General features: G+C 69.3%; 103 protein-coding genes, 1 tRNA gene and 4 pseudogenes (2 of these 108 running past the window's edge). 62 read left to right on the forward strand and 46 right to left on the reverse strand.

Going from position 1 to position 115343, the window contains the following annotated elements:
* The 4 genes from O7610_RS26710 to O7610_RS26725 all read right to left on the reverse strand — a co-directional run.
* Nucleotides 1-204, reverse strand: the 5' end (the start) of a protein-coding gene (locus tag O7610_RS26710; RefSeq protein WP_281553122.1) for a tartrate dehydrogenase. The gene continues 879 nt to the left of window position 1, outside the view; 204 of the gene's 1083 nt are visible here — the first part of the coding sequence; its start codon is at nt 202-204; its stop codon lies beyond the left edge, outside the window.
* Nucleotides 205-321: 117 nt separating this feature from the next.
* Nucleotides 322-1722, reverse strand: a complete 1401-nt coding sequence (locus tag O7610_RS26715) for an MBL fold metallo-hydrolase (protein ID WP_281553123.1) — start codon at nt 1720-1722, stop codon at nt 322-324.
* Between the two features lie 191 nt (nt 1723-1913).
* Complete coding sequence (locus tag O7610_RS26720; protein ID WP_289212116.1) at nt 1914-3047, reverse strand: glycerate kinase; 1134 nt, start codon at nt 3045-3047, stop codon at nt 1914-1916.
* 236 nt (nt 3048-3283) lie between these two features.
* Nucleotides 3284-4189, reverse strand: coding sequence for a LysR family transcriptional regulator (locus O7610_RS26725; RefSeq protein ID WP_281553125.1), 906 nt, complete (start codon nt 4187-4189; stop codon nt 3284-3286).
* A 721-nt stretch (nt 4190-4910) separates the two neighbouring features.
* On the opposite strand from O7610_RS26725, the gene O7610_RS26730 reads away from it, so the two are divergent.
* The 3 genes from O7610_RS26730 to O7610_RS26740 all read left to right on the forward strand — a co-directional run bounded on the left by O7610_RS26730 (nt 4911) and on the right by O7610_RS26740 (nt 7748).
* Nucleotides 4911-5762 (forward strand): ABC transporter ATP-binding protein, encoded by an 852-nt coding sequence (locus O7610_RS26730; protein ID WP_281553126.1) that lies wholly within the window; start codon nt 4911-4913, stop codon nt 5760-5762.
* Nucleotides 5740-6624 carry an ABC transporter permease gene (locus tag O7610_RS26735; RefSeq protein WP_281553127.1) on the forward strand — a complete coding sequence of 295 codons (885 nt, stop codon included), beginning with the start codon at nt 5740-5742 and terminating at the stop codon, nt 6622-6624. The genes O7610_RS26730 and O7610_RS26735 overlap by 23 nt, the downstream gene beginning before the upstream one ends.
* A gap of 215 nt (nt 6625-6839) precedes the next feature.
* Entirely contained in the window at nt 6840-7748 is a 909-nt protein-coding gene (locus O7610_RS26740; protein WP_281567126.1) for an ABC transporter substrate-binding protein, read from the forward strand.
* Nucleotides 7749-7926: 178 nt separating this feature from the next.
* On the opposite strand, the gene O7610_RS26745 is transcribed toward O7610_RS26740, so the two are convergent.
* The 10 genes from O7610_RS26745 to O7610_RS26790 all read right to left on the reverse strand — a co-directional run bounded on the left by O7610_RS26745 (nt 7927) and on the right by O7610_RS26790 (nt 23999).
* Nucleotides 7927-8805, reverse strand: coding sequence for a sulfotransferase domain-containing protein (locus O7610_RS26745; RefSeq protein ID WP_281567125.1), 879 nt, complete (start codon nt 8803-8805; stop codon nt 7927-7929).
* Nucleotides 8806-9005: 200 nt separating this feature from the next.
* Complete coding sequence (locus O7610_RS26750) at nt 9006-9539, reverse strand: hypothetical protein (RefSeq protein WP_281553131.1); 534 nt, start codon at nt 9537-9539, stop codon at nt 9006-9008.
* A 94-nt stretch (nt 9540-9633) separates the two neighbouring features.
* Nucleotides 9634-15435 (reverse strand): ThuA domain-containing protein, encoded by a 5802-nt coding sequence (locus tag O7610_RS26755; protein WP_353850301.1) that lies wholly within the window; start codon nt 15433-15435, stop codon nt 9634-9636.
* A gap of 250 nt (nt 15436-15685) precedes the next feature.
* Nucleotides 15686-16348, reverse strand: coding sequence for a hypothetical protein (locus tag O7610_RS26760; RefSeq protein ID WP_281553133.1), 663 nt, complete (start codon nt 16346-16348; stop codon nt 15686-15688).
* Nucleotides 16345-16941, reverse strand: coding sequence for a CDP-alcohol phosphatidyltransferase family protein (locus O7610_RS26765; protein WP_281553134.1), 597 nt, complete (start codon nt 16939-16941; stop codon nt 16345-16347). Before O7610_RS26765 ends, O7610_RS26760 begins: the two co-directional genes overlap by 4 nt.
* A gap of 192 nt (nt 16942-17133) precedes the next feature.
* Nucleotides 17134-20112, reverse strand: a complete 2979-nt coding sequence (locus O7610_RS26770; protein ID WP_281555413.1) for a glycine--tRNA ligase — start codon at nt 20110-20112, stop codon at nt 17134-17136.
* A 154-nt stretch (nt 20113-20266) separates the two neighbouring features.
* A complete protein-coding gene (locus O7610_RS26775; RefSeq protein ID WP_282232281.1) occupies nt 20267-20665 on the reverse strand; it encodes a PPOX class F420-dependent oxidoreductase in 399 nt (132 codons plus the stop codon).
* 76 nt (nt 20666-20741) lie between these two features.
* Nucleotides 20742-22403, reverse strand: coding sequence for a CotH kinase family protein (locus tag O7610_RS26780; protein WP_289212118.1), 1662 nt, complete (start codon nt 22401-22403; stop codon nt 20742-20744).
* Entirely contained in the window at nt 22403-23080 is a 678-nt protein-coding gene (locus O7610_RS26785) for a DUF4956 domain-containing protein (protein WP_281553137.1), read from the reverse strand. Before O7610_RS26785 ends, O7610_RS26780 begins: the two co-directional genes overlap by 1 nt.
* A 1-nt stretch (nt 23081) precedes the next feature.
* Nucleotides 23082-23999, reverse strand: a complete 918-nt coding sequence (locus O7610_RS26790; protein ID WP_281553138.1) for a polyphosphate polymerase domain-containing protein — start codon at nt 23997-23999, stop codon at nt 23082-23084.
* Between the two features lie 201 nt (nt 24000-24200).
* Here O7610_RS26790 and O7610_RS26795 point away from each other — a divergent pair, with 201 nt between their 5' ends.
* Genes O7610_RS26795 through O7610_RS26805 form a run of 3 tightly spaced genes read left to right on the forward strand, consistent with a single transcriptional unit; the run spans nt 24201 to nt 28494 of the window.
* Nucleotides 24201-24956 (forward strand): response regulator transcription factor, encoded by a 756-nt coding sequence (locus O7610_RS26795; protein WP_281553139.1) that lies wholly within the window; start codon nt 24201-24203, stop codon nt 24954-24956.
* Entirely contained in the window at nt 24953-26557 is a 1605-nt protein-coding gene (locus tag O7610_RS26800) for a sensor histidine kinase (RefSeq protein ID WP_475053032.1), read from the forward strand. The genes O7610_RS26795 and O7610_RS26800 overlap by 4 nt, the downstream gene beginning before the upstream one ends.
* Before the next feature lie 59 nt (nt 26558-26616).
* Complete coding sequence (locus tag O7610_RS26805; RefSeq protein ID WP_289212119.1) at nt 26617-28494, forward strand: PAS domain-containing protein; 1878 nt, start codon at nt 26617-26619, stop codon at nt 28492-28494.
* Nucleotides 28495-28823: 329 nt separating this feature from the next.
* Here O7610_RS26805 and O7610_RS26810 read toward each other — a convergent pair whose 3' ends face one another.
* Both O7610_RS26810 and O7610_RS26815 read right to left on the reverse strand, forming a co-directional pair.
* A complete protein-coding gene (locus O7610_RS26810; protein ID WP_475053018.1) occupies nt 28824-30491 on the reverse strand; it encodes a dolichyl-phosphate-mannose--protein mannosyltransferase in 1668 nt (555 codons plus the stop codon).
* A 114-nt stretch (nt 30492-30605) separates the two neighbouring features.
* A complete protein-coding gene (locus O7610_RS26815) occupies nt 30606-31511 on the reverse strand; it encodes a hypothetical protein (protein WP_289212120.1) in 906 nt (301 codons plus the stop codon).
* Between the two features lie 120 nt (nt 31512-31631).
* On the opposite strand from O7610_RS26815, the gene metG reads away from it, so the two are divergent.
* Together metG and O7610_RS26825 are read left to right on the forward strand one after the other, a co-directional pair.
* Nucleotides 31632-33434, forward strand: a complete 1803-nt coding sequence (gene metG, locus O7610_RS26820; RefSeq protein ID WP_281553143.1) for a methionine--tRNA ligase — start codon at nt 31632-31634, stop codon at nt 33432-33434.
* A 4-nt stretch (nt 33435-33438) separates the two neighbouring features.
* Nucleotides 33439-34077 (forward strand): LysE/ArgO family amino acid transporter, encoded by a 639-nt coding sequence (locus O7610_RS26825; RefSeq protein ID WP_289212121.1) that lies wholly within the window; start codon nt 33439-33441, stop codon nt 34075-34077.
* 19 nt (nt 34078-34096) lie between these two features.
* Here the strand turns inward: O7610_RS26825 and O7610_RS26830 are convergent, their stop codons facing one another.
* Nucleotides 34097-35383 carry a hypothetical protein gene (locus O7610_RS26830; protein ID WP_281553145.1) on the reverse strand — a complete coding sequence of 429 codons (1287 nt, stop codon included), beginning with the start codon at nt 35381-35383 and terminating at the stop codon, nt 34097-34099.
* Nucleotides 35384-35510: 127 nt separating this feature from the next.
* Between O7610_RS26830 and O7610_RS26835 the strand changes: the two genes are divergently transcribed.
* The 6 genes from O7610_RS26835 (at nt 35511) to O7610_RS26860 (ending at nt 41396) form a co-directional block, all read left to right on the forward strand.
* Complete coding sequence (locus tag O7610_RS26835) at nt 35511-36395, forward strand: TatD family hydrolase (RefSeq protein WP_289213699.1); 885 nt, start codon at nt 35511-35513, stop codon at nt 36393-36395.
* Between the two features lie 4 nt (nt 36396-36399).
* A complete protein-coding gene (gene rsmA / locus O7610_RS26840; RefSeq protein ID WP_281553146.1) occupies nt 36400-37284 on the forward strand; it encodes a 16S rRNA (adenine(1518)-N(6)/adenine(1519)-N(6))-dimethyltransferase RsmA in 885 nt (294 codons plus the stop codon).
* A 63-nt stretch (nt 37285-37347) separates the two neighbouring features.
* On the forward strand, nt 37348-38304 hold the full coding sequence (locus tag O7610_RS26845; protein WP_281553147.1) for a 4-(cytidine 5'-diphospho)-2-C-methyl-D-erythritol kinase: 957 nt from the start codon (nt 37348-37350) through the stop codon (nt 38302-38304).
* On the forward strand, nt 38304-40166 hold the full coding sequence (locus O7610_RS26850) for an ABC-F family ATP-binding cassette domain-containing protein (RefSeq protein ID WP_281567123.1): 1863 nt from the start codon (nt 38304-38306) through the stop codon (nt 40164-40166). Before O7610_RS26845 ends, O7610_RS26850 begins: the two co-directional genes overlap by 1 nt.
* A 122-nt stretch (nt 40167-40288) precedes the next feature.
* The gene (locus O7610_RS26855; RefSeq protein ID WP_281553149.1) at nt 40289-40741 is read left to right on the forward strand and encodes a DUF4383 domain-containing protein; all 453 of its coding nucleotides are present in this window, start codon (nt 40289-40291) and stop codon (nt 40739-40741) included.
* A gap of 172 nt (nt 40742-40913) precedes the next feature.
* Nucleotides 40914-41396 carry a DUF4383 domain-containing protein gene (locus O7610_RS26860; RefSeq protein WP_281553150.1) on the forward strand — a complete coding sequence of 161 codons (483 nt, stop codon included), beginning with the start codon at nt 40914-40916 and terminating at the stop codon, nt 41394-41396.
* A 35-nt stretch (nt 41397-41431) separates the two neighbouring features.
* Here the strand turns inward: O7610_RS26860 and O7610_RS26865 are convergent, their stop codons facing one another.
* Both O7610_RS26865 and O7610_RS26870 read right to left on the reverse strand, forming a co-directional pair.
* Nucleotides 41432-42037 carry a TetR/AcrR family transcriptional regulator gene (locus tag O7610_RS26865; protein WP_281555416.1) on the reverse strand — a complete coding sequence of 202 codons (606 nt, stop codon included), beginning with the start codon at nt 42035-42037 and terminating at the stop codon, nt 41432-41434.
* A 183-nt stretch (nt 42038-42220) separates the two neighbouring features.
* Complete coding sequence (locus tag O7610_RS26870; RefSeq protein ID WP_281553151.1) at nt 42221-43186, reverse strand: acyl-CoA desaturase; 966 nt, start codon at nt 43184-43186, stop codon at nt 42221-42223.
* Nucleotides 43187-43423: 237 nt separating this feature from the next.
* Here O7610_RS26870 and O7610_RS26875 point away from each other — a divergent pair.
* The 8 genes from O7610_RS26875 (at nt 43424) to O7610_RS26910 (ending at nt 50981) form a co-directional block, all read left to right on the forward strand.
* Nucleotides 43424-43495 (forward strand) — tRNA-Gln (locus O7610_RS26875).
* Nucleotides 43496-43584: 89 nt separating this feature from the next.
* Nucleotides 43585-45111, forward strand: a complete 1527-nt coding sequence (gene glmU, locus O7610_RS26880; protein ID WP_348650012.1) for a bifunctional UDP-N-acetylglucosamine diphosphorylase/glucosamine-1-phosphate N-acetyltransferase GlmU — start codon at nt 43585-43587, stop codon at nt 45109-45111.
* Nucleotides 45112-45175: 64 nt separating this feature from the next.
* Entirely contained in the window at nt 45176-46156 is a 981-nt protein-coding gene (locus O7610_RS26885) for a ribose-phosphate diphosphokinase (protein ID WP_281553152.1), read from the forward strand.
* Nucleotides 46157-46449: 293 nt separating this feature from the next.
* A complete protein-coding gene (locus O7610_RS26890) occupies nt 46450-47076 on the forward strand; it encodes a 50S ribosomal protein L25/general stress protein Ctc (RefSeq protein WP_289212122.1) in 627 nt (208 codons plus the stop codon).
* Between the two features lie 75 nt (nt 47077-47151).
* On the forward strand, nt 47152-47739 hold the full coding sequence (gene pth / locus O7610_RS26895) for an aminoacyl-tRNA hydrolase (RefSeq protein WP_281553154.1): 588 nt from the start codon (nt 47152-47154) through the stop codon (nt 47737-47739).
* A 114-nt stretch (nt 47740-47853) separates the two neighbouring features.
* Nucleotides 47854-48696: a 3'(2'),5'-bisphosphate nucleotidase CysQ gene (locus tag O7610_RS26900; RefSeq protein ID WP_289212123.1), complete on the forward strand. Its 843-nt coding sequence runs from the start codon at nt 47854-47856 to the stop codon at nt 48694-48696.
* 84 nt (nt 48697-48780) lie between these two features.
* Nucleotides 48781-49692, forward strand: coding sequence for a sulfate adenylyltransferase subunit CysD (cysD, locus tag O7610_RS26905; RefSeq protein WP_281553156.1), 912 nt, complete (start codon nt 48781-48783; stop codon nt 49690-49692).
* Nucleotides 49692-50981, forward strand: a complete 1290-nt coding sequence (locus tag O7610_RS26910) for a sulfate adenylyltransferase subunit 1 (protein ID WP_289212124.1) — start codon at nt 49692-49694, stop codon at nt 50979-50981. The genes cysD and O7610_RS26910 overlap by 1 nt, the downstream gene beginning before the upstream one ends.
* A gap of 75 nt (nt 50982-51056) precedes the next feature.
* Here the strand turns inward: O7610_RS26910 and O7610_RS26915 are convergent, their stop codons facing one another.
* Nucleotides 51057-51605 carry a hypothetical protein gene (locus O7610_RS26915; RefSeq protein ID WP_289212125.1) on the reverse strand — a complete coding sequence of 183 codons (549 nt, stop codon included), beginning with the start codon at nt 51603-51605 and terminating at the stop codon, nt 51057-51059.
* A 44-nt stretch (nt 51606-51649) separates the two neighbouring features.
* Nucleotides 51650-52900 carry a galactokinase gene (gene galK, locus O7610_RS26920; RefSeq protein ID WP_281553159.1) on the reverse strand — a complete coding sequence of 417 codons (1251 nt, stop codon included), beginning with the start codon at nt 52898-52900 and terminating at the stop codon, nt 51650-51652.
* A gap of 170 nt (nt 52901-53070) precedes the next feature.
* Between galK and trpS the strand changes: the two genes are divergently transcribed.
* The 4 genes and pseudogenes from trpS (at nt 53071) to O7610_RS26940 (ending at nt 56112) form a co-directional block, all read left to right on the forward strand.
* Nucleotides 53071-54096: a tryptophan--tRNA ligase gene (trpS, locus tag O7610_RS26925; protein WP_281567121.1), complete on the forward strand. Its 1026-nt coding sequence runs from the start codon at nt 53071-53073 to the stop codon at nt 54094-54096.
* 2 nt (nt 54097-54098) lie between these two features.
* Nucleotides 54099-54647, forward strand: coding sequence for a 2'-5' RNA ligase family protein (locus O7610_RS26930; protein WP_281553161.1), 549 nt, complete (start codon nt 54099-54101; stop codon nt 54645-54647).
* A gap of 76 nt (nt 54648-54723) precedes the next feature.
* Nucleotides 54724-55638 (forward strand): annotated as a pseudogene (locus tag O7610_RS26935) (YhjD/YihY/BrkB family envelope integrity protein); the annotation flags it as partial.
* Between the two features lie 54 nt (nt 55639-55692).
* Nucleotides 55693-56112, forward strand: coding sequence for a hypothetical protein (locus tag O7610_RS26940; RefSeq protein ID WP_282234800.1), 420 nt, complete (start codon nt 55693-55695; stop codon nt 56110-56112).
* Nucleotides 56113-56317: 205 nt separating this feature from the next.
* Here the strand turns inward: O7610_RS26940 and O7610_RS26945 are convergent, their stop codons facing one another.
* Nucleotides 56318-57988 (reverse strand): glycoside hydrolase family 13 protein, encoded by a 1671-nt coding sequence (locus O7610_RS26945; RefSeq protein ID WP_289213700.1) that lies wholly within the window; start codon nt 57986-57988, stop codon nt 56318-56320.
* 95 nt (nt 57989-58083) lie between these two features.
* A complete protein-coding gene (locus O7610_RS26950; protein WP_289212126.1) occupies nt 58084-59139 on the reverse strand; it encodes a LacI family DNA-binding transcriptional regulator in 1056 nt (351 codons plus the stop codon).
* Nucleotides 59140-59293: 154 nt separating this feature from the next.
* Between O7610_RS26950 and O7610_RS26955 the strand changes: the two genes are divergently transcribed.
* The 6 genes from O7610_RS26955 to O7610_RS26980 all read left to right on the forward strand — a co-directional run bounded on the left by O7610_RS26955 (nt 59294) and on the right by O7610_RS26980 (nt 67559).
* On the forward strand, nt 59294-60550 hold the full coding sequence (locus O7610_RS26955; RefSeq protein ID WP_289212127.1) for a sugar ABC transporter substrate-binding protein: 1257 nt from the start codon (nt 59294-59296) through the stop codon (nt 60548-60550).
* Nucleotides 60550-62091: an ABC transporter permease subunit gene (locus tag O7610_RS26960; protein ID WP_289212128.1), complete on the forward strand. Its 1542-nt coding sequence runs from the start codon at nt 60550-60552 to the stop codon at nt 62089-62091. Before O7610_RS26955 ends, O7610_RS26960 begins: the two co-directional genes overlap by 1 nt.
* A complete protein-coding gene (locus O7610_RS26965) occupies nt 62088-62948 on the forward strand; it encodes a sugar ABC transporter permease (protein WP_289212129.1) in 861 nt (286 codons plus the stop codon). The genes O7610_RS26960 and O7610_RS26965 overlap by 4 nt, the downstream gene beginning before the upstream one ends.
* Nucleotides 62949-62951: 3 nt before the next feature.
* Entirely contained in the window at nt 62952-64856 is a 1905-nt protein-coding gene (locus O7610_RS26970; RefSeq protein WP_502959060.1) for a glycoside hydrolase family 13 protein, read from the forward strand.
* Between the two features lie 242 nt (nt 64857-65098).
* Nucleotides 65099-65488: a hypothetical protein gene (locus O7610_RS26975; protein WP_289212130.1), complete on the forward strand. Its 390-nt coding sequence runs from the start codon at nt 65099-65101 to the stop codon at nt 65486-65488.
* A gap of 34 nt (nt 65489-65522) precedes the next feature.
* Nucleotides 65523-67559 carry a tetratricopeptide repeat protein gene (locus O7610_RS26980; protein ID WP_289212131.1) on the forward strand — a complete coding sequence of 679 codons (2037 nt, stop codon included), beginning with the start codon at nt 65523-65525 and terminating at the stop codon, nt 67557-67559.
* A 151-nt stretch (nt 67560-67710) separates the two neighbouring features.
* Here the strand turns inward: O7610_RS26980 and O7610_RS26985 are convergent, their stop codons facing one another.
* Together O7610_RS26985 and O7610_RS26990 are read right to left on the reverse strand one after the other, a co-directional pair.
* Nucleotides 67711-68805, reverse strand: coding sequence for a three-Cys-motif partner protein TcmP (locus O7610_RS26985; protein WP_289212132.1), 1095 nt, complete (start codon nt 68803-68805; stop codon nt 67711-67713).
* A gap of 100 nt (nt 68806-68905) precedes the next feature.
* Nucleotides 68906-69703: a DUF5131 family protein gene (locus tag O7610_RS26990; RefSeq protein ID WP_289212133.1), complete on the reverse strand. Its 798-nt coding sequence runs from the start codon at nt 69701-69703 to the stop codon at nt 68906-68908.
* On the opposite strand from O7610_RS26990, the gene O7610_RS26995 reads away from it, so the two are divergent.
* From O7610_RS26995 to O7610_RS27010, 4 genes are all read left to right on the forward strand, one after another.
* Nucleotides 69631-70323 (forward strand): alpha-amylase family glycosyl hydrolase, encoded by a 693-nt coding sequence (locus tag O7610_RS26995; RefSeq protein WP_289212134.1) that lies wholly within the window; start codon nt 69631-69633, stop codon nt 70321-70323. The genes O7610_RS26990 and O7610_RS26995 overlap by 73 nt on opposite strands.
* A gap of 253 nt (nt 70324-70576) precedes the next feature.
* Entirely contained in the window at nt 70577-71686 is a 1110-nt protein-coding gene (locus O7610_RS27000; protein ID WP_289212135.1) for an ATP-binding protein, read from the forward strand.
* A complete protein-coding gene (locus O7610_RS27005) occupies nt 71611-72525 on the forward strand; it encodes an ATP-dependent nuclease (protein WP_353850302.1) in 915 nt (304 codons plus the stop codon). Before O7610_RS27000 ends, O7610_RS27005 begins: the two co-directional genes overlap by 76 nt.
* Nucleotides 72522-74081 carry a UvrD-helicase domain-containing protein gene (locus O7610_RS27010; RefSeq protein WP_289212137.1) on the forward strand — a complete coding sequence of 520 codons (1560 nt, stop codon included), beginning with the start codon at nt 72522-72524 and terminating at the stop codon, nt 74079-74081. Before O7610_RS27005 ends, O7610_RS27010 begins: the two co-directional genes overlap by 4 nt.
* A 220-nt stretch (nt 74082-74301) precedes the next feature.
* Here the strand turns inward: O7610_RS27010 and O7610_RS27015 are convergent, their stop codons facing one another.
* The 4 genes from O7610_RS27015 to O7610_RS27030 all read right to left on the reverse strand — a co-directional run bounded on the left by O7610_RS27015 (nt 74302) and on the right by O7610_RS27030 (nt 81908).
* A complete protein-coding gene (locus O7610_RS27015; protein WP_289212138.1) occupies nt 74302-77745 on the reverse strand; it encodes an NACHT domain-containing protein in 3444 nt (1147 codons plus the stop codon).
* Nucleotides 77746-78056: 311 nt separating this feature from the next.
* On the reverse strand, nt 78057-79712 hold the full coding sequence (gene tnpC / locus O7610_RS27020) for an IS66 family transposase (protein WP_289212139.1): 1656 nt from the start codon (nt 79710-79712) through the stop codon (nt 78057-78059).
* A 429-nt stretch (nt 79713-80141) separates the two neighbouring features.
* Entirely contained in the window at nt 80142-81071 is a 930-nt protein-coding gene (locus O7610_RS27025; RefSeq protein WP_289212140.1) for an SUMF1/EgtB/PvdO family nonheme iron enzyme, read from the reverse strand.
* Between the two features lie 63 nt (nt 81072-81134).
* Nucleotides 81135-81908, reverse strand: coding sequence for an aminotransferase class IV family protein (locus tag O7610_RS27030; protein ID WP_289212141.1), 774 nt, complete (start codon nt 81906-81908; stop codon nt 81135-81137).
* A gap of 488 nt (nt 81909-82396) precedes the next feature.
* Here O7610_RS27030 and O7610_RS27035 point away from each other — a divergent pair, with 488 nt between their 5' ends.
* The 4 genes from O7610_RS27035 (at nt 82397) to O7610_RS27050 (ending at nt 84108) form a co-directional block, all read left to right on the forward strand.
* Complete coding sequence (locus tag O7610_RS27035; RefSeq protein WP_289212142.1) at nt 82397-82810, forward strand: DivIVA domain-containing protein; 414 nt, start codon at nt 82397-82399, stop codon at nt 82808-82810.
* A 61-nt stretch (nt 82811-82871) separates the two neighbouring features.
* Nucleotides 82872-83132, forward strand: a complete 261-nt coding sequence (locus O7610_RS27040) for a hypothetical protein (RefSeq protein ID WP_289212143.1) — start codon at nt 82872-82874, stop codon at nt 83130-83132.
* Nucleotides 83096-83386 (forward strand): hypothetical protein, encoded by a 291-nt coding sequence (locus tag O7610_RS27045; RefSeq protein ID WP_289212144.1) that lies wholly within the window; start codon nt 83096-83098, stop codon nt 83384-83386. The genes O7610_RS27040 and O7610_RS27045 overlap by 37 nt, the downstream gene beginning before the upstream one ends.
* Entirely contained in the window at nt 83383-84108 is a 726-nt protein-coding gene (locus O7610_RS27050; protein ID WP_289212145.1) for a GOLPH3/VPS74 family protein, read from the forward strand. Before O7610_RS27045 ends, O7610_RS27050 begins: the two co-directional genes overlap by 4 nt.
* A 41-nt stretch (nt 84109-84149) precedes the next feature.
* Here the strand turns inward: O7610_RS27050 and O7610_RS27055 are convergent, their stop codons facing one another.
* Nucleotides 84150-85553, reverse strand: a complete 1404-nt coding sequence (locus tag O7610_RS27055; protein WP_289212146.1) for a P-loop NTPase family protein — start codon at nt 85551-85553, stop codon at nt 84150-84152.
* 210 nt (nt 85554-85763) lie between these two features.
* Between O7610_RS27055 and O7610_RS27060 the strand changes: the two genes are divergently transcribed.
* The 4 genes from O7610_RS27060 (at nt 85764) to O7610_RS27075 (ending at nt 87833) form a co-directional block, all read left to right on the forward strand.
* Complete coding sequence (locus O7610_RS27060) at nt 85764-85910, forward strand: hypothetical protein (protein WP_281553193.1); 147 nt, start codon at nt 85764-85766, stop codon at nt 85908-85910.
* Between the two features lie 198 nt (nt 85911-86108).
* Nucleotides 86109-86963, forward strand: coding sequence for a helix-turn-helix domain-containing protein (locus O7610_RS27065; protein WP_289212147.1), 855 nt, complete (start codon nt 86109-86111; stop codon nt 86961-86963).
* Nucleotides 86954-87229, forward strand: coding sequence for a hypothetical protein (locus O7610_RS27070; RefSeq protein WP_289212148.1), 276 nt, complete (start codon nt 86954-86956; stop codon nt 87227-87229). Before O7610_RS27065 ends, O7610_RS27070 begins: the two co-directional genes overlap by 10 nt.
* A gap of 52 nt (nt 87230-87281) precedes the next feature.
* A complete protein-coding gene (locus tag O7610_RS27075) occupies nt 87282-87833 on the forward strand; it encodes an SMI1/KNR4 family protein (RefSeq protein WP_289212149.1) in 552 nt (183 codons plus the stop codon).
* A gap of 240 nt (nt 87834-88073) precedes the next feature.
* Here the strand turns inward: O7610_RS27075 and O7610_RS27080 are convergent, their stop codons facing one another.
* The 4 genes from O7610_RS27080 to O7610_RS27095 all read right to left on the reverse strand — a co-directional run bounded on the left by O7610_RS27080 (nt 88074) and on the right by O7610_RS27095 (nt 89777).
* On the reverse strand, nt 88074-88574 hold the full coding sequence (locus tag O7610_RS27080) for a hypothetical protein (RefSeq protein WP_281553196.1): 501 nt from the start codon (nt 88572-88574) through the stop codon (nt 88074-88076).
* A complete protein-coding gene (locus tag O7610_RS27085) occupies nt 88561-89097 on the reverse strand; it encodes a hypothetical protein (RefSeq protein WP_281553197.1) in 537 nt (178 codons plus the stop codon). Before O7610_RS27085 ends, O7610_RS27080 begins: the two co-directional genes overlap by 14 nt.
* A gap of 90 nt (nt 89098-89187) precedes the next feature.
* Nucleotides 89188-89532 (reverse strand): type II toxin-antitoxin system HicB family antitoxin, encoded by a 345-nt coding sequence (locus O7610_RS27090; protein ID WP_281553198.1) that lies wholly within the window; start codon nt 89530-89532, stop codon nt 89188-89190.
* Nucleotides 89532-89777 carry a toxin HicA gene (locus O7610_RS27095; protein WP_281553199.1) on the reverse strand — a complete coding sequence of 82 codons (246 nt, stop codon included), beginning with the start codon at nt 89775-89777 and terminating at the stop codon, nt 89532-89534. Before O7610_RS27095 ends, O7610_RS27090 begins: the two co-directional genes overlap by 1 nt.
* Nucleotides 89778-89903: 126 nt before the next feature.
* Between O7610_RS27095 and O7610_RS27100 the strand changes: the two genes are divergently transcribed.
* Nucleotides 89904-90539 carry a helix-turn-helix domain-containing protein gene (locus tag O7610_RS27100; protein WP_289212150.1) on the forward strand — a complete coding sequence of 212 codons (636 nt, stop codon included), beginning with the start codon at nt 89904-89906 and terminating at the stop codon, nt 90537-90539.
* Nucleotides 90540-90560: 21 nt separating this feature from the next.
* Here O7610_RS27100 and O7610_RS27105 read toward each other — a convergent pair whose 3' ends face one another.
* Nucleotides 90561-91454, reverse strand: coding sequence for an IS982 family transposase (locus O7610_RS27105; RefSeq protein WP_281553035.1), 894 nt, complete (start codon nt 91452-91454; stop codon nt 90561-90563).
* Nucleotides 91455-91570: 116 nt separating this feature from the next.
* On the opposite strand from O7610_RS27105, the gene O7610_RS27110 reads away from it, so the two are divergent.
* From O7610_RS27110 to coaD, 3 genes are all read left to right on the forward strand, one after another.
* A complete protein-coding gene (locus O7610_RS27110; RefSeq protein WP_281553201.1) occupies nt 91571-92014 on the forward strand; it encodes an ImmA/IrrE family metallo-endopeptidase in 444 nt (147 codons plus the stop codon).
* 469 nt (nt 92015-92483) lie between these two features.
* Complete coding sequence (locus tag O7610_RS27115; protein WP_289212151.1) at nt 92484-93077, forward strand: HD domain-containing protein; 594 nt, start codon at nt 92484-92486, stop codon at nt 93075-93077.
* Between the two features lie 5 nt (nt 93078-93082).
* Nucleotides 93083-93592: a pantetheine-phosphate adenylyltransferase gene (gene coaD, locus O7610_RS27120; protein WP_281553202.1), complete on the forward strand. Its 510-nt coding sequence runs from the start codon at nt 93083-93085 to the stop codon at nt 93590-93592.
* Here the strand turns inward: coaD and O7610_RS27125 are convergent.
* Nucleotides 93534-93971 carry a MarR family winged helix-turn-helix transcriptional regulator gene (locus tag O7610_RS27125; RefSeq protein WP_281553203.1) on the reverse strand — a complete coding sequence of 146 codons (438 nt, stop codon included), beginning with the start codon at nt 93969-93971 and terminating at the stop codon, nt 93534-93536. The two genes, coaD and O7610_RS27125, sit on opposite strands and share 59 nt — an antisense overlap.
* Nucleotides 93972-94041: 70 nt before the next feature.
* Here O7610_RS27125 and O7610_RS27130 point away from each other — a divergent pair, with 70 nt between their 5' ends.
* A complete protein-coding gene (locus O7610_RS27130) occupies nt 94042-94986 on the forward strand; it encodes an NAD-dependent epimerase/dehydratase family protein (protein ID WP_281553204.1) in 945 nt (314 codons plus the stop codon).
* A gap of 67 nt (nt 94987-95053) precedes the next feature.
* Here the strand turns inward: O7610_RS27130 and O7610_RS27135 are convergent, their stop codons facing one another.
* Together O7610_RS27135 and O7610_RS27140 are read right to left on the reverse strand one after the other, a co-directional pair.
* Complete coding sequence (locus O7610_RS27135) at nt 95054-96505, reverse strand: DM9 repeat-containing protein (protein ID WP_353850398.1); 1452 nt, start codon at nt 96503-96505, stop codon at nt 95054-95056.
* 14 nt (nt 96506-96519) lie between these two features.
* Nucleotides 96520-97323 (reverse strand): alpha/beta fold hydrolase, encoded by an 804-nt coding sequence (locus tag O7610_RS27140; RefSeq protein WP_289212153.1) that lies wholly within the window; start codon nt 97321-97323, stop codon nt 96520-96522.
* Nucleotides 97324-97359: 36 nt separating this feature from the next.
* Between O7610_RS27140 and O7610_RS27145 the strand changes: the two genes are divergently transcribed.
* A complete protein-coding gene (locus tag O7610_RS27145) occupies nt 97360-98472 on the forward strand; it encodes a helix-turn-helix transcriptional regulator (RefSeq protein ID WP_289212154.1) in 1113 nt (370 codons plus the stop codon).
* Nucleotides 98473-98524: 52 nt separating this feature from the next.
* On the opposite strand, the gene O7610_RS27150 is transcribed toward O7610_RS27145, so the two are convergent.
* Nucleotides 98525-99022, reverse strand: coding sequence for a YcxB family protein (locus tag O7610_RS27150; RefSeq protein ID WP_289212155.1), 498 nt, complete (start codon nt 99020-99022; stop codon nt 98525-98527).
* A gap of 23 nt (nt 99023-99045) precedes the next feature.
* Nucleotides 99046-99485 (reverse strand): annotated as a pseudogene (locus O7610_RS27155) (alpha/beta fold hydrolase); the annotation flags it as partial.
* A 155-nt stretch (nt 99486-99640) separates the two neighbouring features.
* Here O7610_RS27155 and O7610_RS27160 point away from each other — a divergent pair.
* The 3 genes and pseudogenes from O7610_RS27160 (at nt 99641) to O7610_RS27170 (ending at nt 101901) form a co-directional block, all read left to right on the forward strand.
* Nucleotides 99641-100547 (forward strand): annotated as a pseudogene (locus O7610_RS27160) (helix-turn-helix transcriptional regulator).
* Nucleotides 100548-100814: 267 nt separating this feature from the next.
* Nucleotides 100815-101234, forward strand: coding sequence for a hypothetical protein (locus tag O7610_RS27165; protein ID WP_289212156.1), 420 nt, complete (start codon nt 100815-100817; stop codon nt 101232-101234).
* A gap of 142 nt (nt 101235-101376) precedes the next feature.
* Nucleotides 101377-101901 carry a helix-turn-helix transcriptional regulator gene (locus tag O7610_RS27170; RefSeq protein ID WP_289212157.1) on the forward strand — a complete coding sequence of 175 codons (525 nt, stop codon included), beginning with the start codon at nt 101377-101379 and terminating at the stop codon, nt 101899-101901.
* On the opposite strand, the gene O7610_RS27175 is transcribed toward O7610_RS27170, so the two are convergent.
* The 3 genes from O7610_RS27175 to O7610_RS27185 form a co-directional block, all read right to left on the reverse strand.
* A complete protein-coding gene (locus O7610_RS27175; protein ID WP_289212158.1) occupies nt 101857-102417 on the reverse strand; it encodes a hypothetical protein in 561 nt (186 codons plus the stop codon). The genes O7610_RS27170 and O7610_RS27175 overlap by 45 nt on opposite strands.
* A 277-nt stretch (nt 102418-102694) precedes the next feature.
* Nucleotides 102695-103315, reverse strand: coding sequence for an NmrA family NAD(P)-binding protein (locus tag O7610_RS27180; protein ID WP_289212159.1), 621 nt, complete (start codon nt 103313-103315; stop codon nt 102695-102697).
* 64 nt (nt 103316-103379) lie between these two features.
* Nucleotides 103380-103547 (reverse strand): NmrA family NAD(P)-binding protein, encoded by a 168-nt coding sequence (locus tag O7610_RS27185; protein ID WP_281553210.1) that lies wholly within the window; start codon nt 103545-103547, stop codon nt 103380-103382.
* 50 nt (nt 103548-103597) lie between these two features.
* On the opposite strand from O7610_RS27185, the gene O7610_RS27190 reads away from it, so the two are divergent.
* Genes O7610_RS27190 through O7610_RS27200 form a run of 3 tightly spaced genes read left to right on the forward strand, consistent with a single transcriptional unit; the run spans nt 103598 to nt 104687 of the window.
* Nucleotides 103598-103975 carry an SbtR family transcriptional regulator gene (locus O7610_RS27190; protein ID WP_348651195.1) on the forward strand — a complete coding sequence of 126 codons (378 nt, stop codon included), beginning with the start codon at nt 103598-103600 and terminating at the stop codon, nt 103973-103975.
* Between the two features lie 21 nt (nt 103976-103996).
* Nucleotides 103997-104266 (forward strand): type II toxin-antitoxin system Phd/YefM family antitoxin, encoded by a 270-nt coding sequence (locus O7610_RS27195; RefSeq protein WP_281553212.1) that lies wholly within the window; start codon nt 103997-103999, stop codon nt 104264-104266.
* A gap of 4 nt (nt 104267-104270) precedes the next feature.
* The gene (locus O7610_RS27200; RefSeq protein WP_281553213.1) at nt 104271-104687 is read left to right on the forward strand and encodes a type II toxin-antitoxin system VapC family toxin; all 417 of its coding nucleotides are present in this window, start codon (nt 104271-104273) and stop codon (nt 104685-104687) included.
* 69 nt (nt 104688-104756) lie between these two features.
* Here the strand turns inward: O7610_RS27200 and O7610_RS27205 are convergent, their stop codons facing one another.
* Both O7610_RS27205 and O7610_RS27210 read right to left on the reverse strand, forming a co-directional pair.
* Entirely contained in the window at nt 104757-105191 is a 435-nt protein-coding gene (locus O7610_RS27205; protein WP_281553214.1) for a VOC family protein, read from the reverse strand.
* 81 nt (nt 105192-105272) lie between these two features.
* Nucleotides 105273-105782, reverse strand: a complete 510-nt coding sequence (locus O7610_RS27210; protein ID WP_289212160.1) for a macro domain-containing protein — start codon at nt 105780-105782, stop codon at nt 105273-105275.
* Nucleotides 105783-106083: 301 nt separating this feature from the next.
* On the opposite strand from O7610_RS27210, the gene O7610_RS27215 reads away from it, so the two are divergent.
* The gene (locus O7610_RS27215; RefSeq protein WP_281553216.1) at nt 106084-106695 is read left to right on the forward strand and encodes a hypothetical protein; all 612 of its coding nucleotides are present in this window, start codon (nt 106084-106086) and stop codon (nt 106693-106695) included.
* On the opposite strand, the pseudogene O7610_RS27220 reads toward O7610_RS27215, so the two are convergent.
* Nucleotides 106640-107396 (reverse strand): annotated as a pseudogene (locus tag O7610_RS27220) (helix-turn-helix transcriptional regulator). The gene O7610_RS27215 and the pseudogene O7610_RS27220 sit on opposite strands and share 56 nt — an antisense overlap.
* A gap of 78 nt (nt 107397-107474) precedes the next feature.
* Between O7610_RS27220 and O7610_RS27225 the strand changes: the two are divergent.
* The 5 genes from O7610_RS27225 to O7610_RS27245 form a co-directional block, all read left to right on the forward strand.
* Entirely contained in the window at nt 107475-108152 is a 678-nt protein-coding gene (locus tag O7610_RS27225; RefSeq protein WP_289212161.1) for a class I SAM-dependent methyltransferase, read from the forward strand.
* 228 nt (nt 108153-108380) lie between these two features.
* Nucleotides 108381-109688 (forward strand): CehA/McbA family metallohydrolase, encoded by a 1308-nt coding sequence (locus O7610_RS27230; RefSeq protein ID WP_289212162.1) that lies wholly within the window; start codon nt 108381-108383, stop codon nt 109686-109688.
* A gap of 85 nt (nt 109689-109773) precedes the next feature.
* Nucleotides 109774-110130 carry a PadR family transcriptional regulator gene (locus O7610_RS27235; RefSeq protein WP_281553219.1) on the forward strand — a complete coding sequence of 119 codons (357 nt, stop codon included), beginning with the start codon at nt 109774-109776 and terminating at the stop codon, nt 110128-110130.
* Nucleotides 110127-112301, forward strand: coding sequence for a hypothetical protein (locus O7610_RS27240; RefSeq protein WP_289212163.1), 2175 nt, complete (start codon nt 110127-110129; stop codon nt 112299-112301). Before O7610_RS27235 ends, O7610_RS27240 begins: the two co-directional genes overlap by 4 nt.
* A 179-nt stretch (nt 112302-112480) precedes the next feature.
* Nucleotides 112481-115343, forward strand: partial view of a LamG-like jellyroll fold domain-containing protein gene (locus O7610_RS27245; protein ID WP_289212164.1) — the 5' end (the start) only. Its footprint extends 8174 nt past the window's final position; only the first 2863 of its 11037 coding nucleotides appear in the window; the start codon lies at nt 112481-112483; its stop codon lies off the right edge, out of view.

Genomic DNA, 115343 nt, shown 5'->3' on the forward strand with positions numbered 1-115343 from the left:
CGTGTCCAGACCGTCCTCAGGCATCATGATCCCGTGCTCGGCATAGTAGTCCGAACCCCACGGGAACTCCGCCCACTGGAATCCGAAACGACCACCGGAGCGCCCTTCCAGTGCGTCAAGTACGTCCCGTCCAGCGGCGACTACCTCCCGACCGACGCCGTCGGCGGGAATGACGGCGATACGGAAGTGGTGCTGATTGCTCATGGCAACTCCGGCCTCGTGGTAGATGGTAGGCACAAATCAGTGAACCCGGATGCTCGATAGGCGTCCAACACCGCTATCCGATCGGATGCATTGGTCCAGCCTATGATTCCTGCTGCACTACGCCTCGCAGCTGTGGGTGTGCTCGGCCGTCATGCGCTGCGTACCGGCGAAGGCCTTGACGGTGCGGGGCCGCCCCAACTTGATCCGGTCGAGGGCCTTGATCCTGTCCTTCTTGCTCCGATCGCGCCACGTGTCGTCGTCGGTGTCGAAGGAGAGCGGCTGCAGGTAGTCCACAGGGTCGATGACCCACCGCACGTGCGGCCGGTCGGCATCCGGCACACCCATGAGGTTCATCTGCTCGAGGTAGCCGGCGTACACCGCCAGGGAGCAGCCCTCCCGAGTCCGGGTGCCCGACGTCAGGTGGTTCGGCACGTAGATGCGGGGACGGACGATCGACTGGTAGTGGATGAGGTCGCGCAGACCGTTGTTGGTGTAGTTGGCGGTCGATGCCGTTGCCAGATGCAGGTCGGTCTGGGGCAGCAACGCGAGGCGGCCCCGGATGCGCTCGCCATCCTCGGGGGTGCCGGGCCAGCCGTTGCCGATGCCCTCCTTCAGCGCGCCTGCGGTGTTCTGCCACCCGAAGCTGAAGTTGCTGCCGTGCCGCAAGGTGATGTGGAAGTAGATACTCACGGTGCCGCCGGAGCCGCCGCCGGTGCGCAGGTTCATCTGCCCGGGCTGCGGGTTGGACCCCGGGGTCAGCGAAGTCCCCGACGGAAAGAGGGCCGAGTCGCGCGGGTCGACGAGAATCTCGGTACGCGGCGGCGGGTACTCCGGGTCCTGCGGCACCGCGACCGAGTGCAGGTGCCGGAAGGCCACCACCTGAGCGAAGGGTTCGAGTACGTCGAGCCGGACCATCTCGGTACCGGGAACGGAGTCGGCGCTGGTGACCGGCACGGTCCGCAGGACGGCGTCAGAGGGGATCCGGGTCTGCGGATCGGTGTTGACCAGCGGGTCAGCCTTCAGCCGAGCGAAGTCGGCGGCCAGCACGGCGCAGGTCTCCTCCGAGGCGTAGATGGTTGCACCGGTCATGGCCGCGATGTAGGCCGCGTTGTCGGCATGGTCGCCGTGCCCGTGGCCGAGCAGAACAGCGTCAGGCCGGGCATCGACGAGGTCGGCGATCACCAGCGGAGTACGGCCACGCTCCACCTCCAGCCGGCTGATGAACGTGTCGAGGTACAGCAGGCGGCCGCCGACCGCGACGGCGAACGACGAGTTGGACAGCCACGATGCGACCACGCGTTCCTCGGGCAGGGCGCCGGTCTGAGGGTTGACGTTCTCTGGGCCGAAGAGCCGCAGCCGGGCAGCGATGCCGGCGTCCGAGAGGCGCCTACCGCCGCCCTTGGACGGGCTCCAGCCGGTGCCGAGCTTGGTCGCCAGTGCCGGTTCAGTGACGATTGCCGAGCCGACGGCGGCGCCCGACAGCGCGGTGGCCGAGGCGAGGAACAACCTTCGTTTCATCGGATTCCTCTCATTGCCTGGTGCAGGCATGGAGTAGGGACGGGGTGCGGGGACGGGGTGCGGGTCGGAGCTGAGATCGACTCACTCAACCAATGTGATCGTCGCCACGTCCAAGACCGGTGTCCTCTCGACGCGATAGCGCGGCCCTATGGGTCGTCGCGACGTGCGTCGAGCCGGCACCGGCTTCAACGTCAACCGGTGAGATGGTCCAGGGCTATCCGTCGTCCGATATCGGTGAGCAGCTCAGCGGCATTCGACTGGCATCGGTCGAGGTCGGGGTCGATACTGGTGAGCGGGTAGGCACCGGCAAAGCCGGCGGCAGCGAGGTCGGCCGCATCGAGCGTCGACTGGCCGGCCACCGCGACGACCGGCACACCTGCGGCGTGCGCCGCTGCCGCAACCCCCACCGGAGTCTTTCCGGCCAGGCTCTGCTGATCGAGGCGCCCCTCTCCGGTGACCACCAGACGGGCGCTGGTCAGGGCCGTGGCGAAGTCGGTCAGGTCCAGGAAGACCTCGATACCCCGGCGAATGGTCGCACCGAGTGCCAGGGCGGCGAATCCGACGCCGCCGGCGGCCCCAGCCCCGGGCGCTGCGGCCAGCCCCGCACCGGCTGCCTGTCCGACTGCTGTGGCGAACCGGCTCAGAGCCTGCTCAAGCAGGTTGACCTGCGCGGGGTCGGCACCCTTCTGCGGTCCGTACGTGGCGGCCGCGCCTCGGCTACCAAGCAGGGGATTGTCAACGTCGGCGGCCACCGTCACCGAGACGCCACGCAACAGGTCGTGCACGGGATTCAGGTCGACGGAGGCTACCTCGGCGAGCCGGCGACCGCCGCGCGGAATGTTCTGCTGATCGCGGTCGAGCACCCGGGCGCCCAGCGCCTGCAGCAGGCCGGCTCCACCATCGGTGCTGGCGCTGCCACCCAGGCCGATGACGAGGTGACGGCAGCCGCTGCGGACCGCTGCGACGATGACCTGCCCGAGTCCGTACGACGAGGCGTCCAAGGGGGCGGGAACGCCGTCGGGTAGCTGGCTGAGCCCGCACGCGTCGGCGAGCTCGACGACCGCCACCTCGCCGCGGACCGCGTAACTCGTTCGTACGGTCTGGCCGGTCGGTCCGTCGACCTCCACCGGAACCAGGTCGAAGCCGACATCTGACAGGAGCGCGACGGTGCCGTCGCCGCCATCGGCCATCGGGCGGCAGTCGACCTGGACGCCGGGTCGGACGGCCCGTAGCCCGGCACGCAGCGCCAGAGCGACGTTCGTCGCGTCGAGTGACCCCTTGAACTTGTCCGGTGCCACGAGACACGTCGTCCTGGTGGTGGGCATGTCGGCCTCCCGCTGCTGGTGGACAGGGCTGCCGGGTGGACCGGAAGCCTCACCAACCTTGGGCGGGCCCGGGTGCGGCGTCCAACACGCACGATCTACCCCTCTCATAGGTGCGGCCTATGAGATCGGCTGGATGATCCGGCACCTGGCGTGCGGGCATGGCGGCCGGGTCGGGCACCGCGCTGTTCAGCGCGTCGGTGCGGGCGTCGACGGGCCGCACACGGCGGCCTGGTCGGTCAGGCCGCCGGCTGGTCGAGCCGCTCGTCGCGGTACCTCCGGGCGATGTCGATGAATGCCCGTGCGGCGGGCGTCAGCTGGGTGCGGCGACTGACCAGGACGATCCGCAGGTACGCCGTGGGGCGGATCGGCAGCACGTCCGCCCCGGCCCTGATCGCGAGATCCTTCCACGCGGCGGGCAGGATCGCATCGGCCACCCCGGCGAGGACGAGGGGAAGGATGGACGTCCGGTGGGCGACCTCGGCGACGAGCCGGGCCTGACTTCCCTGCGCCAGGATGTGATCGACGAGCTGTCGCATGAGGGAACCGGGCTGGGAGGCGATGAGCCGGTGTCCGTCGAAATCGTCGGCGGTGACGTGGTCGCGGCCATGGAAAGGGCCACCGGGAGCGGTGAACAGCATCAGTGGCTGGTTCTCCAGGGGCACGACGTCGAGCTCGGCGACCCGGACGATGTCGGGCGCGCCGAGCAGGCCGATCTCGACGGCACCGGTACGCACCGCGTCGATCACCTCGTCCGGTACGAAGGCGGCGTTGACGCTGACAGTGACGTCGGGATGAGCGGCGGCGAACCGCTGCATGATCGGTGCCAGGGGCTCGATGCCGGCGGACGGCATCGAGGTGACCTCAACCCGGCCTCGGGCCACCCCCTTGATGGCGTCGATGGTGGCCTGTGCGGTCGCCAGGTCGCGGATGACCTGCCGGGCCGGACCGATCAGCTGCTTGCCGGCGTCACTGAGCACCACGCCGCGTCCGACCCGGTGGAACAGCGCGACGCCCAGCTCGCGCTCCAGTCCGGCGATGGCCTGTGACAGTGACGGTTGCGCGATGTAGAGCTTCTCGGCTGCCTTGCCGAAGCCTTCAGCGTCGACGACTGCGAGGAAGTATCGGAGCTGGCGGGCGTCCATCGCGCGTCAGCACCGGCTGCCGGTACGGGTCTGGGGCAGCTGAGGGTGCCTCCCGGTCGGTGCCGCCCTTCTCCGGCTGCGATCTGTCATGCGCGCGCACCCTTCGCTGATTCTCATGATCAGATCGGCCTGACCTGGCGATATGCAACCAGGTGGCGGCCGATAGGTCCAGACCCCGTTCGGGATTCGTTAGATAGGCGCTGGCTACGAGTGGGAAGTGTCGACCGAGGGTAGCGGGCGACGGCCGATCGAACGCCGCAGCCACGTCCGCGCCGCCACGAGCCGTACGGTTTCGGCGGGAACCGGCAGGTGGCCGCGCCGAAACTGCCGTTCCGTCAATGGCTGCGGCCCACCTGCGCTTCTGTCTGCTATAGACGCTTTGGGCGTTTGATCCGCAGTTTCGCGCGCGCGATCGCTGAGGGCTCCTCGATAGGTCGTGCCTATGAATGAGATCGATGCAGCGTCTTGGACGTCACTATGTCGGCCGAGTTAACTGTTGTGCTGCAGGACACAGTCAGCTCTGGAGGAATCACGTGCCTAGATCCCCACCACCGGCCGACCAGGAGAAACAGGGCGGTGCGTCCGCGCCCGTCCGAGAACTGGATCGCCGCCGACCCCCGACTGGCGTGTCAGCGCGCCGACGAACGGTCCCGACCGTTCCCACCACCACGGCCACCAACCAGAGCCAGTCGCCTAGCCGACGAGTCCAAGGGAGTCCTGTATGGTCCATCCGTCCCCGCTGCGCGCCGACCCGGAACGAGCCGTCCCGCAGCCCGACGAACGGCCCGACACGCTGCTCAGCGTGTCCCACGCCTCGATCGGCTACTGGGTCAACGGCACGTTCGCCCGAGCTGTGGCAGACGTGAGCTTCGACGTCACCGCTGGCGAGACGATCATGTTGATCGGCCCGTCCGGATGCGGAAAGTCGACCCTTCTCAAGACCATCGCGGGGTTCCTCGAACTCGCTGACGGCACGATCACCGTGGCCGGTCGACGCACACTCGCCCCCGGGCCGGACCGGGCGGTCGTCTTCCAGGAGTTCGACCAGCTGTTCCCCTGGCGTGACGTACTCGACAACGTCGCATACCCGTTGCGTCGCAACGGTCGTAAGAGGTCCGACGCGGACCAGCAGGCGCGCCGCTACCTCGAGATGATGGGGCTGAGTCGAGCCCTCGACCGCCACCCCCACCAGCTCTCGGGCGGGATGAAGCAGCGGGTGGCGATCGCGCGCGCCTTCGCGCTGGAGCCGGTCATGCTGCTGATGGACGAGCCGTTCGGGGCTCTGGACGCGCTCACCCGGGCCCGCCTGCAGGCCGAGCTCAACGCCATCGCGAAACGAACCGGGGTCACCATCCTGTTCGTCACCCACAGCATCGAGGAGGCAATTGTCCTCGGTGACCGGGTCGTCGTTCTGACCGACCCGCCTTCGGTGGTCCGTGAGACCGTCCAGATCACCGACGAAGCCAAGGTGGTGGGTTCAGAGGAGTACCGCAGCGTACGGACACATCTGGGCAGCCTGCTGCACCGGGACGGGAAGGGGGCTGACGAGGATGTCGCTGAGTTCACCGACTGAACAATCGACCATCACCCGTACCGAGGGGGACGTCCCGGCCCCGCCGTCGGCCGACGCCGCCCCGCCGCGCAGTGTCAGGGACTGGCGGTGGGGGGCGATGCCGGTGTGGCTGCGCCGGGTTCTCGTCGTCGTCCTGCTGCTGACCGGGTGGCAGCTCTACGTCACGATATCGGGCGTCAACCCCCTGCTGTTCTCCTCACCCGCAGACGTGGGTCGGGCCCTGGTCGCGGGTTTCCAGAACGGTGAACTGCTGCGATCGACCGGCACCACCATGCGGGTCCTGTTGCTCGGCATGCTGTTCGGCAGCCTCATCGCCGTCGTGCTGACCACACTCGCGGTGTGGACGCGCTTCGGTGAGGACGTACTCGTCGTCTTCTCCTCGATGCTGAACCCACTGCCGTCGATCGCCGTGCTGCCGCTGGCGATCCTGTGGTTCGGGCTCAGTGAGACGGCTCTGGTGTTCGTGGTCGCCAACGCGGTGATCTGGCCGATTGCAATCAATGTCAACACCGGCTTCCGGACGGCGAACCGGACGATTATAGCGGTCGGCCGCAACATCGGGCTCAAGCGCTGGCGCATGATCTCCGAGGTGCTCTTCCCGGCCGCCCTGCCACACACGATCTCGGGAGTCAAGACTGCCTGGGCCTTCGGCTGGCGCACCATCGTCGCCTCCGAACTCGTGTTCGGCGTCGCAGGAGGTGGGGGTGGCCTCGGCTACTTCATCAACAACAGCCGCTACTACCTTGACATCCCCGACGTCTTCGCCGGCCTGGTGACGATCGCGGTCATCGGTCTACTGATCGACATGGTCTTCATCCTGATCGAGCGGCGCACTGTCGTTCGATGGGGAATGAAGACATAGCCGGACCGCCGACCTGTCGGAATCCGGTTCCCGCCACCACCGTAGGTGGAACGCACCGTCCGCCCGACCCTCCGTCCGATATCAGCAGACAAGGTGGGGATCACCCTATGATTTCAGCTAGTTCTCGAGCCGCTCGGCGATCCCGATATGTTGCCGCGACCGCTCTGGCCGCACTTTTGTCGACCTCGGCCGCATGCGGCTCCAACGAGGCCGACGTGCAGGCCAGCGACGGTATGCCGGCCAAGGTGACGATTGCGTACCAGCCGGGCCTGTCATACGCTCCGCTCATTCTACTCAAGCAGAACGGCACCCTGGAGAAGGAGTTTCCCAACACGACCTTCGAGTGGACGGAGCTATCGTCGAGCGCGGCAGTGCAGGACGGCATGATTTCAGGCGACATCCAGGTCGGCGCCGGAAGCGCGGCACAGATGATTCTGGCCCGGGACAAGGGGGTCGACTGGCGGTACCTGGCCTCGCTCAACGACGCGGAACTTTGGCTGATGGCCAAGGACGAACGGCTCACGTCGCTCAGTGATTTCACGTCCTCCGACAAGATCGCGATGCCCTCGCTGACGTCGATTCAGGCGTTGGTCCTTCGAAAGGGAGCCCAGGACCAGCTCGGCGACGCCGAAGCGCTCGACACGAACATCGTGCCCATGTCCCATCCGGATGGCTTGCAGAACCTGGTGAGCGGACAGATCGCCGCGCACCTGACCTCACCGCCGTTCCAGTTCGACGAGCAGGATCAGGGCATGCGTGTCGTGCTGAAGAGCAGCGACCTCTTCGGGCCGATCATGTTCAACGGTGTATTCATGATGAACGAGTACTACGAGCAGAACACCGAGTTCTCGACCCGGCTCTACTCGATCCTGGAAGAGCAGATCGCCGCGCTCGCGGACGACCCGGCGGCGGCGGCGGCTGAGCTCTCGGCGAACTCCGGTGGCAAGACCACACCTGAGAGCTTCGAGAAGTACCTCACCAACCCGGCGATCACCTACACCACCGAGCCGCACGGTCTTCAGGACATCGCCGGTTTCATGGAAGAGATCGGAATGATCTCGGAGACACCGGACAGCTGGAAGGACCTCACCTTCCCCACCGTCCACGAGAGCGCCGGCAGCTGACGCCACAACCCACCCGCCATACGGGTCAGACGAGCCGTCGGCGACCGCCGACGGCTCGTCTGACGCACTGGCCACCCAGAGGACCGATACGACTGACCCGGCCTGATCCGGCTGCGGAATCAGCTCGGCCTGTCCGGTGATCGGGCCGCGCGCCCGACCAACTCGACCGCGCACCCGATCAGACGGTGATCGGGCCGCGGTGCAGCCAGTCGACCAGCTCGGGTACGGCGAGTTTGGCGACCTGCTCCTCGTAGCGCCGCAGGTCGCCGTCGTCGAGCAGGTCACGCCACTGGCCGGTGGCGCCCCGGTTGAAGAACTGCTTCGGGTCCCGCCACATCGCCAGGACGGGGGCGAATTCCTTGGCGCGGTTGCGCATGGAATCGAAGGTGGCCGCCTGCACCAGCTCCGGCCAGCGCTGTTCGGGCACCTCGATGTCGAGCTGTTCGGCGATCGCCCGCATCTGGCCCTCAAGGTCGGACTTCAGCTCGTCGTAGTGCAGGAGCAGGACGTTTGACCGGTCACGCTCCGCCCAGAAACCTGACATGTGGTGCAGCATCGACGGCAGGCCGATCTGCACGTCGGGGTGTTCCATCCAGGCCCAGAACCGGTCGTACTCGGATTCCAGCTGCGGTGGCGCGTCGTCGGTGAGCTCGCCGGTCAGATCGTCGTTGCCGACCGCCGCGTCGCGTAGCTTCAGGACCACGTCGTAGTCGGTGTTCTGGAAGTGTGCGTCCCAGGACAAAGCGACGTCGCGCGGGTCTCGGCCGACCGCGATGTAGGTGACCCCGTCGTGGATCGGCAGGCCGTCGAACGGGGTGTGGGTCTTGATGATGCGTCGGTGCTGCTGCGCCTCGTAGAACGCGAACACGTCGGCCTGGCTGCGCGTCTTCATGTCGGGCCAGAGGGTGATGTCGTCCAGCGGGCGGGGTAGCTCCGGCGTCTGGAAGATCAGCAGAGCGCAGATCGTCTGGGTCCATGTCGTGCCGCATTTAGCGGGTGTCGAGATCACGATGTCGCCGTCGCGGAAGGGAAATCCCCCCCAACGGGCGCTGTCCATGATCGCATTGTGGTACCGAACCGTGGGTTGGCGCACCGGCCCTCCAGTCTGAATTGGTCGAGTCGTCCAAATCAGACCGTAGACTCCACAGTGTAGCTTTGTCCAGAGTTGATCTAAGAACCCGGCACCTGACCAGACAGCGACGGGGCCAGCCGACCTCGGCTGGCCCCGTCGCTGTCCGTGCCCTGGCCCCGTCGTGATCAGGGCTGTCTGGACCGTGGCCGGCGCGCGGCCACCGCCAAGGCGGCCAACGCCAGCGCGGCGAGGCCGATCGGCCATGCCCAACGCCACCAACCGGCTCCGGCCGTACCGCCAGATTCGTCCTCGGCCGCTGCGGCGGCCAGATCGGCGACCGGCGGCGCCTGACCCTCCACCGCCTGTACATCGACCGTCGCCGTGCTGTCGTACGGCGCCGGAGCGCTCACCGTCACCTGCCAGTCACCCGGGCTGAGCACCGGGCCACTGGCATAGAATCCCTGCCCTTCACCGGCCGGTTCGAGCTGCAACGGGCCGACCGACCGCCCCCCGTCAGCGGTGGCGGTCAGCACCAGCCGGACCGGAAGGTCGAGCCGGTGCCCATCGTCATGGAAGGCCTGCACGGTCACCCCGGTGGCACCGTCGCCGGCCACCTCCAGATCGAGTTTGCCGTTGTGCGCCTGCGCGGGACCGGCCGCCGGCAGCACCGCCAGCAACAGGCCGAACAGAACGGCGGCCGATCCACGCGTACGACGCATGGTGTCTTCCTTCCTGTCTCGTCGACGGGTCGGTGACCTGTCGATAGGACGGTGGCCCCGCCCGGCACCGAGGACCGGGCGGGGCCACCGCGGATCAGAGTTGCTGGTCGGGGTCGATCCGGGTGGGGTCCTCCGCCAGCCGACCGGCACCGGTGACCGGCTTTCCGCCGTTCGCCTTCACCCCGGCCGCGCTCGCCGTGCCACCGAGCCGTTCGATCATGGCGTCGGCGTCACGGATCAGGGTGTCCCGCACGTCGGCGTCGGTGACCAGATCCGGGTCGGCGGCGAGGGCCTTGAACGCGGTCAGCTGCTGGATCGCCCGCTTGTCCTTGCCGGCCGCCTCCGACAGCCGGACCGCGTCCAGCTTGTTGGACAGCTTGCGGTCCGCCTTCTTGGACAACCGTCCGGTCGACTTGAACCTGTCGATCAGGTTCTGCATGTCCCGGAACGAGGTGGTGACGAAGAACCGAACCGTCGAGGTGGTGTCGTTGCCCGCCTTGTCGGTCGCGGTCACGGTTAGCTCGTGCAGGCCGAGCGGCAGGTCGTACATCACCTGGAGGGTGTCGTTCGCGTACGGCTGCCCGTCCAGCGTGCCGACGACGGTGTCGATGCCGGAGGTCGGGTCGACCGCCTGCCACGACACCCGTACGTCCTGGCTGTCGCCGTACAGCTGGCCGTCGGCCAGCCCGGAGATCAGCAGGGTCGGCTTGCTGCCGTCGATCTTCACCACGGCCGACTTCAGCGCCTCGACGTTGCCGGCGAGGTCGGTGGCCCGGTAGAGCAGCTCGTGGTCACCGTCGCCGGTCACCTCGACCGGCTCGTCGTACGGCGTCCAGTCACCGCCGTCGAGCGACCACTCCAGCAGCTCGACCCCGGAACCGTCGTCGGTCGAGGAGAGCACCACCGGGATGGTGCCGTCGTGCCAGCCGTTGTCGTTCGCCGGGGCGAACTCCGCCGAGCTGACCGGCGCCGTGGCGTCGATCTGGAAGGTGACGGACCGGGTCTGCTCCACGTTGCCGGCGGCGTCGGTGGACCGGAACCGCAGCTCGTGGCTGCCGTCCCCACTCACCGCTACCGGCTCGGTGTACGCCGTCCACCCGGTCTCGTCGTCGAGCGAGTACTCGGTACCCGCCACCCCGCTGCCACCGTCTTCGTCGGTGGCGGTCAGGGTGACCGCGACCGGTCCGGGGTACCAGCCCTCGACCGGTCCAGCCGGCTCGCCGGTCCCGCTGACCTCGGCCTCGGTCACCGGCGCCGTGGTGTCCTCCTCCGAAACCTCCGTGGTCAACCGGAAGTAGTCGAACGACACGGTCTTCGACTCCGTCTGGTTGGCGCCGAGGCTGAACAGCCCGACCATCGGGTTAGCCCCGACAGCCGCGTTGGTGAGCGACTCGAACTGCGTCCAGTCGGTGCCGTCGGCCGAGTACGCGGCGGTGTAGGTGTCACCGACGCGGGCCAGCCGCAGGTGCCACACCGCCGAGGTCAGCTCGCTGACCTGCGGCTGCGGGTTCTGCACCGCCGCACCGATCTCGCTGCGGTACTCGATGCGCCGACTGACCGGGCTGCCGACGGTGTTGTCGGCGATGAAGTCCAACTTGAGATAGTTGTCGTCATCGGCGTACACCAGCAGCCCGGCCTGCTGGTACTGCTCGTCCAGCAGGCTGCCGTCGACCTTCGTCTGCACGGTCCAGTCGCCGTCCGGCGCGGTCTGCAGGATGAAGTTCGTCGGCCCGGAGTTGCCCGCACCGTAGATGTCACCGTTCGACACGTCGATGTGCAGCGACCCGTCGGCGACCCGGTAGGCCGCCGCGTCCTCCCGGACGATGGCGTCCCAGCGGCACGCGTCCAGCGCGCTCCCGTCGAACTCGTCGGACGGCTCGACCGGACCGGCCGGCTCATCCGGCGTCACCTGGAACCAGTCGAAGGCGGCGTCGACCACCGGAGCCTCGGTCCCACCGTTGAGCGCGAACACGCCGATCTGCGGGTTCCCGATGCCAGTCAGTGCCGCCGACCGGCCGACCGGGGCGAAGGTCTGTCCGTCGGCCGACATGGCCGCCGTCAGGTTCGTCCCGTCGCTGGTCACCCGCAGGTAGATGGTGTCACCTGCGGGCGCGTCGGTGGCGTCGGCACCCTCGTTGCGCGGGGTGCCGCCGGTCTCCCGGATGAACTCCACCCGGCGGCTGCCGCTGTACAGCAGGTCCAGCTTGGCGTAGTTGTCGTCGTCGCCGTAGACCAGCAGACCAGCCTGCTGGTAATTGGCGGTAACCGGCAACGTCACCTTGGTGGTGGCCTGCCAGGCGCCGTCCGGCGCGGGCTGCAGGACCAGGTTGGTGGCGTCGTTGCGGCCGCCGTAGAGGTCACCGACGCCGGTCGGCAGCAGGAGCGTGCCGTCGGCCACCGAGTACACCTGGCTCTCCCGGACCACCGTCCACCGGTCGCGGTCCAGCCCGTCGCCGAGGAAGTCGTCCGACCGTGCTCCGAAGCAGGACGTGTTCGGTGCCTCGACCCGCACCGACACGTACGCCGATGCCGTCGCGCCCCGGGCGTCGGTCACCACCAGGGTGGCGACGAAGGTTCCCGGTGCGGTGTACGTGTGGCTGGCGTCCAGGGTGTCGGCGGTGCCGCCGTCACCGAAGTCCCAGGCGTACGTCAACGGGGTGTCGCCCTCGGCATCGGTGGCCGTGCCGTCGAACGCCACGGTGAGCGGCGCGGTGCCGGACGTCGGCGTCGCGGTGACGCTGACCTGCGGCGGCGCGTTCTCGGTGACGCCTCGGCCGAGGAAGTCCATCCAGTTGACGTTGAACAGCGAGTTCGCGCCACCGCCCGGGTCCCGGGCGACGAAGTACAGCACCGCCGCGTCGGCGCCGCCGGTGACCGGCGCGGTCACGTCGGTCCAGGTCTGCCAGCCGCCGGTACCCGCGACGTCAGCGGAGGCGACCACCGGACCGTCGACGGCGTCGGCGCGGACCTCGATCCGGCCGCCGGCCGTCGCCGATGCGACCCGGAACCCGATCGAGTCGACGTTGGTCAGGTTGGCCGGGTCGACCGACCACCAGTCGCCGTCCTCGATGAAGCCGATGTTCTCGCCGCCACCGGCCGGGTCGCCGGTGGTTTCGGTCCGGACGCCCGGGTCGCCGCCGCCGGTGGCGCCGTCCACCCGTCCGGTCGAGCTGAAGTACTCGGCCTGCTTGCGCTTGGGCTGCAGCAGTTCGATCGCCCGGCCGGTCAGTGGCGCGGCACCGCCGACCCCGCCGTCGTCGGTGTAGGTGGCCTCGAACACGCCGAAGACGTTCGCCTCGGCGCCGTGGCCGGCGGCGAGCTGGGTCTGCACCGTGCCGGAGCAGCCAGTGTGCTGCTCCAACGGGTGGGCGTGCTCGTCGTGGCCGAGCAGCACCTGCAGCTCCACCCGGTCACAGTCGATTTCGCCGTCCTCCGGGTCGGTCACGGTGATCGTGTACTCAACCTGGTCGCCCCAGTCGAAGAAGCCGCCGGCCGGCGGGAAGTCGATGGTCACCGTCGGTGCGGTGTTACCGACCGTCACCGGTACGTTGGCAACCGCCGTACGCTCGTTGGGGTTGGTCACGGTCAGCTGCGCGGTGTAGTTGCCGGCCTCGGTGTAGGTGTGGGTCGGGTTGGCCTCGGTGGAGGTCCCGCCGTCGCCGAAGGCCCAGGCGTAGGCCAGCGTGCCGCCGTCCGGGTCGCGCGAGCCCGCGCTGGAGAACTCCACGGTCAACGGTGCCTGGCCGGAGGTCGGGGTGGCGCTGGCCTGCGCGATCGGTGCCCGGCTACCGGCGACGTAGTCGATCCGGTAGACCCCCGAGTCGTCGTTGTTGCCGCCGAAGCCGCTGCCCCACTCGATCAGGTACAGGGCGCCGTCGGGGCCGAACTCGAAGTCCATCGGGCGGACGAAGCTCATCCCGGTCAGCAACTGGTTGATGTCCACCAGCTCGGTGCCGTCAGCGGACACCTGCATGGTGTACATCTTCGACTGGTTCCACTCGCCCAGCAGCGCCTTGCCGTCGTAGTACGCCGGCCACTTGCGGTCCGAGGCCAGCTCGGTGTCGTAGCGGTAGACCGGCCCGCCCATCGGCGCACCGCCGCCACCGATTTCGGGGTAGCGCGGGTCACCGCTGTAGCCGTAGTCCACGGTGGCGGGGATCGCCGGTGGCAACTCGGTAAGTCCGGTGTTGTTGGGGGAGTCGTTCACCGGCGCCGAGCAGTCGAACTTCGCGCCGCTGGGGCCGGACGGGAACTGGTAGTCGTTGTACGCCTCGTTCGTCCCGGTGCAGTACGGCCAGCCGTAGTTGCCGGGGGTGTCGACGATGTTCCACTCGACCAGGCCCCGGGGGCCCCGGTTGGGGTTGTCCGAGTTGGCGTCCGGGCCGTAGTCCGCCACGTAGAGCGTGTCGGTGGCCAGGTCCACGCCGATCCGGAACGGGTTGCGGAAGCCCATCGCGTAGATCTCCGGGCGGGTCTGCGCGGTGCCCGGTGCGAACAGGTTGCCCTCCGGGATGGTGTACGTCCCGTCGTCCTCCGGGTGGATCCGGATCACCTTGCCGCGCAGGTCGTTGGTGTTACCGGAGGTACGCTGCGCGTCGTAGTCCTGCCGCCCGGCCCGCTCGTCGATCGGGGTGTAGGCGCTCGACTCGAACGGGTTGGTGTTGTCCCCGGTCGCCAGGTAGAGGTTGCCCTGGCTGTCGAAGGTCATGGTGCCGCCGGCGTGGCAGCAGGTGTTGCGCTGGGTGTCGACCTGCAGTACGGCCTCCTCGCTGGCCGGGTCGATGCTGTCGCCGACCACGGTGAACCGGGACAGCAGGTTGCGGGCCACGCCGTCGTTGGGGGCGTAGTAGAGGTACACCCAGCCGTTGTCGGCGAAGTCCGGGTCGAGCCGGATGCCGATCAGGCCGTCCTCGTTGCCGGTGAACACGTCGAGGTCGATCGCGGTGACCGTGTTGCCGGTGTCCGGCTTGACGATCTGTACCCGGCCGTCACGCTCGATGTAGAAGACCCGTCCGTCCGGGGCGATGTCCAGCTCCATCGGGTTGCTGGTGTTGTTGTCCAGGGTGATCTTCTCGAAGCTCTCGGTCAGCGAGGCGCCGCAGTCGGAGTCGACGACCCCGGCGGCGGACTGGATGCCGCCGAGCAGGTGGTCGAGGAACTCCGGCTCGGCGAACGACTCGTTGGTGTGGCCGCCGCCGGTGTACCAGGCCCGGCCGCCGTCGTAGTCGCTGCACCAGGCGATCGGGTGGTCGGCACCCATCGCGCCGGCACCTGGGGTGTAGCTGGTCTCGTCCAGGCTGGCCAGTACGTGCACGTCGCCGCGCGGGTTGGTCTGGAAGTTGTACCACTCGTCGTAGCGGGTCCATTCGGCGGGCAGTCCGTCGGTGGACGGGTGGGCCGGGTCCTCGACCTTGACTACGGCGTTCTGGTTGGCCGGGTGGCCGGAGAAGTAGGCGCCGACCAGTTCGCCGTACCAGGGCCAGCTGTACTCGGTGTCGGAGGCGGCGTGGATCCCGACGTACCCGCCACCGGCCTGGATGTAGCGCTCGAAGGCGGCCTGCTGGGCGGTGTCGAGGACGTCGCCGGTGGTGGACAGCCAGATGACCGCCCGGTAGTTGGCCAGGTTGGCGTCGGTGAATTCGGCGCCGTCCTCGGTGGTGTCGACGGTGAAGCCGTTGTCGGCACCGAGCTGCTCGATCGCGGCGATGCCAGCCGGGATGGAGCCGTGCCGGAAGCCGGCGGTCTTGGAGAAGACGAGCACGGAGTACGGCTCGTCGGCGGCCGCCTCGAAATCGCCCGGGCTGGCCTGCACGGCGGGGCCCGGATCGACCGGGTTGCCCGGGTTGCCCGGTGCGGCCTGCGCGGCAGGGGCGCCGAGCAGGGCAGTAGACAACATGGAGAGCGAAAGTATCGCAGCGGTTAGCGGGCCACGTCGAAGGTGGCGTCGGCGGGTTCGGGACACGTGGTCTCCTAGTCCTGGTGAACACACTGTCGGGTGGGCCGACCCGCCGAGGGTCGTCCCGTCTGGCCCGGTGAACGCGCTGCCACGACGCGGTCACCGAGCTTTTGTTAAGCCGTTGGACAAAATTAGGGACTGCCGGCTTTGTTTCCGGCAAGGGCTATGCGTGTAACGGTTTGATAAACGCTCAGCCGCTGAACCAGCTGGGAACCATCGCAAGCGCGACGAATCGGATTGATCTGCCGATGAAGCAGACCACTGCGAACACGCTGGCCGGCATCCGGGTGCCACCGGCCACCACCGTCGTGACCAGCAGCGGAGGCACGCCGATCACGCTGCTCGCGAACAGGGTCGGTATGACGAACGCCGGCTCGTACAGTCGGCGGTGCTCCCTGGCCACCCAGCCCGCCCAGCCGGACAACCTGCTGCGCAGCCCCTGCGGCAGCCGGTCGCCGATCGCCGGACCGATCCGGCGCAACCATCCGGCCCGTGGCCTGCCGTCCGTCGGCGGCGTGTCCGTCGCCGTGTCGTCCGTCGGCGTCGGGTTTGTCGCCGTCGTGTCCGTCGGCGTCGTGCCGTCGGCCGCTACCGCGCTGGCCGTGGCCGCCGCCTTCGGCGCGGTCCGCTTGGCCAGCCACCGGCGCAGCCACGGCGACTGGATCACCCCCCGCGACGCCAGGAACATGGCGAGCTTGGCGACGGTCTGGCCGAGCGCTGCGGCGACACCCAGCGCCACCGGCGGGGAGGACGTGGTGGCGGTCAATGCGATGAGGTACGGCTCGATCGGAGTCACCGGCGACACCGCCGACAGGGCACCAACCGCGACGGTGGCCAGCAGAACCGCGATCACGAGGAGGCGGCGCGCAGACCCGGAAGGTCGACAGCGAGCGGGATCCGGGCCACCACGACGAGCGAAGCGAGCTTCACCGCGGCGATCGCCAAGGTGAACGCCACCGGAAGCACCGGCGACGGTGCCAGCACCACCAGCAGCACCAGGCCGCCGGTGTTCAACGCCTTCGCCACCGGCGACCAGTTGAACCGGTACACCTGGGTGTGCACAAGATGGAAGTAGTTCGGGCTCAGCAGTGGCCACCGCAGGAAACTCAGGCTCAGCACCAGATCCACCACGACGAACTGCACGACGAAGATGACCAGCGGAACGCCCATCGACGGCAGCAGCGGGATCAGCGCGGCGGCGACCGCCAGGCAGCAGACCCGGTCGCAGACGATGTCGTAGACGGCACCGAACCGGGTCTCCTGCCGCAGCAGCCGGGCGGCCAGACCGTCCGCCATGTCACCGATCCAGTAGCAGCCGATCGCGACGCCGGTGAGTACCGTGCTGTCGCCGACGACGGCCAGCACGGCCAAGCCGACGGCGACCACGGTCCGGACCGTGGTGATGAGATTCGGTACGTTGCGGACCGGCCCGGCAGGCCCGTCCACCCAACCGTGCGGCGCGGCTGTGGCGGCACCGGCGGACAGGTGCGTGTCGCAGGCTCCCGGAGACGTGATGGCCGGCCCCCGCCTTCCTTGTCGACACCGAGTGTGGACTGACAGACGGTAGCACGGCCGGCGGACCCCGCCGCGTGGCCGAATCGCCCCGCCACCACGCGTGGCCGAACTGCTTCTTCGGGGTCACATCCGCAGCTGCGGCCAGTCCAGCAGGTTGGCGGCGAGCGTCGCGACCGTGGCGAGCAGACCCAGCCGGGCCTGACGCAGCTGAGGATCCTCGGCCATCACGAAGACGTCGTCGAAGAAGGCGTTCACCGGCGCGGTCAGCTGCCCGGCGATTCCAGTGAACCGGTCGAGGTCCGCGCTGTGGTCCAGGTCGGCCCGCACCTGCTTGACCACCTCGTGCAGCCGTACCTCGGCCGGCTCGGTGAGTAGCGCCGGGTCGTACTCGGCGGGCACGTCAGCCGGGACGATTCGCCGGGCCCGCTGCAACGCCTCGGCGAGCGCCCGGAACTGCTCGTCGGCCAGCAGCCGGTCCAGCTGGGCCAGCAGCCGGTCAACCAGTTGCGGCCGGTCGGCGTGCGCCAGTACCGCGCGGACCCGGTCCACCGGCTGGCCCTCCTCGGTCAGCAACTGCTCCACCCGGCGGGTCAGGAACTCGACGATCTCGGCCAGCACGGTGTCGTCGACCGGCACCGGCTGCCGCCGGGCGGCAGCCGCGAGCCCGGTGGCCAGCGAAATCCCGGCCAGCCCTGGCTGACTCCGGTGCACCGCCAACAGCCCCAGCACCGCCCGCCGGATCGCGAACGGGTCGCTGCTGCCGGTCGGCATGCCGACCGTGGCAGCCAGGCCGGTCACCAGATCCAGCCGGTCGGCCAGCGACAGCAGCGCCCCCGGCAGCGACTGCGGCAACTGGTCACCGGTGCTGCGCGGCAACTCGGCCTCGAACACCGCCTGCGCGACCGCCGCCGGCTCTCCGGCGTGCCCGGCGTAGTCACGGGCCATCACCCCGGCGAGACTGGTCATCTCGGTGACCATCTGCGAACCGAGGTCGAACTTGACCAGCTCGGCCGCGCGGTCCAAGGTCGCCCGGTCCGCATCGGACAGCGCGATCATCTCGGCCAGGTCACCGGCCAGCCCGGCGATCCGGTCAGCCCGGTCCGCCATCGACCCCAGCTTGTCGGTGAAGGTCAACCGGCTCAGTCGGGACCGCAGCTCGGCCAGCGGGGTGGCCCGGTCGGCGCGGTAGAAGAACGCCGCGTCCTCGTACCGGGCCCGCAGCACCGCCTCGTTGCCGGCCCGTACCAGATCGACGTCGATCGCGCCGTTGGCGACCGCCACGAAGTGCGGCAACAGGGCACCGTCCGCGCCCCGCACCGGCAGGTACCGCTGATGCTTGCGCATCACCGTGGCCAGCACCGACTCAGGTAGCTCCAGGTAGCGTTCCTCGAACCCGCCGAGCAGCGGCGTCGGCTGTTCGATCAGGTCCACCACCTGGGTCAGCAGACCAGCCTCGGCGGCCAGGTCGACCCGGCCGCCGACGCCAGCGGCCAGCTCACCGGCGGCGGCGGTGACGATCGCCCGGCGTTCCTCCGGGTCCACCACGATGCCGGCGTCACGGACCGTCGCCAGGTAGCTCTCCGCGTCGGCCACCTCGACGGTCGACGTCGCGGCGGTCCGGTGCACCCGGGTGGTCCGGCCGGCGGCCAGCGTGGACACCTCGACCGGCACCACCAGGTCACCCCAGAGCGCCAGCAGCCACCGGACCGGACGGGTGAACGCCAGCTGCGGATCCCGCCAGCGCATGTTCTTCGCCGAGCGCAGGCCGGTGACCACCCCGGCGAGCACCTCGGTGAGGACCTCCGTCGCGGTGCGGCCGGGCTCGTCGCGCAGCATCGCCAGATGCGGTACGCCGCCGATCTCCACCCGGGCCAGGTCGGTCACCTCGACCCCCTGGGAACGGGCGAAGCCCGCCGCAGCCGGGGTGGGTGTTCCGTCCGGGCGGAACCCGGCGGCGACCTTCGGGCCGCGTACCGTGCGGGTGTGGTCGGGCTCGCGGGCGGCGACCGCGTCGACGACGGCGACCAGCCGGCGTGGGGTGGCCAGCACCCGGACGTCGCCGTGCATCAGCCTGGTCGCGGCCAACCGGTCGGCGACCAGCTTGGCGACCTGCTGGCGGGCCGAGCGGACCTCCGATGGCGGCATCTCCTCGGTGCCGATCTCGAACACCAGCTGCCGGGCCGGGGCCGACTCACCGGGCTGCGCGGCCGCTGCGTCGGCCTGCCCGGCTGGCGCCGGTGGCACCACGCCGAGTGGGTGGCCCAGCTCGTCGCGGCGGCGCACCCACAGCTGCGCCACCTCGCCGGCCAGCCGGCGCATCCGGGCGAACTCGGTGGCCCGCTCGGCGGTGGAGACCGCGCCCCGCGCGTCCAGCACGTTGAACGCCTGCGAGCACTTGAGGACGAAGCTGTGCGCCGGGACCGGCAGCCCGGCGTCGATCATCCGCTGCGCCTCGGCTGCGTACAGGTCGAGCAGCTGCCGGTTGGTGGCGACGTCGGCGTCGTCGAGGTAGTAGCGGGACATCTCGTACTCGCCGGGGCCGAAGATCTCGCCGTAGGAGATGCCCGGCGCGTACGCGATCTCCTTGAAGTGACGGACCCCCTGCAACGCCATCATGATCCGCTCGATGCCGTAGGTGATCTCCACCGACGGCACCTCGAGGTTGATCCCACCGGCCTGCTGGAAGTAGGTGAACTGGGTGATCTCCAGCCCGTCCAGCCAGACCTCCCAGCCCAGACCCCAGGCGCCGAGCGCCGGTGAGGCCCAGTTGTCCTCGACGAACCGGACGTCGTGCGCGGCCACGTCGATGCCGAGCGCGGCCAGGCTGCCTAGGTAGAGCTCCTGCGCGTCGCCCGGCTCCGGCTTGAGGATCACCTGGAACTGGGTGTGGGTCTGGATCCGGTTCGGGTTCTCGCCGTACCGGGCGTCGTCCGGACGCACCGACGGCTCTACGTAGGCGACCCGCCACGGCTCGGGACCGAGCACCCGCAGGAACGTGGCCGGGTTCAGCGTGCCGGCGCCGACCTCGGTGTTCATCGGCTGGACCGTCAGGCAACCCTGCTCGGCCCAGTACGCCGCGAGGCGGGCCAGCGCGTCCTGCATCGTCAGCACGAATTGCTCCCAAGGTCGGTGACGGCCGGTACGTCGGGTACCGGCCGGCGGCGGTTGATTCCGGGCCATTCTATTTGCCCGGCCGCGACCGGCCTGAACGGGCCGTGACCCGTGCACCGGTGGGCGGTCCGCTGGGAGCGGAGGTTCAGCGGTCGAAGCCCCAGGCGTGGTAGGACTCCACGGTCAGCCAGGCGGACACCCGGGGGCGCTCCCGGTTCGGGTAGCGGTCACCGGTGTAGTGCCGGGCGAGTCGGTCGATCCCGGCCAGCTCGGGGTCCGGCTCGATGGTCACCCTGCCGTGCAGACTGACATGCCGGTACCAGGAGTCGCCGTCCAGCACGGTCAGCGACACCCGTGGGTCGGCCCGCAGATGCTCCAGCCGCTTGCGCCCGGCGTCCAGGTTGAGCAGCACCCGGCCGTCGTCCCACAGGTACCAGGTGGCGACGGTCACCGGCGTGCCGCTCGGGCTCACCGTACCCATCACCGACGGGTTCGGCCGGCCCAGCATTTCGACCAGGTGTTGCGGCATCGGCGGCTTGGCCATCGACGGAGCTCCTTCCAGCGGGCGACGGGTCGACTGGTCGCCTACGGTCACCGACTCTACGGCCGCCAGGCGCCGCTCACACCTGATCGCGCAGGCTTTCCGTCCGTTGCTCGACCGTGGTCCGCAGCTGTTCCAGCTCGGTCGCGACCGCCGAGCCGTCCTGACCGTCGACGGTTGCCAGGACGGCGGCCAGGCCGTCCAGCGCGGCCGTCGCCGCGCCGCTGGCGAACATCCGCTGATAGAGATCGCGGTACGCGGCCTCGTACACTTCGGTGTACGCGTCGCTGGCCAGGAACCGTTCCTTGAGCGGGTGCCCGGCCGACCGGCCGGGACCGCCGCCCTGCGGCGCCGCCCCGGAGCCGGCCCTGTCGGGTGGCTGGAATCCGTCGGGTGGCTGGAATCCGTCGGGTGGCTGGAATCCGTCGGGTGGCGCGAACCTGTCCTGTGGTGCCGTGCCGTTCTGCGGCGTGGCACCGCCGTCGCCACCACCGAACCGGCCACCGCCCATGGTCACCGCGTCCTGCGGCCCGAGGGTGGCGTCGCCACTGAACGTCAGGTTGTGGTCCCAGCTGACCACCGTGAACTTCCGGGTGGCCAGGTCGTACCAAAGGTAGTAGTTGCGGCCGGGACCGGCCATGTCGTCGAAGTTGAGCAGCAGGTTCTGGGCGGCGACGTAGCGGGCGAACGACTCGACGTCGACGTGATCGGCCAGCTCGTCGTCGAATTCGTCGTCGGACGCCTCGGACACCCAGCGGATCAGGTTGATCACCGGCTGCAGGTCCTGGCTTCCGGTGAGGTTGATCTGCTTGAAGTCATCCTGGTACTCGACCGGATCCTCGCCCTGGTAGGTGAACGAACCGCCGGCCAACGACTTGTAGAGCACGCCACTGTCACCCAGCCCGGCGGCGTAGTGCTCGTCGGGGTGTTCCACCACGAGGCGGGCGGTGGTGGGCCGGTCGTTGACCGTGAACGCGCTGTACGCGTACCGCTGGGTGGCCATCCCGGCGGTATCGAGCAACGACAGGGCGAGGGCCTCGTTGGCCACGGCGCTACCGCCACCCATTCCGCCGACCCGCACTGCGATCTCCTGTAGTCCCTGGTAGCGCCGTCCCTCGACAAACGTGTCGAAGCTGATCAGCCAGGGCAGGTTCTCCGGTTCCTCGGCGGCCAGCCCGGCCCGGCCCATACCGCCGCCCGGCCCGCCTGCGCCCTGCTGCTGTCCCTGCCCACCGTCGGGTCGCTGCCCTGCACCGGACTGTCCGCCGTCGGGGGCGGCCCCGCCGCGTTGCACGGTCTCACCGTCGCGGGTCAGACCGGACAGGGTGGAGTTGCCTTTGAGCCGGATTCCCACGCTCGGGATCGTGGTCGAGTCGACCACCAGGTCCGCCTCGAGGTACTCCTTCTCGCCGTCGTCGAAGTAGGCGTCGAGCATCCGTTGGTAGTCGGCGTCGGCGAAGACCAGCGAGATCTCGTGGGCCACCGTTGGGTCGAACAGGTCAATGGTGCCGGCGATGTCGACCGTCACCAGGTCGGTCGCGGCGTCGGCCGCGCTGGTGACGTACGGCCGGATCCGGGTGCTGCCCAGCACGACCGTGACCACCAGCAGGAATACGGCGCAGCTGGCCAGCAGCCGGTAGTTGTGCCGGATGCGCAGCGGGATCCGGTGCCGTAACCGGTGCTTCGGCGCAGCGGCCGGCGGCACGGCCGGTGGATTCGGGGTGGACGGTGTACCGCTCATCACAGGTCCGTCTGGTCGTAGCCGGTGAGCACCGTGACCCGCTGGCCGCCGGTCAGCCCGCTCAACGCCGCGATCAGTTCGCCCGGCTCGGTGCCCTTGCTCAACCTGACCGTGTACATCAGCTCGGTCAGCGCTCCGCCCCGGATCGACTCGATGCTGACCAGCTCGAACTCGGTGGTCAGCCGCAGCAGCACGTCCTGTACGGCGTGCGTGTGGTCGCGGTCCGGTGGCACCTGCACCTTCACCACCTGGCGTTGCACGTTGAGCGCGAACCAGTTGAAGCGGTACATCACCCCGATGATCAGGCAGATCGCGACCGTGGCGATCACCGCGAGCAGGTAGAACCGGGTGCCGCAGGCCATGCCGACGCCCATCACCAGGAAGATGAAGCCGACGTCGCGGGTCTCCTTGATCGCGTTGCGGAACCGGACCACGGACAGCGCGCCGACCAGGGCGAAGGCCCGGGCGATGTTGGAGCCGACGACCAGCATGATCAACGAGATCAGCATCCCGAGGATGATCAGTGTCTGAACGTACGACTGGCTGTACGACACGTTGCGGTGGGTGGCCCGGTAGACCCAGCCGATGACTGCGCTGAGCACGAAGGACAGCGCCAGCGACGCGGCGATGTCGCCGAGGCTGAACGTGCTGGACAGGTCCTGGAAGGTGATGTCCATGTCAGGCCCGCCCGCCGCTCGCGCCGACGGCCAGCAGTTCGCCGGCCGGCCGGTCCGGAGGCGGTGGTGGCGCGTCGGCCGGCAGATGGAACACCGACCGCGGGGCCCGCCCGAACGCCTCGACACACTGGCAGTACTTGCTGACCCGCACGACCGACAGGTCGGCCTGCGCAGCGAGGTCGGTCAACCAGTACGGGACCCGTTCGTTCGCCTTCACCTCCATGATCGAACGCCACGGCGGGACGATGAACCGATTTTCGGCGTCGACGCCCAGGTGCAGATCACGGTCCCGACCCCGGACCCGGGTGTCCAGGGTGACCCGCAGGCCGAGATCGGCACCGGTGCCGACGAACGCCTGCCGGTGGTAGCCGGTGATCGCCACCGGGCGCAGGTCCAGGCCGCTGACCAGGCCGAGGACCTCCTGCACGAAGCCCCGCTGCGGCTCGGTGTGGTCGATCATGGCGCGGCCGTCGCACAGTTGACGGGCCAGTCGGTACGGCAGCGCGATCCGCCGTTTCTGGGTGACCCGGTTGACCCGCTGCTTGATCTCGACGTGGACGGTGGTGTCGTCGTCGATGCCGGTCCGGTCGCCGTAGTGCCGGATCCGCAGTTTGCGGCGGAACCGCAGCCCTTCGATCTTTTCCCAGTAGAACCGCAGGTCGTCGGTGTCGTAGTAGAGGCTCCACACCCCGTACCCGGTGGTCCCGGCATGGCTGTCCCGGTCGAGTCGGCGGGCGAGTTGGTCACGCAGTGCCGGTACCGCCGCGTTGTCGACCAGGTACTTGATCTCGTACCGGTTGAACGCGTGCAGCCGGGTGACGCCCCGCAGCGCGTGACCGGCCCGGTCGTCCGTACCGTGGCCGGCCCGGTCGTCCGGTCCTGGTCCGGTCGTCGTCGGCGGTGCCGATTCGGGTCGCATGGGCAGGTCCTCACCTTCAGGTAGGGCGGATTCGGTGCGAAGGTGAGGAAACACCGCGCAGATCAAAACAACCTCGGAACGGGATGTGAAGTTGAGGCGAACGGCCGATGACCGAAGCGCGTCCGTTGGTGCCTGTGCTTGCCCGGCCACCCCACAGCCGGCTCCCAGCCGGCTCCGAGACTGCGCCGGTATGCATGGCGGATGACCTCACCCGCCGAGATCGGCCAGGTAGCCGACGCCGGACCGGACCGGGCTCCCCGGATCCTGGTCGTCGACGACGAGCCGAACATCTGCGCCCTGCTCGCCGCCACGTTGCGGCTGATCCGGTTCGACGTCCGAGCGGTGGACGGCGGCCGCGCCGCCCTGGTGGCGATCGAGGAGTTCGAGCCGGATCTGGTGGTCCTCGACGTGATGATGCCGGATCTGGACGGCTTCGAGGTGGCCCGGACGATGCGCCGGGGCGGCCGCCGGCACGTACCCGTGCTGTTCCTGACCGCGCGGGACGCGGTGCAGGACCGGATCGCCGGGCTGACCGTCGGAGCCGACGACTACGTCGCCAAGCCGTTCAGCCTGGAGGAGGTGGTGCTGCGGATCCGGGCGATCCTGCGGCGCAGCGGCGTCGTCGACGAGCCCGAGCCGACCGACCGGGTGCTGCGCTACGCCGACCTGGAGCTCGACGAGGACGCCCACGAGGTACGCCGGGCCGGCCAGCGCGTCGATCTGTCGCCGACCGAGTTCAACCTGCTGCGGTATCTGCTGGTCAACGCCGGCCGGGTGGTCAGCAAGAGCCAGATTCTGGACCGGGTGTGGAGCTACGACTTCGACGGCGACGGCCGGATCGTCGAGTCGTACGTCTACTACCTGCGCAAGAAGATCGACCAGCACCAGCCGGCGCTGATCCACACCGTCCGGGGGGTCGGCTACACGCTGCGACTGCCCCGGTCGGGCGGTGTCTGATGCGGCACCTGAAACGGTTCCGTTCCCCGATCACCGTACGGCGGTGGTCGCACTGGACGCTGCGGTCCCGGCTGGTGCTGGCCACCGCGGTCCTCACCGCCGTCGCCCTGCTGCTGGCCAACACGGCCGGTCTGGTCCTGCTGCGGCAGAGCCTGACCGACCGGCTCGACGAGCAGTTGCGGCTGATGAGCCGACCGTACGCCGGGTCCGCGCCGCCCACCCTCGACCAGGACGGTCCCCGACCCCGACCCTTCCCCGGCGCCTCCCTGCAACCGGCCCAGTCGGTCCTGCTGTACGCCGCCGACGGGACCCTCACCCAGCAGTTCTCCTCCGACCCGGATGCCGCCCTGCCCGCGTTGGACGACTATCCGGCGCTGGTCGAGCGGGCCGCTGCCCGGCGTTCCTACACGGTGCCCGCCGTCGATGGTGACGGATCCTGGCGGGTGCTCGCGGTGCCGCGCGCCGACGGCGGGCTCGCTGTGGTCGGCGTCTCGCTGCGCCAGGTCGACGCGACCGCCGACACGCTGCTCATGATCGACGCCGTGGTGGTGCTGCTGATCCTGGTGCTGCTCGGTCTGGTCGCCGCCGCGACGGTCCGGCTCGGGCTGCGCCCGCTGACCCGGATGGAACGCATCGCCGCCGAGATCACCGGCGGCAACCTGGCCCGGCGGGTCCTCGACGCCGACCCGCACACCGAGGTCGGCCGGCTCGGCGGCGCGTTGAACTCGATGCTGGACCGGATCGGGGCCGAGGTCGCCGCCCGGACCGCCTCGGAGCAGCGACTCCGGCAGTTCGTCGCGGACGCGTCGCACGAACTGCGCACCCCGCTCACCTCGATCCGGGGATTCGCCGAACTGTACCGGCGGGGCGGGGCGACGCCCGGCCCGGAACTCGACGAGGCGATGCGCCGGATCGAGGCGGAGGCGGCCCGGATGGGGCTGCTGGTGGAGGACCTGCTGCTGCTGGCCCGGCTGGACCAGCGTCGGCAGCCGGTGCGTCGACCGGTGGATCTGCTCGCGGTCACCGCCGACACGATCCGCGACGCGTCCGCCCGGGCTCCCGACCGTCGGGTCCGGATGGCACCGGCCGGACCGGTCGGCTCCACCGCACCCGACCTGGAGCCGGTCGCACCCGAACTGCAGCCGGTCTCGGTGCCGGGGGACGAGCCGGCGCTGCGCCAGGTGGCCGCCAACCTGGTGGCGAACGCGCTGCAGCACACCCCGCCGGCGGCCGAGATCACCGTACGGGTGGGGTATCTGCCGGCCGGCGCTGGCGGTGCCCCGTCGGACCGGCCGCTCGCGGCGGTCGGGCGGGACCTGCCGGCGGACGCGCCGCTTGCGGTGATCGAGGTGACCGACACCGGTCCCGGCGTGCCGGCGGCGCATGCCGGGCGGGTCTTCGAGCGGCTGTACCGGGTGGATCCCAGCCGTACCCGGGCGCGAGGTGGCGGCTCCGGCCTCGGGCTGGCGATCGTCGCGGCGATCGTGGACGGTCACGCCGGCCGGATCGAGCTGTACGACCGGCCGGGCGGTGGTGCCGTGTTCCGCGTACTGCTGCCCGAGCCGATGTTGTGCCGGCCCGCGCCGGCCCTCATGCTGTAGCCGGGGGTCGGCGCGGTCCGCGGTCCGGGCGGCCGGCCGATCTTGTTGGAGGAGTCCCGGTGCCACGGCGTGTCCTGACCGGTTACCTCGCGGTGCAGGCTGTTCTTGGCGCGGCGGTCTTCGGGGCCCCGGCTGCCGCCGCCGTCTGGTGGGGGGCGATCGGCGTGGTCAGCGTGGCCGCGGTCGGTTGGGGAATTCACCGGCACCGGCCGCCCCGCCGGCTTCCCTGGCTGCTGCTGGCCGGCGGCGCCGGGGCGCTGGCGGTCGGCGACGTCCACTACGAGTTGTCGCGGCGTACGGCGGGTGCCGTCGGCGAGGTTCTGTCGCTGATCGCCGACGCCGCCTACCTGGCGACCTTCGGCCTGCTTGCGGCCGGGGTGCTCAGCCTGACCCGGACCACGGTGTCGTTGCGGGACCGGTCCGCTCTGCTGGACACCCTGGTGCTGGTCGTGGTGACCGGCCTGGTCACCTGGACCCTGGTGGTCGGCCCGGCGGTGACCGATGTGAATCTGCCGGCGGTGGAGAAGGCGCTGCTGGCCGTGCACGGTCTCGGTGGGGTGCTGGTCGTCGTGGTGATGCTGCGCCTGGCGGCCGCCGCCTGGCGGGATCCGACGGTGATCGGGCTGGCGGTCGGCGCGGCCGGCATGCTGACCGCCGACGTCTGGTACGCGGCCGCCGAACTCAACGCCGGCTGGCAGCCGGGGCATCCGGCCGAACTCGGCTGGTACGTGTTCTACGTCAGCTGGGGGGTCGCCGCCCTGCACCCGAACATGGCTCGGCTGGCCACCCGGTCCGACCCGGGCCCGGACGACGTCGCCGCGATGCGGGTAGGTCTGTTGACGATCACCTGTCTGACCGTGCCGTTCCTGCTGGTGATCCAGGCGTTCGCCGGAGCGCCGGCCGAGCTGCCCGACGGGTTGGTGACCGCTGCGGCGGCCGGTCTCACCACGATGCTCGCGGTGACCCGGGTGGTCGATTCGGTGACCGGGCACCGGGCCGCGGTGCACCGGGAACGGTCGCTGCGCAAAGCCGGGACGCGGCTGCTGTCGGCCACCACGATCGCGCAGGTGGCCGAGATGGTCCGCCGGTCGGTCGGTGAGCTGCTGCCGGCCGGGACCGATCACCAGGTCCTGTTCGCCGTGCGCCGCCCGGTGGCGGGGGCCGGCGGCGGGCCGCCCGACCCGGAGTCGGTGGCCGAATGGCAGCCCCAGGTCGTCGTCGACGACCCGTTGCCGGTGGACGCGGCGCGGCGGCGTACCCGGATCATGCCGATCCGGCTGTTGCATCCCGATCTGGCCGACCGGCTCGCCCCGGCACCGGCCGCCCTGGTGGCCGGCCTGGCCGTGCCGGCCTCGTCCGGCGGGACCGGTACCGCGCTGCTGGTCGGGGCGGCTGCCGGGGTGCTGGCCGCCAGCCGGGACGCGATCGAGGTGGTCGCCGCTCAGGCGGCGCTGGCCCTGCACCGGATCGCCGCGACCGAGGACGCCGCCCGGCGGGACCGGGACCGGTATCTCAATCTGGTCGCGGGCACCGTCGGCGACGCGGTGGTGATCGTCGGAGCTGACGACCGGATCCGGTACGCGAGTCCGCCGTGCAGCCGGCTGTTCGGGGTCGAGCCGGCGGTCCTCGCCGACTGGCGGGACCTGGTGCACCCCGCCGACCAGGAGCAGGTGTCCCGGACCCTCGGCGCGGCCGGCGACCGGCACGACGGGTCGGCGGTGGGCGACCAGTGGGTGCTGCGCCGGCCGGACGGCAGCCATGTGCTGCTCGAGGTGCGGTGCAGGGATCTGCGGCTGGTGCCGGGGGTACGCGGCCTGGTGCTGACCTTCAGCGATCTGGCTGATCAGCGTCGCCGTGACTCGGAGCTGGCGCTTCGCCGGATCGACCGCAGCGCGCCGGGGCAGAACAGACGCAGCCTCCGCCGCCGCTTTCGCTGACTATGACAGTTGATGTCGCTTTTGGTGGTTGTTCCGTTCCGTGCTGAACGGCAAACTGGCCTTGTCTGGCCCGTTGTGCGGCAGGGGTTCACCTGGTTAAGCTTTTCAAGCGCGCCCCTATCGCCCGCTTCCCCCGTGGCAGGCGATCGGGGCGCGCTTCTCTGTCTTCCAACGCTCTCCGGCACCCTCGCCCACCTGCTGTCGCAGCCGACGCTGCTGATCACAGTGGAGATACGGGCCAGGTGAGTCCACGATCGGCTGACGGCACCCGTCCGGCGGCCGTGGACCACCGGACGGGCAGCGGGCCGGTAGCGGGCCGGCCGCGATGGTCAGATCCAGCGCCCGCCGAGCCACATCCGCGCCGACCAGTCCTCGTACGGCAGCGGCTCACCGACGAAGATCGGGTAGAAATACGCGAAGCAGACGGCGACCAGCAGGACGTAGGTGCCGGCGATCACCGCGCCGACCAGCCGCCGGTCGTTGCCGGCCGGGTCGGCGACCGCCGTCCCGCCGGACGGTGTGACGATCGCACCGAGCACATAGGTCACCGCGAGGACCAGGAACGGCAGCGCTGGCGCGGTGTAGAAGGAGAACATCGTCCGGCCCTCGGTGGCGTAGTAGAACCACGGCAGCAGCCCGGCGGCCACCCCGGCGAGGATCGCCCCCGCCCGCCAGTCCCGCCGGGCGATACCGAGCCAGACCAGCGCCGCCAGGGCCGGCAGGAACGACCACCACAGCAGCGGAGTGCCCAGCAGCAGCACTTCCTCGGCGCAGCTAGGTGCTCCGCAGGCGGTCTGGTCGGTCCAGTGGAAGGCGACCGGGCGGCCCAGCAGCAGCCACTGCCACGGCCACGACTGGTAGCGGTGTTCCGTCTCCAACGTGCTGTGGAAGCCGTACGCCTGGGTGTGGTAATGCCAGAGGTTCAGCAGGGCGCCGATGAACGGTGCCTCGGACATGCCGTTGTCCGCCCGGTAGTGCCGCAGGTAGCCGCCGTCGGTCGCCAGCCAGCCCGACCAGCTGGCGAGGTAGGTGCCGAGGATCAGCACCCCGCCGAGGACCAGCCAACCGATCTCGCCGAGCGCCGCGTCCAGCCACGGCCGGCGGACCCCGGCGGACCGGCGGGCACCGGCCTCCCACCAGATCACCAGCAGGCCGAACACCGGGATGAACCACAGTGCGCTCCACTTGACGGCGAGACCGCAGCCGAGCAGTAGCGCCGCGATCAGCCGCCACCACGGTACGGCGAACGGCGGTCGGCCGGCGCGGCCCGGCAGAGTCGGATCGAGCCCGTCGTCGACCGCCCGCAGCCACCGTCGCCGGCTCCAGTCCCGGTCGACTACCAGCGCGGCGAAGGCGGCGAGCACGAAGAACGCGAGGAAGATGTCGAGCAGGGCGGTCCGGGACAGCACCAGATGGAAGCCGTCCAGGGCGAGCAGCAGCCCGGCTACGCAGCCGAGGACGGTGGAGTGGAACAACCGCCGGGCCGTCCGGGTGATGATCAGCACCATCAGGATGCCGGCGACCGCCGCCGAGATTCGCCAACCGAACTCGGTGAAGTCGAACCAGCGGACGCCCAGCGAGATGATCCACTTGCCGAGCGGCGGATGCACCACGTACGCCGGGGTGTTGTTGGTCTCGTCCCACTCGAAGCCGTACTGACGCAGCTCGTTGGCCTCGTTGGCGTAGTAGAGCTCGTCGAAGATCAGGCCCGGCGGGTGGCTCAGGTTGACCAGCCGCAGTACGCCGGCGATCGTCACCACCACGGCGGTGGCCAGCCAGGACCACGGCTCCAGCCAGTTGTCCAGCGGTGCCAGCCTGCGGCGGACCACGGCCGGCAGCCCGACCCCGCCGGTCGGCGTCGACGACCCGGCGGAGCCGTCGGGGCCGACCGGGTGGGCCCCCGCCGGACCGGCGTCCGGCGGACGGACCGGCCGGTCCGCTGTCGCCGTCACCGCTGGTTCACCGCTTGCCGCGTCCGAAGCTGCCGCCGAGATCACCCCGTGATCGTAGGCCGCCGCCCGACGTCGCGGGACCTCCCCGCCGAAGAATATATTTCGGGTCGTCGATGCGCTGCGCTACGGGTGGTCGATGCCTGCTCCGGTCGGTCGATGTCAGCCGGTCCAGACGGTGGCCAGGAACCCGGCGGCCAGCAGGACCGGCGCCAGCAACGCGGCGACGGTGGCAACCCGACGGGCCGTCGCGGTGGCCAGCCGGCGGGCACCGCTGCCCCAGACCAGCAGTACGCCGAGCAGCACGGTCAGCCCCCAGCCGACCGACCACCGCAGGTGCAGCACGACCAGGTCGGCCACGACGTACGCGGTGTCCCGTTCACGGTGCAACATCCGGGCGGTCAGCTCGGCGCCGGTGGCCTGGTCAACCGGCGGTACGCCGAACAGCCGCACCCGGTCGACAGTGAAGCCGGTCTGCGCGGCGAACTCGCCGAGGCACCGTCGGCCGTACCCGTCGCCGGTGCAGTCGGTGACCGTCGCGGTGCCGTTGACGCCCCGGCCGACGGCCAGCCACAGTGGTTCGGCGCTGACCCAGCCGAGGAACGCCGCAGCCGCCGCGACGACCACGATCCAGGCGATGCCGGTCGCCGGCCGGCGGGAACGCCGGACCCTCGTCCGCCGTTGACGGGCGGCCGCCCGGCGGAGCGGGCGGCGGCCCGGCGGCCGTTCCGCCACCGGCACCGCCGCCGGCCTGCCGTTGCCCGCCGGCCTGCCGGTGTCGCCCGGTCCGCCGTCATCCGGGTCGGCGCTGTCGGCTGGCGCGGCGGTGTCGGTCGGCTCGCCGGCATCCGGGGTCACGGGCGTGGCCGGTTCGGCGGCAGGTGATGCCACGGCACCGGCCGGTCCGCCGTCGGTCGGTTCGCCACCGTGCCACCAGGTGCCCTCCGGCCCGGCCGTCGCCCAGGGGCTCGGCCGCCGCCGACGCTGCTCGGGAGCGCCCGCCGGCTCCCGGGTGGGTGGGGCGGTCGGCGGCTCGTCGGACTCCGGCATGCTGGGTTCCCCGGTCACCCCGCCATTTGACACCCCGGCACGCGGAGCCGGGGCGAACCCCCGAAGGCGTGTCGCGCTCCGCCGGGCGGCTCGGCAACCCGTTCGCGTACGCCCGGTGACACTAACTAGGCTGGTCGTATGAGTCACGTTCTCGCGGCGGTCGCCTGGCCCTACGCCAACGGGCCCCGCCACATCGGCCACGTCTCCGGTTTCGGGGTGCCCTCCGACGTGTTCAGCCGGTACATGCGGATGGCCGGCCACGACGTGCTCATGATCTCCGGCACCGACGAGCACGGCACCCCGATCCAGGTGCAGGCCGACAGCGAGGGGCTGAAGCCGCGCGAGCTGGCCGACCGGTACAACCGGGTGATCGTCGAGGACCTGCACGGGCTCGGCCTGTCCTACGACCTGTTCACCCGGACCACCACCGGCAACCACTACCAGGTGGTCCAGGAGCTGTTCGAGACGTTGCACCGCAACGGCTACATCGTTGCGAAGACCACCCTCGGCGCGATCTCCCCGTCCACCGGTCGCACCCTGCCGGACCGCTACATCGAGGGCACCTGTCCGATCTGCGGCTACGACGCCGCCCGGGGCGACCAGTGTGACAACTGCGGCAACCAGCTCGACCCGGTTCAGCTGATCGACCCGCGCTCGAAGATCAACGGGGAGACGCCGAACTTCGTCGAGACCGAGCACTTCTTCCTCGACCTGCCGGCGTTCGCCGAGGCGCTCGGCACCTGGCTGGACGCCCGCGACGGCTGGCGGCCCAACGTCCTGCGGTTCTCCCGCAACCTGCTCGACGACCTGCAGCCCCGGGCGATCACCCGGGACCTGGAGTGGGGCGTGCCGATCCCGCTGGACGGCTGGCGCGAGCGCGGCGACAAGCGGATCTACGTCTGGTTCGACGCGGTGATCGGTTACCTGTCGGCCTCGATCGAGTGGGCCCGGCGGTCCGGTGACCCGGACGCCTGGCGCCGCTGGTGGACGGCGGACGCCCAGGGCAAGGAGGCACGCGCCTACTACTTCATGGGCAAGGACAACATCGTCTTCCACTCGGTGATCTGGCCGTCGCTGCTGCTCGGCTACTCCGGCGAGGGCGACCATGGCGGTGAGTCAGGTCAGCTCGGCCGGCTCAACCTGCCCACCGAGGTGGTTTCCAGCGAGTTCCTGACCATGGAGGGGCGCAAGTTCTCCTCCTCCCGCCAGGTGGTCATCTACGTGCGGGACTTCCTGGCCCGCTACGACGCCGACGCGCTGCGCTACTTCATCGCCGTGGCCGGCCCGGAGAGCCAGGACACCGACTTCACCTGGGCGGAGTTCCGGCGCCGCAACAACGACGAGCTGGTCAACGACTGGGGCAACCTGGTCAACCGGTCGATCTCGATGGCCGCCAAGAACTTCGGCGCCATCCCGCCGGTCGACCCGGCCGGGCTGACCGCCGCCGACGAGGCGCTGCTGGCGACCAGCCGGGCCGCGTTCGGCACGGTCGGCGCACTGATCGAACGGCACCGGCAGAAGCAGGCGATCGGTGAGGCGATGCGGGTGGTCGCCGAGGCCAACCGCTACCTGTCCGACCAGGCCCCGTGGAAGCTCAAGGGCGAGGCGGACAAGCCCCGGATGGGCACCGTCCTGCACGTCGCCCTGCAGGTGGTCGCGGACGCGAACACCCTGCTCACCCCGTTCCTGCCGCACTCGGCGCAGAAGATCCACGAGCTGCTCGGCGGCGCCGGCGTACACGCGCCGATGCCCCGGATCGTCGAGGTCGACGACCTCGACGCCGGTCCGGCGTACCCGATCCTCACCGGCGACTACCGCGACGGTGCCCGGTGGGAGTCCACCCCGGTCGAGGCCGGCCGGCCACTGGCCGCGCCGAAGCCGGTGTTCCGCAAGCTCGACGAGTCGATCGTCGACGAGGAGCTGGCCCGGCTCACCGCCTGACCGGGTGACCGACTACCTGGCCGGGTTGCTGCTCGGCCTCGGCCTGATCATGCCGATCGGGCCGCAGAACGTCTTCGTGGTCAGCCAGGGGCTGGCGGTCGGCCTGCCGCGTGCGCTGTGGGCGGTGCTGGCCGCCGGCTGCTGCGACACGCTGCTGATCGTCGCCGGGGTCGCCGGCGTGTCCGGCCTGATCGCCACCGTGCCGGGCGTGCGGCCGGCGCTGCTCGCCTGCGGCGCGGTCTTCCTCACCTACCTGGGCGTGCGGTCCATCCGTACCGCCGGCGGGCACCTCGCCGTCGGCCCACCGGGCGGGCCGGGTCCGGGGCCGGCGGCCGGGTCGGCCCGCCAGGTCGTCGGGCGTACGGTCAGCGTCTCGCTGCTCAACCCGCACGCCATCCTCGACATGGTCGGGGTGATCGGGGCAGCGGTGATCGCCCAGCCGGCGGACTCCCGGGCGACGTTCGCCGCCGGGACGCTCTCCGCGTCGTGGACCTGGTTCCTGATCCTGGCGGTCGGTGCCGCCCAGGCGCGTCGCTTCCTGACGCCGCGGGTGATCGCCTGGTTCGACCGGGTGTCCGGCGCGATCATGCTGGTCTTCGCCGGCTACTTCGCCCTCGAGCTGACCCACCTGGCCGCCGGGTGAGCGCGGTGCTCCCGCCGGTTCACAGCGGGTACGGCAGGTCGGTCGCGCCTTCGTCGGAAATCTCCACGCTCGGTGCCCACACCTCGTACACGCCGCGTTCGTAGCACTGCGCGCCGAGCGACGCGACCGCCTCCGGGGTGGGCCGGCACAGCCGCAGCCGGCTCCACCCGGAATCCTGCCTCAGCACCTGACAGCGGGCGTCGCGCCAGGTGGCGAGCCGCACCCGGCGGGCCAGCGAGTCGACCGGGTAGCGAGCGGCCCGGGTCATCGCCAGCACCCGGAACTCGTGCGGCGGGTCGGCGACCGCCTCGTAGGTCTGGCCGTCGTGGGTGCCGACCAGCTGGGTCGACTGCGGCAGGTCGCCGGTGCGCAGGTACTCCTGGTCGGACGGGACGTCGGGGATCCCGTCGAGCAGGTGTCGTCGCTGCGGCCCGGCCATCCGGATCCAGCCGCGCTGCTCTGGCTGGTAGGTGTACAGCACCACCTCGGCACCGTCCGGGGTGTACGCCAGCAGGGCGGCGTTGGCCGGCATCGGCAGGTCGGTGCAGCCGGCGGTGACGAACTCGGGGATCAGATGGCGCCCGCTCGGGGTGAACCCGGTGCCGAGCACCGGCGGGCCGATCCGGTCCCGGGGCGGCATGGCCGCCAGCCCCTGGTACGCCGGCCCGGCCGGGATCTCGTAGTCGTCGGCGCCGATGGCCCGCCAGCGCAGTGCGTACGCCACCTCCAGGCTGTCCCGCCCGCCCTCGTCGTCGGTGCGCAGCAGGGCCAGGTCGGCCGGGGTACGCAGGTGCGCGATGTCGTACTCGCGGTAGCAGAAACCGGCCGGTGCCCAGCCACGCAGGAAGCCGGCCACCTGTCGGCCGGAAAGTACCTTCATCATCCGGGTGCCGCGCCGGACCGTCGCGGTACGCCGGACCACGGTATTTGCCGGATGGTCGGCGGCCGACGGCGTCTGACTCAGCTGATGTACGTCCGCCCAGCTGGCGGCCCGGGTCAACGGGGCCATCAGCGGGCTGTCGCCCGGATCGTCGGTGCGGTCGTCGGCACCCGCGCCGGCACCGGAGGCACCCGTGCCGCCGGCGGAGATACCCACGCCGGAGACCGGGCCGACCTCGCTGGCATGCACGTGGCGGAACCAGCGGCCCCGGCCGTCGCGCTGGAAGCCGGCTACCGGGTCCATGCTGACCAGCCGGTAGGCGGCCCCTCGGGCGATCTCCTCAGCCGGGTAGACCGCACCCTCGAAGCGGACGTGCAGGCCGGCCGGGGCATCGGCGACGCCGCCACGCGCAGAGCTCAGAGTCACGTCGCCGAAGGTAGTTGCCGGGTCACCGCTTCGGGTGAACGCGTGGTAGCCGCCGCATGTCCATTGGCGGTGCCGCCCGGGTGGCCCGGTGCACCGGCCGGACCGGGACGTGTGATGCTGTCCGATGATGACGCAGCCAGCCGAGACCCGCCGGCAACGGGCCGCCCGCCGGGCCGGGGAGTTCCCGCCGCCACCCGATCCGCTGCCCGTACCGGTGATCGACAGCCACACCCACCTGGACCTGACTGTCGCCGAACCGGCGGTCCTCGGCCGGGACAGCGGCGACCCGGTGGCCACCTTGATCGCCCGGGCCGCGTCGGTCGGCGTCGACCGGCTGGTCCAGGTCGGTGTCGACCTGGAGTCGTCGCGCTGGGGCGCGGACCTCGCCGCGCGATCGTCGGCGGTGGTCGCCACGGTCGCCCTGCATCCCAACGAGGCACCCCGACTGGCCGACCTGGACGAGGCGCTGCGTGAGGTCGAGGCGCTGGCCGCCGCCGATCGGGTGCGCGGCGTCGGCGAGACCGGGCTGGACCACTTCCGGACCGGGTCGGACGGACTGGCCGCGCAGCAGGCCAGCTTCCGGGCGCACATCGCGATCGCCAAGCGGTACGGCAAGCCGCTGGTGATCCACGACCGGGACGCGCACGCCGACGTGCTGCGGGTGCTCGACTCCGAAGGCGCCCCGCAGACCGTGGTGATGCACTGCTTCTCCGGCGACGCGGATTTCGCCGCCGACTGCGTCCGGCGCGGCTTCGTGCTCAGCTTCGCCGGTACGGTGACCTTCGGCAACGCCGCCGGGCTGTGCGCCGCAGCGGCCGTCACGCCGGTCGAGCAGATGCTGGTGGAGACCGACGCGCCGTACCTGACGCCGGTGCCGCACCGGGGCCGGCCCAACGCCTCCTACCTGATCCCGCACACCGTCCGGCTGCTTGCCGAGGTCACCGGCACCGACCTGACCGAGTTGTGCGCCGCGATCTCGGCCACCGGCGACCGGGTGTTCGGGCCGTGGTGAGCCGGTGACCGAGTTGCTCGGTCCGGCGCAGATCCGGGAGCTGGCCGGCCGGCTGGCGGTGGCACCCACCAAACGGCTCGGGCAGAACTTCGTGCACGACCCGAACACGGTCCGGCGGATCGTGTCCGCCGCCGATCTGCCAACGGACGCGGTGGTGCTGGAGGTCGGCCCCGGGCTCGGCTCGCTGACCCTTGGCCTGCTCGACCAGGTGCGCCACCTGCACGCGGTGGAGATCGATCCGGTGCTCGCCGGCGCGCTGCCGCAGACCGTCGCCGGCTGCGGCGGCGACCTCGCCCGGCTGACCGTGCACACCGCCGACGCGCTGCGGACCACCGCCGCCGGTCTCGGCGGGCCGGAACCGACCGCGCTGGTGGCCAACCTGCCGTACAACGTGGCGGTGCCGGTGGTGCTGCACCTGCTCGCCGAGCTGCCCAGCCTGCGGCAAGGGCTGGTGATGGTGCAGAAAGAGGTGGCCGACCGGCTGGTCGCCGGCCCGGGCTCGCGCACGTACGGCGTACCGTCGGTGAAGCTGGCCTGGTACGCCGCCGCCCGTACTGCGGGTCGGGTCCCGCCGAGCGTGTTCTGGCCGGTGCCCAACGTCGACTCCGGGCTGGTCGCGTTCACCCGCCGCGAGCCACCGGCGGTGCCGGCGGGTCAGCCGGTGGACGGGTTCCGGCGTCGGGTCTTCGCCGTGGTGGACGCCGCGTTCGCGCAGCGCCGCAAGACGCTGCGGGCGGCGCTGGCCGGCTGGGCCGGCGGGGCGGACCGGGCGGCGGCGGTGCTGGCCGCGGCCGGGGTCGACCCGCGTGCGCGGGGGGAGGCGTTGACCGTGGCGCGGTTCGCGGCGATCGCTGCGGCGGCGCCGCTGGTCGAAACGGTGGCCGAGTAGGCTGGCGGCCGTGATCGTGACGAGAGGTACCCGCGCGGCCCACCTCAGCCGGGGTATTTCCCGGTGACCGAGGCATGGCGGCCGGGCGACGAGGACGAGATTTTCCGTCGCGGCGCCCGCAGCTCGGTCAAGGTGCGGGTGCCAGCCAAGATCAACCTGCGGTTGGCCGTCGGCCCGCTCCGGCCCGACGGCTACCACGAGGTGAGCACCGTCTACCACGCGATCGCGCTCTACGACGAGCTGACCGTCCGGCGGGCCGACACGCTGATCCTGACCATGGACGGTGAGGGCACCGGCGAGCTGGCGCTGGACGACTCCAACCTGGTGCTGCGCGCCGCCCGGGCGCTGGCCAGGCACGCCCGGGTCCCCGCGCACGCCCGACTGCACCTGCGCAAGCAGATCCCACTCGCGGCCGGCCTGGCCGGCGGCAGCGCGGACGCCGCCGCAGCGCTGGTCGCCTGCGACGAGCTGTGGGGGACCGGGCTGACCCGTGACGACCTGGCCGGGCTGGCCGCCGGCATCGGTTCGGATGTGCCGTTCCTGCTGCACGGCGGCACCGCGCTGGGCACCGGCCGGGGCGAGGCGATCAGCCCGGTGCTGGCCCGACCCACCACCTGGTACTGGGTCGTCGCGGTCGCCGACGGCGGCCTGTCCACCCCCGAGGTCTACGCCGAGCTGGACCGGCTGCGGGCGGCCGGTGCGGCGCCGCCACCGGTCGGCGCCGCCGACGAGTTGCTGGCCGCGCTGCGCCAGCGGGATCCGCAGGTGCTGGCCGGCGCGCTCGGCAACGATCTCGAGCCGGCCGCGCTGTCCATGCGCCCGGCGCTCAAGCAGGTGCTGGACACCGGGGTGGCAGCCGGGGCACTGGCCGGCATGGTCTCCGGGTCCGGCCCGACCTGTGTCTTCCTGGCTGCGGACGCGGCTGGCGCGGCCACCGTCGCGGCCGCGCTCGACGATGCCGGGGTCTGCCGGGACGTGCACCTGGCGCACGGCGCCGTCGCCGGGGCGAGGCTGATCTGATGGTGAACATTGTCAATCTGGATCGGGTGTCCAAGGGTTACGGCGCAGTCGGGCAGTTGCTCACCGAGGTCTCGCTGGGCTTGGACGACAGCGACCGGATCGGCGTCGTCGGTCTCAACGGTGCCGGCAAGTCGACCCTGCTGCGGCTGCTCACCAAAGCCGAGGAACCCGACGCCGGGCGGGTCACCCACCGCCGGGACCTGCGGGTCGCCGCGCTGCCCCAGACGCTCGAGCTGGCCGGTGACGCCACCGTACGGGACGTGGTGCTCGGCACCGCGTGGCTGGCCGAGGGGTTCGGCGCCGAGCACGAGTGGGCCGGCGACGCCGGGGTGCGTACCGTCCTCGACGGTCTCGGCATGCCGCACCTCGGCCTGGACCAGCCGGTCGGGCCGATGTCCGGCGGCGAGCGGCGCCGGATCGCCCTGGCCGCGCTGCTGATCCGCCCAGCCGAGCTGCTGATCCTGGACGAGCCGACCAACCATCTGGACGTCGCCGGGGTGGCCTGGCTCGCCGCGTACCTGGTGCAGCGTCGCCGGGGCGCGCTGGTAGTGGTCACCCACGACCGGTGGTTCCTCGACGAGGTCTGCACCGACACCTGGGAGGTCGCCGACCAGACGGTCCGCGCCTACGAGGGCGGGTTCGCCGCCTGGACGCTGGCCCGCGCCGAACGGGAGCGGGTCGCCGCGGCTACCGAGGCCCGCCGACAGAACCTGCTGCGTAAGGAGATCGCCTGGCTGCGCCGTGGCCCGCCGGCCCGTACCTCCAAGCCGCGGTTCCGGATCGAGGCGGCGAACGCGCTGATCGCCGACGTGCCGCCGCCGCGCGACACCGTGTCGCTGCACCGGCTGGCCACCGCCCGGCTCGGCAAGCAGGTCTACGAGCTGGACGACGTGACCGCGTACGCCGGGGAGAAGCTGATCCTCGACGGGCTGACCTGGCAGATCGGTCCGGGGGACCGGTTCGCGATCGTCGGCGCCAACGGTGCCGGCAAGACCACACTGCTGCGGTTGCTGGCCGGGGTCCGTGCCCCTCAGCAGGGCCGGGTGGTGACCGGGGCGACGGTCCGGCCGGCCTTCCTGTCCCAGGAGCTGGCCGAGCTCCCCGGTGAGCTGCGGGTGCTGGAGGCGGTGGAGGAGGTTGCCCGCCGGGTGGTGTTCGGCGACCGCGAGCTTGCCGCGACCCAGTTCGCGGAGATGTTCGGCTTCACCGACCGGCGGCTGTGGACGCCGGTCGGAGATCTGTCCGGTGGCGAGCGCCGCCGGCTGCAGCTGCTGCGACTGCTGGCCGCCGAGCCGAACGTGCTGCTGTTCGACGAGCCCACCAACGACCTGGACACCGACACCTTGGCGGCGCTGGAGGACCTGCTCGACTCGTGGCCGGGCACGCTGATCGTGGCCAGCCACGACCGGTACCTGATCGAGCGGGTCACCGACGAGACGTACGGCATGTTCGGCGACGGCCGACTGGTGCATCTGCCCGGCGGGGTCGACGAGTACCTGGCCCGAGCCGGCGGTGCCGCCGGCTCCGGTGCGGCGCGGGCCGCCGGGGCCGGTCCCGGGGCCGACCGGCCGGCGGGTTCCGGTGTGGCCGGCCCGGCTGCGGCCGGCGACCGGCCGGCGGGTGACGCCGCCGGTGGCGGGCTGTCCGCCGGTGACCTGCGGGCGGCCCGCAAGGAGCTGGCCCGACTGGAACGCCAGGTCGGCAAGCTGGAGCAGCAGGAGACGGCGCTGCACGAGGAGTTGGCCCGACACGCCACCGACTTCACCCGGCTCGCCGAGCTGGACGCCCGACTGCGTGAGGTGCAGGCGCAGCGCAGCCGTACCGAGGAGGAGTGGCTCGCCCTGGCCGAGCAGGTGAGCTAGGCGTCGGGTGAGCCGGACCGGTTGGTGAGCTGGGCCGCGCCGGCCGGGGCCACCCCCCGCTGGTCGCGGGCGATGAGCGACAATCGTCGGCGACCACCCCCGTCGGCGTTGGAGCAGACCCCATGCACACCCCCGTCAACCACCCCGCCCGGCCGATCTACCGGGCGGTCGCCGCGCTGACCGGCCTCTACTTGGTGATCTTCGGTGTCGTCGGGATCATCGTCACCAGCGGCGACGCCCTCTTCGCACAGAACGACAGCCGGGTGCTCGGCCAGGGCGCCAACCTCGGCTTCTCCGGGCTGTGCCTGGTGCTGGGCGTGGCCGTGCTGGCCGGCGTAGGGTTCGGCCGCAACATCGACACGGCGATCAACAAGGTGCTGGCGTACGGCCTGATGGCGTTGAGCCTGGCCGAACTGGCGGTGCTGCGCACCGACGCCAACTTCCTCAACTTCACGGTGAGCACCTGCCTGGTCGTGATGATCGTCGGCCTGGTGCTGCTGATGGCCGCCATGTACGGCCGGATCGGCACCGAGCAGGAGGCCCAGGCGTGGCGGGACGGTCGGCTGGTGCTGTGACCTGGACCGGTGCTCTGGTCCGGGGTCGCTGATCGGGCGGCGGGGCCGGCTGATCCCGTAGCCGCCTACCGGTCGGTTCGGCTGCGCGCCACCCGCCCGCGGCGGGAGAATCCGGGGAATGACGCCCGCGTCGCCGCGACGCGGGCCTGGGTCGGCGACAGGAGCGGCAGCCATGGCGCACATTCCGGTCAACCACCCGCTGCGGCCGGTCTACCGGACGATCGCCGGGCTGACCGGCCTGTACGTGCTGATCTTCGGCATCGCCGGAACGGTCGCCACCTGGGGTGATCCGCTGTTCGCCCGGGACGACGTCTGGGTGCTCGGGCTGCGCACCAACCTCGCGTTCTCGATCTCCTCGATCGTCTACGGCGGGCTGATCCTGATCGGGGCGATCATCGGCGGCCGGGCCGGGCACCTCGCCAACCTCACCATCGCGGTGGTCTTCATGGTCACCGGCCTGCTGATGATGGCCCTGCTGCAGACCGACGCCAACTTCCTGAACTTCTCGATGTCGACCGTGATCGTGTCGCTGATCTTCGGTCTGATCTTCCTGGCCACCGGCCTGTACGACAAGGTGGGGCCGGCCGAGGCGGCCGGCGACGAGGAACGCTACCGGCGCGGCGCGCACCGACCTGCTGAGCAGGCCCGGCAGTGAGCGTACGCCGACCCGGTACGGCCCGACCCCGGCGATCAGTGGTTGCGGCGCCGGGTCAGCAGGGTGGGTTTCGCTTCCAGGTGGGACAGGCCGTTCCAGGCCAGGTTGACCAGGTGCGCGGCGACCGTCTCCTTGCGCGGCTTGCGTACCTCCAGCCACCAGCGCCCGGTCAGCGCGACCATCCCGACCAGCGCCTGGGAGTACAGTTCGGCGAGCTTCGGGTCGTACCCCCGGCTCTTGAATTCGGCACCGAGGATGTGTTCCACCTGGTGCGCAACGTCGTTCATCACGCTGGAGAAGTTGCCGGCGGCCGACAGCAGCGGCGACTCGCGGACCAGCACCCGGAAGCCGTTCGTCTCCGCCTCGATGTAGTCCAGCAACGCCAACGCGGCCTGCTCCAACAACTCACGTGGGTGCCCGGCGGTCAGCGCGTTGGTGATCCGGTCGAGCAGGGCGCGGACCTCCCGGTCCACCACGACCGCGTACAGCCCTTCCTTGCCGCCGAAGTGCTCGTACACCACCGGCTTGGAGACCTTCGCCCGGGAGGCGACCTCCTCGATGGAAGTGGCGTCGAACCCCCGCTCGGCGAAGAGCTGCCGTCCGATGGTGATCAGCTGCTCCCGGCGTTGCGCGGCCGACATACGGACCCGGGAGTTCGATTTGGCCGGTGCCGCCGGTGGTGGTGGCGGTGCCGGTGTGCCGCCCGGTGAAGCGTCACCGTTGGTGGTTGGGTTGTCCGTCACTTGGCTCCTCCTGCCAGTGCCGGGCCACCGGGCCGGTGCCCGCACCGACCCGGTGGGTAGCCGTACCGGCTGCGGTCCGGCTCAGCCAGCCGGCTTGACCAGCTTGGCCGCGATCCGTTCCGGCTTCGGCCAGCGGACGTTGGAGACCGCACCGGTCTTCTCCAGCAGCCAGATCACCCGGGCGGAGATGTCGATCTGCCCGCGCAGTACGCCGTGCCGGGCGCAGGTCGGGTCGGCATGGTGCAGGTTGTGCCAGCTCTCGCCGAAGCTCAGGATGGCCAGCGGCCAGAAGTTCGACGCCTTGTCGCCCTGCCGCACCTCGAAGGGGCGTTCCCCGTAGACGTGGCAGACCGAGTTGATCGACCAGGTGATGTGGTGCAGCAGCGCCACCCGGACCAGGCCGGCCCAGAAGAACGCGGTCAGCGCACCCTGCCAGGACCAGGTGGCCAGGCCGCCGATCGCCGCCGGGGCGAGCATGGTGAACACGACCAGCGCCGGGAAGAGCTGGTCGATGCGGCGGATGTCCTTGTCGGCGAGCAGGTCCGGGGTGAACCGCTCCTGGTTGGTCAGGTCGCGGTGGAACAACCAGCCGACGTGGGCGTAGAGCAGGCCCTTGGTCAGCCCCCAGACGCTGGTGCCGAACCGCCACGGGGAGTGCGGGTCACCCTCGATGTCGCTGAAGGCGTGGTGGCGGCGGTGGTCGGCGACCCACTGGATCACGTTGCCCTCGATCGCCAGCGAGCCGGCGAGCGCCAGGGTGATCCGCAGCCACCGCTTCGCCTTGAACGAGCCGTGGGTGAAGTACCGGTGGAACCCGACGGTGATGCCCAGCCCGGCTACCACGTAGAAGACCAGCCCGATGATGACGTCGGTCCAGCCCAGCCAGCCGCCCCAGGCGACCGGTACGGCGGCGATCAGCGCCAGGAACGGGACGGTCACGAAGGCGCCGAGGGCGATCAGCACACCGATCGACTGTTTGCCGACGGTCAGCGGCTTGGGGGCGGGGCCGGGGTTGGTCTGTGGCGGCTCGAGTAGGGCGGTTGACATGGCACCTCGCAGCGGTGACGGTTCGACCGCGGTGCGCCGGGGCGTTCCAGCCGGTGCGGCGGCCAGCGGTGAAGAAACGGGAACTTACGCCTACGTCACCGTAACCTACGGAGCCGTAGTTTTCTACGGCCGAGTTCCCGAGCCGGGCCGGTGTGCGCGCCCGCCCGGCCCGCCCATGCCGGGCGATGGGAGTACGCCGGAATCCGCCCGGCACGCTAGGCTGTGTCCGTAGCACGATCGGCCGTGGTGTAATTGGCAACACCTCGGGTTTTGGTCCCGATATTCTAGGTTCGAGTCCTAGCGGCCGAGCTTCCCGCGACACCCAGACCGCTGGCGGTGACGCTGGGTGTCGTGCCAGGTCAAGCAGGTGTGCCGCCGCTCTGACGGGAGCATTTCTCGTGATCCAGCCCCGGTCCCGTACCGTGGTCGTCCTCGCTGCCGGCGAAGGCAAGCGGATGAAGTCGGCGCTACCCAAGGTGCTGCACCCGCTGCTCGGCCGGACCCTGGTCGGGCACGTCCTCGCCGCTGCCGCGGCCGCCGCCGCCGAGCGCACCCTGGTCGTCGTCGGACACCGCGCCGAGCAGGTCACCGCGCACCTGTCGGAGATCGCCCCGGCGGCCGTGCCGGTGCTGCAGGCCGAGCAGCACGGCACCGGGCACGCGGTCCGGCTGGCGATGGCGGCCGCGCCCGACGCCACCGGAACTGTCGTGGTGCTCAACGGCGACGTGCCGCTGCTGCGTCCGGAGACGGTCGCCGAGCTGATCGAGGCGCACGAGTCGGCCGGCGCGGCCGCCACCGTACTGACCGCCGAGGTCGCCGATCCGACCGGTCTGGGGCGGATCGTCCGCGATCCGGCCGGCGGCCTGGAGCGCATCGTCGAGGAGCGCGACGCCAGCCCGGAGCAGCGCCGGATCCGCGAGATCAACGCCGGGATCTACGCCTTCGACGCGGCCGGACTGCGCGACGCGCTCGGCAAGCTGACCACCGACAACGACCAGGGCGAGGAGTACCTGACCGACGCCGTCGGTCTGCTCGCCGCCGCCGGAGCGCCGGTCGGCGTGCACGTCGCCGCCGACGTGACCGAGACGCTGGGCTGCAACGACCGGGTGGAGCTGGCCCGGTTGCGCCGGCTGCTCGCCGACCGGGTCAACGAGGGCTGGATGCGCGCCGGGGTGAGCATCCTCGACCCGGCCACCACCTGGATCGACGTGACGGTGCACCTGGAACGCGACGCCGTCGTCGAGCAGAACACCCAGCTGTACGGCACCAGCACGGTCGGAGCCGAGGCCATCGTCGGGCCGGACGTCACATTGATCGACACCGCAGTCGGTGCGGGCGCGACCGTGCTGCGCTCGCACGCCGTGCAGGCCCGGATCGGCGTCGGCGCGAGCGTCGGCCCGTACGCCTATCTGCGCCCGGACGCCCAGCTCGACGAGCGGGCCAAGGTCGGCACCTTCGTCGAGGTGAAGAAGTCGCAGATCGGCGCGGGCGCCAAGGTGCCGCATCTGAGCTACGTCGGGGACGCCACGATCGGCGCCCGGGCCAACATCGGCGCGGCGACGATCTTCGTCAACTACGACGGGGTGCACAAGAGTCACACCACGGTGGGGGAGTCCGCCTTCGTCGGCTGTGACAGCAGCCTGATCGCCCCGGTCGAGATCGGCGCCGGTGCCTACGTCGGGGCGGGCAGCGTGGTGAACCGGGACGTGCCGCCCGGCGCGCTCGCCGTCACTCGGGCCCAGCAGCGCACGGTCGACGGCTGGGTGCAGTCCCGCCGGCCGGGCACCGCCGCCGCGGCGGCGGCGGAGCGCGCCGGGGCCGGTACGGCCGGTGCCGGGAATGGGCAGGTCGGGGCCGGCAACGGTGAAGCGGCCCACCATCACGGTGCCGGCGACCCGGTTCCGGGAGATACTGCGACTGACTAGTCCAGCGGCGTACGGCCCAGCCAGGTCGGCGTCCGCAACCACCCTGACGGGAGCAGACGTCTCGATGGGCAGCATCGTCGCCGAGAACCGCAAGAGCCTGATGCTTTTCACCGGCCGGGGTTTCCCCGAGCTCGCCGAGGAGATCGGTGAAGTGCTCGGCATCGCACCCACCCCGTCCGACTCGTACGAGTTCTCCAACGGTGAGATCTTCGTCCGGTTCAAGGAGTCGGTCCGCGGCTCGGACGCGTTCGTCGTCCAGTCGGTCACCCACGGCGTCAACCGCTGGGTGATGGAGACCCTGATCATGATCGACGCGCTGAAACGTGGCTCGGCCAAGCGGATCACCGTGGTGCTGCCGTTCTACCCGTACTCGCGTCAGGACAAGAAGCACCGCGGCCGGGAGCCGATCTCCGCCCGGCTGATCGCCGACCTGCTGCGCACCGCCGGTGCGGACCGGATCCTCACCGTCGATCTGCACACCGCACAGATCCAGGGCTTCTTCGACGGCCCGGTCGACCACCTCTTCGCGATGGACATCCTGGCCGGCTACGTCGAGAGCCGGTTCGCCGGGCGGCCGATGACCGTGGTCGCGCCGGACTCCGGCCGGGTCCGGGTGGCCGAGCGCTGGACCGACCGGCTCGGCGGCTGCCCGCTGGCCTTCATCCACAAGACCCGGGACCCGCTCAAGCCGAACCAGGTAGTGGCGAACCGGGTGGTCGGTGACGTCGAGGGCCGGGTCTGCCTGATCGTCGACGACATGATCGACACCGGTGGGACGATCACCAAGGCGGCGGAGATCCTCTACGACGCGGGTGCGTCGGACATCGCGGTCGCGGCCACCCACGCGTTGCTGTCCGACCCGGCCACCGAGCGGTTGAAGAACAGCCGGATCAGCGAGGTGGTGGTGACCAACACCCTGCCACTGCCGGCGGAGAAACAATTGGACAAGCTCACCGTACTGTCCATCGCGCCGCTGTTGGCCCGGGCGATCCGCGAAGTCTTCGACGACGGCTCGGTGACGACGCTGTTCGGCGGGCTGAGCTGATCTACGGCCCGCGCCCGCGCGGGAAGATCCGCCCACACAAGGGGTACTGCCTGAACCAGTTCACCAGCCTCGGGTAGACTGGTGCGGTTGCCACGGCGAGGGTGCCCTGCGGGCCGCTGCTGACGAAGCGCTGCCGCCCGGAAGCACCGTGATCGACGCGGTGCTCCGGGCACTGCCCAGTTGGACGAGCGCCCAGCGTGCCCCTTCGCCCGGCACCGCCGACATCGCATCCGTCTCCCCGGAGCCGGATCAGGTTCCCCCGCACGCACTGCCGAAACTCCAGGAGTACTCCCGTGTCCGAGGTAAAGATCAGCGCCGAGCCCCGCACCGAGTTCGGTAAGGGTGGTGCCCGCCGTACCCGCCGGGCCGGCAAGGTGCCCGCCGTGCTGTACGGCCACGGCGAGAAGCCCAAGCACATCGCGTTGCCCGCCCGTGAGTTCGCCGCCGCGATCCGGCACGGCGGCGCCAACCAGCTGTTCGCCATCGACATTACCGATGGCACCCAGGCGCTGGCGCTGACCAAGGCGATCCAGCGTGACCCGGTCAAGGACACCTTCGAGCACGTCGACCTGCTGCTGGTCCGCCGGGGCGAGAAGGTCACCGTGGACATCCCGGTGCAGCTGGTCGGCGAGCCGGCCAAGGGCACCCTGGTGATGCACGAGCACGACACGCTGTCGGTCAGCGCCGAGGCGACCCGGGTGCCGGAGTCGCTGGAGGTGTCGATCGAGGGTCTGGAGCCGGGCTCGCACGTCACCGCCGGCGACGTCCAGCTGCCGGGCGGGGTCGAGCTGACCGTCGACCCGGCGACCGTGCTCGTGGTGGTCTCCGCCGCGCCGAGCGCCGCCCAGCTCGACACGGAGACCGGCGAGGAGGCAGCCGAGGAGTCCGTCGCCGAGGGCGCCGCCGAGCAGCCGGTCTGACCTGCCGTTCGACGATCCGGGCGTCCCGCTGCCGGCCCTGCCGCAGCGGTGACGCCTTGATCCGTTTCAGGAGGTGTGGTGGAGACGGCACCGTGGCTGGTCGTGGGGCTGGGCAACCCGGGCCGGGAGTACGCCCGCAACCGGCACAACGTCGGGTTCATGGTCGCGGACCTGCTCGCCGGTCGGCTGGGCGTGCGGTTGAGCCGGCACCGGCGGGCGGCGGCCGAGTCCGGCGAGGGGCGGCTCGGCCTGGGCGGGCCGAAGCTGGTGCTGGCGAAGCCGCTGACGTACATGAACCTTTCCGGTGGCCCGGTGGCCGCGTTGGCGAAGTTCTACAAGGTGCCGGTCGAGCAGATCGTCACGGTGCACGACGAGCTGGACATCGACTACGGTCGACTGCGGGTGAAGCAGGGCGGTGGAGAGGGTGGCCACAACGGGTTGCGCTCCATGTCCCGGTCGCTCGGCAGCAAGGAGTACCTGCGGGTCAGGTTCGGGATCGGGCGTCCGCCCGGTCGACAGGATCCAGCAGATTATGTTTTGTCAGATTTCTCGACAACTGAACGCAAGGAACTCGACTTTCTCGTCGATCGGGCCGCTGACCTGGTGGAAGCGGTGGTCGTCCGAGGGCTCGAGTGGGCCCAGAACACGTACCACAGCACCTGAGAGGCGGCTGTGGCGTTACGTCTGGGACAGCTGGATCGTGAACCGGGCAGAACACCGCCCGTGGATTCCGGGTGGACGGCCCGGTTTCCGCCGGGCAGGTAGGAGAGGAGCCAGATGAGCACGCCGCCGGTAACCGATGCCGCATTCGCCCGATGGCTCGCCGGGCGCGCCGGCGAGTCGCTGCTCCAGGTCCGTGAGGAGCTGGGGTACGCCGACCCGACCGCGCTCAAGGCGGCCGGTGACAAGGTCTCCCACGACCTGCTCCGTACCGAACTGGCCCGCTGGCGGCCGGCGGACGCGGTGCTGTCGGAGGAGGACGACGGCGCCCGCCAGGCGCTGCCGGACCCGGACGCCGACACCTCGACGGACGCCGGGCCGTCCCGGCTCACCGCCGACCGGGTGTGGATCATCGACCCGCTCGACGGCACCCGGGAGTTCTCCGAGGAGGGCCGCGCCGACTGGGCGGTGCACGTGGCGCTCTGGTCCCGCAGCGGCTCCACCCCGCACCGGCTGGTCGCCGGCGCGGTGGGCCTGCCCGCCCAGCACCGCACGATCAGCACCGAGCACCCGCCGCCGTACCCGCCGATGCCGGCGGCGGCGTCGGCCGGCGGCGCGATCCGGTTGGCCGCCAGCCGCAGCCGGCCACCCGCCTTCGTCACCGCGCTCGCCGAGCAGCTCGGTGCCGAGCTGGTGCCGATGGGCTCGGCCGGCGCCAAGATCGCCGCGGTGATCGCCGGGGACGCCGACGCCTACGTGCACGCCGGCGGCCAGTACGAGTGGGACTCGGCCGCGCCGGTCGCCGTGGCGACCGCCACCGGTCTGCACGCTTCCCGGATCGACGGATCCGCGCTGCAGTACAACGAGGCCAACCCGCGGCTGCCAGATCTGGTGGTCTGCCGACGAGATCTTGCCAGCAAACTGCTCGCAGCGTTGCGACAGCATCTGCAGGTATCCTGACCCTCTATCTCCAGCTTGCCAACCGGAAAGGTCTGGTATTCGGATGACCAAGCTTCGGATGACCCACAACCAGGGGTGGGTGTGATGACCAACGCGACCGCGTACCGCGTCTCCCACCTCGACGCGCTGGAGGCGGAGAGCATCTTCGTCATGCGCGAGGTCGTCGCCGAGCTGGAGCGGCCGGTGCTGCTCTTCTCCGGCGGCAAGGACTCGATCGTCATGCTGCGGCTGGCGCAGAAGGCGTTCGCCCCGGCCCGGATCCCGTTCCCGGTGATGCACGTCGACACCGGGCACAACTTCCAAGAGGTGCTCGACTACCGCGACCGCCGGGTCGACGAACTCGGCCTGCAGCTGGTCGTCGCCAGCGTGCCGGAAGCCCTCGAGTCGGGGCTGGTCCACGAGTCGCCGGACGGGATGCGCAACCGCATCCAGACCCCGGTGCTGCTGGCTGCGGTCGAGAAGTACCGGTTCGACGCCCTGTTCGGCGGGGCCCGCCGGGACGAGGAGAAGGCCCGGGCCAAGGAGCGGGTCTTCTCGTTCCGCGACGAGTTCGGCCAGTGGGACCCGAAGAACCAGCGCCCCGAGCTGTGGTCGCTGTACAACGGCCGGCACCACCCGGGCGAGTCGATCCGGGTCTTCCCGCTGTCCAACTGGACCGAGCTGGACGTCTGGCACTACATCGCCCGGGAGCGGATCGAGCTGCCGCCGATCTACTTTGCCCACGAGCGCGAGGTGATCGAGCGCGACGGCATGCTGTACGCCGTCAACGAGTTCATCCAGCCCCGCTCCGGCGAGACGTCGTTCATCGAGCAGGTGCGCTACCGCACCGTCGGCGACGCCTCCTGCACGGCGGCGGTCCGCTCCCCGGCGGACACCGTCGAGAAGGTGATCGACGAGGTCGCCGCGACCCGGATCACCGAGCGCGGGGCCACCCGGGGCGACGACCGGGTCAGTGAGGCCGCCATGGAAGACCGCAAGCGGGAGGGCTACTTCTGATGACGGTGACGGCTGACGCCCCCACCACCCGGGCCATGGACCTGCTGCGGTTCGCCACCGCCGGCAGCGTCGACGACGGCAAGTCGACCCTGATCGGTCGGCTGCTCTACGACACCAAGTCGCTCTTCACCGACCAGCTGGAAGCGGTCGAGGCGGTCAGCGCGGCCCGGGGCGACGAGTACACCAACCTGGCGCTGCTCACCGACGGCCTGCGCGCCGAGCGGGAGCAGGGCATCACCATCGACGTGGCGTACCGCTACTTCGCCACCCCCCGGCGCAAGTTCATCATCGCCGACACCCCCGGGCACACCCAGTACACCCGCAACATGGTCACCGGTGCCTCCACCGCCGATCTGGCGCTGATCCTGGTCGACGCCCGCAAGGGCCTGGTCGAGCAGTCCCGCCGACACGCGTTCCTCTGCTCGTTGCTGCGGGTGCCGCACCTGGTGCTCTGCGTCAACAAGATGGACCTGGTCGACTGGGACCAGTCGGTCTACGAGACGATCGCCGACGAGTTCACCACCTTCGCCGCCAAGCTCGAGGTGCCCGACCTGTCGGTCATCCCGATCTCGGCGTTGAACGGCGACAACATCGCCACCCGCTCCGAGCGCAGCCCCTGGTACGAAGGCCCGTCGCTGCTGCACCACCTGGAGCATGTGCACATCGCCTCCGACCGCAACCTGGTCGACGTGCGGTTCCCGGTGCAGTACGTGATCCGGCCGCAGTCGACCACCGTCACCGACTACCGTGGCTACGCCGGCCAGGTCGCATCCGGGGTGCTCAAGCCCGGCGACGAGGTGATGGTGCTGCCGTCCGGGCTGACCAGCACGATCGCCAGCATCGAGACGGCCGACGGCCCGGTCGACGAGGCGTTCCCGCCGATGTCGGTGACCGTGCGGCTCACCGACGAGCTGGACATCTCCCGGGGCGACCTGATCTGCCGGCCGCACAACGCGCCCACCCCGGCGCAGGACGTCGAGGCGATGATCTGCTGGATGGACGAGACGCGGCCGCTGCAGGTGGGCGGCAAGTACGCCATCAAGCACACCACCCGCGGCGCCCGCGCCGTGGTCCGTGGCGTGCAGTACCGGCTGGACGTCAACACGTTGCACCGCGACGAGTCGGCCAGCCAGCTCGGCCTCAACGACATCGGTCGGGTCACCTTCCGGACCACGGTCCCGCTGCTCACCGACGAGTACCGGCGCAACCGGACCACCGGCGGGTTCATCCTGATCGACGAGTCGACGAACCGGACCGCCGCCGCCGGCATGATCATCGAAGCCGGCTGATCCTGGGCTGACGGGTCGGGTCCGCTGTCACCGGCGGGCCCGACCCTGCGGCCGAGTCACCAGCGCCGGCTGAGTTCACCAGCGTCCGTAGACCGGGGCCCGGCCGGCGGCCAGCGCGCCGAGCGCGGCCACGATCTGGGTGCTGCCGCAGTCCAGCAGCATGGTCGGCACCATCAGCCGGGCACCCGGCGGCACCGCCGGGTGCGGCGTCTGCGCGTCGATGAAGATCAGATCCTCGATCCCGGTCCGGCGGACCTGCACCGCCGACACCGCGTCCCACGGCAGCCAGACCGGGTTGGCGCGGAAACTGCCGTTCGCCACCCAGACCCCGGTCCGGTCGGCGGCCAGCACCGGGCCACGGCCGGTGAACCGGCCGTGCCACATGGTCACCGTCGCGGCCAGCAACCCGCCGAGCAGCAGCACCGGCAGGCCGGCCAGCGCCATCGTCGCCGAACGGCCGACCGCCGCCTCCCTCGCGACCAGGTACGCCAACCCGCCGAGCAGCCCACCGGCCAGCAACCAGCAGACGGCGGCCAGCCCGCCGGCCCAGATCAGGAACCGGCGTCCGTCGATCCGGACCAGGAACGGGGTGTCCTCCGCCGGCCGGTCGGTCATCTCCTGCACCACGGGCACCTCCGCCGCCGCTGGTCTAATGTGTCGCGGCGAGGTTAGTGGATCCGTTCGGCTCCCGCGCAGGGCAGGGCGGTGAAGAATGTCGGCGGCGGGAAACCGTGGCCGGCGTACGCCGCGCCCACTGTGGCCGCGACCCGGTCGGCGGCATCCGCATCGACCAGTGCCAACACGCAACCACCGAAGCCGCCGCCGGTCATCCGGGCACCGTACGCGCCGCCGGCCAGCGCTGCGGTCACCGCGACGTCCACCTCCGGGACGGTGATCTCGAAGTCGTCACGCATCGACGCGTGCGAGGCGGTCAGCAGTGGACCGATCTCCCGGATCCGGCCGGACCGCAGCAGCGTCACCGTCTCACGGACCCGGTGGTTCTCGGTGACCACGTGCCGGACCCGGCGGCGCGTCGGGTCGTCCGGCAGCCGGTCCAGGGCGGCCGGCAGGTCGTCGGCCGGAACGTCGCGCAGTGCCGGTACGCCGAGCAGCCGGGCCGCCCGCTCGCAGGCGCCCCGCCGGGCGGCGTACTCACCGGAGACGTGCCGGTGCGGGGCCCGGGTGTCGATCACCAGGACGGCCAGCCCGGCTTCGGCCAGGTCGAACGGGACGTGCTCGACGTCGAGCGACCGGCAGTCCAGGAACAGTGCGTGCCCGGCCCGGCAACGGATCGACGCCGACTGGTCCATGATCCCGCAGGGCACGCCGGCGTAGCCGTTCTCCGCCCGCTGGGCCAGCGCCGGCCGCCGGTCCACCGGCAGCCGGTCGGTGCCGATGCCGCCGAGGTCGGTCAGGGCGGTCAGCACTGCGGCCTCCAGTGCCGCCGACGACGACAGGCCGGCGCCGAGCGGTACGTCGGACGCGATGGCCAACCGGGCGGCCGGTACGGGGTATCCGGCGTCGCGCAGCGCCCACACGACGCCGGCGACGTAGCCGCCCCAGCCGTCGACCGCGCCGGGCCGGTCCGCGTCGGCGACGCCGAACGCGATCTCCTCGCCGGACTGCTCCGACCAGACGGTCCAGCCGGGCTCTGCCTCTCCGGCTGGCTCTGCCGGACCGGCCTCTACGGCTGCCTCTGCCGGACCGGCCGCGACGACGGTGCGGTGCGGTAGGGCGAACGGCAGCACGAAGCCGTCGTTGTAGTCGGTGTGTTCGCCGATCAGGTTGACCCGTCCGGGTGCCGCCCACACGCCGGCCGGCGGTACGCCGTACCGCTGCTGGAAGCCGTCGTGGGCGCGGCGGGTGACCGGCTCCGCGTCGCTGCCGCGTGCGCCGCCGTCGGCTACCGGGAGTGTCACTTGTCGATGTCCCTTCACGGCGCCGGTCGTCCGGAGAAGATTCCATCACACCCGGCCAGGAATCAACAGTGGTGACGGGTAAATCCAACAGAGTCGAACATTGCCGACCGGCGGCGGCCGGTCGGATACCGGCGAGACATCGATCCACCGGTGCTGTCAGAATTGTCGACATGTCCGAGCCCGCCTCCCGCCCCCGGGTGCTCTCCGGCATCCAGCCCACCGCCGACTCGTTCCACCTCGGCAACTACCTCGGCGCGGTGCGCAACTGGGTGGCGATGCAGGACAGCCACGACACCTTCTACTGCGTGGTCGACCTGCACGCGATCACCGCCGGCCACGACCCGCAGGTGCTGCGCCAGCGGACCCGGGTGGCCGCCGCCCAGCTGCTCGCCGCCGGTCTCGACCCGGGCCGGTGCACCCTGTTCGTCCAGTCCCAGGTGCCGCAGCACGCCCAGCTTGCCTGGGTGATGGGCTGCATCACCGGGTTCGGCGAGGCGAGCCGGATGACCCAGTTCAAGGACAAGTCCGCCAAGCAGGGCGCCGAGCGGGCCAGCGTCGGGCTGTTCACCTACCCGGTGCTGCAGGCCGCCGACATCCTGCTCTACCAGGCCGACGCGGTCCCGGTCGGCGAGGACCAGCGGCAGCACCTGGAACTCACCCGGGACCTGGCGCAGCGGTTCAACACCCGGTTCGGCGCCACCTTCACCGTGCCGGCCCCGTACATCGTGCGGGACACTGCCAAGATCGTCGACCTGCAGGACCCGACCGCCAAGATGTCCAAGTCGTCGTCCTCCCCGGCCGGCATCATCGACCTGCTGGACGATCCGGCGAAATCGGCCAAGAAGATCCGCTCGGCGGTCACCGACACCGGCCGCGAGATCATCTACGATCCGGAGAGCAAGCCCGGCATCAGCAACCTGCTCACCATCTACGCCGCGCTCAGCGGCCGGACGCTCGACGAGCTGACCGCCGCGTACCAGGGCAAGGGCTACGGTGACCTGAAGAAGGACCTGGCGGAGGTGGTGGTGGAGTTCGTCCGGCCGATCCAGGAGCGCACCCGCGGCTACCTCGACGACCCGGCCCAGCTGGACAAGGTGCTGGCGATCGGCGCGGGTAAGGCCGAGGCGGTGGCGGCCGCGACGCTCGCCGCCGTGTACGACCGGGTCGGCTTCCTGGCACCCGCGGGGACTGTCTGACAGTGTCCGTCATCGGCGCGCGACCAGCTCCCGGTCAGGTGCGGATCGGCGTCGCCATCGACATCCCGCAGCCCTGGGGCGAAGAGCTGACCCGTCGCCGGGCCGAGGCCGGCGACCCGGCCGCCGAGTACGTGCCCGCGCACATCACCCTGCTCGGCCCGACCGACATCGTCGAAGATCAGTTGGCCGAGGTGGAGGCGCACCTGGCGGCGGTGGCCGCCGCGCACCCGCCGTACCCGCTGCACCTGCGCGGAACCGGGACGTTCCGGCCGATCACCGAGGTGGTCTTCGTCGCGGTGGCGGCGGGGATCAGCGAGTGCGAGCTGCTGGCCTCGGCGATCGGCACCGCCGACCAGCTCGTCCGGGAAAGCCGCTTCGCGTACCACCCGCACGTGACCGTCGCCCAGGACGTGCCAACCGATGCGATGGACAAGGTCTACGACGACCTGGCCGGCTTCGAGGCACAGTTCGAGGTCGACTCGTTCACGCTCTTCTCGCACAGCGGTGAGGGGCGGTGGCGGCCGCACCGGGATTTTCCACTCGGCGGCTGACCACCCGGCGGCTGACCGCTCGCGGTGCCCGCCCGGCTGACCACCTGACGCTGCCCCGGTGCACCAGGATGACGGGGTGAACGTATTCGACCGGGCCTGGTCCGGCACCCAGTGGGCCCTGGACCGGTCCCGGCGGCGGTACCCGCGCCTGGACCACCTCTGGCGGGCGGTCGAACGCTACAACCAGGTGCTGGGCGGGCGGCTGGCCGCCGCGATCGCGTACTACGGGTTCTTCGCCGTCTTCGCCCTCGGTCTGGTCGCGTACTGGGTGTTCGGCGCCCTGGTGGAGGCCAACGCCGAGGTCAGCGCGGCGGTCGCCGACTTCCTGCTGCAGAACCTGCCGTTCCTGGACCTGGACGAGATTCAACGCAACAGTGGCCAGGTCGGTGTCGTCGGCCTGGTGCTGCTCGGGTTGACCGGCATCGGCTGGGTGGAGGCGATCCGCTCCTCGCAGCGGTTGGTCTACCAGCTCGACCAGCAGCCCGGCTTCTTCGGCGTACGGCAGGTCGTCGACCTGGCCGTACTCGTCGGGGTGTTCCTGCTGATCGGCGTTTCGGTCGGCGCGGTCGACGCGCTGCGGTCGCTGCTGGGTTGGCTGCTCGGCGAGAGCTCGGTCGCCGCGGCCGTCGCGAGCGTGCTGCTCGCCTTCGTGATCAACCTGGTGCTCGCCGCGGCGCTGCTGGTCGCGGTGCCCCGGCTGCGGATGTCCGCCCGGCGGCTGGTCGCCCCGATTGTCGTGGTGGCGTTCGGGCTGACCGTGTTGAACACCGCCGGGCGGTTCTACGTCGGCAGGTTCGAGCGCAATCCCGCGTACACCGTGGTGGCCGGCGCGGTCGGGTTGCTGATCTATCTCTACCTGCTCAACCAGCTGCTGCTGTTCGGCGCGGCGCTGGCCGCGACCAGCCGGCACGGCCGGGTGGTCGACCTGACCGCCCGGCGGACAGCCGGGCGTACGCCCCGCCGGACAGCCGGAACGGCACCGTCAAAAGCAGTAAAAGCCGCAAAAGCCGCCGACGGTCTCCGGTGTACGACGATGATCGGTCAGGTGGGGGCACTAGTCACGCTTGAGCTGCCGGACGACTCACCGGCACACACGATGCCGTGGATCGTCACCTTCGGGCCGCTCGGCGACCAGGACGGCGAGTGGGAACCGGTGGTGTGCGGGCCGTACGAACGGGCGCACGCGCTGGCCCTGGCCGAGACGGTGGTCGCCGACGAGGAGCTGATGGCGGTGGTCGAACCGCTGCTGACCCTGGTCACCGTCGAGGAGATCCGCGGCGAGCTGGCCGCCGCTCAGGCCTCCGCCGACGAGGACGTCGCCGAGTACGACGACTTCGAGGACCTGGTCGGCGGCAACGACGCCGAACCGCAGGAGCGGCACGTCGAGCCGTCGCCGCCGCCGTCACCGGACGAGGTGCGCGCCGGCATGGCCCGCATCGCCAACATGCTGACCGCCGGGAGCTGACCATCAGTGGTGGTGCCCCGGGACCAACCCTGGTCCCGGGGCACCGTCACCACCTTCGCCCCCCACCACAAGGGGTCCTTGCCCAGCCGCCCGGCGGCGCTTCCGGCTCGACGAACGACCGGTGTTTCCTGCTCCGAGCCGTACCCGGCGCCGGGCCGTCGTAAACCTGGCCGCACCCTGCCAGCCGGCCGCGGCGAAACGGGCGTCAGGCCGGCCGGAACCAGGCGGCGGCGTCGACCGGCAGCAGCCGGCCACGGGGCGGTCCGTCCAACGGCGCGCTGGTGATCAGCGGTACGCCGTACCCGTCGACCGGCACCGGCGCACCACTGAGGTTGACCACGCAGATCAGCGCGTGCGCGCCGCCGTCCGTGTCGGTCCCGCCGTCGTCACCGCGTCGGAACGCCAGCACGCCCGGCCCGGCCTCCAACCAGGACAGCCCGGTGCCGTCGCCGGCCGGGGCGTCGCGCAGCGCCGGGTGCTCGGCCCGGATGGCGAGGGCCCGCCGGTACAGCTCCAACGTCGAGGACCCGTCGCCGGTCTGGGCCTGTGCGGTCAGCGGCGCCCAGTCGGCCGGGGCCGGCAGCCAGGATTCGACCGAGCCGGCCGGCCCGAAGCCGTACGGCGGGGTGTCGCCGCTCCACGGCAGCGGCACCCGGCAGCCGTCGCGGCTGGCCCCGGTGCGGCCGAACGCCGGGTCCTGCCGCAGATGGTCGGGCAGGTCCAGGACCTCCGGCAGGCCCAGCTCCTCACCCTGGTAGAGGTAGGTGCTGCCGGGCAGGGCGAACATCAGCAGCGCGGCGGCGCGGGCCCGGCGCAGCCCGACCTCGCCGTCGCCGTACCGGGTGACGTGCCGCTGCTTGTCGTGGTTGGACAGCACCCAGGTGGTCGGCGCGCCGACGATCGCCGCTTCGGCGAGCGCGGTGTCGATCACCTTGTGGAACGAGTCGGCCGACCAGGTGGCGTCGAGGAAGTCGAAGTTGAACGCCTGGTGCAGCTCGTCCGGGCCGATGTAGCGGGCGAGCCGCTGCGGGGTCTCCGCCCACGCTTCGGCGATCGCCATCCGCCCGCCGGGGTAGCTGTCCAGGACCGGTCGCCAGGCGCGGTAGATGTCGTGCACCTCGTCCTGGTCGAAGTAGGGCAGCCGGCCCTTGCCGAGCAGTTCGATCTGCCGGCGTCCGGTGGTGGCCGAGGTCCAGCCGATGTCCGGCAGCCCGTCGGCCTTGATCATCCCGTGGGCGACGTCGATGCGGAACCCGTCGACGCCCCGGTCCAGCCAGAACCGCAGGATCTGCTCGAACTCGGCGCGCACCTCGGGGTGGCGCCAGTTGAGGTCGGGCTGGGCCGGGTCGAACAGGTGCAGGTACCACTGGCCGTCGGGCAGGCGGGTCCAGGCCGGCCCGCCGAAGATCGACTCCCAGTCGTTCGGCGGCTCTTCGCCATTGTCGCCACGGCCGTCGCGGAACATGTACCGGTCCCGCTCCGCCGACCCGGGCGCGGCGGCGAGCGCCGCGACGAACCACGGGTGTACGTCGGAGGTGTGGTTCGGCACGATGTCGACGATGATCCGCAGGCCGAGCGCGTGCGCGTCGGTGATCATCTCGTCGAAGTCGGTGAGGTCGCCGAACATCGGGTCGACCTCGCGGTAGTCGGCGACGTCGTAGCCGCCGTCGACCATCGGGGAGCGGTAGAACGGCGTCAGCCAGAGCGCGTCGACGCCGAGGTCGCGCAGGTACGGCAGGCGGCTGCGGATGCCCTGCAGGTCACCGATGCCGTCGCCGTCGGAGTCGGCGAAGCTGCGCACGTACACCTGGTAGACGGCGGCGGTGCGCCACCAGTCGTCGCGGGCGGTGCGGGGCGCGGCCTGGGCAGGATCGATCGTCACGGGTTCCCCGTCCTGTCGGTGCGTTGCTGGCTCTGCTCCGAGCATGCCTGCCGGTTCTTGCAAGAGTCAAGCAACCCTTGCGCAAGCTCTCAGCTGGCGGGCGCGGCCGCTGCGGCGGCGAGGTGGGTGACCTGGGGGGCGATGCCGGTGGAGCCCCGGGAGACCAACTCGGGGCGGAACACGTACTCCGAGTTCGGGGCGGCGTGCCCGTTGATCTCGTCGACCAGGGCGCGGACCGCCGCCACCGCCATCGCGATCACCGGCTGGCGCAGCGTGGTCAGCGGCGGATCGGTGAACGCCATCAGCGGCGAGTCGTCGTAGCCGACCACCGACACGTCACCCGGCACCGACAGGCCACGCTGGCGGGCGGCCCGGATCGCGCCAAGCGCCATCAGGTCGGAGCCGCAGGTGATCCCGGTGACACCCTTGTCCAGCAGCCGGTTCGCCGCCGCCTTGCCACCCTCCACACCAAACAGTGACAGTGCGGTCAGCTCGTCGATCTCGGCGTCGCTGGCACCGACGAGCCGGCGCATCGCCGCCCGGAACCCGGCCAGCTTGCGCTGCACCGGCAGGAACCGGTCCGGCCCGGTGATCAGTCCGATCCGCCGGTGGCCGAGGGAGACGAGATGTTCCACGGCCAGCTCGCCGGCTTCCCGGTCGTCGCAGGAGACAAACGGGGCTTCGATGCCTTCGGCGTACCCGTTGATCAGCACGATCGGCAGCGGCCGGGCGATCAGTTTGCGGTAGCGCTCGTGGTCGGCGGCGGTGTCGGCGTGCAGGCCGGAGACGAAGACGATGCCGGCGACTTGGCGGTCCAGCAGCATCTCCACGTACTCGTCCTCGGTGACGCCGCCGGGGGTCTGGGTGCAGAGCACCGGCGTGTAGCCGGACTGGGCCAGCGCGGACTCGATGGTCTGCGCGAACGCCGGGAAGATCGGGTTGTCCAGCTCCGGCACCACGAGGCCGACCAGGCCGGCGCTGCGTTTGCGCAGCCGGGCGGGGCGTTCGTAGCCGAGGACGTCGAGCGCGGTCAGCACCGCCTGGCGGGTTTCGGCTGCCACCCCGGGGCGGTCGTTGAGCACCCGGGACACCGTGGCCTCGCTGACTTCGGCCTGGCGGGCGATGTCGGACAGTCGTGCGCGCATGGCCTCCACGGTAGCGCACCGGCAAGTTCTTGCGACGGTCCCTGCAAGCTCTTCCATTGCCTGCAACGTCTTGCTAACGTCCCGGCAACACACGACGAAACCAGTGCCGTGATCGCGGCACCGTACTGCAATAACTTCCAGGACAGGAGTCCCGATGCGCGTCCGTACCACGTCGGTGGCCGCCGGGCTGGCCGCCGTGCTCGCGCTGGCCGCCGCCGGCTGCGGCAGCAGCGACGGCGAACCCGCCACCACCGACAGCCCCGATGCCGCCGCCGGCGGCACCCTGGTCATCTGGGCCGACGACAAGCGCAGCGCCGCCCTCGCCCCGTTCGCCGAGAAGTTCGGCGCCGACAACGGCGTCACCGTCGAGGTCCAGGCGATCTCCAAGGACCAGCAGACCACCTTCGTCACCGCGTCACAGCAGGGCAGCGGCCCGGACGTGATGGTCGGCGCGCACGACTGGATCGGCAACCTGGTGCAGAACGGCGCCATCGAGCCGGTCCAGCTCACCGCCGGCCAGACCGCCGGCTTCGCCGACGTCGCCATCCAGGCGGTCACCTTCAACGGCCAGCTCTACGGCGTCCCGTACGCGATGGAGAACGTCGCCCTGATCCGCAACACCGCGCTCGCCCCCGACGCCCCCGCCACCATCGAGGACCTCGTCGCCACCGGCGAGCAGCTCAAGGCCGACGGCAAGGTCTCGGAGATCCTCTGCCTGCAGGTCGGGCAGAACGGCGACGCCTACCACCTCTACCCGCTCTACACCTCGGCCGGCGGCAGCCTCTTCGGCACCACCGCCGAAGGCGACTACGACCCGGCGCAGCTCGGCGTCGGCACGGCCGAGTCGATCGCCGCGTTCGAGAAGATCGCCACGCTGGGCGAGAAGGGCAAAGGTGCCCTGAAGCGCTCCATCACCCCGGAGAACTCGATCGCCACCTTCACCAGCGGCAAGTGCGCCTTCCTGGTCTCCGGGCCGTGGGCGATCACCGACGCCAAGGGCGCTGACATCGCGTACGACATCAGCCCGGTCCCCGGCTTCGCCGGTGGGGCCGAAGCGCAGCCGTTCGTCGGCGTGCAGACCTTCTACGTCGCCGCGAAGGGCAAGAACAAGGCCCTCGCGCAGGAGTTCGTCGCCAACTACACCACCCAGACCGACCTGGCTGTCGCGCTCTACGAGGCCGAGCCGCGCCCGCCGGCGCTGACCGCCGCCCTCGACCAGGTCGCCGGGGCCGACCCGGACCTGGCCAAGTTCCAGCAGGCCGGGCAGGGTGGCGCGGTGCTGCCGGCGATCCCCGAGATGGCCGCCATCTGGGACCCGTTCGGCAAGGCGGAAGCCGCGATCGTCGGCGGTGCCGACGTGGCCAGCACGATCACCGCCGCCGGTCAGACGATCGCCGAACAGATCAAGTAATGCGCGACACCGGAGCCGGCGGTCTGCTGGCCAAGGCGCTGCTGCTCGGCCTGGTCGCGGCGATCGCGATCTGGGCGGCGTTCCCGCTGATCGACGCCGAGGCGTGGGTCGGGCTGGGCATCCTGGCCGTCACGACCGCCGGCATCGGCTACCTCTACCTGGGTCGACGGCACGTGCCGGCGAAGTACCTGATCCCCGGCACCCTGTTCCTGATCGCCTTCCAGATCTTCCCGGTGCTCTACACCGCCTCCACCGCGTTCACCAACTTCGGCGACGGACACCGGGGCAGCAAAGCCGAGGCGATCGCGGCCATTCAGGCCACGTCGGTGGTCCAGGTCCCAGGATCCATCGAGTACGCGATGACCGTCGCCACGGTCGGCGACGCCGCCACCGGTGACCTGGTGCTGCTGGTCGTCGACCCGGCCGACGGGGTCGTCTACGCCGGTGACGAGGATGGGCTGACCGAGCTGCCGGCCGGCGACGTCACCGTCACCGACGCCGGCAAGGTCACGGCGGCCGACGGCTACACGCTGCTCAACGCCGGCCAGGCCAGTGCCCGCAGCCAGGAGATCACCGACCTGGCGGTGCCGACCGACGACGGGGCGATCCGCTCCATCGGGCTGTCCCGGGCGTACGAAGGGGTCGCCGTCCGGGCGTACGACGACGATTGTGACTGTGTCACCGACACCGTGACGGGCACGGTGTGGACGGCCGACGACGACGCCGGCTCGTTCGTCTCCGTCGACGGCGACCGGCTGCTGCAGGGCTGGCGGGTCGGCGTCGGGCTGGACAACTTCACCCGCGTGCTGACCGACCGCAGCATCTCCGGGCCGTTCCTCGGCACCCTGGTCTGGAACTTCGCCTTCGCGATCGGCTCCACCGGCGGCACCTTCGTCCTCGGGCTGCTCTGCGCCCTGGCGCTGCACTCCGACCGGGTGCGCGGGCGCAACCTCTACCGGGTGCTGCTGATCCTGCCGTACGCGATGCCGTCGTTCGCAATGCTGCTGGTCTGGCGGGACATGTTCAACACCGACTTCGGGCTGATCAACCAGTTCTTCGGGTTGACTGTGGACTGGTTCGGGCAGGACTGGTCGGCCCGGCTGGCGGTGATCGGCGTACAGCTGTGGCTCGGGTACCCGTACATGTTCCTGGTCGCCACCGGCGCGCTGCAGGCCATCCCGAAGGAGCTGACCGAGGCCAGCTCGATCGACGGCGCGAACCCGTGGCAGGCGTTTCGCCGGGTGACGTTGCCGCTGCTGCTGGTGGCGTTGACGCCGCTGCTGATCGCCTCGTTCGCATTCAACTTCAACAACTTCAACGCCATCTATCTGACGACGGAGGGTGGGCCGTTCCCGGCGGACAACCCGAGTGTCGGCGCGACGGACCTGCTGATCACCTACACGTACCGGTTGGCGTTCGGCGCGGCCGGCGCGCAGTACGGCTTCGCCGCCGCCATCTCGATCTTCATTTTCACGCTCGTCGCGGTGATCTCCGCGGTCAGCTTCCGGCGCACCCGGGCCCAAGAGGAGGTGTACGGATGAACCGGCGCTCGTTCACCCGTTGGCTGAGCCGGGTCGGCTGGCGGCACCTGGTGGCGCTGCTGGCCGTGGCGTTCTCGCTGTTCCCGATCGTGTTCGTGCTGTCGGCGGCGGTGAACCCGCTGGGCACCCTGTCGTCGACCGATCTGTTCCCGACCGGGGCGTCGGGCAACAACTTCCGTCGGCTGTTCGCCGACACGGCGTTCGGCCGCTGGTTCGGCAACTCGCTGCTGATCGCCGGGCTGGCGTCGTTTGCGTCGGTGTTCCTGTCGTCGCTGGCGGCGTACGCCTTCTCCCGGATGCGGTTCCGGGGCCGGCGGGTCGGGCTGCTGTCGCTGCTGCTGATCCAGATGTTCCCGCAGTTCCTGGCGATCGTGGCGATCTTCCTGATCTTCTCGACGATCACCGACCTGTGGCCGACGATCGGGTTCAACACCCCGTGGGGGCTGATGCTGCTCTACCTCGGTGGCGCGCTCGGGGTGAACACCTGGCTGATGAAAGGCTTCTTCGACACCCTGCCGAGGGAGTTGGACGAGTCGGCCACCATGGACGGGGCGTCGCACGCCCAGGTGTTCTTCCGGATCATGCTGCCGCTGGTGGCGCCGATCCTGGCGGTCACCGGGCTGCTGGCGTTCATCAACACGATCAACGAGTTCCTGATCGCCAACGTCTTCCTGACCAACCCGGAGGCGAAGACGCTGGCGGTCGGCATGTACGGCCTGGTGGCGGGGGAGCGGAACAACAACTTCGGGATCTTCGCCGCCGGCACGCTGCTGACGGCGGTCCCGACGGTGCTGGTGTTTCAGCTGCTCAGCCGCTACATCGTTTCCGGTCTCACCTCCGGGTCTGTGAAGGGTTAGCTTGTGGGTCAGCTGTTCGAGGCGCACCATGACGGATCGTCGTTGTATGCGCCGGGTGCCGCCGCCGGGGTAAACCTGGGTGATCGGGTGTCGGTCTTCGTCCGGGTGCCGGCGGGTGTGCGGCCGGTCGACAAGCTGTGGGTACGCTCCATAATCGACGGTGAGCCGCGCTTCTCCGAGGCGGTGGTCGACCGGCACGATCCGAACGGGGACGTGTGGTGGCGCGGCGAGGTGGAGGCCGGTAACCCGGTCACGCCGTACCGTTTCCTGCTGGCCGGCGGCGACTCTGCTGGTCCGGCCGGGTCTGCTGCCGGCGGGTCTGCTGCTGGTGGCGGGGGTGGGCGGCGTTGGTTGACCGGGGTCGGCGAGGTCGACCACGACGTGCCGGACGCCACCGACTTCCGGCTCGTCACCCACGATGCGCCGCCGGCCTGGGCCGCCGACGCGGTGATCTACCAGATCTTCCCGGACCGGTTCGCCCGGTCGGGTGCCGCTGACGGGCGGGAGCTGCCGAAGTGGGCGATTCGGTGCGACTGGGACACCCCGGTCGTCGGGCGCGGGCCGGAGACGCCGTACCAGTTCTACGGCGGTGACCTGGACGGCGTCCGGGAGCGGCTCGACCACCTGGAGCGGCTCGGCGTCAACACCGTCTACCTGACGCCGATCTTCCCGGCCCGGTCCAATCACCGGTACGACGCCGCCGCGTTCGACCACGTCGACCCGCTGCTCGGCGGCGACGAGGCCCTGGCGCGGCTGTCGGCGGCGGTGCACGCTCGCGGGTGGCGGCTGCTCGGCGACATCACCAGCAACCACACCGGCGACGCCCACCCGTGGTTCACCGCCGCCGTGTCGGACGTATCGTCGGCGAAGCGGGAGCTGTACTACTTCGGCGACGACGGCGACTACGAGTCATGGCTGGGCGTGAAGTCGCTGCCGAAACTCAACTGGGGCAGCGCTGAGCTGCGGCGACGCTTCGTCGATGGGCCATCGTCGGTGGCGCGGCGGTGGCTGCTGCCGCCGTACGGGTTGGATGGTTGGCGGATCGACGTGGCCAACATGACCGGCCGGCGCCGGGCCGACGCGCTCACCCTGGAGGTGGCCGCGCTGCTGCGCCGGGCGGTGGCCGAGACTCGGCCGGACGGGCTGATCGTCGCCGAGCACGCGCACGACTTCACCCGTGACCTGGACGCCGATGGTTGGCACGGGACGATGAACTATGCCGGGTTCACCCGGCCGGTGTGGAGCTGGCTGCGGTCATCATCGTTGGAGTTGCCGGACTTCCTCGGCGTACCGGGTGGGGTGCCGGCCCGGTCGGGGCCGGCGGCGTTGGCGACGATGCGAGCGTTCGGGGCGTTGGTGTCGTGGCGGTCGTTGGTGCATTCGTGGCAGCTGCTCGGCTCGCATGATTCGGCCCGGATCCGGACGGTGGTGGGGGATGCGGCCCGGCAGGAGGTGGCGGCCGGGTTGCAGTTCACGTTGCCGGGGACGCCGATGGTGTTCGCCGGGGATGAGCTGGGGTTGCGGGGCGACAACGGGGAAGGCTCGCGTACGCCGATGCCGTGGGATCGGCCAGACTTGTGGGACGGGGCGACGTTCGGGGTGTATCGGGCGTTGGTGGCGTTGCGTCGGGAGGTGCCGGAGCTGCGGCACGGCGGCCTTCGTTGGGTGTACGTCGATGACGACGCCCTGGTCTTCCTGCGGGAGTCGCCGTCCGGGTCGGTGTTGGCGTTGGCCCGGCGGGCGTCGGGTGCTCCGGTGCGGTTGACCGGTCTGGTGGCCCCGCCGTCCGCTGCTGCTCCGGCACTGGTCAACCTGTACGGCGGCGCACCCCCGCTACGCCCGACCACCGACGGCACCCTGACCCTGCCGGCAGCCGGCCCCACCTTCCAACTCTGGCGCCTCCCCTGACGGCACGTCCTGCCTCGGCACGACCATGAGCTGCACGCCAACATCTCAGACAAGGGCTTACGTGGCTGACGTATAGCTCGGAACCGATGTCTAGCAGCGGCTGGCTGTCGTTACGCGGCGACTCATACTTACAATTGGGACAATGTGGGGTGGTCTGGCATTTTCGGCTGCCGGCGTTCCCGCCTCCTCCTCTCTCCTGTGTCGCGCGTCCTCCTCGTGACTGGAGCGCCTACACTGCAGCTGTGCAGCTGGGCTCTGGAGATCCGCAGGTCTTCGAAAAAGTAGGCGACGGCCTTCCGGATCAAACACGCCAGGAACTGTATGCCGTGTTGGCAGACCACGCGACAGAAGTCGTAGAGGAAGCGGGCCGTCTCGCTGCAGATCCATTTCGAGCGCCAGGTGCATCGATGATTACGCCGGCCATGATAAGGGATGCACACTTTCTCAAGATCAAAGGTTATGTGAAGAGGCGATCTTCGAAAAAGTCGAAGATCGCAACCGTAGCATTGTTCTTCCTGGCTTATGTCGGCGGGATTTTTACCAATAACATCACAAGACCGTGGGGGTCAATAGGTTTCGCGGTCTGTGCGGCTCTTGCGGTAATTGCGTTCATGGGAGGACGAGATGAGTGAGAGTCGGACTCCTAAGCGTGAAGTAAGCGCAAACTTGAGCGCAGATGCGACGCTTTTACTTGAAGGGTTAGCTCAAGAGTATCGCCAGAAGGTGGTTGAAATGGCAATGCGACGAGTTGCCCTAGATAAGGATGCGTCATCACAAATACAAGCAAGCGATCTTCGGGAAGCCGCGGCTCGATTGAGGTTGAACCGTGATATAGAGGATCTGCGTGAGAAAAGATTCGGTCGACACACCTACTTTCTTCTAGTCACCGTCATTGCCGCGGCTGGTACAGCGGCTATCCTTGGGCTTTTCGCAAATCTGGTTACCGACAAAATGTTGGAAGACGCCGACCGGTGGGCATTTTCGCTCGGATTCGCGCTCGCTCTCGTTTCCTTCGCGGCGGCTTCGCTATCTGGAGTCCTTGCAAGGAGCTCGGCGTTGGCAGCGAAGAGAGCCACCAAGAGTGCTGAGGGGGCGCTGAACGAGGCGACTTTCCTGGCGCGCTGGCGAGAGTTTGAACGTTTGATTCGGCGAGTTGCCGAGAGGGCCGGCATGCCAACCGATTCGCGGCGCAGCCTTGGTATGGTACTTGGGCTTTATGAGGTAGAAGTTGCGTTAACCCGGAAAGAAAAGGATGAGATACGAAAACTTCTCCACAGTCGAAACACGATCGCGCACTCGCCGACAGGTTATGTTGACTCTGTAGAGCTGGGTGAGCTATTCGACTTGCTTGATTATCATCTTTTGAAGGCACGCCGCCATCTCTCGGATCATCCCGATACCTTGGCGTCGCGGAGCAACCTTGCTGCGGCTTATCGGGCGATGGGTCGACTTGATGAGGCCGTCACTCTGTACCAGCAAACGTTGGCCGACAGCGAACGCACGCTGGGGTCGGATCATCCCGATACCTTGGCGTCGCGGAGCAACCTTGCTGCGGCTTATCGGGCGATGGGTCGACTTGATGAGGCCGTCACTCTGTACCAGCAAACGTTGGCCGACAGCGAACGCACGCTGGGGTCGGATCATCCCGATACCTTGGCGTCGCGGAGCAACCTTGCTGCGGCTTATCGGGCGATGGGTCGACTTGATGAGGCCGTCACTCTGTACCAGCAAACGTTGGCCGACAGCGAACGCACGCTGGGGTCGGATCATCCCGATACCTTGGCGTCGCGGAGCAACCTTGCTGCGGCTTATCGGGCGATGGGTCGACTTGATGAGGCCGTCACTCTGTACCAGCAAACGTTGGCCGACAGCGAACGCACGCTGGGGTCGGATCATCCCGATACCTTGGCGTCGCGGAGCAACCTTGCTGCGGCTTATCGGGCGATGGGTCGACTTGATGAGGCCGTCACTCTGTACCAGCAAACGTTGGCCGACAGCGAACGCACGCTGGGGTCGGATCATCCCGATACCTTGGCGTCGCGGAGCAACCTTGCTGCGGCTTATCGGGCGATGGGTCGACTTGATGAGGCCGTCACTCTGTACCAGCAAACGTTGGCCGACAGCGAACGCACGCTGGGGTCGGATCATCCCGATACCTTGGCGTCGCGGAGCAACCTTGCTGCGGCTTATCGGGCGATGGGTCGACTTGATGAGGCCGTCACTCTGTACGAACAAACGTTGGCCGACAGAGTTCGTGTCCTTGGATGGCAGCACCCAGGTGCTTTGGTGTCGCGGAGCAACCTTGCTGCGGCTTATCGGGCGATGGGTCGACTTGATGAGGCCGTCACTCTGTACGAACAAACGTTGGCCGACAGCGAACGCATCCTGGGGTCGGATCATCCCGATACCTTGGCGTCGCGGAGCAACCTTGCCGCGGCTTATCGGGCGATGGGCCGAGTCGCTGAGGCCGTCACTCTGTACGAACAAACGTTGGCCGACAGCGAACGCATCCTGGGGCCCGATCATCCCGATACCTTGGCGTCGCGGAGCAACCTTGCTGGAGCTTATGGGGCGATGGGCCGAGTCGCTGAGGCCGTCACTCTGTACGAACAAACGTTGGCCGACAGCGAACGCATCCTGGGGCCCGATCATCCTGCCACTTCGATGATTCGCACAGACTTGGAAACCTCGCGAGGCGAGTAGTCGAGTTTCGCCCGGTAGATCGTTGCACGATCACAATCGCTGGATACCTTATCGGCATTTTGGCGAGTCGGTGTTTGAACAGCATCCCCTGCCCGTTGATGCCGGGCGGCAGGGGACGCTGCGCCAGTGATTAGCTATGTCCACCGCACGACTAGACGGAAGATGCCTCGACCAGGGAGACGACCGAGGAGCGCCAGAGAGCTCCGCGACCTTGAATGCTCAAGACGCCTTGATCCATGAGTGGTTTTAGCGCCTTGATGACGTGCTCCGGTCGGTACACCGTCTCCAACAGCGCAAACTCACGTAGGTCCTCGACACGAACCGGGCCACTGCCCCTTAACCGTTGGGTGAGCAGCCGGGTCAGCGGTCCGAGTACCGGTTGGTTTACGTCGAACAGCGTTTCAGCCTGCTCGTCGCGGGGGTCACGGAAGCCGACGCCCTGGGCGCGGTCTACCTCCCAGAGGCTGTCCTTCATCTTCTGCACGCCGAGGGGATGGCCGGTGCCAAAGATTAGGTAGAGCGGCTGTCCCGTTCTTGGGATCAGCTCGAAGTCCAGAAGGTAGGGAAACCCTGCCGCACGGAGTGCTTGCCGGTAGCAGGTGAGGATGTGCCGGCGCTTCGCTTCTGGTGCCAGATCCACCACCGTTCGCCAGGTAGGGTCGCCGCCGAATACCGCGTCGCTGGCTTCGCCGTGTTTACTGACGAAGCGTACGAAGTGCTGTGGATAAAGAGTAACAATAACCTCACTGGAGACGTTTCCGGCCAAACGCCGCAGGAGGCGATACGGCACCGGAGCGTTTCCCCAGGAGTCGAGGTTAGCGAAAATCGGCTGTCCCCAGGCGCGCATCTCGTCGAGGGTAGCCTCTAGGTGTGTGGCGCAGGTGCCATGAACGACCTTCACGGGCATGGCGGCGTCGGTGCGTGGCCGTTCGGGGAATTCCTTCTTGAGGGTCTTCAGGAGCATGTCAACACAGCGTTGGTCGTCGTCGATGAACGCGAAGCGGGCGACGCCCTTAGCCTTGGGTACCTTGGCGACGAGCGCCCGCATCGCGATGACCGGAGAGCCCGGCTCGCCGCCCTTATAGACCCCAGGGCCGGAGAATCCTTCGGCGTAGGTGACCGACGGATAGGCGTTGGCACCAGCGAGCAAGATCGGGAACCATCTCTCCAGATATCGCTGGTAGATGTCGTGCTTCGCACCCGTGTGGGGCGCACAATCCCATGGCACATCACCATCGACCGGCATCGCACCTCCTGGCTACCGGATGTGAGAGTCCAGTTTCTCATCGTTGCCCCTTCGAGGGAACCTGTCGGCAGGCCAAGCTCCGGACGAAGTCACCAGGCTGTCACTGCGCCTGTACGGCTGCAGCGACGAGACGAGGCATTTCGGAGTACTCCCGTCCGTCTAGCTCTCGGCCGCCCGCCTTCGGGGTGCGTCCTCCCCACTGCTTGAAGAAGAAGGCTGTTCCCGCAGCACTGCACCGGTCTCGGAGGTCTCTAACCCACTGCGGGTCCGCTGGCCGATGGTTTAGTCCGGACTCGCCGCCGGCGATGAGCCAGTCGATCCCGGCTAGATTCAGGTCAGTTAGTGGGCCGAGTAGGGGCTCTGCTGAGATGAATCGGACGGTAGCTGGAACCCGCCGCAGGTCGTCAACGCGCGACAGCTCCGTCGCGTCCTCCACACTGACCCCGATCCACACGTTGGGGGACCACTCCAGCTGCGGTGCCACCTTCGCCAACCTGGCAGCTCGCTTGGTCAGGAGCTGGTAGGTGTGCTGCGGCGTGTCACGCATCACCTCGAACACGCGCTGCACGAACGGCAATGGCACACGAGCGTGGAAGAGGTCAGACATTGAGTTCACAAACACGATCCGTGGATCCCGCCAGCGTCGAGGAATATCCAACGCGGCTTCGTGAACGGCAACCCCAAAGCCGGGGCCAGATGTTCGCGGATCGCCGTCGGTCTGATACTTGGCCGAGCCCATAGCTTTCAGCCGTTTGGACAGCGCCAAGGCGTAGCAGTTATCGCAGCCCCGGGAGATGCGGTCACACCCGGTCGTGGGATTCCACGTTGCCTCTGTCCACTCGATGGGACTCCGGTCCGCCACCAAATCACCTCCCCGTAAGACTATCTTGTCGAACATCCGTACGATGCGGAAGGGGATCTCTCAAGATCGCTGCTCAGGTCGTACGGCGGTGTCGCGTCACCGCGTACAACGGACTGGGAAGTCCAGGGACGCTGCAGCTGCTCGGTTCGCATGATTCGGCCCGGATCCGGACGGTGGTGGGGGACGCGGCGCGGCAGGAGGTGGCGGCTGGGTTGCAGTTCACGTTGCCGGGGATGCCGATGGTGTTCGCCGGGGATGAGTTGGGGTTGCGGGGGGAGAACGGGGAGGGTTCGCGGACGCCGATGCCGTGGGATCGGCCGGGCTCGTGGGACGGTGCGACGTTCGGGGTGTATCGGGCGTTGGTGGCGTTGCGTCGGGAGGTGCCGGAGCTTCGGCATGGCGGCCTTCGTTGGGTGTACGTCGATGACGACGCACTGGTCTATCTGCGGGAGTCGCCGTCCGGGTCGGTGTTGGCGTTGGCCCGGCGGGCGTCGGGTGCTCCGGTGCGGTTGACCGGTCTGGTGGCCCCGTCGTCCGCTGCTGCTCCGGCGCTCGTCAACCTGTACGGCGGCGCACCACCGCTACGCCCGGCCGCCGACGGCACCCTGACCCTGCCCGCAGCCGGCCCCACCTTCCAACTCTGGCGCCTCCCCTGACCCGCTGGCCTGCCCCGAGCTATACGCCAGCCATGTCTACACCCGAGCGCGACGTGCCTGGTGCACAGCTCGGTACACCACGGCTCCCCCACCGGCTGTCCGTAGTCAAACAGCGACTCTTGCTGAGCCACCAGGGTCAACTGGGGTGCGTACGGGCATGACGGCGGACGAGGGAGCGTGATCTAGTGCTCAGCCGCTACTATGAGCGATCCTGACGACGTCACCAGACGGGGGGCCTGTGCACCTAAGCAAAGTGATCGTTCGTGGGTTCCGGGCCAGCGTCCACCACGACATCGAATGTGTGTTCCCTGGACGCTTCACGGTCCTGGTAGGGGCCAACAACGTCGGCAAGACAACGATCTGCGACGCCCTATCTCTGGCGCACCGGCACGTCTTTCCGAGGCTTCCGCGGCCGTCATCGGCGACGCTCGGCACGGGGGACCGCAGTATTGACGTCGAGTACGCATACGCCTTGGATCCCAGCCAGGAAGGGCCACTGGGCCGCCACATGTTTGCTCAGAGCGGTGTACAAGCCGCTGGAGCGGCAGGAGCGTGGACGTACACGCTGTCCCGCAATCTCGGCCGGGTCGGCTCCCAGGTGTCGGTGAACGCCGAGTTGAACGAGCGAGTTCGCTTCATCTATCTGCCAGCTTGGCGGAACCCGCTCGATGAACTCGCCCGGCGCGAAGCTCGTATTCTCGTGGAACTGCTTCGCGCCCAGCAGCAGCGGCTGACTGGTTCGCGGAACCTAACTCACTTGCGCAGCAAGGCCGCCGGCCTTCTGGACTCGCTCGCCCGCGACGGGGTACTTCAACTACTCGAGCAGCGCGTCACGGCCCACCTGTCCGCGCTCACGGCGGGCGTCTCACCCCAGTGGCCGTTCATCCGTGGCCAAGCCATCGACGACCAATACCTCGCCCGCGTTCTGGAATTGATGATTGCTGCGGTACAAGATCGGGCACAAGCCCGCAACCTCGAAGTCTCAGGACTCGGCTATGTCAATCTATTGCACATCGCTGTCACTCTCGCTGCGATTCCCGACCTGGAACACGGCGACGACGTCGAGGAAGTCCAGCAGCCAGCCGCCGTTCCGGACGTAGACGCCCCGAGCCAGCCGCAGGACCTGGCCGGCAGCAACGCGCAGGTCCCAACCGGGGACATCGGCGTCTCTGATATCTCCAGTAGCGGCGATCCGAAACAAACTCCAGAGGACCTCTTGGCTCAGGCCCGCGCCGAACGTGACTCCGAGGAGGACTCCTTTTTCCGGCGAACGCATTCCACGCCACCGTGGTCATTGAGGAGCCAGAAGCGCATCTGCACCCCCAACTGCAGCATGGCCTGGTTCGGTACTTACGGTCCGTAGTGCGACGTCGACCAGAGCTTCAAGTTGTCTTGTCGAGCCATGCCCCTGACGTGATCACCACCTGCCGGCCGGAAGAAGTTGTGGTCCTGCGCCGTACTCACGACGACGCCCACGTCGCTCGCCCGGTCGCGCTACTGCCGATCCCAGACCGAGAAGCGGTGCTCCGCAAAGCTAGACTGCACATGGACGCGACTCGATCATCTGCGCTCTTCGCACAACGCCTGATCCTCGTCGAAGGGGTCACCGACGCAGCCGTACTCCGCCAGTTCGCTCGCGCGTGGGCCGGCGCTGATCCGGATAAGACGGCGTTCGTTGACGCCATGACGGTAGTCGTTATGGGCTGGAAGGTAGGCCCATGGCCGGTGCAGTTGCTCGCCACCCGTGGCTTTGAGCTGGCTGACAAAGTCGCCATCCTCGGCGACAGCGATGTCGTTATCGAAGCCGACCCTGTACCCCCGAGGTGGATGGCGGACTACGCCGCCGAGACGGTGCGGTACTTCACCAGCCATCCCACGCTGGAGCCTTCGCTGACAGAGGGCAACGAAACCCTCGTCACGGCTGCCTTGGCCGAGGTCGGTGTGGAGGTACCCGCCGAGGTCTCCCAGGCTAGTATCACCGAACTATTCCGGAGCGCCAGCCGGCGCGGCGGCATTCTCACACCATCCGGTCCCGCAGCCAAACGCAAAGGCGAGTTTGCCCTCGCTCTAGCCGGGCTGTTGGAGGAACGCATCGACGCCGACCCTGCGTCGGTGCACGTTCCTGAGCACATGGTCCAGATGTTCGATTTCCTCACCGAGCCCGGCTCGATCCCCTCGCCCGAACCCAAGTTGCCGTTTTGAGCCGAGTTCTGTCAGCAGGGGACCACCCCGAAGGCCCCGCTCCTGCCGAAGCGTCCCGCACCGCTCGGGCACGAACTCGGCTGACTCAGGAACAGCTTTTGGCAGCCACAGCCGACGAACCGTGTGTGTTCATCGAAGCGGCACCCGGTTCCGGCAAGACGACCGTGGCGGCGCAACGATTCGGGCTGCTGCGCTTCACCAACGTCAGCGACGAACGTGCTGTCGTAGCGCTCAGTTTCACTCGCGCCGCGACCCGCGAACTCAGACAACGCATCATCCAGGCTTGGGGGCGTTCGGCGCTCACCTCGCCGCATCGGGTCATCACCATCGACACGATGCTCTGGGAACTGCTGACCTTCTTGCTGCGCGCCGGTCATATCAGCTGGCCAGGCGGCCGTGTCGACCTTGAGGTGATGGACACATGGAAGCTACATGCTGACCACAACTGGACCACCTATGAGCCGTACTTGAAGCTCGATGGACGGACAGTGACCCCGACCGTCCGGTTCGCCTCGCATCGGAGGAGCCGGGTTGACCGTGCTCAGTTCGACGCAGCCATTCGCGCGGGAACGTGTACTCACGACGACGTGCGTTCGGTACTAGACGCGGCGATCCGTGATTCGCAACTGCGCAAGCTACTGGCAGACCGAATCGCTGAGTCGGTTCGTATGTTGATCGTCGACGAGGTCTTTGACGCTAACCCGCTCGATCTCAACTTGGTCAGGTCCGCCGCCCAGCGGGGCGTTGCCGTTACCATCATCGGTGATCCTTGGCAGGCGCTGTATCGATTCCGGGGAGCGGGCCCGCACCTCGTGCCCCAGTTGGCGAGTCAGTGTGGATTCGTTACTTATCCTCTCACTCAGTCGTTCCGTTTTACCAGCGAACAGAGCCAGACTCTGGCCCGGAAGCTGCGTTCAAAAAACCCAGTGGTCCTTCCTCGACGTGATGGGCAGCCGGTCGACGTCGTCTTGGCCAGCACCTGGAAGGAACTCTGGGAAATAGGTGGTGATGTATTGCCTTTGTCGTTCGGCACGCCGGACAGCGTCCCAGCGGCCGCTGCCCTGCTGCTGGTCAATCAACTTACCGTGAGTACCTTCGACACCGCAGCCGTGTTCCGCGACGAGGCACTGACGCAACTCGGCATTGTGGACGTCGACGCTCTGGTCCGGCTCGAGCCACTATTGGCCGATATTCTTCGATCTCTACGCAAGCTGGCAGGCTCGAGGGTAGACGAGAAGTCCGTCGTCGACCAGTGCTGGGAAGACCTGGTGGCGGCGATAGGGAAGGAATCGTCGCGACGATTTCCCCGCCGACACAGTGCGCACACCGCCAGGCTGGTCGCGATCGGCGCTCACCTGATGGATAACACGAATCGGCGACTCGTTCCTGGTCTAACCGTCCATCAGGCAAAAGGTCGAGAATGGCCGCAAGTGGGCATGCGGATTACGCAATCGGATGCGGTAAGGTTGAGCAATGGACTCGATGAGACAGCCGAAGTCGATCGCACTCTGTACGTGGCTCTTACCCGAGGCAAAAAGCTAACCGTAGCGATATGATGGCCGCCTAAATAGTTCTTTTCCTCGCCCTTGCGGAACCACACCAAGGTCATAAGTGGCTGGTGGGTACAGGCCAACGCCTAGCCGCCCTCGTGTGCCCGCCACCCGATGCTAGATGCGCACCGCCGCAGGCGATCAGAGTTGTCCCCGGTCAGCCCAGGTCAGGCACCCTTGGGTGTTTTCGGCTCTTGCGTTTACTTCTTCGCATATCGGCAGAATGCTAGTTAGGGTTATCCTGACTCTCGGGGGGAGAGGCATAACTGCGCCAGAGTCGCCCGGCAGATTCAACCGAGAGTGCCTCTCGTGTCGCTGCAGCTCCATGCTTGGCTAGAAAATCATTAGGAAGTGTCTCCAAGAGTGCGGCGATTAGCCATTGCGCCGTCTCGCTGTTTATGAGCATCGTCAGCTCGTTGTGGCCCCAGTCGCTTGGTATTGCTCCAAGTATGGCCAGACGCAGATGCGGCATCCGGTATGCGCGGCTGATCTCGGCGAGCATCGCCAAGTCGACAACGTCGTGATGGCCTGCCTGTAGTGAGTGGACACTGCGCAAAAGGCGTTCGGCGAGGTCGGGATAGCCCCGCCCGATCAGCTCACGAAGTAGCGACGCAACCAGCCTGGTGCTGAGTCCTTCTGGGCTCTGGTCGCCAGGGCTGGCTAGCGCGATGGTATGTTCCAGCACTGCAATCAACACGGCATCGGTCCAGGCCGCCGTTCCGGCAGCAGTCAACGGCCGGTACCATCTAATGTCCAACTCGTTGACCAGGCCGTCGATGATCTCTGAGAACGGGGCATCGGCGGCCTCATCACCGCCGAGTGCGATTGCGATAGCACGAGCGAGGGTCATCTGCCCTACGTCGCTCTGGAACGGCGGGTCGCCAAGGCAACCGCCGGTTGGCCGGACCGCATCCCACACCAACGCTGCCGACCTGAGCGGCACGTTGCCCGATAGTCGCGCCTCGGCACGCAGCCGGAAAATCTCCCGGTCGGCGGCTCGCGCGTTCCTTGGAGCGTCGTTGGCGACGTGACGGATGGAAACCCCCGACTCCGCTACTCGAGCCTCGAGAGATTGGATTGTTGTGTCCCAGTCGTCGGGGTCGAGCTGCGACTTCCAGAGCGCCGTCAGTTGGGACCAGGCCCGAGTTGGGCTGTTGCCTAGCGCGGTCTCGCCGAGTAGTGCCTCACCACGGCTGACCGTGCACATCATCAGAACCAGATTCAGACTCCAGACGGCTGCCGTGGCAATGGCTCCCAAGTTGCGGGGACGGTAGATACTGTTTGGTAGGCCGTCACGGTAAGCGGTGCGCAGTGTCGCTGAGAGTGCCTCGGTGACCGCAGCACGGTCGAGATTGCTGCGTTCGACCATCTCGATCAGAAAAAGGACGATCTGACGTTCCCCGACGAGCGGGCGGAAGGCCAGGTAAGGACGCAGATGGGTGGCGACAGTATCCGCTAGTGCGCCAGCGCCCCACGCCATCGGTAGGCGTGTCGCCGTCGCGATCCGGGCCAGTGCAGCCGCCAACTCGCGGGCCACGAAGAACTCGCCGAATGTGGCGTGCAGGAACTCGTACCCGTGGCGGATTATCGCGTCGTCAGCACGCACTTCGTACCGATAGAGGAAGAAGAACTGGCTGGCGACGACGTCAGCTGGTACCTGGGAGTTCGGTGCTGTGGCCGACACTCGACGGAGGTCGAGTTGGTCCAGATCAGCTTCGACCTCGGCGCGGGAGATGAACTTGCGACCTCGGTTGAGCATGCCGACGGCGATGGCGGATAGCTCGGTGAGTCTCTCCTCCTTCATCTGCTCATACCGCTCCGCTTGCTCGGTGTTGCGGGAGTCCTTAGCTAGTTCGCGGGTGACGAATCGGCGTAACAGCTTCTCGTAGAGGTCGACCTTTGTGAGGTGCGGCTCTCGGCGCAGGGCGTTGCCGTCGGCGTCATACAGTGCCAACATCAGCAGTAAAAGAGGCTGACTTGCTAGGTCGCGATGCCTACGCAGGGTATCCGCCGTGAGAGAGTGTAGTCCGTGCATCGAGAAGTAGTGCTGATTGGTGGTATTCCAGATACCGAGCCATTGATTAAGTTGCTCTTCGTCAAATGCCTCGAGATTGATCGCTACAGTGTTGACGGGCACGTACACGCGGTCCATGACCAGGGTCCGTGCCGTCACGATCACCGCAGTAGGCCGGCTCAGCTCGGCCTCGGTCTCCTGGAACCGCTCGACTCGTTCGAGGTACCGGCCGAGCCCATCCTGGCCGGACAGTTGTAGGAGCTCGTCTAGACCGTCCAGCACGACGACTCGTATTAGGTTGTCGGTTTCGTCGCTCAACTCTCGCCAGCCGTAAGTGCCGTTCGAGTTGATCCGGAGCGACCGGTCGATCTGCTCCACGATGGATGCGCTTGAGTCGACGCTGCGCAGCTCGACTCTGACGGTGACGTATCTGGTAGCTGGAAGCTGGGCTGCGATCACTCGGCTGAGCACCGACTTGCCTGCACCAGGGTGGCCTAGGATGAGCAAGGGCTTCACCGTGGCCCGAGGCGTCATAAGGTACGAGACCAGGTGGGCTGCGAGGTCACCGCGGAGAGGCTGCTCGGACCACCAGCTCTCCTGCGCGAAGAGGATGCTGGCGGATTGAGTGCCGGCGTCGGCGATCCGGAACTGGGGGTTGATGTAGCCTTCCCCCGTTGTGGGGAACGATAGACCCGGAAGGTCGTCCGCGATACCAGGCCGTAGAACCGGCTTGCTGAGCACCATGGTCTGAAGTCGGTTGTGCGCCGCAAGTATTCGATCTGGCGTCTGTGAGGCTCGAAGGTGCGACGGTTCGATCGCCTCTACAATGCTTGAGAGGTGCCCTAAAGCATGTTCCTGCTCCCGAGTGGCGGACGCTAGCTCGTTGATCCTGTTGGCGAGCCGGCAGCTTTCCTCGGATGACAACATTTGCTGCTGTCTTACGAGGTTTCGGGTGACAGTAAGATCAGTGATGAGGATCCATGCGAGGAATGCTGGAACATCGCCGGCTAGTCTCAAATAATTGACCCGAAACCTATCCAATGCTGCCTGCGGAAGGAACCTGCTCAGTTCAGCGGTAATCTCCTCGCGCCGTGTTTCGCTTACCTCGTCCCATCGGGCCAGCCCTTGGATGTATGCCTTGGCCTGGTCCGCAAGGCTCTGGTAAAGGTTCCGTACCTCGTCGCAGACGTCTTCGAAGGAGCGAGTCGGGCCGGGCGACTCAATGGTGATTTGCCGTGACCAGTCGATAATCCTTCGTGATCGACTCCCTCGCGCGTGCTCCGACCGCTGCCGCTGACCAGCCCAGGTCTTGATCTCATTGCTCCAGCCTCCCTTAGCGTCTATCTGCGTCAGACGTCTGGCCAACTCCTCGGTGAAGGAGGTCATGACGAGGACGGCGTGCGCGGCGGTGAGAACGGTCGCATGCTGGGTGATCGGCCCGTTGTCCAGTCTGTCCTTGACGCGGGCGAGTACAGTGTTGAGCGTCTTCACCAGTTCAGCTTTGGCGTCGAACAACGACAAGACCACATCAGGCGCGATTGGCGCGGCTGCCAGCAGTCCGAGTCCCAGTACCGCGTCGAGCTGCTGGACCATGGCGCTCTCTCCGGTCAGGATCTTGACCGCGTCGCCGTAGCTGAGTGCGAGTGCTCCGGCCAAGACAATCGGACCTCATCTCTTGCTGTATCGGCGAGGAGCATTCTACTTTGTGTGGTGCCTGCTCCGGCGTCGGCCTGCCGGCTCCGGTGAAGGTCATGCCCTGCGTGTCAGGGCACAGACCGCCAGTACGGCAGCTACCGAAGGTGACTTGCTTGGGCAATGGCGGGCAGCGAAGCGCTCGTCTCTGCAGGTCGTGCTGCGGAGGCGTAAGTAGTCCCAAGTCTCGTGGGGTTGGGCGACGCGGTTTGTGGGCATGCTGATGGTCGGCGTGGCCGGGTGTGGCGTCGCCGTCGCGGTGGTCGGTGTGGGTGTCAGCCGGTCGGGGGTGGCTGGGCCCAGGTGTGCAGGTCGGCGGGGGACGCGGTCCAGGGCAGGAATCGTTGGAGGTCGGGGCCGGTCAGGGGTCTGCCGCCGTTGCGACCGCAGGCGTCGAGGTAGGCGGTGAGGTAGGTCAGGACGTTGAGGCCGGCCTGTTCGGCGGTGGCGGTGACGGTCCAGACGGTCGCGGCGAGGCGCGCGGCGTCGTCGGTGCGGGAGCCGTAGGCGTTCTTGCGGGTGATGACGGGCCGTCGCAGTGCCCGCTCGGACGTGTTGTTGTCCAGGCTGATCATCGGGTAGTCGCGGTGCGCGGTCAGGCCGTCCCACTCGCGGTCCAGGGTGGCCAGGGCCTTCTTCGCGGGTTGTTGCAGGCCGGGGCTGGCCATCTGGGCCTGCCGGGCGGTGTCGATCGCCTGCAGGGCGGTGTCCCAGGCGGTGTACGCGTCGTCCAGCCGGGTCGCCGCCGTCCCTGCGGCGGCCGTGGATGCGTTCCACGCGTCGGTCAGCTCGTCGTGGGCGTGGTACAGGGCCTTGATCCGGTCCAGCCAGTGTCGGGTCCAATACGCCAGTTGGGTCGGGTTCGCGTCCCCGGCGCGCACGAAGTACCGGCGGACATGGGCCCAGCAGTACAGGTTGGTCAGGCCGTCGGTCCTACGCCCGGCCGAGGCGTAGACGGTGTAGAAGTCGCTGGAGACGACCAGCCGCCGTGGCCCACCATCAGCGTGCGGGGTCAGCTGTCCGGTGGCGGTGTCGATCCCGGCGTGGCGGGCCAGAACAGCGCCGGCGCGGGTCGGGTCCATCACGAAACAGGTGGTGTCCGCGCCGATGAACACCCACAGCCACCAGCGGGCCGGCCCGTCACCACCATCGGGGGTGAACACGTGCCACGACGTCTCGTCGGCGTGCGGATGCCACGAATCACGGGACCGGGCGACGATCCGCTCCTGCAACGGCGCCAGCAACGTCCCGGCGGCCGCGCAGGTCCCGACCAACGTCGAGGAGCTGACCTCGGCGCCCTGGCGTGCCAGCCCGGCGATCAGGGAGTTCTGGGAGCGCCCGGCCACGAACCGTTCGACCAGCAGCATCGCGATGAACCCGTTACTGAACCGGCCCTTGCCGACCGCTTTCGGCGGGCCCGGCGCGGTCACCGTCCTCGCCCCGGCACACCGGCACCGCCGCCGGTACCGGCGCCGACGGTGCACCACCACCCGCACCGTCACCCGCCAATCGACCTGCTCGAAGGCGTGATCGTCGAACGCCTCGAACCGCGACGAACAGTCCGGGCAGCAGTACCCGCCCCCGGCGAAGTCCCACACCACCTCCACCCGCGGCAGATGCGAGTAATCCCTGCGACCGGCCCGCCCTCCCGGCCCCCGCCGCGGTGCCCTCTCCCGCTCACGCTCGCCAGGCTCACCGCCATACCCACCCTGGCCGTCACCGTCGCCCGCCGTCGGCTGCGGCCGAACCCGCTCCGACGAACGCCCGAACACCAACCGCTGCAACACCGCCAACTCCGCCGACACCCGCTCCAACTCGGCCTCACGCCGCACATCACGTTCCCGCAACCGCTCGTTCTCCACCCGCAGCGCCGCGTTCTCCTCCCGCAACTGCCCGGCCAACCGCTCCCACCGCTCGTTGGCCTCCACCACCCGAGCCAGCGCAGACCTCAACCCCGCGTCAGCATCCGCCTCCACCGAAGCACCAACCGAGACCGTCACGGCCGCAAATCAACACCACCACGGCTGCCGGAGCACGCACCAACTGTCCGACTACACAAAGTCACCCACGGGAACTGGGACTACTTACGCGGAGGCAGCCACAGTGGCGGCGTTGCTACTTCCCGGCGACGAAGACGCTGCGTCCCGGCTGTGGGCGTACCGGCAGGCTGCTGACCGGACTTCCGGCGCGGGGTTGACGGTCGAGATCGGTGGACTGTTTGCCATCGCCTCGTCGGTGCCTGCCACATTGCCGCAGGTGGCATTTTCGTGGTGCCGGGGTTGCGCTGGGACATTCACGCTTACGTGATCGCTCGTCTCCAACGGCTGCGGCCGGAAGCCTTCGGAGCTGCGACCCTGGCGTCAGGCAGCCAGTAGTGCTTGCATGGCGTCGGCCATCACGACGCACCGGAATCCGGTGTCGTCGTCGAGCATGGAGGCGTCGGCATCGTTGAAGTTCGAGGGTGTGGCTCGTTCGAAGCCGCTGGTGAAGGCACTGCCTTTGAGTTCGAAGCGGGCCGGTGTGGTCTCGGTCCGACACCACTCCCAGACGTTGCCACATAGGTCGAAGACCCCGTAGATGCTCGTTCCGCTCTGGTAACGGCCGACGGGTGTGGTGTCTCTGATGCCGCCTTCGCGGACATTGCACTTGGCAGGGGTCGGCTGGTTGCCCCAGGGGTAGACGCTGCCGGCGGGGCCTCGCGCTGCCTTCTCCCACTGCTGCGAACTCGGCAGGCTCTTGTCCGCCCAGCGTGCATAGGCGCTCGCGTCGTTCCAGGTCACGAAGACCACTGGGTGGTCGGCCAGTTCCGAGGGGCAGATGCCTCCCGCCCAGTGGCCGGGAGGCTTGTAGCCGGTCGCGTCGATGAACCGCGAATAGTCCGCGTTCGTCGTGGGATGGACGTCGATGTAGAAGGCGGGAAGCCAGACTGGCTTGTTGTTCGCGCCGCTGAGATACACGCCGGCGTCGATCAGCGCCATCTGCTTGCCGTCCGCCGGATGACGTACATGGGCAGTCTCGGGCGGCGGAGTCTGCTCGGGTATCGATGCGATGGCTGACGCGTCGATCTGCAGCGCGAAGCGTGCCTGCGCATCGGCGCCGGCACGCTCGAGTGAGGTGTCGAGCGCGGCCTGGTTCATCGGGCGTGGCTTGATCGACCGACCACCAGCTTCCCATTTGGACACCATGCGGTCTGACACGCCCAGGTGTTCGGCGAACTCCCGAACGCTCATCCGGCGCGCTTCGCGTAGTGCCCGGACCTCCTTGCCGGACCACTGACGTACGGTGGTCACCTGCGACTCCTCCACTTCATCGTCGCGGGTCAAGTGTCGCTGCATGTTCCGATGCGAGGCTTGTCAGAGTGGCTCGCCGGGGATGGCGCTGTATTCCTTACGGATCTGCTCGATCAGCGGAACCGTATCGGCCCATCGGACCGCGTCGACCGCGACGATATCCCGGACTCCCACCGCAGCGTTGGTGGCAAACGCTGCGGTGTAGCGGTCCAGCTCCGCCAGGTTGACGCGGCGCTGAAGCCCCGCACGCTCCTGCTGGATCAGCGCCATCGTGATTCCCGGCAGGACGGGTGCCTGCGGCCACACGACCTCGTCGCCTTCGACCAGGCCGATGTTCCAGGTCGCCCCTTCGGAGATGAAACCCTCGCCGTCCACGAGCAGGACGTCATCGAAGCCAGCGAGCTGAGCCTGCCGGCGGTGGTACAGCGTCGCGAACAGTCCGATGTGCTTGACGGCTGGAGCGTCCCTGTCGTACGCGCAGGCGGTGAGCGTCAGCGGCTGCGGCGGAACCAACGAGGCTGGGCGCGTCGTGACGAGCACCTGAGGGCTTGATGCGCTGGCGGGATGCCCAAGTTCGAGATCCGGGTCGAACACCGTGACCCGGGCGACGATCGACTCGGCAGAACCGTCCACCGCCTGGCGGACATAGCTGCGTACCTCGTCTCGATCGAGTTCCGCGCCGAAGAGTACGCGACAGTCCCTCGTCAGCCGGTCAAGGTGCAGCGTTAAGCCGCGCACCCGGCCGCCGTCCACTCGCATGGACGTGAAGTGACCGTAGTTGGAGAGACCGAGGATCTTCAATTGATCTAGATCAACCGGCCGGCCGTTCAGCAGCATGGTGCCAGTCTCTCGCATTGCTCCGATTCCCGGCACTGCTGGGTCTGCCAAGTTCGGCAGAAGTTCGGCACCGAGGTGGCAGAACGACATTCCCCGATGCTTCCGAGGGGCGCGAGTATGGCTACGCCCCGTTACGGCCGACCGGTCCATGACGTCGGTAGCTCCCTTTCCGCGCCACCGCGCCCGATGAAGAGGAGAGTCCCTTGCTCGACGAAAGCAACATCCGAGCCGATCATCCACTCGTTCGGCTACCCGGGCAGCCTACTGCTGCCGCAGAAGGGTGGAGTCGATCCCGGTGTTCGGCTGACTAAGCCGCCGAGACGCCCGTACCAGCGGCCCTGTGGGCGTACCGCCGTTTGTGGCTGCGTGCGCAGGGCGGGCGGCCCGGCCTCCGCGCCCCCGTTCGGGGTCGGGCCGCCCATCCCACCTTCCCCACCGAACCGCGATGTAGCGGCGATCCCGTGACCTTCGAAAGGGCGGTCCCACCCGTGCGCAGACTCCTCGACCTTGTCCTGTTCCCCCGGCGTACCCGGCGGCAGTCCCGGCTGCTCGCCAGCCTCGCCAACCAGACCCGGCCACCCGCCCGGCCTCCCGCCGCTGCTGCCGGCGGCGGGTCGCGTCCGCCGGCCCGGCACGGCGGCAACGCCGCCACCCACCTCTACTACGGCACGAGCGTGGTGCGGCCGTCGATCAGCCCCGGGCTGGTCCGCGACCGGCGGTTCCCGGTCCGCACCCGGCGCGGTTGCGACCCGACCGAGGTACGCGCCTTCCTGCACCTGGTCGCCGACGAGTTGACGGCGGTGCGGGCCGAGTTGGCGGTCACCCGGGACGAGAACGTGCGGATCAAGCAGGCGTTGCGGGACTGGCAGTCGCGGCAGGTCCAGGCCGGGATGCCGGCCTGATCCGGTCGACCCGGACCCGCCGGCCGGTGAACACAGTGGACGATGCAGGGAGAGGGGTAGCTTGATGCTGGATGTGGTGCTCGCCGCCGCGATCGCGGTGCTGGTCGGCGCGGTGGTCGGGTTCAGTTTGTGCCGGCATCGGCACCGGTGGTGTCCCGGCTGCGGCCGTACCCTGACCTGCCCGGCATGCTCGACCGGCGGGCTGTTGCCCGCGCAGGTCGAGGCGGCCGGGCGTCGGTGGGCGCCGCAGCCGGCGCGGACCGTGACCCTGCGGCGGACCTGGGTGTGGCCCGGCCGGTCCCGGCGGCGGGCCGGGCGGTGACCGCGCGGGTGGTAACCGTGGTAGGCCGGGTCGGGCATGTGGCGTGGCGTCCGTCGTGGCGGTGCCGGGCCTGCCGCCGGCCGTGGCCGTGCGAGCCGGCCCGCGCCGAGCTGATGGCGAGCTTCGACCGGATCGGCCGCTGCATGTACGTGGCCGAGCTCGCTGCCGAAGCCGCCCGTGACCTGCCCGGCCTGACTCCGGCGCAGACGTACGCGCGGTTCATCGCGTGGGCGCGGCGGCGGGGGCCGGCATGACGGTCTACCGCACCCAGGCCACCACGGCCGCCGCCGCTGTTGCGTCCGGTGGTGGGGTGCCGGTGCCGGCTGCGGCGGTACGGGGCCGGTCGCCGCTGCTGGCGGACGAGTTCTTCCTGTTGGCGGCCGATGATGTGACGGGTCGGCCGCGTCTGCCTGCCGGGCCGGTCGGGTACGGTCTGGCCGCCGCGCTGCTGGCCGACCTGGTCGACGCGGGCGCGTTGCGGGTGCACGAGGGCCGGTTGTGGCTGGCCGCGCGGCACGTACCGGTGGACGTGCTCGGCGGCTGGATCCTGCGCTGGCTGGCGGCCGAGCCGCGACACCGGCGGGTCGGAACGTGGTTGGCGTTGCTGGCGCCGCGGGCCCACGGCCAGGTCGCGCGGCGGCTGACCGCGGCGGGCGTGGTCCGGCCCCGGACGGTACGCCGCCGGCTGCTGACCACCGCCGTGGTCCAGGTGCCGACCGACACGAACCGGGCCGCCTGGGCCTGGGCCCGCCTGACCGTACGCCTACAGCGCGGTGAACCGTTGCCGGCCTTCGAAGCGCGGCTGGGCGGGTTGTGTCTGGTGACCGGGCTGGACGACTTCGTGCTCACCGGCCTGCCGGCGGCGGCCCGCCGCCACCTGCACCGGGAGACCGCAGCCCGCCTGCCGGCCGAGATCAGCGAACTGTTCACCATCGCCCGCCACCGCCTCGACGGCGCCGCCCACCGCCGCCGCTGACCCTCCCCACTAACCCTGCTGCATCCCCTTGAAAGATCGAACTACCTGCGTGAACCGACTACCTCGGTGGGACGATACTGGTCCACGATTTGGCTCACGAACCGATCCAACGAACCTTGGGCTCGCTGACCACCATCATCGATGCTGTTGTCGATCTGGTGCACGCGACCGCGCCACCGGAGGTGACGGGCAAGCTGGTGCGAGTCGTCCGAGCCGTAGAGCCCTTGCTCGGCGATGCTGGGTAGCAGGTGGTTGTCCGGCAGGACCAAGGATAGCGTTCCGCCGTCGATGCGGGACTCGGGTGGCTCCGCACGTCGGCGCAGTCGCGTGGCACGCAGTTCCGCCGGCGCAGTTACGTACAGGACCTGGGATCGCGACCGGATGTCATCGAATTCGTACAGCGCCCTAACTAGGTCCGATCGTGCGAACTCAACCAACGTCACCTCCGACTCGTTCAGAGTGTTCCGTACGACGTTGGCGAGCGCACGCAGCGCAGGCGTCAAGACGCTTTCGCTCCCGACGGTGAACGCGCCACCGGGGTATGGCGTGAACCCACCAGTCGTCGTCCCTTCAAGCTTGAGTAGTTCGTGGATGAAGCCCTGGAAGGCGTATGGGTAGTCGCTGAGCGAGCGGCATCGAACCCGGCTGCGCTGGAGCATCTCGACGATAATCTTGCGGAGATGGGATTTCCCGGTTCCAGGGAGTCCGACAACGAATATGACGGATGCACTGTGGCGGAAGGCCAGGTGCGGGAGCACCTTCTCCACCACGCCGTTGCTCAGGCCAAGGTTGTGGCGGGCGGCCTGAAGTGATCGGACGACCTGCGCGACATTGGGGGTCCCGCCTTCTCCGGCCTGGTTGAGAATCTTTTCTGCTATAACCGTTTCGAGGGAGCTTGATGCGCGCCATTCTTTTTCGAAATGGTCGCCGAACACTTGGACCGGGCTGGTGCCGGAGATTCGCGCCGGCTGGTCACGATCCTTGTTGTGATGGTTGACGATCGCGGTCGGTTCGATTCCGTTTTGCCCAGAGAAAATATGGTAGCTAAGGCTTTCTGCGCCTAGGCCGCGCTCGGCGACGTTGACATCGATTCCACGAGAGACAAGTTCAGAGCCTGCTCGCAGACAATTGTCGGAGTCCAAGGTCAGCACGCGGACCCTGCCGCGTTTGTTGATTTCGTCCCACGAGTCCTGGATCTCCGCGACGTGCTTCTCCTGGCCGGCTGGAGACAACCGTGGTGCGACCACGGAGAGCTCTGAGACGCCTACGCGGAGCGACTCCCGGAGTACGCTGCCGAGGTATGTGGCTCGCCAGACGGATCGGACCAACGCGGTCGGAACCCGACGCTTCCGCCACAGGATCCCCAAAATGGTGCTGGTCGCAGCAACGATCAGCCCGCTTGCTACCGGGAAAAGGACGTCGCCCAGAGCATCCATGATCGCCACCTCCGTATGCTGCGTCTGGCGTTGCAGGCTGGCATTGCCCTATGCGTGGTCTCGATAAACAGCGATGAAAGTCGATGCTGAACGTTGCGAGGTCCGAGCACCTGGTCCCAGTGACAGGTCTTGGTCTCAGCCGAGTTAGTTGACCCGCCGACTACGCAACGGCTTGCATCTGCCGGCGTCGCTAGCAGGTTGATCAGGATCCCTGTCGGCTTGCGCAAGATCGTCATCCACCTGAGTGAGCTGTCTGATCTCCTCGTGGTCCCGATCAAGATCGCGTTAAACGATCTTGAAGCGTTCGCCAAGCCGCGCCGGCAGCCCTGCGCGAGGCTGACGATTGACTCGTGGAGTTCGAAGTGAGTTCTCGGCGTATAGACCAGACTGCTTGACTGTTCTGGCAGCGCGGTGCCCTGTTTGATGGAGAAGCGCAGCTGCCCAGGCGGTTGATGTGACTGGGCCACGGGTGGGACAGGAGCACGCCGTCGCCTGCACGGGTGCCTTGCCGGGTATCCATAGAGGGGTGTGATTTTCGCACCGTAGTAGAAGAGTGGAGCTCCGATGCGTGCGCGGCTGCGAAGCTGGGCAGCGGTGGGCGGCCGGGTGGCCGCTGCCCGCGAGCTGGCCGGGTTCAGCCAGCGTGAGCTGGCCGAACGACTCGACATACACCGTTCGGCGTTGACCCGTGTCGAGCTCGGCCAGCGTCAACTGGACGCGCTTGAGCTGGCACGGATCGCCGAGCTGCTCGGCCGTACCGTCGAATGGTTTCTCACCGCCCCGGCGGAGACCCTCGTCAGCAGGCGGGCCGGGATCTCGGCCGACCATGACGTGCAGCGACTGGAAGACGCGCTGGACCGCGTGAGCCGCGACGTCGAGCTGCTGTCCGACGTCGGAGCACTGACGCTGGCGGCCACAGGCCTGCAATCGGGCGTCACCACACTCGCCGAAGCGGAAGCCGGCGCGGCCGAAGCGCGCGCCCTGCTCGGCTGCGGTGACGGCCCCTTGGTCGACCTGCAGGCGGCGGTCGAGCGGCTGGGCCTGCTCGCGTTCTCGCTCGACCTGGGTCCGGGGGTGATCGACGGCGGCTACCTGCGGGTTGGTCAAACAGGTGTGGCGCTGGTCAACGGTGCCGCGATCGCCGGTCGGCGGCGGGTGAATCTCGCGCACGAGCTCGGTCACCACCTGCTCGCCGATGAGTACACAGCGGACGTCGGTGGCGGCTCCGGCCGGTCCGACCGCGAAGCGCTGATCGACGCCTTCGCGATCCACTTCCTCATGCCACGAACGTCGGTCATTGCCCGCTGGGCCGAGCTGTCGGGCGAGTGGGACCACCCTCGGCAACGGCTGATCGTCCTGGCCGCCGAATACCGGGTGAGCTGGTCGGCGGCCGTTCCCACGCGTACACCTTGGAGCTGATCTCCCGGGCCGAGTTCGAACTGCTGCAGGTGCAGCGGCCGACGGCCGGCGACTACCTTGAGGTCCGTGGCGTGCGGTTCGTGCAGGAGCTTCAGCCGTCGGCGCTCGCCCCGGCGTACGCGCAGGCGGCGATGCGCGCCTACCGGCGCGGCGTGATCAGCGCGGACCGGGTCGTCGAGCTGCTGCACCGGACCGTGACCCTCGACGACCTGCCCTCCCCGCACCCGATGCCCATCGAAGCGTCGCTGCGATCCAGCAGCCCATGATGGCCAGCTGACAGGTACAGCACGGCAATCGTCACCGGTCGCAAGGAGCACTATGCTCCATGAATTCGTCCAGCACGCCTATCCTGGCCTTGCTGTGGCCTCGTTCTGGGACGACAGCGAGTACGCGCTTGACACCTACGTCGACGCGCCGCCGTCGGACGCTCTGATCGCATCGGTGCAGGCCGAACTGGGCTTCCGTCTGCCGACGTCGTACCTGACGCTGATGAGGTCGCACAACGGCGGGATACCGCGTGACCCGTGCTGCCCTGCGCCGAGCCGGACCACATGGGCGCAGGATCACGTCGCCGTAGACGGCATCATGGGGATCGGGAGGAAGAAGCGATACTCGCTGGCAGGTGAAGCCGGCAGCTGGTTCTGGATCGAGGAATGGGCCTATCCGCCGATCGGCGTGTACTTCGCGACCTGCCCCTCTGCTGGGCACGACATGATCGCGTTCGACTACCGGGACTGCGGCCCGGACGGCGAGCCGCAGGTGGTCCATGTAGATCAAGAGTGGGACTACCAGGTGACCGTGCTCGCCTCAGACTTCGTGTCCTTCCTGCTGGCGTTGCGGCCCGAGAGCGAGTACGACGACGAGTGCTGAGAGAAGCGGACGTCATGGGATCGCCCGAATAAGTGACGACAGAGCTCGTCGCCCATACTGCGGGCGGCGGACACGGGTGTTGAGGCGGCGGGGACTTCATCGAGGTGAGGCTCAGATACCTCACCTCGCGATTTTGACGTGCGTCAACCTCACCTCGACGACACATTTGGATGCCAGACCAGCCAGCCCGGCCACCCGCCGGCACGTGAGCACGCGCGCCGGCAGTAGGCGCGAGCCAGATCATGATCGATCGGCGTAGTCCGGTGACGACAACGATCGGTGGGCTGGTGGACGCATGGCCAGACGACGACGCACACCGCGGCGCATCCGGCGGGAGGCGCCAGGCTGATCGTTGAGGGCCGACACCTCGAAGGGTTCAAGCTCGGGACGCTCAGCCAGGGCGAGGGCACAGGCATACGGCCTGACGTCCGGCAGCCGCAGCATCATCAGCGTTTGCGCCAGTACGCCGAGCAGCACTGTCCGGTCGGCGTTCGGGTGCCGGGCGGTCGTGGCGAGCAAGCGATTGCGATCCCATCGGTCGAGGTCGTCTGTCGGCAAGGTAGACAGGGTTCGTGCGTCGGCGAGCGGATGTTCGGCGACCGCTTGGCGCACGAACGAGTACGGGCTGGTCGCCAGGGTATGCAACACCGCCTGGTCGATTCGAGGATCGGCGACGAGATCCAGGTAGTCCCGAGGCGAACGCGAGCGGGGCAGCAATTCGTCGATGTCAGCCAGCGCCATACCAGCGTCCGGCGCGACCGGCTGGATGGACGCCGCAGGTCGGGCAGACGCGGCCGGGTCGGTGCCGTTCGTTGCCGCACGCGAGGCAGTGCGTATCGGAGTTGATGCCGGCTGCTTGGCGGTCGAGGACCGCTTGGACGACGGTGTCCAGTGGTGCTGTCGGGTGGTGTTCCGGGTCGGGGCAGTAGGCGATGTCTGACCAGCCCCACGAGTTCCAGGGCGGCGATGTCCGTAAGCACCGCCGGCCAGCCAGCTTCTCCTGACGGCGCTGGCCGGCGTACTCGGCTGCGCGGGGCAGGACCACGTCGCGTACCCGCTGCAGTTCGTCGACGGCGCGGACGAGCGCGCCGGGGTCGTCGTCGGGCCGGCGTGGGATGCGCGCGGAGGCGACCAGGTAATGCCAGGTGGCGCGGAATCCGTACGGCGCGCAGTGCTGGGTGCACTCCCGCAACGCGGACAGCCTGCGTTGTGGCGCAAGCGTGCTGTCGCGTACGCGGCGCGCCTGCGCCGGGAAGCTGGTCATGGACCCGATCATCGCCCTCGCCGTAACGCGGCGCGACAGGGTTCTCTGGCCGGACCATCTCGCGGGGCTTGGTCGCCGGTAGCTCTATGTTCAGGCAGCGTTGAGCTTTCGCAAGACGTACTGGTTGAGGCTCATGCCATCCTCAGCGGCGCGGATAGCCAGTTCGCGGTGCAGGCTCTCTCCGACGCGGAGGTTGAACTTGCCTGAGTAGCTGCGGTCAGCGAACGGCTGCGGCACCTGCTCGCCCTGCTCCTCCATGTCGGCGAGCACTTCACGCAGTAGATCCTGGATTCCCTGGAGAGCCTTGATCTGGGTGGATGCTAGCCACGAGAGGGATGGGAACTCGGCGCAGGTAGCGAGAAACTCGCCGTCCTCGGCCGACCACGTGACGCGGTAGGTGAAGTGAGACACCTTGGGCCGGTCAGCGGACTGCATCACAGCACCTCCTTCTTCTCGATCGCCTTGAGCACCTGCCGCACCTGATACGCCTTGGCCTTTCCTTTGTCGTTTTGGATATTGACTCGAGGGTCGCCCGGCCAGGGCATCTTGAACACGGCATGGGAGCTGCTGTCTTGTCGCGGCTTCCCGAAGTAGTGCTCGCACACCCGGTAGAGGTCGTTGTAGGCGATGTTCTGCTGGCTTCTTCGCATCGCTTCAACGAGCTTCTCTACGGACGGCATGGGTCGATGGTACCGCTGGTGGTACTACACCTGCAACCTGTCGAGGTATGCAAGGCGTACCAGATCTTGCCGATCTATCCTTCAGTAGTGCGATTTTCGCACCATTGAGGCGGGAGTGGGGCTGTGATGCGTGCACGGCTGCGAAGCTGGACAGCGGTGGGTGGCCGGGTGGCAGCCGCCCGCGAGCTGGCCGGGTTCAGCCAGCGTGAGCTGTCCGAACGACTCGGCATCCACCGCTCGGCGTTGACCCGTGTCGAGCTCGGCCAGCGTCAACTGGACGCGCTCGAGCTGTCGCGGATCGCCGAGCTGCTCGGCCGTACCGTCGAGTGGTTTCTCACCGTCCCGGCGGAGACCCTCGCCAGCAGGCGGGCCGGGATCTCGGCCGACCATGGCGTGCAGCGACTGGAAGACGCGCTGGACCAGGTCAGCCGCGACGTCGAGCTGCTGTCCGACGTCGGAGCACTGACGCTGGCGGCCACAGGCCTGCAATCGGGCGTCACCACACTCGCCGAAGCGGAAGCCGGCGCGGCCGAAGCGCGCGCCTTGCTCGGCTGCGGAGACGGCCCCTTGGTCGACCTGCAGGCGATGGTCGAACGGCTGGGCCTGCTCGCGTTCTCGCTCGACCTGGGTCCGGGGGTGATCGACGGCGGCTATCTGCGGACCGGTCAAGTGGGCGTGGCGCTGGTCAACGGTGCCGCGATCGCCGGTCAGCGGCGGGTGAATCTCGCGCACGAGCTCGGTCACCACCTGCTCGCCGACTAGACGAGTTGTTCCGAAGTCCCGTCAGTGGTCGTAGGCGATCAGGGACCGGGTGACGGGTGCGCCGGTCTTGTTGTTGTGCCAGATCGCGGCGGCCATCGCGAGGAGTCGCTGGGCCACCCGTACGGCGACGCCGACGAAGGTCCGCCCACCGTGTTCCTCAAGATCAAGCTGGCCCTTGAGGGTGTCGTTGACCGACTCGATCAGCTGCCGGACCTTCTTGAGCATCGGTTCGCCGTAGCGGGCCTTCTCCCGCTTGCGTGACGGGCGTAGCAGGGTGATGCCCTGGTCGGCGAGTTCCCGCTCGAGTGGTCCGGACGCGAAGCCCTTGTCGCTGATCAACAGGATGCCGTCGTGTTCTGCGACGACACCGGCCTCGACCTCCAGCATCGCGGCGAGGACCTCCCGCTCGCCGATCTTCGGGTTCGCCAGGGCCCACAGGATCGGCATCCCGGTCGGGGTGCAGACCAGGTACAGGCGCAGTCCCCAGAAGAACCGGGAGTGGGAGGCGCAGTAGCCGTATCCGGCCCAGCCGGCCAGGTCCGAACGTTGCACGGTGGGGCGGGACATGCCGCACGGCACCGGGGTGGAGTCGACGATCCAGTGGTTGTCGAACCAGAAGTCGCTGTCGCGGGCCAGGTTCCGGATCGTCTTCTTGATCAGCGGGAGGGCGGCGCGGAGCCGTTTGTTGTAGCCGGGCCGCTGCGGTAGGTAGGGGAACATGCCGGCCAGGTGGACCCGGGCGTAGCGGATCCAGTGGGCTTCGGAACGGGCGCCGAGCAGGACCTGTGCCACGGCCAGGCAGACCAGTTCGGAGTCGGTCAGCAGTGGTGGTCTGCCGCGCCACCGGGGCGTGCGGATGCTGTCGTCGATCTTCACGTACAGTGCGGTCAAGAGGGTGTCCAGGTCTTGCGTCACAACATGATCTTGGATGCCCTCTCCTCATGCCCGGACATCGACCCCTGACTTCGGAACTACTCGTCTAGTACGCGGCGGACGTCAGTGGCGGCTCCGGCCGGTCCGAGCGGGAAGCGTTGATCGACGCCTTCGCGATCCACTTCCTGATGCCCGGGCCGTCAGTCAGGTCCCGCTGGGCCGAGCTGTCGGGCGAGTGGGACTACCCCCGTCAACGACTGTTCGTCCTGTCGGCCGAGTATCGGGTGAACTGGTCGGCGGTTGTTTCCCACGCGTACACCTTGGAACTGATATCCCGGGCCGAGCGCGACCTGTTGCAGGCGCAGCGGCCGACCGTCGGCGACTACATCGAGGTACGTGGCGCGCGGTTCGCGCAGGAGCTTCGGTCGCCGGCGCTCGCCCCGGCGTACGCGCAGGCGGCGATGCGCGCCTACCGGCGGGGCGTGATCAGCGCCGACCGAGTCGTCGAGCTGCTGCACGGCACCGTGACCCTCGACGATCTGCCCACCCCCGCATCAGATGCCCATCGAAGCGCGGCTGACGGCCGACGTGCATCGAGGTGACGCTCGGACACCTCACGGGGCAATTTTGACGTGCGTAGGCGTCACCTCGACGGAGCATCCGAAGCGGCTGCTGGAGTTGTACGAGCTCCGGGCTGCGACCACAGCCGCCTGGAGGTGCCCGGCCTCGACTCCGCGAACGTTGAGCGGCGGGTGCACGCTCCGGACAAAGTTGGGCCTCGATCGTTTCCGGCTCCGCGGCCTCCGCCCAGGTCAGGCGCAGGTTTGCGGGCATCCACGCGGTCAGCCGGTTTCACCCTCAGGGATCAGGACCACCCGATCGGTCCAGGTTGTCCGGTACCCCTCGGACACCAGATGCCCGGCCAACGTACGACGCAAGGTCGAACTGCCCGAACGCCCCTGGTGCTGGCGGACCGATCAGCGGGCTGCGCGCTACCGGCGGCACGTGGTCAGTTGATTGCGCCCTACGATTGTTCGCCGGGACCCAACAGCCGAGCGCCATGGAGCAGATATGCCGTTGACGCTGCGCCATGCCCTGGATGATCCGCCGCTGCGGCCGCTGCGGCCGCTGCCGGCTCCGGTCGGTGACCTTCTGCTCAGGCTCGACGCGCCGCTGCGGCTGGCCGCGCATCTGCGCGCCGTACACGACGTCGCCGCCCAGCTCACGGGCTGGCTGGCCGTCCACTACCCGGCCCTGGCCGTCGATCGCGACGCCGTACTCTTCGGCGCTGCCACCCACGACATCGGCAAGACCGTTCACGTGGCGGAGTTGTCCGGGCCGGGTTCGCGGCACGAGCCGGCCGGTCAACAGATCCTGCTCGACGCCGGCATCGGCCCGTACCTGGCGCGCTTCGCCGCGACGCACGCCAGTTGGCAGTCGCCCGGCATCGAGTGCGAAGACCTGCTCGTCAGCCTCGCCGACAAGATCTGGAAAGCCAAACGGGTCGTCGACCTCGAACAACTCGTCGTCGACCGTCTCGCTGCCGCCTCCGGGCAGGAACCCTGGCAGGCCTTCGTCAACCTCGACGATCACCTTGACGGCATCGCGGCGGACGCTGACCAGCGGCTCGCCTTCCAGAACAGCTACCCCATCACGGACGGCTGACGTCGGTGCGCGGTTCGTTGGCGGTCTATCCCGGTACGTTCGACCCGTTCACCCCGGGGCACGGCGACCTGGTGGCCCGTGCCCGGGTGATGTTCGACCGGATCATCGTGCTGCTGGCGGTGAACGCCGACAAGCAACCGACCGCCGAGGCCACGGCCAGGGCGGTACGCGTGCGCGACGCCCTCCCAGCGGACTGGGGCAACGTCGAGGTCGACGCGTGGGCCGGCCTGACCGCCACCTACTGCCTGCGCCGTGGTGCCACGGTCATCGTCCGTGGCGTGCGTACGGCTGCAGACGTCCACTACGAGCACCAGCTCGCCGCGATGAACGAGCGGCTCGGTGTCCGGACCGTCTGGTTGCCGACCCGTCCGCAGCTGGCCGCCATCTCGTCCACCGTCGCACGAGCACAGCATGCGGCGAAGTCGGCCCGTGCGTCGTACGACGCTGGGGGTCGGGTCAGTTCTCCACGAGGGTCCGCAGTGTCCGGCGAAGCTGACTTGTCGCACTCGGACTGATCCCGGCCAGGAACGCGCTCTCGGCCTTCCCGTACGCCACCTGTGCCGCGTCGTAGGTCTGCAACCCCTGTTCGGTGAGCTCAACGACGTTCCTGCGCCGGTCCGTGGGGTCCGGTCGTCGCGTGATGATGCCCTTGCGCTCAAGTACATCCAGCAAGGCGACCATCGTGGTGCGGTCGATACCGAGGGTCTGCGCCACCTGCAGCTGCGAGGTCGGTTCCCGGTGGGCCAGGACCCGGAGCGCTCCGAAGTCCTTGCTGTCGATCCCCAGTGGCTCGAGCGCTGCGTCGGTCAACGCGGTGAGCTTCAGGGCCGCGTGCTTGAGGAGGTACCCCAGGACCTCGTGCGGGTCAGCGGTGGCGCTCGGCTCGGTGGACACGGCTCCCATCTTAGGGCATAGTCTGATCGTCAGTACCGCTGACGATCAGACTTACTGCGAAAGGCTTGTCATGATCATCGTTACCGGAGGGGTCGGGTTCATCGGCTCCCACACCGTCCGCGCCCTCGCCGAGGCCGGCGAGGAGTGCGTCCTGCTCCAGCGCCGCACCCCCCAAATCCCCCCACACCTGGCGGACCTGCCCATCCACGTCGTCCAGGCCGACGTCGCCGACCTCGACGCGCTGCTCGCCGTCGGCCGGCGGTACCCGATCACCGGAATCGTGCACCTCGCCCTCGCCCTGCCCTGGCCGGCGACCGACGTCGACCCGATCGGAGCGACGGGAGGAGCCCTGGAGGCGTTCCTCAACATCGTCCGCGTCGCGCAGACCTGGGGTGTGCGCCGCGTCGTCACCGCCAGCACCATCGGCGTCTACGGCTTCACCTCTGAAGGTGCGCTCACCGAGGACGTGCCGATCCCCTTGGGGCACGTCCACGCCATCCCGACGTTCAAGAAGATCACCGAACTCCTCGCCGGCCACCTCTCAGACGTGACCGACGTGGACATCATCAACGCCCGCATCTGCGGCACCTGGGGTCCCGGCGGACACCTGCCCGACCCGTTCTTCGCCGCGCCCTCCCTGGCTCATGCCGCAGCCCGGCGCAGCGAACCCGACCTGTCCGGACTCCTCGCACCGCCGCACGCCGAAGACGCTCTCGACCTGCTCTACGTCAAGGACACCGGTCGCGCACTCGCGCTGCTGCAGCTCGCCGAGAAGCTGACCAACTCCACGTACAACGTCGCCTCTGGTCGCGCCACAAGCAACGCCGACGTCGTCACCGCGATCGCCTCTGTCGAGCCCGGCTTCCAGTGCGAACTTGCCTCGGGCGGAGGCCGCCCGGTGAGCTGGCTCGACATCACCCGCCTGCGCGAGGACACCGGATTCAACCCCCAGTACGACACCGCCGCGGCTGCCGCTGACTACATCGCCTGGCTGCGCGCGGGAAACCAGCGGTAGCTCCCGGCCGACTGTGTGGGTGAGGGGGTGTGGTCCGGCCTGGCCGGGATGCCCGGCAGCGATGCTCCTACCTCATTCGGCCCCGGTAGCCGACAGGGCCCTCTCCGACCCGCTGGTGGGTCCCCAGGAAGGTGTCGTCACGGAAGGCGATCGTGCCGTTTCCGCCCCGGTTGTCGCGCCAGGCCAACCGGGTGAGCGGGCGACCACCCACCCCCACCGCGAGCAGGAGGTCGTGCGAGGGATACCAGCCACCACCCCAGCCTTCCTGGGCCACGTATCGCGAGGTATCCCTGGTGGCGGGACTACGTTCGATGAGCTGGCCCCGGAACTCCTTCGGTCGCTTGCCCGGCCGGCGACACCAGCCGTAGAAGGCGGCTTGCTGGGCCTCGAAGGTGACGGCGTACTCGGCGCCGGACTCGTCCGCCCAGGCCACGTGCTCGAGCAGGCAATGCTCGCCCCGGTCGATGAAGAGAGTGACCTCACCCCGGCTGGTGGCGTACCTCAGCACCGGATCTGCGATCAGCTGGCTTTCGAGCGCCGACCTGGCCTGGTCATGTGCGTGCATCGGGTCGATCGTCACCCGGTACAGCCACAGCATGCTCTTGGCATCGCCACCGCTTTCCACCCGCAGCGTATTGCGGCCGGCCAGCAGATCCTCGGCCGAGACGGCGAAGATCAGCCGCTGCGGCAGCCCGCCACCGTTCGGGATCCGCAGCCGGTCGGCCAGTGGCCTGCCGTTGAGGCGAACGGTCAGCGGGGCGTGTCCGGGCGAGCCGGAGAGCATCGACGCGAGCGCCACGACGGCGACGCATGCCTCGCCGACGACGCCCGGATCGGGCACGTCGAACTCCAGCTCGACCGAGCCGCATGCATTGATGGCCAGGTGACCGTCGGCGTTCCACGACCGGTCGATGCCGGTGATGGTCACGTTGCCGGTGCGCGCCGGGTCGGTGCCGAAGTCGGCGTAGGTGGGCTCCATCTGGACGCCGGTGCGGTCGTCGACATGTGCGGCAGGAGCCGGCTGCGGGTCCAGCAGCACCTCGTACGTCGCGACCGTGCGTTCGTTCTTGCCGTACCCGATGTTGGCCGCGCCGAAAGCGGGCCGCACCTTGCCGACGTGCAGCGCGCCGGGCGCGACCGCGGCACGGGCGACGTAGAGCGGTTCGCCGCTGTGCTCCCGGCCCACCGGCGTCGCGTCCGACGGCACTGCGCCGTCTGACCCGATGCCCCAGACGCCGCGATCCATCAGCACTTCGTACTCGTCGACGCTGACCTCCGCGCCGCCCCAGGCGATAAGGGCGGCACCAAGATCAGGACGGACCCGGCCCGGGTGCATACCCCCGTGCAGCTCGGCGCGGCACACCCAGAGCAGCGCGCCGTTCTCCTCGTAGCCGTGGGGTGCCGCGCCGGCCGGGATCTGTCCTGCGCTGGCGGTCTCCCAACGGTATCCGCTTTCGGACTCTTCCATCCATGAAGGATAGTTCAGCTCCTCGGGCCGACGGCCACCCTGGGTCGTCAGGACGCCGTCAGGGTCTACCTGTCCCGGGTGGCGTCCTGCTGTTCAAGCCAGGTCAGGATCGTCCGGGTCGTCTCTTCCGGCTTCTCCTGCTGGATCCAGTGCCCGCAGTCCAGGGTGACCACGTCCACATTGGGCACGAACTCCGCCAGCCTGGCGGACTTGGCGATCGTGTCCCGGTCGCCGTAGATCATGAGGGTGGGCTGTCGGATGATCGGGTCGACGTCCGCCAGCAGATGCCAGTTGCGGTCGAGGTTGCGGTACCAGTTGATGCTGCCGGTGAACCCGGTCGACTCGAACGCGGCGACGAAGACGGCCAGTTCGCTGTCGCTCATCACCGGCTCACCGAGTGGTGCTGCCGCCCTGGCCAGCTCGATGAACGCCATGCCCGGCCGAGGCTGCACCATGGGCAGGTTCTTCCGGTACAGGTTGCGCAGGAACTGGTAGGTGTTCTCGTCGAACACGGCGTCCGCGACACCCGGCTGCCGGTTGAAGTGGACGAAGTAGAAGTCGCCGCCGAGTACGGCTTCCATCAGCTCGATCCAGGGCGTCTCGCCGCGCTCCTGGTACGGCAGGCTCAGGTTGATCACCTTGTTGACGCGGTCCGGATGCAGCAGGGTCAGCCCCCAGACGACCATCGCACCCCAGTCGTGGCCGACGAAGGTGGCATCGTCGTACCCGTAGTGATCGAGCAGCGCGACGAGATCACCCGACAGGTGCGCGATGTCGTAGTCGGTCACCTCGCTCGGGCGCGACGAATTGCCGTAGCCGCGCTGGTTCGGGACGATGACGTGGTAGCCCGCTTCAGCGAGGGCCGGCATCTGGTGACGCCACGAGTAGGCATGCTCCGGCCAGCCGTGACAGAGCACGATCGGCTTTCCGGCATTCTGCCGGCCAGCCTCGAAGACTTCGAGCTTCACACCGTTGACGGGGACAAGACTGGGTTCGGGAAAGTTCATGTCGCCATCCTGCCGACCATAACCGGTCACCTCATGACCGGTTTATCTGACAATCTTGGCGGCATGCGAACCGACCGGCTGGTGGCCGTACTCCTGCTGCTGCAACAGCGCGAGCAGGTGACCGCGGCGGAGGTCGCCCGGGAGCTGGAGGTCTCCGAACGCACCGCCCGCCGCGACCTCGACGCCCTGGCCATGGCCGGGGTGCCCGTGTACTCGACGCAGGGCCGGGGCGGCGGCTGGCGCCTCGTCGGCGGTGCCCGTACCGACCTGTCCGGGTTGACCGCAGGCGAGGCCCGCGCCCTGTTCCTGGTCGCCGGCCCGGCCTCGGCCACGACGCCGGCCGTGAAAACCGCGCTGCGCAAGCTCGTCCGTGCCCTGCCGGAGCCCTTCCGGGCGCCGGCCGAGGCGGCAGCGTCGTCGATCGCGATCGACCCGCAACGATGGGGGGCGGGCCGGGCCGATCGCCCGCCGCCGCGCCTCCTCGACGAACTCCAGGACGCGGTGATCCGGGGCGTCCAGGTGCGGCTCGGCTACGTCGACAGGACCGGCACCGTGAGCGAGCGGACCGTCCACCCGCTGGGCATCGTCGCCAAGAATCCGTGGTGGTACCTCGTCGCCACCACCGGGACCGGCCGCCGGACCTTCCGGATCGACCGCGTCTCGTCCGTCGACCCCACCGACGATCCGGTGCACCGACCCGCGGACTTCGACCTTGCCGAGAGCTGGCGGGAGATCGCCGACGAGGTCGACCGCAGGCGGATGCCCGTCGAGATCCAGGCGGTCTGCGCGCCCGACGGGATCGGCACGCTCCGGATGGCGCTCGGCGACCGGCTCGAGGTGGGTGGCCCCACGGCCGACGGCCGCGTCGAGGTCGTGATCCGTGGCTACAGCGAGTACACGCTCGCCGGCGAGCTCGCCTGGCAGGTCGAATGGCTGGAGGTGACCGGCCCCGCCGGGGTGCGGGACCAGCTGGCCGCGATCGGCACCGGGCTCGTCGAGCGGTACGGCTGAAAGCCCGTCGATCGGTACGGCTGAGAGCGCCTGCGCCAGCGGAGGCCCGTCGTCACCCGGTCTGGAGCAGGCCGCGGTTGACCATGAAGTCCCGCAACGTCTCGACATCGTCGGCGGACATCAACTCACGGGGGATCACGGTCGCCGGCATCCGGCCCACGTACACGATCCAGAAGCCGGGGGTGTCGAGCACCTTGCTGACCCTGTCCCAGGCGATGTCGCCGAACTCCGTACCGCTGCGCATCGTGATGGTGTCGTCGGTGATGTCGTAGCCGCCGTCGACCGCGTACTCGCCGGACCGGCGCCGGGCCCGCGAGCGCACCCACGGCCCGTACAGCATCGACAGCACACCGGCGGTGACCAGCGACATCCACAGCAGCGAGAACTGCTCGCCCCAGCCGTACTCCCGCCCGCCGACGAAAGCGGCCACCCCGGTCGCCGCCAGGACCGCGCCGATGTAGCCGTACTTGGCCAGCCGCACCCGGCTGAGCGCGGCGGCCGCCTTACCCGGGTAGTCGGGATCGGCGGGGACGTCGAAACGGATGCGCACGCCAGCACGATAGTGCCCACACCCGCCGCCGCCGCGAAGTCCCGCCGGGCCTGCTCGTCCAGGTCGGCCGCGTCCGCGCCGTCGAACGGCTCCCAGCCCGGAATCGGCACGACACCGGCGTCGACCTCGAAGAAGTCTGCGTACGTGTCTCCGTCGACCGCCGGGACGCCACCGATCAGCACGACCTTCGCCACCCGCTCGGGCCGGGCGTCGGCCGCCATCCAGACCAGGGTGCAGGCCGCCGAATGCCCCACCACCACCGACCTGCCCGGTCCCGCGTCCACGGCCGCGAGCACCGCGGCCAACTGGTCGGCGAGCGTCGCCGACGTGTTCCCGTCGCCTGACCCGGCAGGGTCACCGGCACCCGACGCCGGTCCATCTTCTCCAACTCGGCGGCGACGTCGGTCCACGCCGACCCGTCGAGCCACAAGCCACCGATGAGCACGATCTGTTCTGCGGTCATGGCCTCAACCTAACGGCGATTCCGGACGTTCTACTTCCGGTACTGTCTGCGTCGTGCGCACCGGACCGAGCCCGACCGCCCGCGCCGTCCGGACGCTCGAAATCCTGCGGGAACGCCCCGGCACCACCGCCGACCAGCTCGCCGCCGCCCTGGGCGTGACCGAGCGGGCTGCGCGACGCTACATCGGCATCCTTCCGGGAGGCCGGCATCCCGGTCGAATCGGTCCGAGGGCCGTACGGCGGCTACCGGCTCGGCCGGGGCACCCGGCTGCCGCCGGTGGTCTTCACCCAGGAACAGGCTCTCGGCCTGGTCATGGCCGTACTCGACGGGCAGCCCGCCGCGATCGACCCCGACGACCCGATCGGCGCGGCACTCAGCAAGGTCATCCGGGCGCTGCCCGACAGCGTCGGCTGGCAGGCGGCGGCCCTGCGGGGGTACGCCTCGGCCACCCCCGACCGGCATTCGGCCCGTACGGACCCGACCATCACGAACGCCCTGGTCACCGCCGTCGCCGACCGGCGCCGGGTCGCGATCACCTATCGCGGCGAGAGCGGCGAGCAGTACGACGCCGAGGTCGACCCGTGGGCGGTAGTGGTCCGGCACCGACGCTGGTACCTGCTGTGCCACTCGCACCGCGCCGACGCGGTACGCACGTACCGGATCGACCGGGTCCGGGCCGTGCGGCAGCTGCCGCACGGCTTCACCCCGCCCGACGACCTGGACCCGGTCGCCGCGCTGGAGGTCCATCTCGGCGCCGGCTGGCAGTACCGCACCCGGGTCGTGTTCCACGTGCCGCGGGAGCGGGTCGCCCCGTGGATCCGGCCGCCAATGGGCCGCCTCACTCCGGACGGAGACCGGTGCGTCCTGGTCGGCAGCACCCGCAACCCGACGATGTACGCCAAGGAATGGCTGGCGGTCGTCCCGTTCGACTTCACTGTGGAAGAAGGCCCCGAGCTGCGGGCGGCCGTCGCCACGGTCGCGGCCCGCTTCAGCGCGGCTCTCTCGCCCGCGCCGGACCCGCCGCCGCTGGACGGACGACCGAACCAGCGCCGGACAGAATAGCGAATACCGTGACGAGGAGTGACTTGCGGCGGCGCATCCTGCATTACTCCCGATTCTGGACAGATCTGTCATGCAGGTAGGAGAGCGCCGGGTCATCGTGCTGGGCGCTGTCAATCGTCACTACCGCTACTGAGCGTTAGGTGCGAGGGGCGGGCACACTGTGCGGGTGAGCATCGTTGGTTGCCTCCTACCGTCGCGCCTCTCCGACACCGACCGGGTGCCGGTGGTACGGCGATGACCACCCCCGGGTCGGGTGCCATCCTGACGATGGTCGAGGCGATCAGCCGGACCCGCGACCTTGGTGAGTTCGCGGAGGCCGGCTGTCGCGAACTGTTCCGCCTCGTGCCCTGTGTCAGTACGTCGTACAGGGAGGTCAACCTCAGGACCAAGATGGTGTCCGGATACCTGTGGCCGTACCCGGGCGTCGAATGGTTCGAGCGGCACGCCGCACTGCTCGGCCGCCTCGCGCTAGAGAACCCGTTGATCGCCCACATGGCTAGCGGCGACGGCTCGGTGGTGTCCTGGGCGGACGTCGACCCGGACGATACATTCCGCCAGACCGAGCTCTTCCGGGAGTTCTACGCCGTGAACGGCGTCGAGAGTCAGGTCGCACTGGGCGTTCTCAACCAGCCCGGGTTGGTGACCGCCTTTCACGGTCAACCGCGACGGCACTCCGTTCAGCGCTGACGAGTATCAGGTCCTCGGCGACCTGCGTCCGCACCTGATCAACCTGCACAGGCTGGTCAGCGGGTCGGGACGGGCCCGCGCCAACGACCTCCTCCTGACAGCGGACGGTTGGACCGGGGTCCGGCTCGCCGAGGGCGGCACGGTGCTGACCACGAGCGTGGAGGCAGTGGCGATCGGTGACCGGCTCGGGCTCGACCTGCGCGTTGGAGCCGACCTCACCTCGACGTCGTTCTGGCGGCGGCTCCGCGAGACCATCGGGTCGCGCTGGCAGGTCGGCAGGATGACGAGACCGATCCAGCTCGGTGCCGCCGATTGCCCGGTCGAGGCGATGGTCGCCACGACGGCAGTCGGCCCGTACTCGCTGATGTTCCGCGACCGGGACGCCGTGCGGCGCCGCCGCTGCCAGGAGTTGGGCCTGACCGGCAGGCAGGCCGAGATCGCCCGGCTGGTCATCGCCGGCGCGACCAACGCGCAGATCGGCAGGGCGCTGGGCATCACCGCCTCCACGGTGCGCAAGCACCTGGAGGCGACGTTCCGCGTTGCCGGCGTGCAGTCCCGGGCGGCTCTGGTTGCGGCGCTGCTCGGATCCCGGCTGACGGGCGGGCCGGATGGTTTCCAGGAGTCACGGCTTGTCGAGAACGCAGACGATCTCCATCTCGACCGATGAGCCGGCGCTGGTCGAGCCCACCAGCCGCACCAGTGCGATGTCCGCACTCGTGCCCTCGGTGACCGGCCCGGTGACGTCGATCGAGTCGAAGGTGCTCTTGAAGCCGCTTTCGCTGTTGACGTGCCGGAACGACCGATTTGAGATGGCGGTGAACGACTGGGCGTTGGGGTCGCCGGAGTCGAAGTTGTCGACGCCGAGGATGAGCCGGACGTCCTCGGCGAACGGATCCGGGACGGGCTGCGCACCGAAACTCCTGGTGAACTCGCACTCGCCCTCGAAGTCCTCGTGGGTGGTGCCGTCGATGGTGACCGTCCCGGTGCCTTCGTCTGATCGCTCGTAGCCGTCGCCGGGCGGGGTGTCGGACCCCGGTTGCGTGTCGGCAGCCGCAGCGGTCCCGTCGTCGCGACTGGCGGTCGTATCGTCGGGCTCGGTGAGGGAGCCCGAATCGGCGCACCCGGCCAGGGCGATCGTCGAGAGGGCGGCTATGAAGGCGAGGCGGGACCGGAACTTGACCATGGTCGCACCTTAGGGACGGACGGCGCGCCGGCCAACGGGACGAACGTCGTATTGCGCCGGCCACGGCCCGAAGGGGGTCCGGTGAAACCGGACCCGGCCTGGTCCGAGCTGAACCACAGCGGCCTACCGTTGGTGATGACAGCGACCCCGCCGCCGGAGCGCAGCAGCGGCCGGGCTGCGGGGTCAACCGGTTGGTTGATGCGCGGATCGACCGACCTCGGTGCCGGCTGGGCGATCCGGCAACCCCGGCGGCGGGCCACGCTGGTCCCCATGGGCATCATCGAGGTGACGAACCTCCACAAGCGCGGGTCAGGAGAACGTCCGTCGGGCCCAGGTGCGCAGGTCGGTGGTGGGCAGGCCGAGCGCCTGGGCGATCTCCGGACGCGCGGGGGGAGCCGTTCTCGTTGATCTGCTCGGCGGCGTTGACCGCGAACGGCGGCAGCCCGCGTTCCACCGCTTCCTCCGGGGTGAGGACCGGGGTGGTGACGGTCCGACCGGTGACCTCGCTGAGGATCGCGGCGACCTCGGTCATCGTACGCAGGTCGCTGGCGAGTTCCACGTCCAGACCGTCGAGGGTGCCCGGCGTGGTGAAGGCGGTGGCCGCGGCGTGGCCGATGTCGTCGACCGCCACCCAGACGATGCGGGTGTCCTCGGCGAAGGCGGTGACGATGGTGCCGCTGGACCAGTCGCCGAACATGTAGGACCAGCCGATCAGGTTCTCCATGAAGGTCGCGGGCTTGAGGATGGTCCAACGGGCGAAGCCGCCGGTGCGTACCAGTTCGTCGACGGCCGCCTTGCTCTCCCAGTAGTGCCGTTCCCAGCGACCCTCGGCCCAGCCGGGCTGGTTGCGGTGAAAGTCGCCAGCGCCGGCGACGCTGCTGTGGACGAACTGTGCCACGCCGGCCTTGCGGGCGGCCTCGACGACGTTGCGGCCCCGGCGGAGCTCGGCGTCGCCCTGCAGATTACGGGATGGAGAAGACCCCGTCGGCCCCGGTGGCGGCGGCGAGCAGCGACGCGGGGTCGTCCAGGTCGCCCCGGACCAGGGCGCGCACCGCGACACCCCGGTCGAGCAGGGCCCGGGCGGTGGCCCCGCCCTGCTTGCCGGTCGTGCCGATGACAAGGACGGTCAAGCTTCCTCCTGGGTGAGTGGGGTGGTGCCCCGCCGGACGCCGGCCAGGCGCTGACGACCTGGCTGTGCGAGCTGGCGGCGTACAACGCGACCACCCGTGGCCTGGTCGCCTCGCTGCTGCAGGAGCCACCGGAGGACGAGTCCTGCTGCGCGATGCTCGTGGCGGCCGGCGAACCGCTGCTGCGACGGGCCGTCGACAACGGAGCCGTACGCCCGGACGTCGCGATGGCCGACCTGGTGACCCTCGTCAACGCGATCGCGCTGGCCACGGAATCGGCCAGCGCGGCCGAGGCGCAACGGCTGATTGCGAGCAGGTACGCCCGCAGGTCGGGGTGCTGGCCGAACTTGGCGAGGTTGCCGCCGTACGGCCAGCGACGGCTGAGCCCGCAGGAGGTCGGGCTTTGGCGGCGAGGCTGTAGCACCTCGTAGCACAGCTGTTAGGCTGTGCTTATGGCTGAACCGATGCCGAGAGAGATCACCCAGCGCGAGCTACGCAACGAGTCCGGTGCGATCATGCGCGGCGTCGAGCGCGGCGAGTCGTACGTCATCACCCGCAACGGCACCCCGATCGCCCGGCTCATCCCACTGCGCCGACGGACCTTCGTCCCACGGGCCGAGGCGATGGCGGCCTTCGCCACTGCCCCCGTCCTCGACGCAGAGCGGCTCCGGGCTGACCTCGACGACGCGGTCGACCAGGATCCGTTCGATCGTGACTGGTGAGAACTTGACTGATGCACCTGCGGGTCGTGGCCTGATCGACACGAACATCGTCGTGCATCTGGCCGCGCTCGACCCCGACCACCTGCCGAACGAACTCGTGATCAGCGCGGTCACCCTCGCGGAGTTGTCGGCCGGCCCGCATCACACCGATGACCCGGCCGAGCGGGCGAGGCGACTCAACGTCCTGCAGCACGCCGAGGCCACCTTCGACCCATTGCCGTTCGACGCGGAGGCCGCCCGTGCATACGGGATGATCTGCGCGGCCGTGCTCGGCACCGGCCGTAAGCCTCGGCGTCGGCTCGCCGATCTGATGATCGCCTCGGTGGCGACGGTCAACGGGCTACCGCTCTACACGACCAACCCGGACGATTTCGTCGGCTTGGCCGACCTGGTCGACGTGCGGTCGGTTCCGCGTCCCTGACCATTCCTACCGGGGCCGTCGCGGGTCACCGGATCCGCGTACGGTCGGCGGTCACCCGTCTCCTCCTGCTCAGTCGAGGCAGAACTCGTTGCCCTCGACGTCCTGCATGACGAGGCACGACTCGCTGACACCGTCGGCGCGCAGCAGCCGTACGCGTACCGCGCCGAGCGCGACCAGTCGGGCGCATTCGGCCTCGAGTGCGGCCACGCGCTCGTCACCGACGAGACCAGTGCCGACCCGTACGTCGAGATGCAGCCGGTTCTTGACGGTCTTGCCTTCGGGCACGCGCTGGAAGAACAGCCGTGGACCCACCCCGGTGGGATCGACGCAGGCGAACGCCGAGCCCTGACGCTCGGGCGGCAGTGCGCGGTCGAAGTCGTCCCAACCGGCGAACCCCTTCGGGGGCGGCGGTACGACGTACCCCAGCGCCTCGCACCAGAAGCGGGCGACGCGCTCCGGTCGTGCGCAGTCGAAGGTGATCTGGAACTGCTTGACCGACGCCATCAGCCCACCATAGAGGTGTTTCCTTCCTCGTCCGCCCTGGGCACGCCCCGGCGGTACATCGGCTTGATGCCTCTCGTCGGATCAGCAGCTGAAGGCCAGCGCGGCATGGAGGTGCCCTGCGGTGTCCTCGTCGAACGCTACGAGCCGGATCCGTTCGACGGTGGTCGGGGTGGCCGCGAGGGTCACGGCGGCGACCCGGGCGGCCTGGTCGGCGGGGAAGCCGTACACGCCGGTGGCGATCGCGGGGAAGGCGATCGCCCGCACGCCGAGTCCATCGGCGACCCGCAGACTGCGCCGGTAGCAGGAGGCCAGGATGTCGGCTTCGCCGTGGCCGCCGCCTTCCCAGACCGGCCCGACAGTGTGGATGACGTGCCGTACCGGCGGGTCGAGGTCGAACGCCGGCGTAGCCTTGGCGTCGCCCGGCTCGCAGGGGGCGATCGCGCCGCCGGCCCGCGCCAGGCGGGGGCCGGCCGCACGGTGGACGGCCCCGTCGACACCACCGCCGCCGAGCAGTGACTCGTTGGCGGCGGTGACGATGGCGTCGACGTCCACACGGGTGATGTCGCCGACGACGACCTCGATGACTGCCACGACGCGATCCTGGCACACCGGCCGGGAATATGAAGCTGCCGCTGTGGTGACCCGCCGAGCGGGAACCTAGCCGGTGGTGGCGGACAGACACAGGACATGACGACGGTCCTACGCGCCCGGACGCGGGCCGGTGACCCCGCCGCCTTCGGCGAGCGTTGGCCGGTCTGACCGTCGTCGGCCTGGCGTTGAACCCCGGCGGCGATCCGGCCGGCCCAGCGGGCACCACCGCCGGTCCCGACCAGTCCGCCGCCGGCCCGGCGCAGGTCGCCGACCCGACGCCGGCACCGCCGAGGGCGCGACGGTGCTGCTCGACGAGATCGCGCTGGTCGCCGCCACCCGGGCCACCGGCCCGGTACGGCCGGACCAGTTCATCTACATCGAAAGCCAGATCGCCGACACGTACGAAGCCCTCAACGCGGACACCGGCGAAACCCCGACTGGTACGCCAAGGCTGCACAAGCGTCAGGTGCGGCTGTCGCCGGACGGCCACCGTGGCTGGCTGGTCGACGAGTTGAACGAGCCGGCCGGCATCGCCCTCGACAGCGACGCGGTGCCGCATTTCGGCGCGTACGACCGGCTGACCACGCTGCCGATCGATCCGGAGGTGCTGCTGGAGTGGATCTACGCCGAGACGCGGGGGCAGGGCAACCACCCGGACCACCAGGCGTTCACCACCATCGGCGACGATGGGACCGACGCGATCGGTCGCAGCGGCGTCGCGGTGGCCCGGGTGGAGGAAGGCACCGGCGTCCGCCACGAGTGGATCTTCGACCGGGAGGACCACACCTACCTCGGGTCGCGGTCGGTGTACACCACGGCGGTGCCGGACAGCATCATCCCGGTCGGCACGGTGACGTTCAGCCAGGCGGTGGTGCGGCGGACCGTTGTCGACGAGCTGAAGCAGTTGCCGTAACGGAAGAAGCAGCGGCCCGCCACTGCGCCGGGGGTGACGGAGTGTTCGGCCCGGAACCGCTTGATGAAGTAGCTGACGTCGGGGTATCCGACCCGGTGGCTGATCGCGGCCACGGTCAGCGAGGTCTCGGTGAGCAGCACGCGGGCCTGCTGCATGCGCCGTTCGCTCAGGTCGAAGACGGCCGCGAGCAGCGGTTCGTCCGAGGCTCGCAGTTGGTCGGCGACGCTGGTCGACAACCGGGCCGCCTCCACCAGCAGCAGGGTCAGATGGGCGAGCGCGGCGTCCTGGTGGCCGTCGCGTCGCACCCGCAGCTCCTCGGCGAGCGCGGCGAAGCGCCCGGACCAGGTCGCCCGGTCGTCCGGGGGTACGTGCAGCCGCTGCGCCCGGTCGGTGCCCCGGGCGAACGGGAACAGCAGCGGGTGGGTCCGCCACGAGGCGTACGCCCCGGCGGTCCCGGGCCGGACCGCGTCGGCGGGGAACCACACCACCCAGCCGTCGATGTCGAGCTGTTCGGGCCGTTCGCCGAAGGAGACGACCTGGCCCGGGGCGACGATGAGCAGATCCCCCGTCGGTCACCGGCCAGGTCCGATCGTCGATGCACACCGTTGCGTCGGTCCTTCGGCGTAGCAGAGCGCGACGAATTCGTGGGTGTGCGCGTCGGCGGGAAGCCGGATCCGAACTTTGTCGCATCGTCTCCACAACCTCGCCGATGCCACGCTGCGGTCAGTGGCCGATGCTGGGAAGAGTGACCGAATCTCGTCCGACATTAGGAGAGTGACATGACCGGACAGGGCAGCGGCAGTCGTCCGCACCAGCACTACCTGCCCGCGATGGGGCGGCAGTGGTTGCTGCCGATCTACGACCCGTTCAGCCGGCTCGTCGGCGCGGGGAGGATGCACCAGCAGTTGCTCGACCGGGCCGAGATCCGGCCCGGCCAGCGTGTGTTGGAGATTGGCTGCGGCACCGGCAACCTGCTGCGGGCGCTGCTGCGCCGGCAGCCGGACGTCGATGCCGTCGGCATCGACCCGGACCAGGGCGCGCTGCGGCTGGCCCAGCGCAAGGCCGCCCGCGCCAAGCTGCCGATCCGCTACGAGGTCGCCTTCGCCGGCGACCTGCCGCTGCCCGACGCCAGCGTCGACCGGGTGCTGTCCGCGCTCATGATGCACCACCTGGCCGATGAGGAACGGGGCCGCGCGCTGCGGGAGGTCCGCCGGGTGCTGCGCCCCGGCGGTCAGCTGCACGTCGTCGACATCGACGGTACGGCCCCGGGCCACGGGTCCGGATGTCTGCACAACGACCCCCGGTTGGTGGCCAGCCGGCCCGAGCGGGTGCTGGCCGCGCTGGCCGAGGCCGGCCTTACCGGCGGTACGGAGAACGGCCGCAGCCGCGGTCGACTCGGTCGAATCGCCAGCTTCGTCTTCTACCGCGCCATGGGCCCGACGGAGCATGGCAAATAGGGCCGGCGGCGCGGTAGCACCCTGCCCAGGCGCCAAGTGGGTCGCGCCAGTCAGGCATTCTGCCCCCATGATCACTTAACGTTCTGCTGGGCGCCACGCCGATGCTCTCCCAGCTGCAGGTTAAGTGATCATGCTGAACCACAGTCGGCGGGTGAGACGTGCGGTGTTCGTCTGCCGGACAACTCGGCGCAGCGCGCTGGAAAGACTTATATCGATCTAATGATTGGCATGAGTGGATCACGCCCCCACCGCTGCCATCACACACCCGACGACCACCAGACAGGCCAGATACCGTACGGCCAGATCGACCCCGCCACGCACCCGGCCGGTGGCCTCGGACGCAGATCGATGCTGGCCGCCGCCGGCGGCATGCTGATGCTCGCCGCCGTCCCCGGCACCGCGCGGGCCGCCACCGCGATGACAGCCGGTGCGACGTCGGCCGGCGCGACGGCGGTGGCCGCACCCGGCGCCTCCCGGGCGTCGCGGATCAGCCAGGGGACCACCCTGGTCCACGCCGACCTGCACAACCACACCGTCATGTCCGACGGGGACGGCAGCGCCGACGACGCGTTCGCCTCGATGCGCGAGGCCGGGCTCGACGTCGCCGCGCTCACCGACCACGCGACGATGTTCGCCATCAGCGGGCTCAGCCAGTCCGAGTGGCGGGCCACCGGAGACCTCGCCAACGCGGCCGACGACCCCGGTCAGTTCACCGCGATCCGTGGCTTCGAGTGGTCGCACCCGTTGCAGGGTCACATCAACGTGTGGAACACCTCGGACTTCGCCGACCTGCTGCGGGCCGGCAGCCCCGGCAGCCTCTACCGGTGGCTGACCGGCCGGCCCGGTGGCCTGGCCAGCTTCAACCACCCGGGCCGGGAGATCGGCCGGTTCGACAACTTCTCGTACGACGCCTCGGCGCGGCAGCAGCTCGTCGGCCTGGAGATGTTCAACCGCACCGACGACTACCTGTTCGAGGGCTGGTCGTCCCGGACGGCCTCGCCGCTGGTGGCCTGCCTCAACGCCGGCTGGCGGCCCGGTCTGACCGGGGTCACCGACGAGCACGGCACCACCTGGGGCTTCCACGAAGGCAAGGGCCGAAGCGGTCTGTGGGTCGCCGAGAACACCCGCGCGGCGGTGTTCGAGGCGATGGCGGCCCGCCGCTGTTTCGCCACCCGGGTGTCCGGCCTGCGGCTCGACGCGGCCGCCAACGGCGTACGGATGGGAGGGGTCCTCGGTCTGGCCGCCGGTGACGTCCGGTTCCAGGTGGACCTGGACCGGGGAGCGGTCTGGGACGGCAAGCCGCTGCGGATCCAGGTGCTGCGTCCCGGGACGTCGGTGCCGACCGTCGTCGACGTCGTCGACACCGTCTCCGGGTCGGTCGCCGACTTCACGGTGCCGCTCGACGTCGCCGACGGCGACTGGATCGTGCTGCGGGTCTCCGACCCGGAGCTGGTCAACCCGACGCCCGGCCCGGCCGGGCACCCGTGCAACGACTTCGGGGTGGCGTACAGCAGTCCATGGTGGCTGCAGCCCTGATCAGAGGTTGCGGAGGCAACGTCGGTAGGCGCCCGGACCAGTTTGAGGGATAGCCCCTATGTAGAAGACCGAGTATGGTCCACGTATGACTGAGCGTGTCCGGGTCACCACCAGCGTGGCTCAGGTGTTGGCGGTACTACTCGACGATCCGCAGGCCGGCCGGTACGGCCTGGAACTCATGCAGGCCACCGGCCAGCCCAGCGGCACCTTGTATCCGATCCTGGCCCGGCTGCAGGAGGCGGGCTGGCTACGGGCCGACTGGGAGGACATCGACCCCAGCAGAGAAGGACGGCCTGCCCGGCGCTACCACCGCCTGACGCCGGAGGGGGCGGTGGCGGCCCGCGCCGAGCTCGCCGCCCTGCGGGCGAAACTGCGCCCGCGCGGCGCCGGTGGCACCCGGGCCGCCGACGCCGCGACCTTCACGTCGGCGCCGGGGTGGTGAGCACCTTGACGCAGCGGATCGCCGATTGGCTGCTGGCCGTGGCGGCACGGCGTTGGCCGGCACACCTGCGCGAGGAGATGAGCCGGGAGTGGGCCGGCGAGTTGTACGCACTCGGCCATGAGGAAAGCGCTGTCGCTGCGCTGCGGAAGTGGCGGCAGCTCCGCTTCGCGGCCAGTCTCGCGCTCGCCCGCCCACCGGGTGCGGATCCGGTACCGCTGCCCCGGCTGCCCAGACCCTCACCCACCCAGATACACGCGGGATGGTTGTTCCTCGCACCCCTGTTCAGCCTGGTGCTGGCAATGGCAGCGGTGGTCCTCCTCAGCCGGCTGATCGATGTGGTGACTCGTACGCCGACGACCGCAGCCGTCTCCTACATTGTCATGAACTATGTGGTTCAGGTCGCCATCGCGGCAGTGGTCGGCACGCTGCTGGCCCGGCGGCTGCTGCGGCGGCGTGCCGGCCGGGCGCTCGGTGTGGCGGGCTCCGGATCGGCGACACTACCGGTGATCGCCGGCCTGCTCGCCGTCGATGTGCTCGCCCGTGCCGCGAACCAGGTCTGGGACAGCGCCCTGTTCGCCGTCGGCGCAGCCCTGTGCCTGGCAGTGCTGCTCCCGCCGGTGGCGGCGGGCATCGCCCTGCTGTCCCGCCGAGTACGGCGGCCGGTGCCGGCCGTCATCGTGGCCATCATCCTGACAGGGCTCGCTGCCCCCGCCCTCACGCTGGCCAGCACCTACGCCATGGTGCTCCTGGCGTCGCGGACACCGGCCGTGGCGACCGGGCAGCCCTGGTGGTGGCTTGCCTACCTCGGCCGCGACCCGATCCCGCTCGTGGGATACCAGAACCGGTCCGACTCACTGCCGATCGAGACCGTCCTGCCGAGCGTACCCACCTTCGTACTTACCGCGGTGGTGCTTGCCCTGGCCCACACGATCCGCCTGGCCAGACCACTCAACTCCGCCGCGCCCGCGACGGCGACTACGGCGCCGTCCGCGACCACATCCGCGACCGAGCCCGACCATGTCGCGGCCAGCGAGATGCCGGCCCCCGCGCGCGGTCCGTGGTGGCACCGGGTCGCATTGGCAGGCGCGATCTACTCGGTCGTGGCCTGGGCAGTGACGCTGACCTACCTGACTCCCAACATCGGGGTGCAGAACTCCTGGCCCAGCCGGATCATGCCGGACGGCTCGGTGGTGCCCCCACAACCCGCCGGCTGGCCGGAATGGTCAAGTGAGGAGGGGCGGGTGTGGATGCACGAGCTTCAGCTCTCCGGCATCGTCTGTGCCGCGCTGTGCCTGCTCCTCGCCGCCGCCTACCGTGGCCGACCACTGTTGCCGACATTGGCCGGCTCTGCCGTACTGCTGGGGGTCAACATGGCAGTGGTGCGCGGCGGCTGGACGACACCCCGGCTGCTGCCCTGGCTCGCTGCGGGCGGGCTCATCCTCGGCATCGCCGTCTGGACGGCCGCGACGAGCTCGGCCATGACCCGGCGGCCACCCCGGCGACCACGCCGGCTCGTCATCACCATCACCGTGCTGGCCGCGTTCCTCGTCCCGGGTGGTTTCCTCGCCCGGCTGTATCTGGGGGACAGGCAGGCACCAGCCGCCCTGCTGCTGGTCGCGGTGGGCCTGCCGACCGTACTGGCCGTTGTCGCCGCGATGGGTGTCCTGGCGACCTCCAGCCGTCAGCCGAGCCGGCCGTACTGGCGGCCACCTGCCACCTTCGCACTGCTGACCGCCGTCGGTGGGGTCCTCTACTACCAGTACTCTCCCGAGCCCACCCTCTCCGGTGAACGGCCCATGGTCGACTTCCTCGCCATCATGGCCGTACCGGGATTGGCGGTTCCCGTAGCGGCCTGGACGATCGTCGCGATCCGCAGCCGATCCGCCTGGCCGCGACGCCTCGGACAACACCTGCTTCTCGCCGTACCGCTGTTCGTCGTCGGTGTCCTCGCCGTGTCCGGCACGCTGACCGTCAGTCTCGCTCTGTCCCTGCTTGTGCTCTTTCCGATGGAGTACGGGCGAGCCTACGACGGTCTGCCGTACCTACCGGGTGCGATCGCTGTCGGTCTGCTGCTCGCATACATCACCGCAACCCGCCTCGATCGAGCCGGACCAGCACCGTCACCAGCCATCCGCAGCGACCCGACACCTGCTCAGCATCCGTCGGGCTGAGTTACCAGCTTCGTCCTTCGAGGACTATCGACGAACTCTGGGTGGAGTCTGTCGCGAAGTTCCCGGGCGAACGGCGAACAATCTCCTCAGATCTTCCTCAAGCTTCCCGGGCACCTGTACCCGACGATGTACTGCGATCCGATTGACGGATCGCAATGCCAAGGGGAAGGTCGCCGCCGATGGGCACGGGCCGGAGTACTCAGCAGTGGACTCGAGCAGAGCAGGCGCGGCTGCGTGCCGTCTGGCAGCGTTCGGTGGCCGGGGTGGCGACCGCCCTGGTGGTGCTGGTCGGGCTGACCGCGTCGGCGCCGCCGGGCGCGGTGCAGCCGGGTGGCGAGTTCCCGATCGGCTGGTTGACCTCCTGGCTCACCGATCGGCCGTCGTGGCTGCTGGGGTTGAGCGGGTCGCCGGTGGAGCTGCCGACGGCGCGGGTCGGTGACGGTGCCGGCCCGGGCGGCTACGTGTCGTCGGCGGCGACCCGGGCGTCCGGTGGCGCGGGCTCGGCGCAGGAGCTGGTCGACGGTCTCCCCGGGTGGGCGACGCAGCCGGCGGTGGACCGGACGGTGACACCGGACACCGGGAGTCAGTTCGAGCCCGAGACGAGCCGGCGGGACGCGCGGGCGTCGCGGTCGAACATGGACGTGTACGTCAACGCCGACGGTTCGAAGACGGCGGAGATCTCTACCGGGCGGGTCAACTACCAGGCGGCGGACGGGTCGTGGCGGCCGATCGACTCGACGTTGACGCGGCGCGGCGACCGGTGGACGGTGACGGACAACTCGCTGGGGATCTCGCTGGCCGACACGGCCGAGGCCTCGCCTGAGCCGCTGGTGGAGCTGACCCTGCCGGCGGGCGGGTCACTGGGGTGGAGTCTGGCCGGTGCGGCGGCGGTGACGCCGACCGTGACCGGTGCGACCGCGATCTATCCGAAGGTGCTGCCGGGCACCGATCTGGAGCTGGTGGCACGGCCGGACGGGGTGAAGGAGACGCTGATCCTGGCGTCACCGCGCGCGGCGTCGGAATGGGTGTTCCCGCTCGTCCTTGCCGGGTTGACGGTCCGGGCCGGCGACGGCGGATCGATCGAGCTGGTCGACGACGCGGGCGAGGTGGCCGGGTCGATTCCGGCGCCGTTCATGCTGGACTCGTCGGTCGACGCGAAAACAGGCCTGCCGGCCCAGTCGCCGGCGGTGTCGATGGAGCTGGTGGAGGTCGACGGCGGGCCGGCGATCAGGCTGGTCGCGGACCGGGCCTGGCTGACCGACCCGGCCCGGGTGTTCCCGGTGCGGGTCGACCCGACCGTGCTGGCCGACTCCGAGGTCGACACCGACGGCGACGTGTTCGTCGACAGCGACCCGGACACCGACGAGACCGTGCAGGACGGCAACTACCTGGCGATCGGGGTGGACGAGGACGGAGTCAAGGCCCGCACCTTCCTCGAATTCGACATCTCGTCGGAGTTGATCAACGCGACGCCGACGATCCGTAACGCACGGCTCGAGCTGTACCTGACCTACCGGCCGGTCTGTGAACAGCTGCCGGTGGGCAGCCACCTGGTCGAGAAGGAGTGGACGGTCGACGAGTTGGCGACCGCCTCCTATCCCGGGCCGGGCGTCGACACGAGGTACGCGCCCAGCCTGGTCGAGTCGGCCTGGGCGCAGGCGGTGTGCACCAACTCGTCGGTGAATCCGTCCGTCGGCCGGTGGGGGACGTACGGGCTGGGGAGGTCGCTGATCGGCGGGTGGGCGCTCGGTGCCCCGAACTTCGGGCTCGCGCTGGACGCCGTGGCGGCGACGAGTCCGGTCACCTGGGCGCTGTTCACCTCGTCCGACTACGGCTCCGGACAGTACGCGCCCAAGCTGGTGCTGGAGCTGAGCGGCAACCTGGCACCGCTGGTCGAGGCACGCTCCCCGGGACCCGGGACGGTGATCTCGACGCTGACGCCGGAGCTGCTGATGTCGGGTCGCGACCTGGACGGCGTTTTCGGCATGGTCTACCACATCTACGTCCATGACAGTGACGGTGACGTCATCTTCTCCGGGACCGCAGCGCAACCACCGGGGATGAAATCTGCCTCGCTCACCATTCCGCCCGGCGTGTTGGAATGGAACCAGACGTATTCGTGGTCGGTGCAGCCCGAGGACATTATTGGGGCAATTGTCAACGGTGTCCTCGGCGCGCGGTACCCGAAGTACGCGTTCTACACGCGGGCGCCGCAGCCGGCGTTGGGGTCGCGGTTGGTGCAGAACCCGGGGGTGGGCTACCACCCGGAGATCGGCAACTACACCACGTCGGCGACGGACGCGCAGGTCGCCGGGCTGGGGCCGGCATTGGAGATCACCCGGTCGTACAACAGCCTGGACACCCGTCGGTCGGGGGCGTTCGGGCAGGGCTGGTCGAGCCTGCTCGACACCCAGGTGGTGGAACGCCGGAACTGGACCGGCCTGTTGCGCACCGCGACGGTCACCTATCCGGACGGGTCGGCAGCAGGGTTCGGGCCGAACACGGACGGGTCGTTCGCGCCACCGTCGGGGCGGCATGAGGTGTTGACCGCGGTGAAGTCCGGGACCACGGTGACCGGGTACCGGTTGACCGTCAAACACGGGACGACGTACGTGTTCGGCCGGGCCGCCGGTGGCGGGGTCTTCAAGCTCACCTCGGTGAGCGACGCGAACGGGAACACCCTGACGTTGACCTACAACGGCAGTGGGCTGGTGTCGAAGCTGACCAGCGCGTCGGGGCGGTCGCTGACGTTGACCTGGGGGGCGACGGCGAGTCCGTCGGTCGGGTCGCATGTGACGAAGGTGACGACGGACCCGCCGACCGCCGGTGGCGGTGGGTACGTGTGGGAGTACACGTACGGCAGTCATGACCGGTTGACGAAGGTGTGTCCGCCGACGGCGTCGTGTACCACGTACACCTGGGGTAACAGCGTCAACCAGGGGGCGAACGCGGTGCTGAACCACGCGCCGTCGTCGTACTGGCGGTTGAACGAACCCGCCGGCGAGAGGTGGGCGACCAGCAGCGTGCTGGACAACGGCGGCA

This window comes from Solwaraspora sp. WMMA2065 (assembly GCF_030345075.1).
Classification (GTDB): domain Bacteria; phylum Actinomycetota; class Actinomycetes; order Mycobacteriales; family Micromonosporaceae; genus Micromonospora_E.

Bases quoted from the DNA above. Each gene is read 5' to 3' on its own strand.
- trpS (WP_281567121.1), top strand. From the start codon at position 53,071: ATGTCCGAGCCCGCCTCCCGCCCCCGGGTGCTCTCCGGCATCCAGCCC.
- O7610_RS26950 (WP_289212126.1), bottom strand. From the start codon at position 59,139: ATGCGCGCACGACTGTCCGACATCGCCCGCCAGGCCGAAGTCAGCGAG.
- O7610_RS26910 (WP_289212124.1), top strand. From the start codon at position 49,692: ATGACGGTGACGGCTGACGCCCCCACCACCCGGGCCATGGACCTGCTG.
- O7610_RS27175 (WP_289212158.1), bottom strand. From the start codon at position 102,417: ATGGTCAAGTTCCGGTCCCGCCTCGCCTTCATAGCCGCCCTCTCGACG.
- O7610_RS26790 (WP_281553138.1), bottom strand. From the start codon at position 23,999: ATGCGACCCGAATCGGCACCGCCGACGACGACCGGACCAGGACCGGAC.
- O7610_RS26725 (WP_281553125.1), bottom strand. From the start codon at position 4,189: ATGGACGCCCGCCAGCTCCGATACTTCCTCGCAGTCGTCGACGCTGAA.
- O7610_RS26870 (WP_281553151.1), bottom strand. From the start codon at position 43,186: ATGTCAACCGCCCTACTCGAGCCGCCACAGACCAACCCCGGCCCCGCC.
- O7610_RS27195 (WP_281553212.1), top strand. From the start codon at position 103,997: ATGGCTGAACCGATGCCGAGAGAGATCACCCAGCGCGAGCTACGCAAC.
- O7610_RS27165 (WP_289212156.1), top strand. From the start codon at position 100,815: ATGGTCGAGGCGATCAGCCGGACCCGCGACCTTGGTGAGTTCGCGGAG.
- O7610_RS27085 (WP_281553197.1), bottom strand. From the start codon at position 89,097: ATGACCAGCTTCCCGGCGCAGGCGCGCCGCGTACGCGACAGCACGCTT.
- O7610_RS27230 (WP_289212162.1), top strand. From the start codon at position 108,381: ATGAGTGGATCACGCCCCCACCGCTGCCATCACACACCCGACGACCAC.
- O7610_RS26770 (WP_281555413.1), bottom strand. From the start codon at position 20,112: ATGCAGGACGCGCTGGCCCGCCTCGCGGCGTACTGGGCCGAGCAGGGT.
- O7610_RS26955 (WP_289212127.1), top strand. From the start codon at position 59,294: ATGCGCGTCCGTACCACGTCGGTGGCCGCCGGGCTGGCCGCCGTGCTC.
- O7610_RS27205 (WP_281553214.1), bottom strand. From the start codon at position 105,191: ATGGCGTCGGTCAAGCAGTTCCAGATCACCTTCGACTGCGCACGACCG.
- O7610_RS26715 (WP_281553123.1), bottom strand. From the start codon at position 1,722: ATGAAACGAAGGTTGTTCCTCGCCTCGGCCACCGCGCTGTCGGGCGCC.
- O7610_RS26775 (WP_282232281.1), bottom strand. From the start codon at position 20,665: ATGGCCAAGCCGCCGATGCCGCAACACCTGGTCGAAATGCTGGGCCGG.
- metG (WP_281553143.1), top strand. From the start codon at position 31,632: ATGAGTCACGTTCTCGCGGCGGTCGCCTGGCCCTACGCCAACGGGCCC.
- O7610_RS27235 (WP_281553219.1), top strand. From the start codon at position 109,774: ATGACTGAGCGTGTCCGGGTCACCACCAGCGTGGCTCAGGTGTTGGCG.
- O7610_RS26850 (WP_281567123.1), top strand. From the start codon at position 38,304: ATGGTGAACATTGTCAATCTGGATCGGGTGTCCAAGGGTTACGGCGCA.
- O7610_RS27140 (WP_289212153.1), bottom strand. From the start codon at position 97,323: ATGCCGGCCCTCGCTGAAGCGGGCTACCACGTCATCGTCCCGAACCAG.
- O7610_RS26885 (WP_281553152.1), top strand. From the start codon at position 45,176: ATGGGCAGCATCGTCGCCGAGAACCGCAAGAGCCTGATGCTTTTCACC.
- O7610_RS26860 (WP_281553150.1), top strand. From the start codon at position 40,914: ATGGCGCACATTCCGGTCAACCACCCGCTGCGGCCGGTCTACCGGACG.
- O7610_RS27050 (WP_289212145.1), top strand. From the start codon at position 83,383: ATGACGGTCTACCGCACCCAGGCCACCACGGCCGCCGCCGCTGTTGCG.
- O7610_RS27065 (WP_289212147.1), top strand. From the start codon at position 86,109: ATGCGTGCGCGGCTGCGAAGCTGGGCAGCGGTGGGCGGCCGGGTGGCC.
- O7610_RS27075 (WP_289212149.1), top strand. From the start codon at position 87,282: ATGCTCCATGAATTCGTCCAGCACGCCTATCCTGGCCTTGCTGTGGCC.
- O7610_RS27115 (WP_289212151.1), top strand. From the start codon at position 92,484: ATGCCGTTGACGCTGCGCCATGCCCTGGATGATCCGCCGCTGCGGCCG.
- O7610_RS26730 (WP_281553126.1), top strand. From the start codon at position 4,911: ATGGTCCATCCGTCCCCGCTGCGCGCCGACCCGGAACGAGCCGTCCCG.
- O7610_RS26855 (WP_281553149.1), top strand. From the start codon at position 40,289: ATGCACACCCCCGTCAACCACCCCGCCCGGCCGATCTACCGGGCGGTC.
- O7610_RS26835 (WP_289213699.1), top strand. From the start codon at position 35,511: ATGACGCAGCCAGCCGAGACCCGCCGGCAACGGGCCGCCCGCCGGGCC.
- O7610_RS26965 (WP_289212129.1), top strand. From the start codon at position 62,088: ATGAACCGGCGCTCGTTCACCCGTTGGCTGAGCCGGGTCGGCTGGCGG.
- O7610_RS26865 (WP_281555416.1), bottom strand. From the start codon at position 42,037: ATGTCGGCCGCGCAACGCCGGGAGCAGCTGATCACCATCGGACGGCAG.
- O7610_RS26780 (WP_289212118.1), bottom strand. From the start codon at position 22,403: ATGAGCGGTACACCGTCCACCCCGAATCCACCGGCCGTGCCGCCGGCC.
- O7610_RS27090 (WP_281553198.1), bottom strand. From the start codon at position 89,532: ATGCAGTCCGCTGACCGGCCCAAGGTGTCTCACTTCACCTACCGCGTC.
- O7610_RS27100 (WP_289212150.1), top strand. From the start codon at position 89,904: ATGCGTGCACGGCTGCGAAGCTGGACAGCGGTGGGTGGCCGGGTGGCA.
- O7610_RS26795 (WP_281553139.1), top strand. From the start codon at position 24,201: ATGACCTCACCCGCCGAGATCGGCCAGGTAGCCGACGCCGGACCGGAC.
- O7610_RS26900 (WP_289212123.1), top strand. From the start codon at position 47,854: ATGAGCACGCCGCCGGTAACCGATGCCGCATTCGCCCGATGGCTCGCC.
- O7610_RS27080 (WP_281553196.1), bottom strand. From the start codon at position 88,574: ATGGCGCTGGCTGACATCGACGAATTGCTGCCCCGCTCGCGTTCGCCT.
- O7610_RS26720 (WP_289212116.1), bottom strand. From the start codon at position 3,047: ATGCCCACCACCAGGACGACGTGTCTCGTGGCACCGGACAAGTTCAAG.
- O7610_RS27225 (WP_289212161.1), top strand. From the start codon at position 107,475: ATGACCGGACAGGGCAGCGGCAGTCGTCCGCACCAGCACTACCTGCCC.
- O7610_RS27130 (WP_281553204.1), top strand. From the start codon at position 94,042: ATGATCATCGTTACCGGAGGGGTCGGGTTCATCGGCTCCCACACCGTC.
- O7610_RS26755 (WP_353850301.1), bottom strand. From the start codon at position 15,435: ATGTTGTCTACTGCCCTGCTCGGCGCCCCTGCCGCGCAGGCCGCACCG.
- O7610_RS26960 (WP_289212128.1), top strand. From the start codon at position 60,550: ATGCGCGACACCGGAGCCGGCGGTCTGCTGGCCAAGGCGCTGCTGCTC.
- O7610_RS26750 (WP_281553131.1), bottom strand. From the start codon at position 9,539: ATGCGTCGTACGCGTGGATCGGCCGCCGTTCTGTTCGGCCTGTTGCTG.
- O7610_RS26735 (WP_281553127.1), top strand. From the start codon at position 5,740: ATGTCGCTGAGTTCACCGACTGAACAATCGACCATCACCCGTACCGAG.
- O7610_RS26785 (WP_281553137.1), bottom strand. From the start codon at position 23,080: ATGGACATCACCTTCCAGGACCTGTCCAGCACGTTCAGCCTCGGCGAC.
- O7610_RS27030 (WP_289212141.1), bottom strand. From the start codon at position 81,908: ATGCTGCTGAACGGCCGGCCGGTTGATCTAGATCAATTGAAGATCCTC.
- O7610_RS26985 (WP_289212132.1), bottom strand. From the start codon at position 68,805: ATGCCGGTCGATGGTGATGTGCCATGGGATTGTGCGCCCCACACGGGT.
- cysD (WP_281553156.1), top strand. From the start codon at position 48,781: ATGACCAACGCGACCGCGTACCGCGTCTCCCACCTCGACGCGCTGGAG.
- O7610_RS26745 (WP_281567125.1), bottom strand. From the start codon at position 8,805: ATGGACAGCGCCCGTTGGGGGGGATTTCCCTTCCGCGACGGCGACATC.
- O7610_RS26990 (WP_289212133.1), bottom strand. From the start codon at position 69,703: ATGTTCGACAAGATAGTCTTACGGGGAGGTGATTTGGTGGCGGACCGG.
- O7610_RS27095 (WP_281553199.1), bottom strand. From the start codon at position 89,777: ATGCCGTCCGTAGAGAAGCTCGTTGAAGCGATGCGAAGAAGCCAGCAG.